The following is a 112,877-nucleotide window of genomic DNA, read 5'->3' on the forward strand; positions in this document are numbered from 1 at the left end:
CTGGGCCTGCTGCACCGCACCCCGCACCGCGTCTCCCTGCTCGCCGGATGGCTGCTCGGCATGGTCGTCGGCACGGCCCTGGTGAACGCGAGCGGCTTCTCCTCCCTGGTGTCGCTCGCCCTCGGCCCCGTACAGGTCCAGGTGTACGCCGGCGTGGTCGGCCTCGCGGTCAACCTCGGCGTCGTCGCGCTGACGAGCCCGCTGCTGGACCGGCTCGGCGTGCCGCGCGGCCTGGCCGGAGTGCTGAGACCGGCCCGCTCGACGCACCACAGGGAGGTGGCGTGATGAGGCGTACCGAGCGCACGGCACGTACGGAGCGTACGGACACGCCGTGGCGCCGTGGCCGCGCCGCCACGGAGCCCGACGCCGCAGTCACCTCCCCACGTCCCGTCCCCTCCTCCGAGAGCGCACCTGCGCCGATGCCTGCGGGCACCGAGCCCGGTGTGGACCTGCGGGACGTGGAGCGGGAGACGGCGTTGATCCGGCTCTTCGACGGCCATCACGCCCAACTCGTCAGACTGGCCGTACTGTTGGGCGCGGAGCAGGACGCCGAGGACGTGGTCGCGGAGGCGTTCTGCGTACTGCACCACCGCTGGTACCGACTCCGTGCGCCGGAGGCCGCGCCCGCGTACCTTCGTTCTGTGGTGTGCAACCTCGTGCGGATGCGGATACGGCGCCTTCAGGTGTCCCGTCGCCATGCCGGCATGGAGGTCTCGGAGGTCGCCTCCGCGGAGTCCACGGCGATGCTCCACGAGGACCAGCGGCAGGTCGTCGACGCGCTGAAGAACCTGCCCACCCGGCAGCGCGAGGCACTGGTCCTCCGCTACTGGATGGACCTCAAGGAGAGGGAGATCGCCGAGTCGATGGGGATCAGCACGGGTGCGGTGAAGTCGCACATCTCCCGCGGGATGCACGCGTTGTCGCGGGCCATGGAGACCCATCGATGAGTGTGGACGACCCCGAGGCCCGGCTGCGCGACACCCTCGACTCGCTGGCGTCGACGGTGGTGCCGTCGCCCGACACCTACGCCAGGGCCCGCTCGGAGTGGCAGCGGCGGGACCGTCGGCGCCGGCTCGTCATGCTGGTGCTCGCGGTGCTGATCGTCGCCGTCGCCGACCTGGTGGGTCTGTGGGCGCTGCACTCCTTCGCCGCTCCCGACCGGCCGCCGGGCCAGGAACGGATCGACGTGATCGTCCAGCCGTGACGTGCACACAGGCGAACGGGGCCGCGGAGCGAACTCCGCGGCCCCGCCCCCTCGGCGGCGTCAGCCCATGTCGCCCGACAGCGCCCACACAGCGTCGACGACGCGCTCCACGTCCTCCTTCTGGTGGAACAGGTGGGTGGACACCCGGACGGCCTGGTGGGACCGGGCCGAGCCGATGACCGGGAAGTCACTGGTGCGGATCACGATGCCGTACTCGTCCTTGAGTCGGGCGACCAGCGTCGCCGTCTTCTGCGCGTCGTGCACGTCACTCGGGTCACGGAAGGGCGCGAAGGAGGTGAGAGCGCACACCAGACGGGGGTCGTCCTTGGGCGAGTACAGGGAGTCCACGCCCCACCGCTCGACGATCAGCTCCTTGAGGTACGCCGACAGGCCGAGCACATGGTCCTGGATGCGCCGGCGCCCGATGCGGTCCCACACCTCGCAGACATGGCGCACACCGGCCATGACCGCGAGGCTGCTGTTGCCGACGGTCTGGAGGTCGGAGGCGATGTCGTAGCTCTCGGTGGGGCCGTTGGAACGGGGCGGCAGTCCCCCTTCGGCGGGGTAGCCGCTGGACACCACGGGCCAGAACTCGGGCAGCGGGTTGGGGTTGTAGCGGGCCAGCACCTTGTTGCGGATGTAGAGGATGCCCGTACCGCCGGGCCCGCACTGCCACTTCGCCGCCGACCCGGCGAGGAAGTCGACGCCCAGCTCGTGGAAGTCGTACGCCATCATGCCGGGTATGTGCGCACCGTCGACGACGCTGATCAGTCCGTGGTCCTGCGCGAGCTTCGCCAGCATGGCGATGGGCAGCATGGTGCCGGTCTTGTAGGTGGGCGCGGAGAACACGAGCGCCTTGGTGCGCGAGGTGATGGCCCGCCGGAACAACTCGACGTAGTCCTCGGCACGTTGCCTGTTCCCCACGGGCAGGGCGACCCGCTTGATCACAACGCCGTGGCGGTCCCGGGCGATGGCCATGGGAACGTTGCCGCCGGAGTGCTCGTGATTGGTGGTGAGGATCTCGTCGCCCTCCTTGAGGGCGAGACCGGCGAGGATCTTCGACATGCCGTCGCTGGTGTTGTGGGAGATCACGAGTTCGTCGGGATCGCACCCGTAGCCGCGGGCCGCGACGGCACGGACGTCGGGGAAGTCGCTGTAGGCCGATATCGCCCCGGCGGCGACCTCGCGGTGGACCCGGTCCACGGTCTCGACGACCTCGCGCGGCGGCGAGCCGACGGTGCCGACGTTCATGAAGAGGACGTCCTTGTCCAGCATGAACAGGCGCTCGACCGCCTCCCAGTATCCGGGTGACGAAGGCGCGGGCAGCGCGGCGGCCGTCGCGCCGGGCGCGGCGGCGTGCGCGGCCGGGGCGGTGCCGACCGTCCCGATGCCGACGCTCGCGGCGCCGGCCCCCAGGAATCCGACGAAGCCGCGCCGGGAGACCCCGGAGCGGGTGCGTGTGTGTCTCGACATGACGTGTCCCTTCAGCTGTGACTCGACGGACTGCGATGTGACCGAGCGCTGCTCAGCGGACGGCGACTCAACGGACGGCGATGGCGGAGATCTCGACCTTGGCGTCCCGAGGCACGCGGGCGACCTCGACGGTGGCGCGCGCGGGCGGCGCGGCGGACCCGAAGAACTCGGCGTAGGCGGCGTTGAAGCGGGCGAAGTCGTCGAGATCGGCGAGGTAGACGGTGGTGCTGACCACGTGCGACAGCGACATCCCATCGGCCTTGAGCACGGCCTCGACGTTGCGCAGCACCTGCCGCGTCTGCTCCTCGACGGAGGCGCCGGCGGGGATGGCCCCGGTCCTGGGATCGATGGGCAGCTGCCCGGAGACGAAGGTGAGGTTCCCGGCGGAGATCCCCTGCGAGTAGGGCCCGATGGCGGCGGGCGCGTCGGGGGTGGCGACGACGCGATGCCGGGGGCTCTGCTGGTCGGTGGTCTCGGCGACCGCGGAGGCGCCGCCGAGGGCGAGGAACAGGGCGGCGGTGGCGGCGAGGGCGGCCACGCCCCGCCGCCGCCCGCTGCCCCACCGGTCTTGCTTCGAGGTCTGCATTCGCACGTCCTCCCGCACACATCAGCACATGGACGCCCTCGTTCGGGGCGTTGCGTGCTGGTTGGTTGCGGCAGGGTGGGGGGAGGTTTACGAGTGGGGGAATGATTTGGCGGAGGACGCACCTGACTACGAGCCCCCATGCGGCCGGGAGAACCCAGGGAGAGAATGCGGTCTGCGCGCGCCGCGCGACACGGGCCTTGATCCCCAGGAGAAGCACACCCGAAAATCCTCCACGCCCCAGCGAGCGCCAACTCTCGGACGTAGGACGGACATTCAAGCGAAAACTGTACGCACGTCCACTACGATCCGTGATCATGAACGCTGCGGGGGACGTAACATGACGGCGCACGGCGACGGCTACACAGCAAATGCCGCTTCCATCAACGGGAACTCACACCTGCTGGTGGAGCTTGCAGGGCTCCTCTACGAGGGGCGTCCTGACGGCGAGCTGACAGTGATGGCCCGCGTGCCGCGCTCACACCACGAAGTGTCCGAGAAACTCGACGCCTTCGCGCGCTTCAGCAACGACCAGTACCTCGACACGGTGTCCCTCCTCGCCGCCCTCTCGACCAAGCTCAAGGCAGCCGGAGGCGACTACGCAGAGGCGGACCACACTACGGAAGCCGCCTTCCGCACCATCCTCGAGTCCGGTCGTTTCGTACCCGCCGAGGACAGGTGACCGTCATGACATACCACGCCGACGTCGAGTTCCTCGAACTCTGCAACCCTGCTCTCATAGAACGCAATGCGCAGGAGTACCGCCGACTCCACCGTCTCCTGGAGTCGTCCGACACCGCGTTCTTGAAGGCCATACGAACCCAGTGGGTGAGCGAGGCCAACGACCTGTACGAGAAGCGGCTCCGCGAAGCCGAGAGCCTCGCCACGCATCTGTCGTCGGCTTTTCGAACGACGTGGAAGTCTCTTGTCGACTATGCCGATGCGGTCGAGCGGGCCAAGTCACGCTTCGAGGACGGCCGTTCGAGCGAGGCGGCACTCTCCGAGGTGATGTCCAGGGTTGCCGAGCCGGTGACCGAGACAGCCCAAAGGCGCGGAACCGATGCGCCAGTGGGAGGACCTGCGCAAGCGGACCGGCGTACTCGACTGGTTCGCCGAAATCACCGTGGACGTCGACGAGATCCGGGACGAGGCTGAACGACGCTACGATGCGGCCAAGCAGGCGTTCGGCGATGCCCAGCGCATCGAACGAGAGGCCCGGACCCTGTGCGTGTCTTCGTTGGACGCGGCTCACCGATCGATTCCCGACTTCCGTGGCGATCTTCCCCACCCTTCCGCGCTCCTCGCGGGCATGCCGGCACTCCGGCACGAGGTCGGCGAAGCAAGAACCGACCCCAACGTCGCCCTGCCCGGCGGCGGGCCGCGCGTGGACGAAATCGCCCCGAACGTGGAAGACAAGACCGTTTCGCCGAAACTTGAGGAGATCCGCTCCCGGCTCGACGGCCTGCCACCTGCCATGGACCAGAACCAGTGGCTCCCGTCGAACTCCGACGAGGAGCGGCGCAAGTGGATCGAGGCCAATCGTCAGCACATCAAGGACGCTGCCGAGTACACAGGGCTGCCAGCTGACATGATCGCCGGTATCGCCTGGCAGGAGGTGCAGGGCGACCCGAAGTGGGTGGACGACGTGAGCGACAACTACCGCCAGAACCAGCACGAGGTGTGGCCCGAGTTCCAGTGGGTGGCGGACCAGGTCGGACTCACCGGTGAGGCAGACCAAACCTCCATGGGGCCGATCGCGATCCAGATCCGCCGCTCGGCAGAGGTACTCGGGTACGACCCGGAGAACATGACGAAGGCCCAGCGCGACGAGGTGGAAGCGGCCACTCAGAACCCGTCGACCAACATCTACATAGCGTCGGAGTACCTTGCCCACCTCAAGGCTGAAAGCTCCTTCGCCAATGTACCGGCCGACCAGATGACCCCGGAGCAGTACCAGGAACTGGCCGCGCGGTACAACGGTGGCCCGGGTTGGCAGACCGACGACGCCCAGGCATACGGTCGAGGCTTCAGCCGCAACATCGACGACGCGAGGCGGGCACTGGATGACTGAGCAGGAGACGAGGGAACCTACTGCGCGCAGGCCGGGGGTGGTGCTCGCGACCGCCGGGTGCTCAGCGGTGCTGCTCGCCCTGCATACAGTGGGGGGCTTCTTCGTGCTCAACGCCCTCCTGACCGAGTCCGAGGGTCCCTGGGACCATACGGTCACCGACACCGTGCGGCTGATGGCTGTGCTTGGCGTCGGGACCGAAATCGTCGCGGCGGCGGTCACGGCCGGGTTCGTCGCGCTCGGGTGCGTACGGCGGTGGTGGTACGCGATCCCTCTCGCACTAATCCTCACGGCGGTGGCACGGATGGTGTTCGCGCCGGGGCCGTGACGTCGGGTGCGAGCGCCCGGTGCACGTCACCCCGGCGGCATTGTGGCTGAGACACGGTCCTTGCTGTTCGTCGCCCACAGGCGGGCGCGGGACAGCCGACGCGGTCGAGTGCGGCCTTGATCTCCCGTGAGCCGACAGCGGTGATCCGGCGGCACTCGTCGCGCGGGGGCTGCCGCCAGGGGCCAGAGTCGGGAAGCTCGTCGCGGATCACCTCCAGGCCCCGGCGCCCATGGTCGAACTCGGACTCGGTGACCGTGGTCCACCGGCCGACAAGAAGATCACCCAGGGCAAGCACCACACACAGGCCCTACTCTGCCTCGCCCGGCGCCGGGCGGATGTCCTCTTCGCGATGCTGCAGATGGCACCTTCTACGAACCGCAGCCCGTCCGGACGGTCGCCCAGCAGACCTAGACCATGCTCAGGAGGTGGTCCGTGGGGGTGTAGTCGATCTTCCAGTCGGCATAGACCCCGGAGAATCCGTCCTTGATGCACCGCAGGCCCACGGTCACCCAGCGAACCGAACCGTCGTCGCCAAGGGAGAACGCGACCGCAGCCTCGAACTCCTCGCTCCCGCACGGGCAGCCGGCCGCACCAGGCTCGTCGTCCTCCCAGGACTCCTCGCTCCAGCACTCCTCGCTGTCTGCAATGAACGCACGGCTGCCACAGCCAGAGCACTCCCGCTCCGCTCCAGAGTCATTGACCAGTACGAAGAACACCCGGCCGCCGCACCCCTCACAGACGGAAGGAGCGATCTTCACCGGGCGGCCGTCGACAGCACCCCGGAGAAACACCGCGAGCTCCGCAGGGACATCCTCACCAACCTGATCATCAGCATGCACGAGCACATCGTTCCAAACGCCCTGAAGCACCGCCCGACCACCTTGACCAAAGACACAGGGGCACCCCCCGTTTCAGGGTGTGCCGGTCACCAGGTGGTCCCGTGCCGTCGCGAACAGCCTCTGCTTTGGGGCCGGGCGGCCACCCGTGGCGAGGCTGTCCACGTTCAGTTGGTACACGCGACCCACAGCAGTACCGCATCCCAACCCTGGAGCCGGACGGTCCGCGTACGGGACGTCACGTCGGTCATGAGGTCTCGGCAGACTTGTGGTACCAGGCCAGCTGTCCCGCCCCCGCCGACGGTGCGGTGGATCGGAGACACCGGGTTCCCGCACCGCTCCCCACGGCGGGGCGGCCGGCCGGCCGGGTGACCTCTTGCGTGACGGCCGCTGGTGGGCAGCGCCCGGTCGGTTGACCCGTCGGCGGTCGGCATGGCGACCGGAGCCCTGCCCCGGTGCGTACCGGGGCGGAGAAGACGGTCACGCCGAGAATCCCCAGAACGAGACAGACGACGGCCGTGGCTGCCGAGACCACCACGGCCACCTCACCCCAGCTTCCGCGCCTCTCGCCGCTGGGTTGAGGTGCGCCGCCCGGCGTTGTGGCACCCGCGGCACCATGTCCCCCTGTGCAGTTGCTCACCGAGTGCAGGCCATTGCACGACAGCTTCCACACCGGGCAACAGATCGCCTTCGGCCAGGGTTCCTGTGGCCTGCCGCGCCCGCCGCCGTCCGCTCCTGCGTCGACAGCGGCGGTCACGGTCAGGACACGGGCGACGCAGGCACGGCTTGGAACGCGACGTGCGAGGCGTGCGGGGTGATCTCGAGGTCACTTCCGAGAGCCCATTCGGCCACCCGCGAGACCACGGCCGCGGGAATCCGTTCGCTGATGCCCGGGGCCGCCGGGATGTCATGCGTGGCATGCGCGTCGTGCGGCAGGACGACGCGGTACCCGAGCGCCAGGGCCGTACGAGCCGTCGCCTGTACGCACATCTCGGACATCACACCGCAGATGGCGAGCGACTTCACCCCGGCATCGGTCAACAGACGCTCCAGCACGGTCGCTTGGAAACCGTCGTCCTGGGGTTTGCGGACGACGGCCTCAGTGGGCCCGGACTCGACGGCGTGATGGAGTTCCCAGCCGGGCGTGTGCGGCTCGTCGTCCGCCCCGGCGGGCCCGTCGTTCTGGAGGTGGATGACGAGCGCCCCGCTCCTTCGCGCCCGCGCGATCAGGTCGGTCGTCCGGTCCACGAGGCGGACGGCGTCGGGTACGGCGCCGGTGCCGGAGACGAACGCCGACTGAACGTCCACCACGAGGAGGGCCTCTACGGGCTGCAGGTGAGTGCTCATGGCGTCATCATGACTGTCGCCATCACGCACCTCCACCCGGTTTGGGTGCCCTGAAGAGGTCGTCAGCGGTGTGCGCGCTGGTACGGTCACGGGATGTGCCGAGCGGTACCGCCCTGTCCCCGACGCTCACCGGACTCGAAGCTGGTCGCCGGCCCGGGAGCCTGGGTCTTCTTGGGCGGCTCGGGGCTTCGTGGTGGCCGTCTTCGTGACCATCGGAGCCGGCTCCGGCTCAGCGGTCGCCGTCACCGTCGCAGCGGGCACCGGCAGCACGACCGTCCAGGTGCAGCCGGGTCGACTGCGCGTATCGCTCCTGCCACTTGGGAGCAACGCCGCTATGGAGAGGCCTTTCGCCGCATCCGCGAGCTGCGCGACGCCGCGGCACAGGCCGCTGAACTCGCCCGCAGTCCGGCCGACTTGCTCATGGACGATCTGACGGCAGGCGCTCTGTAGCCGCCACAGCAGTAACGGTGTCCCCTACCGTCACACTCCGTCTTCCCCCACTGACCAGCCGTGGCTACGCTCGTCGCTGGACGCGATCCTGGGGGGCATATGTCAGGGGACGTGTACGACTGGCTGCGCGCTGCCGTTTCACAGTTCGGCGGTAGCTGCAAGGCGAAGCTCTCCGGCGGCGGAAGCCCGGAGGCGTCGATCCGGGGTCCGCTCGAAGTCCTCCTCCAGACCGTGGGCGAGCACCACAGTCTCCATGAAGTCTCCTGGCACGACGAGTTCCGCATCGCCGACCTCGGCGTACGGCCGGACTACGCGATACGGGCCGGCGGCGACGTCTCCGGCTACATCGAACTCAAGAAGCCAAGCCTCCCCCTGGATCCCGACACCTTCGGCAAGGACAACCGGGAGCAGTGGGAAAAACTGCGGAATCTGCCCAACCTGCTGTACTCCAACGGCACCGAGTGGCGGCTGTACCGCGACGGACGCCAGCTGGGCGAGACGGTGCTCTTCACGGGCTCGCTCAAGAGCGCGGGTGAGAAGCTGGTCCCCGCCGATCCAGCAGCCTTCGACGCACTCCTCAGAACCTTCCTCCTCTGGGCACCCCCGAAGATCGCCCACGTCAACCGTCTCGTCCAGCACATCGCTCCGCTGTGCCGACTGCTCCGCTCGACCGTGCTGGAGCAACTCGCTGCCGAGGCCAGGTCACCCAGACCGGACGACGATGTGCGCGCACGCCCGTTCACCGGCTTGAAGAACGAATGGCGCAGATTGCTGTTCCCCTCCGCAGACGACGCCACGTTCGCCGACGGATACGCCCAGGCCGTCACGTTCGCTCTGCTCCTGGCCCGCTCGGAAGGCATTCTCGACAAGGAGTCGAGCCTGCACGAGATCGGCCGGCGTCTCGACGCGGACCACGCGCTGATGGGCAAGGCGCTCCAGCTCCTCACCGACCACGTGAACGAGCGGTTCACCGTCACACTCGATCTGCTGCAGCGCACCATCGCGGGTGTCGACTGGTCGGCGATCCGGGCCGGCAACCGGGATGCCTACCTCCACCTGTACGAGCACTTCCTCACCGTCTACGACCCGGCGCTCAGGCAGAAGAGCGGCTCCTACTACACACCGCACCAGACCGTCACGGAGATGGTGCGCCTCACAGAGAGCGTGCTACGCACCCGCCTCGGTCAACAGGACGGCTTCGGCGGAGACGATGTACGCATCGTGGACCCAGCCATGGGGACTGGCACATATCTGCACACGATCATCGAGCGAGTGGCGGAGCAGGCCGCCGAACGGCACGGTCCCGCCATGGCTGCCGACGCGATCTCCCGCCTCGCCACGCGCCTCTATGGCTTCGAGCTGCAGATGGGGTCTTTCGCAGTCGCCGAGCTGCGCGCCTCGGACCTCCTCAAACGGCACCAGGCTCCGCTGCCGGACGGCGGACTGAACCTCTTCGTCACCGACACACTGGACAACCCCTTCGTGGAGGAGGAGCACCTCTACGTCTACGGTGCGCTGTCCGACTCCCGAAGGCGTGCCAACAGGGTGAAGGCACGCATCCCCGTGACCGTCGTGATCGGCAATCCTCCCTACGACGACAAGGCCGAGAACCGCGGCGGATGGGTCGAGAAGCGCAACGGGGACAGCACCGCCCCACTGCTCGACGACTTCCGCCTCCATGGCAACGGGCGTTACGAACACATGCTCAAGAACATGTACGTCTACTTCTGGCGGTGGGCGGCCTGGAAGGTGTTCGACGCGCATGAGGGAGACCAGCACGGGGTCGTCTGCTTCATCTCCCCGTCCGGATGGACGACCGGCCCTGGTGGCCGCGGCATGCGGGACTACCTGCGGCGCACCTGCGACGAGGGCTGGGTCATCAACCTCTCGCCCGAAGGGCAGCGCGCCGAGGTCGCCACGCGCGTGTTCCCGGGCGTCGCCCAGCCGCTCGCGATTTGCCTGTTCGTCCGCAGGCACGAGGTTGAGCGTGCGAAGAGCCACCGGGCACGCGTCCACTATCGAGCTGTCTCCGGGAAGCAGGCGGAGAAGTTCCAGGCGTTACGGGCGATTGAACTGGACGACGACGGCTGGCGGGAGGCCCACAGCGATGACGTGCGGCCCTTCACTCCGCGGACGCAGTCGGGCTGGGATGAATACCCCGCACTCAGCGATCTCTTCCCATGGAGCAGTCTGGGCATCACGTCCAACCGCTCGTGGGTGAGCGGCCCTTCCGCCGAGACGCTGCGGAGGAGGTGGGCGAGGCTCATACGGGAGACGGACCCCTCGGAGAAGGCCGAGCTGTTCAAGGAGACCCGGGACCGCACCTTAGCCGGTGAGAAGGAACCGCTCCCGGGGCAGTCTGCGCATCCACACTCATTGAATCAGGAGCGCTCCACAAGGCCGGAGACGGTCCAGATCTCGCTGAGAAGCTTCGATCGACAGTGGCTGATCGCGGACAACCGCACCATCGACTTTCCGCGCCCTGACCTTTGGGACGCGGCTCACCAAGCGGGGCAGCTCTTTCTCAATCACCAGTCATCGCACAACATCGACTCCGGCCCCGCCGTAGTGGCAACCCATCTCATCCCCGACACGCATCATTTCAACGGCCGAGGCGGCCGAGTGCTGCCCCTGCTCCACCCCGACGGCTCCCCCAACGTTGCCGGCGGACTCCTCTCTCTTCTCGCCCACGTACTCGGCCGCGGTCCGGTGAAGGCAGCCGACTTGGCCGCCTACGCCGTCGGAGTCGCGGGACACGGTGCCTTCACTCAGCGGTTCGTCGAGGAACTGCTGACGCCGGGTGTGCGCCTGCCGCTGACTCGCGATCCGGAGGTCTGGAGCCGGGCTGTGGCTCTAGGCAGAGAAGTGCTGTGGGCATCGACGTACGGCCGGCGCTGCGTAGCCCCTGAAGCCGGACGCCCAAATGGACAGGTCGCCTTCCCACAGAGCGACGAGCGCCAGGTCCGCTACCTCACCCCCATCGGTCAGCAGGTCCCGGACACGATGCGGTACGACGCCGAGACGCAGACTCTTCACGTCGGTGAGGGGTCGTTCGCGCCTGTTCCCGAGGCCGTCTGGACCTATGACGTCGGCGGCATGCGCGTCCTCAACAAGTGGTTCGGCTACCGCAGGGCCAAGCCCAGCAGCAAGAGGACCAGCCCTCTCGACGACATCCACGTGGACGCATGGCCGCCGGAGTGGACGAAGGAGTTGATCGAGCTGCTGTCTGTGCTGCGGAGGCTCACCGACCTGGCCCCCGCACAGCGAGATCTCCTGCGCGAGGTGCTGGCCGCCCCCGTCATCACGCATTCCGAGCTGGTCGTCGAGGGAGTGCTGCCCGTCAAGGATTCATCGCGTAAGGCACGAGTCGTGCGGAGGGACGGCCTCTTCGCCGACGAGGCAGTGACTCAGCCCTGAGACGCCTCAGGCCGTATCTCCGCGAAGGGAAGCTGAGGCGTCGGCGAACGACATGGCCCGTCGGCTCAGCCCGCCCACCGCTCGTGCGAACTCGGGAGCCGTTGCCCCGTACTCCTCGACCAGTTGGGCGATCTCGCCGAGAACTTGCTCCGAGGACTCGTACAAGGCCCGGTAATGCATGGCCGTGCCCAGGTCGGTGACCGCGAGCAGTTCACCCTGCCGCGCCAGAAACTTCAGCCAGAGCAGGACGGGCCAGTCTGCCCGCACCTGGTCGGGATCGAGTCCTCGGGCCGCCACTTCCTCGGCGGCGGCGCCGGCGTTTCCCTCAGGTCGCGGAAGCGGGGCGGCCACGACCTGCGCTAGCAACCGCCACTGGGTGTCCGTGATGTCAACGTGGGGCAGAGGGGCCGGTGACTGCATGCCGTATGCCTAGCACACCACGGCCACCACCTGAGGCTCCTCGAGACGAGGTCGCGCGAATGGCATGTGCCACGCGGCTTGCCGTCGTCGGCCCAGGCGACAGGTGAGCCGCCCCTGCCAGGCACCGACGTAGTTGCGCTTCCAGCACCGCTCGATCACCGGCTCACGGGGCGAAGGTAAGTGCACGAACAGGTCGAAGCGTCCAGATGAGCCAGTTCTGCCGGCCCTTTGGCCGGATGTGCGTTGCTGCTGCAATCGACGGGCTGGTACAGATGAATGATCCGTTGTCAGTGCCGTAGTCGATACTGGGCACGGTCAACGGAACGTATTGACCAGGGGACGACGCACGGGGGTTCGTTGTGACGGGGTGGGACATCACGCCTGCAGGCGTGCAGTCGGTGATCTCTCAGGTGAGAGAGGCTGCCGCGAGCATGGGCGCCGGCATCAAGTTGTACGGGGCGGGCGTCGAGGGAGCGATGGAGTCTGCGGGAACCCTGGCGGTCGGCGGCAAGAGCGGCGGCCAGGCGGCGGGGCTGGTGGCGGTGGCGCTGAGCCAGTTCATCAAGGGGACCGAGACGGATGTGGCGTTCCTGCCCCTGCGCGCCAGCAGCTCGGCGAACGGCGCCATCGAGGCGACCAACGCGTACATCACCGGGAATCTGGAGCAGGCGTGGAACGCCCAGCGGCAGGCCATGCTCGCGCCTGACGTGACAGCGTTCCTGGAAGCGGCCCGTGAGCAGGCCGCCGAGAAGTGATCAGCCCGGAGAAGATCCCCACCTTCACCGGAGACCTGGGCGAGCTGGGGCGGGAGATCGTCGCGCTGCGCCAGGCGGCGAAGGCGATCAGCGAACACGGCAGCGACGTCCACACCCGCTTCCAGGGGCTGAGCGCCTCGTACCAGGCCCCTGAGGCGGGGCAGCTGTTCGCCACGACGCAGGCGGTGCAGGAGACCTCCGGTTCCTTCGCGGAGCGGCTGTTGACGGTGGCCGGGGCCCTGGAGACGTACGCGATCGAGGTCGCCGAGATCGTCAAGCAGCTCGAATTGCTGCGCTGGCAGGCCACGCAATTCGTCGAGTCGGTCAAGGGCCACGACGGCCTGCTGGAGAGCTGGCAGAAGGACAAGGACAAGGTCGACGAGCACCAGGCCCTGTGGGACGGGGTGAACGCCGCGGTCGCCGCCTTCCAGCAGGCGGAGGTGACCTGCGCCGACAAGATCACAGCGCTTGTGGACGGCACCCAGTGGGCGATCAACAACGGCAGCCGTGGGCAGAAGAACGCGTACGGCTTCAGCGCCGAGCAGCTGGACCAGGCGGAATCCCTTCCTTGGGGCAGCCCGGAGCACCACCAGATGCTGCCGTTCGGGATCGATTACCACCTGGAGCAAGCGGGGATCAGCATCGTCGACAACGCCGTCGGCTCGGTCGAGGGATTGATCGACCTCTTCAGCCCCGGGGAGGACGGCGGCGCCGCCCGCGAGGGACTGGTCCGGGTGATCATCGGTGCCGAGGGCTACCTACTGGACCCCCATGGCGACCGGAAAGACCTCTCACCGTCCATGAAGAAGCTCATGGACGACAGCAAGCCGTACGCCAAGGAGTTCGGCAAGTCATTCGTCGCCTGGGACGACTGGTCCACCAACCCCGGCAAGGCCATGGGCACGGTCATCTTCAACGGCCTCACCCTGGGCGCCGGACCGTTGGGCGCGGCCTCGAAGGCAGGAAAGGCGGGTGGGATCTCCCGAGTAGCCGGCAACCTGGCCAAGGTCGGCGAGGTCCTGGACCCGATCAGCGCGGCAGCCAAGACGGTCGGCACCGCCGCCCGCGCCCTGCCGAAGGTCGCCGAACTCACCGCGGGCGTCCGTGGCGCCACCGACGCAGCGGCGGCCACGGACGCGGCGCACAGCTTCATCGAATACCCGGACGGCTCCCAACTTCGTATTGAGAACGGTGAGTTCATTCCGGGCAAGAAGGACGTGCCCGACACGACGCCCGCCCCTCATGAACCGGCAGCTGCCGACCGGGCACCGTCCATCGAGACGCCACGCCAGCACGAACTGGTGGGCGCGGGTGCGCGTGTCCCGCAGGCGCATGCGGAGGCAGGCGAGAATCTGCCGCCCCAGGGCAGTCACGACACGTCGCACGATCCGGCCGGTGGCGGAGGCGAACGGGATGGCGAGCCGCAGAAAACCGGCGGCGGACACGATTCCGGACATGCAGCCGACAGCCCAGGGCGGAGTAGTCACTCGGGTGCGGAGCAAGGCGGATCGGCCGACCACCATGGGGACGCCCCCGATGCACCGCATGGGACCGGCAGCGGCAGCGGCAACGGGGCCGATGGCACTGGCGGGTCCGACAGCAACGGGGCTTCTCTCAGCAGTGAGCCGCAGCCCATGGCTCGAGGTGGGGAGACAGAGCAACGCGTCCGTGACGCGGTCAAGGGAATTCCGGGCAAGAAGCGACCGAAGCCGAACGTCCTGGAGAGGGTGCTGGACCGCCTGGCCTCGGAACCTGACGGTCAGCGTGTAGCCGAGGTCATCGGCTCGGGTCAGTTCAATCAGAGTGACGAATTCGGGCAGGTCGTATCGGCGTTGGGGGCGAACAAGCTGGGCATGTTCCAGCCCAGTGCAGATCAGATCATCTTCGCAGACGACCTGGTGAAGAGCGGCGTACCGGCGCACGCCATCGACTTTGAGCAGAAGGTCCCAGTGGGCGCCGACGTGGACGTCCGCATCAAGGACGAAACCGGTGACATCTACGCCTATCAGATGAAGCATCTCAACGACCCTCAGGATGCGGTCAGCGAAATCACCAGAGGCAAGTATCTGCTCCAGTTGGCGAAGGCAGAAGCCAACCATCACGTGCTGCTCGTGGACGGCGGCCGGGGAACCCGCGCCGACTGGATATCCAGCGGCTCGTACGATGCCCTCATGGATATCCACCGCGGCGGGCGCGGACCGAAGGGCGAGGGCATCACGTTCGTCATTCGCCTCGAGGACGGCAACCTCGTGATTCCGCCCGGCAGCAAGCTCGACCCCAAGGACATGCTGTGATCACCTCGAATCCCATTGGCGACTGGACGTGGGAAATCACGTCGAGCACTGACGGTTTCCGTCCGCGTCGCGCCGCAGAGACCGCTGTGGCGGTCTGGAACATCCTGGCCGATCACGAGTTGGCAAGTCCCGTGGGAAAGGTCGGCCTCTCGGTCCGGTCCGTGGGCAACATGCGGGACGTCCGACTCGATGCCGGCGGTCTGAACTTGGAGCTTGAGCCCCTTGCTCCTGGAACCGATCTGTCACGGGCAGTGGCCGAGGCGGATTCACTCGACGGCGACCACCTCGTCAGCGCTCGGATCGACTGCCCCGGCTTCTGGTTGGAGTCAGGAGCCAGACATAGGGTGGAGAAGCTGTTCGCCATCGGGGTGGACGTCTGGAAGAGCAGCCTCCTCGTGGTGACACTGGAAACTTACTCCGACGCATGGCTGACGATGGACACCCGTGACCGCGAGCAGCCCCAAGTGCACGCCGAGAACGCGCCCCGGCTCAGTGCTGCCCTCGAGGAAATCTCAGCCCTGCTCGGCAGTGCCCCCGATCCGGGAGACTCGAGCCACTACGCAGTGCCCACGGAGACCGGTTTCGAGGATCCCTCAATCGAGGGGCCCGCCTACGACGACTCATGGGGAACATTTGAAGTTCCCACACGTTCGGGTCTGCTCCGGTCAAGAATTCCATCGTCTGAGGACGAGTACGAGGAGACCACTGAGCATCCCGTGCGCTACTTCACGATCCAGCGCGACGAACAGACACTGGGGTACGTCTGGGCATCGGTAGCCGACGATGCTGCGGGCTACGAGCCTCGAACTGCGGCGGGTGACGCAGCATTCGAAGCGGGAGCCGAATGGTTGCTACGCCTTCGAGCCGCTCACGGTCAAGGGCTCACCCCGCTCTCCGCACTGGAGTGGGTGGCTCAGCGTCCGCCGCGGCCGGAGATCGGTCTGATCGCAGAAGACGCTCCCCAAGAAGCCCCGTCCCTCGATTCCCTGGAGGAGCTCTCAGGCCGGTACTAGCCACAGGCCGTCGTATGGGCTGGCGGCGGAGGCACTGGAGCAGATCATCGAACGGGCGGGTCAGAGTGGAGTTCCTTCTACATGCCGGCAAGTCGGCCCGAAATCCACTCGCAAGAGAGGGGATGAATGGACGATCACTTCGAGGGATTTTTCAAAACCTATCTGGACCTGGAGCAGGCATACGACACGAGCGGATATGTGCGTCCCACTCTGATGGGCTTCAGCGAATCGTATGTCAGGGCAGTTCGTGATGGGTTCACGAAAGCCCTTGCCGATGATTCCTTTGGCGTGGCCGAGTATGAGCGTCTCACGGACATTGAGTTCGCCGACAAGGCCACATTGCGGCTCTATCTGGAGAATCTCTATGCCTACTTGTTCGAAGGTTCAGAAGGCCCGCCCATTCCACCAGAATGACGAATCAAACTATCTCCCCGAGGGTAAACGTGTCAAGTGAGGCCGAGATTCTTTACGGTAAGGAGATTTTTTTGATCTCGGGGGCGGGAGAAGCCGCTGGAAACCTCGTGGCAAAATCCTCGGGGATTGCCTACACCGTGCAAATCACACGGTTCCCATGTCGTAAACATGCGGCATGGAATATTTTCAAAGCGCTCGTGAAGGTCAGGCGGGACCTGGAAACCCGGGGATTGATACCCGCTCTTGAGGGAGCATGCCTGGATGTCTATCCCAGCAGGATGGCTCTTGAGATGGGTGGTGGGCGACGGGCATATCGTTGGTCACTGAAAGACCGGCCTGAAACAGTGGACATTTTTGAAGGCGTACCCTCCGGAGATCGTTGGCGACTCGCGAGCGTGGATGAGCAAGAGGCTGCACATAGGCGACGCAGGGGGCGCAGCATTGGATGAGTTCCTGCCGCCGGTGCCATCGATGTCAGATGTAGTACGTGCACAGGCTGCCGAGGTGCCAGGCGCCTGGGTCTACGCAATCGGCCCGCACCACGGCCATCTTCTATGGTCTGCCCCTGAGCGCTGAGTTCTGGGCGCGGCGCCCAAGGCCGGCTCAGGGGCCGGCAAGGCCGCGCGACTTCCCGCGTCGTCGGCACTTGGCCGACCGCACCTTCGTCTCTGTCGCCGTGGCAACACCAAGGAAGCTCGTGACCAAGGACGTCATCGCCCTTACCCCCCGCATGCCCGATGCCCGTAGCGTGCTCGCCGGCCTCTACGCCGGTGGCCCCGATCTCCACGTGGACAGCAGCGCCGAGGGGGCCGTCGTCCGCCTGCGCACGCAGGGCGGACAACCGGTCGCGACCGTAGAGATACCGGTGCTCGTCCAAGTGCCGGGCGAAGTGAGCCGGTTGCTCGGCAGGGAGGCAGGAGCCGAGGCGCCCGTGTGGTGGACCGAGGTACGGGCGACAGCGGCGGTCGCGGAAGCGGGGCGGCTGGCCGGGTCAGTGGCCGGGCGGCTGACCTCGCTGCTGGGCGGGTCAACCTGGCCGGCCGACGCCGCGCACACCGACGTCGTACCCATCCCGCCCGCCGAGCACGACGGCTCGGGTGACGAACGCCTCGCCGTCGACGTCCTCACACTGCGGGCCGCCGTGATCCTCCAGGACCGCCCCGTCGTCGCCGCGACCACCTGGCTCACCGACCTGCTGCAGGCCACCATTCCATCAGGACGCGAACTGCAGATCGTCACCCCGCCCGACACCCGGCTGACCCTGCCCACGCGCACCCTGCTGACCAACGTCCCCGCCCGCTGGATCGTCCACGACCCCGACGGCGGCTGCTACGACGGCCTCACGGGCGCCGTACTCCACTGGCACGAGGGCCGCTTCACCCCATTGCCCGCGACGGACGGCGACGCCCCGATCGCGGACACCTTCCACGCCAGCACCGACGCCCCGGGCGAAAGACAGCTCCAGGTCTCCATCCGCACCACCCACCCCGCCACCGACGACCTCCTCCTCGGCGACGCACTGGAAACCGCCTGGCGGACGCTCACCGGCGCCCCACCCGCCGGCTGGGCCACCGCCGAACCCGTCACCCTCCCCTGGTCACCGCGACAGCTCACCGAACTCGCCCGCACCCGCGCCAAGAAGGCCGCCCCCACCTGGCTCGTCGCCGTCGGCACACCGAACCGGCCGGCGATCGCGACCTGCCGCATCACCCGTACCCCGGGCGGAGTCGAGGAACACATCACCCTCGCCGTCGGCCACACCAAGGACCAGACGCCGGCCCTCGATGCCCTCCCCGCACTGGCCGAGGCACTCGCCACCCGGCACAACCTCACCTCGATGCTCACGTACCTGCGCCCCGCCCGGGCAGACCTGACCACCCCGCCCCACCACGAACCGCCCCCGGTCCCCCTTTCCTTCACCCTCGGCCCCGACGCCGTACACGCCATCGGCCGCACCCACGCCGAATCCGTCCAGCACCCGCGCCCGACTCGACTCGGCCCCGCCGCCCGTCCCGCCCTGCACTACACGCTCGGAGATGGCACCGACCCCACCGCCTGGCAGCACCTCCACCACCTCAACGCCCGCTTGAAGAGGGGCCGATGAGTTTCCGAGGGAACCTGACCGGCGCCGTCCATGGGCTCCGACAGGAGGCGGCTCGCAGCAGCGGCGCCGTCGCCGCGTCGCGCGGGGCGAATCATCCCGGCATCACACGGCAGGGGCTCTCCCGGGGCTTCCTCGACATTCGAGGTTGGCCGCGACGGCTCCCAGGAGGGCGGCGACGCTTCCGGCTGCGGTCACGCCCTTCGACGGACAAGGGCGACTTCCGCCCAGACCGTCTTTCCGGACGGCGGATACGGCAGCACACCCCAGCCGTCGGTCAGTGCGTCCACGATCATCAACCCGCGCCCGCCCTCGTCGGCGACGGGGGATGCGGCAGGGAGCCGGTCACCCCGCGGGTCGCTGACCTCGATCCGCAAGCGGGCGTCGGGAAGCAGCATCAGACCCAGGCGGAAGCCACGGCCGGCCAGACGCCCGTGCACGACCGCGTTCGTGGCGAGTTCGGCGACGACGACCTCTGCGGCTTCCGCACGCTCGCCGTCGCGCGGCCATCCCCACTGCACGATCTGCTCCATGGTGAGCAGCCGGGCGAGGCGGGCGCCGCGCCGTGTAGCGCTGAGCAGTTGGGTGAACTGCCGTGCGGACGTGCCTGGTTGCTGGGGCATGTTGGTCTGTACGGATTCGCTCTTCACACCATTCAGCGTGGCGACACGCCACCGCGCTGACCAGCAACGACGGGGGTACGCACCTGGTGCGTACAGGTCCCGGCGGCCCTCCCGTACCGGCGTGCACGGTCGGCCGGGCCGTGGACTGCACACGTGGGGGGTGCCGCATCCGCGATTCCGCCCGCTTGCGGGATGCCAGGTCATAGCCTGCGGATGCGGCCCCCGGTACAAGGTGAGTTGCGTACCGTCTCGGCATTGGTGGTGGCTGCGGGTTCGGTCGGGAGACGGGGCGGTACGGCATGGAGCTCACGGGGCCGGCGGACGACAACGACGAGACGGAAGACGCGGCAGGCCTCTTCCGCGTCATCGGCCGCCAGGTGCGGCTGCTGCGGGAACGGGCGGGGCTGACGCAACGCGAGCTGGGCGAACGGCTCGGCTACAGCGAGGAGCTGATCCGCTCGCTGGAGCGCGGCCGCCGGACACCGCAGGCGGAGTTCCTGGAGGCGGCGGACGAATTGCTGGTTGCCGGCGGGCTGCTGCGGGCGGCGAAGGAGGACGTGGCGCGAGCGAAGGCTCGGGCGCGGGTGAAGCATCCTGCGTGGTTCAGGAGCTACGCCAAGTTGGAGGCCGAGCCGTTCCTGCAAGATCTTGGGAGAATGAGCACTCATCAGCGCACCGAGTCCGCCGACCTCGCCTGGTTCAAGAGCACCCACAGCAGTGGCGAGGGCGGCGCCTGCATCGAGGGCGTCGTCACCGAGCGCGCCATGCTTGTACGCGACTCGAAGAACGTCACGCTCCCCCACCTCAGCGTGAGCCACACCGGCTGGGCGGATTTCGTGCGGTACGCCATCGAAGGCTGAGCACCCTGCCTGAATCCGCACGAAGGGCGTCACCGCAGCCGCCCCGTACGGTGGCTGCGGTGACGCCGAACTACTGGTTCGCCGGTATCTTCCGCCCGGCGGTGGAGCAGCTCAGAAGTCGTGGCGGTTGGCCTCGATGACCTTGCATTCGAGCTTCTTCGCACCCTCGAGCTTGTCGGAGGACACCAGGACGCCCGCATCCTCGTCCTTGAAGGTCTGGCCGGGGGCCAGGTTCTCCGCGGTCGACAGGAAGTCGCTGATCTTCTTGCCGTCGGCGAGGACCTCGCCCTCGAGGAAGTACGAGTACCGGCGGTCACCGTTGTTGGTGTAGTCGATGTGCAGCGCGAGCTCCTTGCTGCCCCATTCCGAGGTGGTGACATCGCACTTGGAGAGGCGGAAGTCCTTCAGGACCGGGTTCTCATCCGTGCCCTCGCCGGTCTTGGCGTTACCGTCGTCGTCAACCTTCGCCGAGTCGTACGACTTGTCGAGCTCGTTCTGCGTCTCCTTGACGGCCTCGTCGACCGCGGACACGAACACGGCGTTCATGACGAAGAACATCACCACCGAGACGAGCGAGGTGACCAGGGCGGTGATCGACGCTCCCTTGCCCTTTCCGACCTTCCCGGACTTGGCCAGACCGATGGCACCGAAGATGAGGCCGAGGATCGCGAGCGGCCACACGATCACGTTGACCAGAGGGATGAAGCTGAAGATCACCGCGATGATGCCGAGCACCAGGCCGGCCGTGGCCAGGCCGTTGCTCCTGGCCGGCTGACCGCCGTCGACAACTGGTCCGGTCGGCTGAACGTAAGACATGGAAGATCCCCCCACGGGATGTGATGTATGAACCCCGGCGCACAGCCGGGTCGATCAACAGGTAGTTGACGTGTGCACGACCTGGCCGTTTGACCAGCCGCGAATGCACGAGCCCCCACCCTCTAACCAGACGACGAGGAACCCCACCCCATCGCAAGCCCAGAAAGCAAAGCATGACATGAAAACAACGTCAGTTATCTGACATGTTCGGCGCACAGCCTATCGTTACGGTTGGTATCGGCAGGCGCTGGGCAACACGGACGCCCTCGTGATCTCGCTCCGCTCCGCTCTCAACTCCATGGTGGACGACCCGCGTCTGCTGGACCGCGGGGGCATCACGACGGTGGACGCCTTCGCCGGCCGTGTCGTGACCGAGCCGCCGGGTGCGGTGGCCCGACGGCCGCTGATGTACAACGAGGAGGAGAGTCGCTGAGGGAAGGCCGCCGCGGCGACAGGGACGGCGCAAGCGCGGGACAGCTTGCACGTCTCGTGGACGGGGCAGCCGAGTCCGTTCCTCGTGGAGGCGGGCGTGTCGGTTGAATTGACGCGCTCAGGGGCGCCGGGGTCGCGAGCAACGCCAGGCCGGCCCGGCTCAGGCCCCGTACATCCAGCTGTCGTACGGCGCGTTGTCGACCACCTCGTAGAGGCCGAACGCGCCGGGGAAGAGCACAAGCGCGAGCACGCCGAGACGGAAGAGCGCCGGCCCCATGACGGTGACGGCCTCCGTCTGGCCGGTGATGGTTCGCCAGTCGCACCAGCGTCTGACATCGCCCCCGCAGACGGCCCAGAAGAAGCCCCCGAACACGATGCACACCCCGGAGCCGACCATCGCGAACCCCGCCACGACGGCCAGGAACGTCTCGCGGTCGTGGTGGTCGGGGACGAACAGTGACACGACGGCCAGCAGGACCACGGCGGCGATCCCTTGCACGGCTCCGCGTACGACCACGTCCTTGAAGCGCAGTCGCGGCAGCCTTACGCCGTCCTCGTCGGTCGTCGGTGCAGGGGTCGGCTCCGGTCCGGGTCTCAGGGTGCGCGTCATGCGGGCACGCTACCCGGGCGCGTTCGCAGGGCGATGCGGGGGCCCTGGTCGCGCACGTCCTCACCGTCGTCCCCAGGCCGGGGCCCTGTGTCGGACCCTCCCGTTAGAGTCGTTCCCAGGTCGCCCGCTACCTCACGGGCAGACCCACCCCTGGTGGGGAGGCGCGCTTGCCTCCCCGAGTTCGATCCACACCACTTGCAAGGAACTCCGCGTGAACGACACCTCGACGTCCTTCCAGCTCCTCCCCGGTGCCCCCGACTCGCCCGTCATCCTGCACGTCCCGCACTCCTCCCGCGCCATACCCGCCGACGTCCGCGCCGGCATCGTGCTGGACGATGAGGCGCTGGAGCGGGAGCTCGACCACATCACCGACTCGCACACCGCGGAGATCGCCGCCGCGGCGGCCGCAGCTGCCGGTGTCGCTCCCTGGCGGTTCGTCAACCAGCTGTCCCGGCTGGTGATCGACCCCGAGCGCTTCCCCGACGAGCGGGAGGAGATGCTCGCCGTCGGGATGGGCGCCGTCTACACGCGGACCACGCACCGAGAGGTCCTGCGGCCCGATGGGCACGACGGCAGCGGCCTCGTCCGGCGGTACTTCGAGCCGTACGCCGCCGCCATGACCGCGGCCGTCGACGCACGGCTCGCCGCCGCCGGGCGCGCCGTGGTCATCGATGTGCACTCGTACCCGACCGTGCCCCTGCCGTACGAGCTGCACGGAGACGGGCCCCGGCCGCCGATCTGCCTCGGGACGGACCCGGTCCACACGCCGGCCGGACTGCTGGACGCGGCGCGCACGGCGTTTGCCGGTTTCGGCGGAATCGGGACGGACAGTCCGTTCGCGGGGACGTACGTGCCGCTGAAGCACTACGGGCGGGACGAGCGTGTCAGCGCGCTGATGATCGAGATCCGGCGGGACGTGTATATGAAGGAACCGGGTGGCGCGGCAGGGCCCGGTCTGGAGGCGCTCGGTCATGCCCTGGCCGGCCTTGTGGAGGCCGTCGGCTCGTTGGGCTGACCGACCTCTTCCTTGTCTGCCGCGCCCCGGTTCTCAGGCGCGTGTGTTCACGCTGACCGGCCACGAACCCGTGGGCGGCGTCCAGCCCTGGAGGGTGGCCGGGATGCCGACGCGTGTGTTGCAGTTGATGACCTGGAAGTGCAGGTGCGCTCCGTTGGCCGCTCCCGTGGCGCCTGACCAGCCGATGATCCGGCCCTGCGGGACCCAGTCGCCCGTGTTGTAGATGGCCCGGTTGAGATGCGCGTAGTGCGTGCACTGACCGTTCGAGTGGCGGATGATGACCTCGATGCCGTTCTGCCAGTACGGCGACCAGTCGGAGACGAGGACCGTGCCGCCCTGCGCGGCGGAGACCTCGTAGTTCGCCGGGAGCCCGAAGTCCCAGGCGTATTCGTTGTACGGGCCGGTGTGCGAGTACGTGCCCTCCGGCCCTTGGGTCACCCTGTAGGACTCGCCCGACGGGTAGGGCAGTTCGTAGTAGTAGTCGACGGCTGCGGCGGGAGGGGCTCCCACCAGGCCGATGCCCGCGACCGCTGCCACCGCACTCGCCGTGGCGGCGATCCTGCGCAGGACCTTGTTGGCATGGCGCATCGTGTACCCCCGTTGTCGTGAACGACCTGACCAGACTTGGTTTCCCTCTCAACTAGCCAATAAAACAAGGTAGTTGAGGAAATCACGACTCCGTCTCGGCGCCCTGCGACCCGCCCTTCCACGGCCGGAGGTCCGGTCTGGCAGCATTCCGCTACGTATCGGCGGAGAACGAAGGAGCAGCCGGATGAACGGTGGCGCGCAGTCCGTGGAACGGCCCGAGCGTGCCTTCCCCACTCCCAACGGGCTCGTCGGCGTCGGTGTCGTCGTGCTCGACGCTCGGAGCGCGGACCTGCGGGAGCACCACGACGGCGTTGCCGCTCCTGCCCTTCACGGGAGGGTGCTGCTCGGGCTCGGGCACAACGGCGTATGGGAACTGCCCGGCGGCAAGGTCGACCCCGGGGAGAGGTTCGAGGACGCCGCGGTCCGCGAGCTGGCAGAGGAGACCGGTCTGCGGGCGGACGCCGACGGCGTCCGGATCGGCGCCGTCCTCGTGGACGGCACGCGCGGGGTCACCCGGGTCACCGCCGCGGCGCTGGTCGCAGCGGCGTCGGGCACGGCCAAGGTGCGTGAACCGGAGAAGATCGCAGGCTGGGAGTGGTGGCCGCTGGACGCCCTGCCCGAGCCGCTGTTCGCCCCGTCGGCCGCCGTGCTCGACAGCTGGCGGCCGTCGCCGGGCCTGCGGGACAAGGCGTTTCACGGCTACCCCGTCGACAGGGACCGGCCCGGCGACTGATCGCCCTCGGCACCACCCTCCTGGCGTGGCCTGGACGCAGGGTGACGCGCGACGGCCTGGCCGGGGGCGTGCAGGCCCCCTGGCCCTCTTGACCTCTTGGCCCCCTGCGCGCCGGCACCGCGCAGGACGAGAGCGGCATTGTCAGTGGCGTGCGCTTTGATGGCCGTATGACCGTTCACGACGTTGCCGCCGCCCTCCCCGACATTCCCGCCCTGCGCAGGCTGTGCCGGGCCGTCGCCGTGGCCGAGGCCGTGCTCAATCCCGGTGACTACCGCACCTACTCCTTCGACGCGGACTGGTCGGAGACGGAGGAGGTCTTCTCGATGCGCAACGGCGGCGGCGACGAGTTCGACGTCGTCTTCTCACCGGCGGGGGCGTACATACGCGGCTTCGACCACGAGTCGCCGATGAGTCCGTATGACGATGACGTGCCGTGGCCCGGGGTCGTCGACGCGGTGCCCGAGGTCTTCCGGTCCTGTGTCGAGGAGCCGGCGTTCTCGGACGAGGACATGCCACGGGTGACCGCGTGCCTGTGGCGTGAGACGGGCGACGACCGGTGGCACACGGGCCCCGTCGAGTATCCCGAGGGTGAGGCTGATCCGGACGGTTCCGGCTGGCTGTTCGAACTCCTGGTGGATCCCACGCCGGAGGCCTTCCAGTCGTTCGCCGAGGAGTACTACGAGCAGCCCGTCGACATCAAGGCGGTGCGCCACATATATGAGGAGCGCCCGTTGACCGAGGACGTCGTGGCGCGGCTCAACCCGCGGGCGTCGTTCGCCGGCGTCGCGGCGGAGGTCGCCGCGACGGGCTACCCCGGCCGGTGACCCCCGCGTTCGACGTCGCCGGCGCGCTGCGCGGCGGCGTGGCGGGGCGCGAACATGCCTGGCGGTTCGTGCGGGACTTCGCCGCCGCGTGGACCGGGCGGCCGTTGCGTGACGGCGACGGCAGCCCCGAGGGCGAACTGGCGGCCGCCGAGGGTGCCTTGGGGCTCGTATTGCCCCGAGCTCTGCGCGAGGGGTACACGCTGCTCGGGCGGCGGTCCGACCTGACGACCGGACAGGATCCGCTCGTGCCCCCGGCCGGGCTGTACGTCGACGACGACTCCGACGGCGGTGTGCTCGTCTTCCGCCGCGAGAACCAGGACTGCGCGTCGTGGGGCATCCCGATGGACCGGATCGCGGACGACGACCCGCCGGTGGTCGTGGAGTCGGCCGACGGATGGATTCCCTACCTGGACCGGATGTCCACCGCGTGGGTGGAGCTGGTCCTCACCGAGACGCTCCTGGCGTCGGATCACCGGTACGACGCGTGCGAGCTGCCGGACGACCTGTTGCCCGTGCTGGAGGCGGAGTACCGGCGCGTCGACCTGCCCGACCACCCGCTGTGGACGGGCGCCGACGAGTCGCCCCTGCGCTGGTACGCCGCCCCGGGCCGCGTGCTCCGGCGCGACGGGCTCGCGAACCACTCCTGGGTCCACGCCGGCGGCCAGACCGCCGCGCACCTCGACCTCATCCGTGCGCAGTTGCCCGGGCCCTGGGTCTGCTGAGCGTCGCCGGCCGGCAGACGTTCAGACGTTCCGCCACTCCCCTGCGCCCTGACGACGTCCCGGTGCACGCGCTTGAACTCCGCGTACGCCGCCTCCCCCATCGCCTTCGCATGGCGCCGTTCGATCGCGGACGGGATGGCGTCGGAGCGTGCCATCCGGTCCAGTCCGCGTTCCGTCGGGACCACCGGTTCGGCCCGGCGGTCCGCCGGATCGGGGTGGCGTTCGACGTAGCCGAGGGACTCCAGGCCGTGTCGTTCGCCGATCCGCGCAGCGAGGTCGCCTACGGCTACACCCGTCGGCGGTTCTCCTTCGCCACCGGGGGCGGCGCGGCGGAGAACCGCCGCCTGGCGGCGGTGGTTCTCCGGGCCGCCGAGGCGACCCGCTGAGCGGCGGCCCGGTCAGAAGAACACGCCGCAGCGGAGCAGCACGTTCGCGTATGGTCGCGCCTCCCCCGTCCGCACCACCAGGCGGGCATCCGCCGAGAGCGCCTTCAGTTCGTCGTGCGGGACGAAGCCCAGGGCTGGGAGGCTCCGTTCCAGCAGGGCCGCCGCATCCCGATTGGCCGTGCGGACCTCGGTGGCCACCGTCCCGCCCTCGACCACCAGCTCGGCGAGGAGGCCGTCGAGCACGTCCGCGAACGACGGGACGCCGGCGACGAACGCAAGGTCCACCACCTTCGGCCCCGCCGGGATCGGCATCCCGGCGTCGCAGACCAGGAGCGTGTCGCCGTGGCCGAGTTCGGCCAGGGCTCCCGCGAGATGGCGGTTGAGAATGCCGGAGCGTTTCACCGGTCCGCGACCTCCTCCGCCGTCGGGTACGACTCCTGGGCGCCCTTCCTCGTGACAGCCACGGCGCCGACGCGCGCCGCGAACCCGGCCGCCCTGACCAGGTCGTCGCCCTGTCCGATACGCCAGGCGAGCGCGGCCGTGAAGGCGTCACCGGCCCCGGTGGTGTCCACCGCGTCGGCCTTCGGGGCCGGGACACGTACGGCTCCGGCAGCGGAGGCCACCAGCGCGCCCTCTGCCCCGAGCGTGATCACCACCGACCGCGGGCCGAGTTCCAGCAGTGCCTTCGCCCGGTCCTCGGGCTCGGGACCGGCCGCCGGGCCCAGGACGAAGGCGGCCTCGTGTTCGTTGACCACCAAGGGGTCGCAGGCGGCGAGGACTTCGGCGGGCAGGGGTGCGGGCGGGGACGGGTTCAGGACGAGCCGGGTGGCGGGCGGCAGCGAACGGGCCACCTCGGCGACGGTCTCCAGGGGGATCTCCAGCTGGAGCGAGACCACCCGGGCGCGGGCGAGCAGGCCGCTCGCGGCCCAGACGTCGGCCGGGGTCAGGCGGGCGTTGGCACCCGGTGCGACGACGATGCTGTTGTCGCCCGACGGGTCGACCGTGATCAGGGCGACGCCGGTGGGCGCCCCGCCGGTCAGCACGGCGTCGGTGTCGACCCCGGCATCGCGCTGCGACTGGAGCAGCAGCCGGCCGTGGGCGTCGTCGCCGACCCGGGCGAGCAGCGCGGTCCGCGCACCGAGCCGGGCGGCGGCGACCGCCTGGTTCGCGCCCTTTCCGCCCGGGTGGACGGCCAGGTCCGAGCCGAGGACGGTCTCGCCGGGTCCGGGGCGGCGCTCGACGCCGACGACGAGGTCGGCGTTGGCCGACCCGACGACCAGCAGGTCGTAGTCGTACATTCCTGTCCTGCTTTCGCTGTCGTGCGTCACGGGAGACGTGCCTTCGCTGTCGTGCGCCACAAGGATCTCGCTGTCGTGCGTCACGAGAATCTGGCTGTCGTGCGTCACGAGAAGTCGGCCGCGTTCTTCTGCGTCACGACCTTCACGGGCACCTTCACCATGTGCTCGACGTCCTTGCCCTGCGCCGCCCTGACCGCGTTCCGCACGGCGATCTTCCCGAGCTCGGCGGGCTGCTGGGCGATCGACGCGTAGAGCGTGCCCGCCTCGACCGCCTTCAGCCCGTCGGGCGTTCCGTCGAAGCCGACGACGGCGACGCCCTTGCCCGCCTTGCCGCCCAGCGCCTTGACCGCGCCGAGGGCCATCTCGTCGTTCTCGGCGAAGACGCCGGTGATGCCGCGGTTGGCCTGGAGCAGGTTGGTCATGACGTCGAGGCCCTTGGTGCGGTCGAAGTCGGCGGGCTGCTTGGCGACGACCTGGATGCCCGGGTACGCCTTGATGCCCTCGGTGAAGCCGGCCCCGCGCTCGCGGCTGGCGGAGGTGCCGGCCGTGCCCTGGAGGATGACGATCCGGCCCTTGCCGCCGAGGCGTTCGGCCAGGGTGTTCGCGGCGAGCCTGCCGCCGGCCACGTTGTCCGAGGCGACGAGTGCCGCGGTCTCGGCCTTGTTGACGCCGCGGTCGGCGGCGATCACCGGGATGTCCGCCTTGTTGGCGCCGCGCACGGCGGGGCCGATGGCGTCGGAGTCGACCGGGTTCACGATGACGGAGGTCACGCCGGAACTGGTGAAGTTCTGAAGCTGGTTGGCCTGCTGCGAGGCGTCGTTCTGGGCGTCGGTGACGGTGAGGTCGATTCCGGCGGCCTTGGCCTCCGCCTCCGCGCCTTCCCGCATCTGCACGAAGAAGGGGTTGTTGAGGGTCGACAGCGACATGCCCACCTTGGTGGTGGTGGAGGAGGAGCCGGGGTTGAGGAGCGACACGGCGCCGACGACGGCGGCGACGCAGACCGCCGCGACGGCGAGCTGGATCGCGCCGCGCTTCCCGCCTCCGCCGGAGGCCCCCGCGGGGACGGGCGTGGCGCCGGCGCGGCGGCGGACGGTGTCGAGCAGGACGGCGAGGGCGATGACGACGCCGATGACGACCTGCTGCCAGAAGGCGGACACCGAGAGCAGGTTGAGGCCGTTGCGCAGGACGGCGAGGATCAGCGCGCCGATCAGAGTGCCGGACGCCTTGCCGACGCCGCCCGCGAGGCTGGCGCCGCCGATGACGACCGCGGCGATCGCGTCCAGTTCGTAGCCCTGGGCCGCCTGCGGCTGGGCGGAGACCAGGCGGGAGGCGAGGACGATGCCGGCGACGGCGGCGAAGAGTCCGGACAGGGCGTAGATGACGAGCTTCTGGCGCTTGACGCGCAGGCCGGACAGGCGGGCCGCTTCCTCGTTGCCGCCGATCGCGTACATCGAGCGGCCGATGTAGGTGCGGGCCAGGATCAGCGCCGTGACGAGGCCCATGGCGACCATCACGAGGACGGGGACGGGGAGCCAGCCGCCGAGGGTGTCGCCGAGGACGGATACGGAGTCGGGGAAGGCGATGGGGCTGCCCTGCGAGATGACGAGGGACAGGCCGCGGCCGATCGACAGCATGGCCAGCGTCGCGATGAACGGCGGCAGTTTGCCGTACGAGACGAGGGCGCCGTTGACGAAACCGCAGGCCAGGCCGGTGGCGACGGCGAGGACGACCGCGAGCCAGACGGGGACGCCTTCGGACGTGGCGGTCCAGGCGAGCACCGTCGCGGAGAGCGCGGCGACGGAGCCGACGGACAGGTCGATGCCGGCGGAGACGATGACGAAGGTGACGCCGAAGGCGAGGATCGCCGTGACGGCGGCCTGGACACCGACGTTGAGGAGGTTCTGCGTGGTCAGGAAGTCGCCGGAGAGCAGCGACATGGCGGCGACCAGGACCACGAGGGCGGTCAGGGCGCCGTTGTCGAGGAGTATGCGGCGGACGGACCAGGCGCCGCCCGCGCCCGTGTCGTTCTTCAGCGTGTCAGTGGCCACGGGGGCCCTCCTCTTCCTTCACCGCGGTGTTCGTCGTGGGGGCCGAGACGGCGAGGGCCATCACGGCATCCTGGGTCGCCTGGTCGGCGGGGAGTTCACCGGTGATCCGGCCCTGGGCCATGACCAGGACGCGGTCGCTCATGCCGAGGACCTCGGGCAGGTCGCTGGAGATCATGAGGACGGCGTGGCCGGAGGCGGTGAGTTCGTTGATGAGCTGGTAGATCTCGACCTTGGCGCCGACGTCGATGCCCCGGGTGGGCTCGTCGAGGATCAGCACTCTGGTGTCGGCGAGGAGCCACTTGCCGATGACGACCTTCTGCTGGTTGCCGCCGGAGAGGGTGCGCACGTGCTGGCCGAGGCCCGCCATGCGGACGCCGAGCTGCTCGGCGATCCTCGCGGCGGCGGTGCGCTGCGCCCTGAGGTCGACGAGGCCGCCGCGGGTGGCCGCACGCAGGGTCACCAGGCCCAGGTTCTCCTGTACGGAGGCGTCGAGGACGAGTCCCTGGCCCTTGCGGTCCTCGGGGACGAGGCCGATGCCCGCGCCCATCGCGGCGTTCACGTCGCAGGCGGGCAGGGTGGTGCCGAGGACGTCGACGGTTCCGGCGTCGTACGGGTCGGCGCCGAAGACGGCGCGGGCGACCTCGGTGCGTCCGGCGCCGACGAGCCCGGCGAGGCCGACGACCTCGCCCGCCCGTACCTCGAAGCTGACGTCGTGGAAGACGCCGCCGCGGGTGAGGCCGCGGACGGACAGCAACGGCTGCCCGGTCTCGGGGCGTTCGCGCGGGTACTGCTGCTCGATGCTGCGTCCGACCATGAGCCGTACGAGCTCGTCCTCCGGTGTGGAGGCGGGCACCTGGCCGACGGACCGGCCGTCGCGCAGGACGGTGACGCGGTCGCCGAGTGCGGCGATCTCCTCGAGGTGGTGGGTGATGAAGACGATGCCCACGCCCTCGTCGCGCAGCTGCCGCACGATGGTGAACAGCTTGTCGACCTCCTCGGAGGTGAGGACCGCGGTCGGCTCGTCCATGATCAGGACGCGGGCGTCGAGGCTGAGGGCCTTGGCGATCTCCACCATCTGGAGCCGGGCGATGCCCAGTTCGCGTACGCGCGCCCGCGGCGAGACGTCGACGCCGACGCGCTGGAGCAGCTCTTCGGCGTCGGCCTCCATCCTCCTGCGGTCGATCATCCCGAAGCGCCGCGGCTGGCGGCCGAGGAAGATGTTCTCGGCGACCGTCAGGTCGGGCACCAGGTTGAACTCCTGGTAGATGGTGGCGATGCCGAGCCGTTCGGCGTCCTGGGCACCGTGGATGCGGACCTCGCACCCGTCGGCGACGATGCGGCCGGCGTCGGGGCGGTAGGCGCCGGAGAGCATCTTGATGAGGGTGCTCTTGCCGGCGCCGTTCTCGCCGAGCAGGACGTGTACTTCGCCGCGGCGCAGGTCGAAGTCGACGGCGTCGAGCGCGACGACTCCGGGGAACGTCTTGCGTATGCCTTCGATGCGCAGCAACGCGTCGGGGCTGCTCACACGGTGCTCCTCTGGTTCGGGTCGTTCGAGGGGGGTTCGCCGCAGGAGCGGCGTACGACGAGACGGGCGGGGAGGGTGACCGACTCGGGAGGACGGCCCTCGATGAGGGCGGTCAGGGCCCGGACGGCGGCCCGGGCGAGCTCGGCGGTCGGCTGGGCGATGGCCGTGATCGGCGGGTCGGTGTGCACGAACCACGGGATGTCGTCAAACGCGGCGAGGCCGATGTCCTCGGGCACGCGCAGGCCGCGGGCACGGATGGCGTCGAGGGCGCCGAGTGCCATCAGGTTGTCGGCGGCGAAGACGACGTCGGGGCGTTCGGCCAGGTCGAGGAAGCGCTCGGTGGCGCGGCGGCCGCTCGCGGCCTGGAAGTCGCCCTGGCCGATGAAGTCGTCGGGAAGCGGGAGCCCGTGCTCGCTCAGCGCCTCGCGGAACGCCTCGACGCGTTCGCGGCCGGTGGTGGTGGCCGCCGGGCCGGCGATGATGGCGAGCCGGCGGTGGCCGAGGCCGTGCAGGTGGGCGACCAGGTCCCGGATCGCCGCGCGGCCGTCGGCGCGGACGACGGGGACGTCGACGCCCGGGAGCCAGCGGTCGAGGAAGACCATGGGCGTGCCGCCGTGCGCGGCGTCGAGGGTGAGCGGGGAGCGTCCGTCGGCGGGCGATACGAGGAGGCCGTCGATGCGCCGGTCGAGCAGGGTGCGGACGTGGTGGTCCTGGAGCTCGGGGCGTTCGTCGGCGTTGCCGATGATGACGCTGTAGCCGAGGGCGCGGGCCTCCTCCTCGACGAAGCGGGCGAGCTCGGTGAAGTACGGGTTGAGGACGTCGCTGATGACGAGCCCGAGGGTGCGGGTCTGGTCGGTGCGCAGGGACCGGGCCACGGCGTTGGGCCGGTAGCCGAGGGCGGCGACGGCGGCGAGGACGCGGGCGCGGGCCTCGGCGCTGACCGAGGGGTGGTTGTTCAGGGCGCGCGAGACAGTGGCGACGGACAGTCCCGCCGCAGCGGCGACATCCTTGATGCCGGCCATGTCCGGACCACCTCCTTGTGGATTCCGTGAGCGTCGAACCAGGACCGCACGGACCCGTGGAAACGATTACAAGGCTGTATGGAAACGATTACATGGCCGGAATGCAAGAGTTCGGACGGAGAGCGAGATCAGATCGTGACGAGGCCGCTCAGATGAGCGCGGCAACCCGGGGGCTCGCCGAGCGCCGCTACGCCCGGGCGGCGGACGAAGCGGCGGCCCGGCCCGGCCGTCCCGACCGGCGGAGGAGCGAGCTGTGGACGCACCAGCCCAGGGCCGCACCCACGGCGTACCAGAAGAGGTCGGGCGCGTTGAAAGTGGAGCCGAGGACGAGGCGGGCGACGACGCTGTGCCGGGACAGCTCCGCGGGAGCGCCGGTGAGCTGCAGGACCTCGACCGCACAACTGAACACCAGCGCCGCGCCGGCGGCGAGGACCGGCCGCGACCGGGGTGCCACGAACAGGACGAGGGTGAGGATCAGGACGGTGTACAGCGCGTCCCCCGCGTACTTGGCGACGCCGCCGTGTGCGAAAGCCCTGACTCCGAGTCCCGCCGCGACCGTCAGGGCCGCCGCCGCGACCGCGACCAGCCGCATGCGCCCCGGCCCGCCAAGCCCCTGAAAGCTCATGCCGATCACCCTACGGGCGTCCTGAACATCCTTCACGGCTGCTGCCCCCGAGCGCGTTTCGTGACGGAAGAAGCGGACCCGACACACCCTGCGCAGCCCCAGAGGACCCCGAGGGGCCGACGTCGAAGCCCACTGTCAGTGGCCCCCGATACATTCGATCTCGTTCCGCCGAGGTGGCGTGAACGCCCCCTTTCGCATGCATGGGAGATGGTGCGTTGTCGGTCTGGGAGAAGTCGAGTACGGCGCGGACGGTGCCGGCCGCGCGGCCGCGGAAGCTCTCCAAGGTGCCGTTCGTGGAGCTGGCCGACGGGCGGTTGCAGGGTGTGGTGTCCAGCGGGTCCGACATCGGGCGGGTGTACGTGTCGTCGGTCGAGTCGACGACGTACGCGTTCACGTGCAGCACCAACAACAACCGTCCGTGCGGCGGGACGCGCGGCTGGTTCTGCAACCACATACGCGCGCTCATCGCTGAGGCCGTGTTCCAGTACGGCGTCGAGCGCGTGGCCCGGTACCTGAAGGTCGAGGTCTCCGGCGAGGCGGCCGATGCGGACTCCGTCACCGACGCCATGACCGCCACCCGCCCCGCGCAGGACGGCAGTTCGGCGGCGGCGCAGGTGTTCAGCCGGTTCCTGCGGCACCTGGCGTATCTCGAACTGGCGCCGACCACCGCTCCGTTGCCCGAGATGCAGTGGTTCCCGACGACGAGGGCGGTGGCCTGATGCGTGCCGATCTGCTGACCGACGCCGTCGACGGGCTCGACGAGGCCCTCGCGGCCGTGGACGCATTCGACGAGGTACTGGTCGCCGGTCTGCTGCGTCCGCAGCCCGCCCAGGCGGGTGGGCTGGTCGCGCTGGCCGATGCCGTCGCCGGGACTCCGCTGGCCTCTCGGGTCGCCGAGGCGGCCGAGAAGGCGGCTGCCGGGGCCGCGGGCGAGGATCACTTCGTCGCGCTCGCCGCCGCCCGCACCGCCCTGCTCGGCTCCGTGCACGACGCGCTGGCCGACCGCGCCGAGGAGGCCACCGGGCGGCCCCGGGCCGAGGAGAGCGCGGAGGGAGCCGGAGCCTCGGGCGACGGCGCGGAGCACGCGGTCAATCTGCATGCTGCCGCCCGTAGTTGGCTGTGCGACCTGGCGCGGGCCGGCTGGCGGGGCATCGACCACGAACTGGTCGCCGGGGCCGCGCCCGTGGTCTCCGCGATGCTGCCCGACCCGGCGCTGCGCCGCCTCGCCACACTGCTCGACGGCTTCGCCGCCGAACTGGCTGCCTCCTGCCCGGGAGCGGCCCTGGAGCGTGTGCCGGAGCGCCGCTGGGCGGACCTGTGGTCGCGCGCCATGCTGCTGACGCTGCCCGGGGCCGCCTTGGCCCCCGCCATGGGCGAGGCGACGGGTCGGCTGCTGCCGATCGGCGTCGATGTGCAGGAGCACGCCACCGCCGTACAGGCCCAGGTTCACGCGGTGTTCGAGCCGTCGGACGGCGGTGCGCCCCGGCTCGTGCGGGCCTCGGTGTCCGCGCCGAAGCCCGACACGGTCGTCGGTGCGGGCCTGTGGCAGTTGCTGCGGCCGCACATGTCCCTGCTGACCGCCGTCGGTGAGGGCCGCGTCATGGACGTCGAGGCGATGCCCGTCACCGCCGAGGGCGACCTGATATGGGACGACGCCCGCGCCCGCATGGGCGAGCCCGCGGAGATCTTCGCGACCGCCCGGGTGGCGCTGCCCGCCGCGACCGCGTTCCCGGTCTCGCCGCTCGACCGGCACCCGGCCCGGATCGCCGTGCCCGTCCTGCTGGAGGGGTACGCGGTGGAGGAGGACGACGGCACGGTCGCCTTCCAGGTCGCCGGGCAGCGTATCCCGGTCGACACCGACCGCGTCCCGGCCGCCGGTCCGCTCACCCCGGAGGCCGTCGCCTCGTCCGCAGCGTGCATCGGACTGCTGCGGTGGGACGCCGGGGAGTTCCTTCTCCAGCCGCTCGCCGTGGAGCGGACGGTGCGGAAGAAGGCCGTCGCCGTGCACGCCGGGGCCTGGGCCGGGGGTACGACCGACAAAGCCGGGGTGCGGGCCGAGAAGGCCGCCACCGACGCCGTCAAGGTGCTGCGCGAGCGTGCCGGAAAGCTGCTGCGGAAATGACCGGGCAGACCGCAGGGCAGGCCCCCGCACCCGATCCGTACGACAACCGGCGCCAGGTGCTGTACTGGCGTCTGCTGGCCCGCCTCTTCGACCACGAGGAGCAGGCGGCCCTCGAGTCGGCGAGTCTCGCCGTGGTCGAGGACATCGGCCTGCCGTCCGCGCTGCTCGACCCGGGGGCGTCCGTCGACTCCGTCGTGCAGCGGCACCCGGAGCTGGCCGCCGAGTTCGACGGGCTGATGGCTCCCGAGCCGGAGGAGGACGGTGCACGGGACCGGGCCGCAGAGGTGCGCCGCGCGGCGCTCGCGTCGAAGGTGCTGCTGAACGTCTTCGCCTCCGCCCCGGGGACCGTCACCGCCGAGCAACTTGCCCGCTGGCAGTCCGACGCCGGCTGGCTGGAGCGTGCGCTGGGCTGCCGGCCCGGTGAACTGCGGGGCGGGCGCGGCGGCGTGGGCCGTACGAGCCCTGCGGGGGCCGGCGGGGGCGTCGGTCCGACCGGTACCGGCGGTGGCGGCCGTACGCCCGACCTCAGCCGTCTGATCCCCGCGATCGGCCCGGAACTCGGCTCCATCGAGGCCGGTCTCGTCAAGCGCATGCACCTGCGGGAGGTGCTGGCCGACCCTCAGCTGGCCGCCCGGCTGACCCCGAGCATGTCCCTGATCGAGCAGTTGCTCCGCGACAAGAACAATCTCTCCGGGGTGGCCCTGGCCAACGCCAAGGCGCTGATCCGCCGCTACGTCGACGAGGTCACCGAAGTGCTGCGCACCCAGGTGGAGAAGGCCACGGTCGGTGAGATCGACCGGTCCGTCCCGCCCAAGCGCGTCTTCCGCAACCTCGACCTGGACCGCACCATCTGGAAGAACCTCACCAACTGGGACCCGGAGGAGGAGCGGCTCTACGTCGACCGCCTCTACTACCGGCACACCAGCCGCAAGACGACGCCCCAGCGGCTGATCGTCGTGGTGGACCAGTCGGGCTCCATGGTCGACTCGATGGTCAACTGCACCATCCTGGCGTCCATATTCGCCGGTCTGCCGAAGGTGGACGTGCACCTGATCGCCTACGACACACAGGCGCTGGACCTCACGCCCTGGGCGCACGACCCGTTCGAGACGCTGCTGCGCACCAAGCTGGGCGGCGGCACCGACGGCACCGTCGCCATGGCGCTCGCCCAGCCGAAGATCGCCGAACCGCGCAACACCGTCGTGGTGTGGATCTCCGACTTCTACGAGTGGCGCCACGCCGAGCTGTTCGAGTCCATGGCCGCCGTCCACCGCTCGGGGGCGAAGTTCATCCCGGTGGGCTCGGTGACCAGCTCCGGCCGCGGCAGCGTCAACCCGTGGTTCCGGGAGCGGTTCAAGGACCTCGGCACGCCGGTGATCTCCGGCCACATCAAGAAGCTCGTGCACGAGCTCAAGACGTTTCTCACCTGATCACCGGACGTACGTCTCCCTGCACGTCCTCACACACGTCTCTTCGTGATCACCGTACGGAAAGGCTTTCCCTTCATGTCCGACCTGCTGCGCGCCCCCGCCGAGATCAAGTACGCCGAGGAACTCGACTGGCTGGAGTCGATCGACGACAACCCGAAGCCGTTCTCGTGGCGTCTGTCCCCGAAGATGGTCCGCCTGTTCATTCTCGGCTCCGAGCGCTCCGACGGCCTGGACCGGGAGATCTCGCAGAAGTGGTTCGGCGACCGCAGTTTCGTCGAGCGCTCGATCGTCACCCTCGCCTCGGACCGCGGGCTGCTGCTCATCGGCGACCCCGGCACCGGCAAGAGCTGGCTGGCCGAGCTGCTGTCCGCCGCGATCTGCCGCAACTCCACGCTGGTGGTGCAGGGTACGGCCGGCACCACCGAGGACCACATCAAGTACTCGTGGAACGTGTCCATGGTCATCGCCAAGGGCCAGTCGCGGGAGTCGATGATCCCCTCGCCGATCATGACCGCGATGGAGGCCGGTGCCATCGGCCGCTTCGAGGAGCTGACCCGCTCCACGAGCGACGTCCAGGACGCGTTGATCTCCATCCTCTCCGAGAAGTACATCTCCGTTCCCGAACTGGAGAGCGGCGGCAGTGACAACATCGTCTTCGCCAAGCCCGGTTTCTCGATCATCGCCACGGCCAACAGCCGCGACCGGGGCGTCAACGACCTGTCCTCCGCGCTCAAGCGCCGCTTCAACTTCGTCCGCATCCCGGTCGTGACGAACAGGAAGAGCGAGGCGGAGATCGTCCGCTTCCGCACCGAGGAACTGCTGCGCCGGCACGCGCTCGACCTGGACGTGCCGCCGACCCTGCTCGACGTCCTGCTGCAGAGCTTCGCCGACCTGCGGGCGTCCGCCGCCGCGGCCGGCAGCGACGACGAGAAGCTGGAGTCCGCGCTGTCGACGGCCGAGCAGATCGGCGTGCTGGAGGACGCCGTCCTGCACAGCAACTTCTTCGGCGAGCGCACCCTCACCGCCCGCACCCTCGCCTCCTCGCTCGTGGGCTCCCTCACCCGCCGCGAGCCGGAGGACCTGGCCATCCTCAACAAGTACCTGCACGGCGTCGTCGAGCCGCGCAGCAAGGAGGAGGGCGGCTCCTGGCCCGAGTTCCTGGAGGGCGGCCGCGACGCGATCGCCACGCTGTCATGAGCGGCCCCGACGAGAACAGCACGTTCGCCGCGCTGCGCGGGCAACTGCAGGACGCCGCGGCCACGTTCGCGGGCGGGCCCGACGCCCTGGAGAGCATCCTCCTCGGCATGGTCGACGACGTCGACCGCGCGGTGGGCGAGCCGCTGGAGATCTTCCCCGTCTGCCACCACTCCCCCGCCTCGGCGCTCGCCATGGCCCGCCGCCTGCGGGAGAAGCAGCCCAAGGTCGTCTATCTGGAGCTGTGCGAGGACCTGGCGCCGCTCCTGACCGAGCTGCGCAACTGCCGGCTGCCGGTGGCACTGCAGGCGTTCGCCGGCGACGTCGACGGCTTCCCCGCCGAATGGGCCCCGCTGTCGGTCGTCGCGCCGATCACCGAGGCGTCCGCCGAGTACCAGGCCATCTCGTACGCCCTCGACACCCCGGGCGTCGAACTGGTCCTGGTCGACCGGTCCTCGGACCACGTCTTCCAGTGGGACACCCGCGGCGAGCGCATGCCCGAGCCCGCGGCCGAGGGCGGGCAGAGCGCCGGCGCCCCTTCAGCGGAGACGGAGGCGGAGGCCGCGCTGCACGGCGAGGCCGTCGGCGTCGAGATCGGCGACCTGCGCCCGCGCTTCGCCGAACTGGAGGAGCATCTGCTGCGCCACGGCAAGGTGCGGCACTGGTCGGAGTGGTGGCACCAGTACGTCGAGGTGCCGCTCGGCAACAGCGATCACGACACCTACCGCCAGGTCATGCTCCTCATCGGCAGCCTGTTCCGGCGGCTCGCCCCCGGCGAGGAGGCCCGGGTCCGTGTCGACGAGGACCGGGAACGGTACATGTGGACCCGGATGCGCGAGCACCTGGCGGCGACGGGCACCGATCCGGCGGACTGCCTGTACGTCTGCGGCGCGTTCCACGCGGCCAGCCGCGTCGAGGAGTTCGGCGTGCACGGCGGCACCGGTACGTTCACGATCTCCCCGCGTACCGCCACCACGTGGCAGTACGGGCTGATCCCGTCCAGCCACGCGGCGATCGAGGCGCAGTTCGGCCTCGCCGCGGGCTCGGTGTCGATCGCCGCGACGGAGTGGACGAAGGGCCTGAAGCGCACCCGTGTGGAGCCGTACCGGCTGGCAGGCCAGGCCGGCGCCAGGAAGTCCTCGGCGAAGAAGACCACCGGGAGGAAGACGGCGGCCCCCGCGGTCGTCGTCCCGGTGCCCGAATCCGCGTCCGAGGACCGGCTGACCGGCTTCCTGCGCCGACCGCCCGTGCTCGACGGCCTGGACGAGGCCGAATTGCTCGGCTGGTCCGTGGACATCGTGCGCGCGGCCCGGCGCAACGGCTATCTCGCCTCCACCGCCGACGCCATCGCGGTCTTCGAGACCTCGATCCTGCTGGCCGGCATGCGGGACCGGGCCAAGCCGACGCCGTACGACTTCCAGGACGCCGCGGTCACCTGCATCGAGAAGGACCGCGTCCCGGGGCGGCGGGACGTGCGGCGCCTGGTCGAGATCATGATGGGCGGCGACCGGATCGGCCAGGTGGGCTACGAGTCGCTGCCGCCGCTCGCACGCGATGTGTACGACCGGCTCGCGCCGCTGGGGATGAAGCTCGAGCAGCGCGGCGTGGGACGGGCACTGCTGGACATGGCCTCCCGGCCGGAACTCCGGGCGTGCTCCGATGTCCTGTGGATGCTGCGGCGCCTGATGCCGCACGGTGCGGCACGGCCGATCATGGGCGAGCGGCGGCTCGGCGAGCGCTCGATCCAGGAGTCGTGGGACCTGGCGCTCGGCACCCACCAGCGGGCCCTCATCGAGCTGGGCTACGAGGGCGTCAGCCTCGAGCAGGTCCTGGAGCAGCGGCTGCGGCGCGACGCGTACGGGCCGCAGGCGACCACGGCGACGGTGCTGGCGGCGGTGGAGGACGCGACCCTGTACCTGGGCAGCCGCCGCCTCTCCGACGAGCTCGGCACCCACGCGCTGAAGGTCCTCGCCGCCGAGCGCAGCGTGGACGGCGCGCCGGAGGTGCTGCGCCGGGTGCGTGCGCTGCTGGCGTACTACCGCACCAGCGAGCCGGTGCTGCCCGCGTGGATCGAGTCCTTCGTCAAGACCGGTTACGCCCACTACTGCACGCTGTTGCCGACGGCGTTCCGGGACGAGGACGCGACGGTGGGACAGGTCGCGGCGATGCTCGGTTTCCTGTTCAGCATGGAGGGCCTCGCGCTGTCGCTGGGCTGCGACCGGGCGCAGTTGGAGCTGGCGGTCGCCCAGTCGCACCCCGACGACCCGTCGAAGACGGCGCTGCTGTGGGCGGCGCAGGTGCAGCTGGGCACCCTGTCCCGGGCCGAGCTGCGGGCCCGCTGCGACGAGTTGCTGGACAACCCGCTGGTGGTGCCCTCCTACCCGCGCTACCTCAGCGGCTTCGTGCACGCGCTGGGGCCCGTGCCGGGGCTGGCGGACGTGGTCGTGGAGGCGGTGTCGAACGCGTTCGGGCGGTTGCCGGACGCGGTGCTGCTGCCGTGGCTGCCGCTTCTGATCACCACACTGCGGTCCGACGCGGCGGAGCTCGCCCCGCTGCTGGTCCGCGAGGCCGGACGGATCTTCCCGGGCCGGCTCGCGGCGCTGGACGCATGGGTGCCGCCGTGGCGGGCGCAGCAGCCGGTCCCGCTCGCCGCGCGCCGGACGCAGTCCGAGGAGCACGGCCCCCAGGGTGCCGCGCTGCTCACGGCGCATCCGGCGACGTGCGACGCGGTGGCCGATCTGCTGGGCTGCACGCAGGGCTGGGCGCAGCCCGAGGCCCTGACCGCGTCGGGCGCGGCGTTGCTCTCCGCACATCCGCGGACGTGCGACGCGGTGGCGGACCTGCTGGGCTGCGACGACGAGTGGACGGCGGCGGCCGGTCCGTCCCCGTCGGGCGCCGCGCTGACGACCCGGCATCCTGCGACGGCCGGGGCGCTGGAGTCGCTGCTCGCCGGCACGTGACGGCCGGCGGCTGGGACCCGGTCCGCTCGGGCCCCGGCCACCGACCGGGCAGCGCCTCGCGTACTGGTGCGCGCCCTCACCGCGCAAGGCGACGCAGCCGTGTCCACGGCCGGCTCCGCGAAGGTCGTGGATCCTGATCGCGGCTCAGGTCTGCCGACCGCCTTCCTCGGCCAAGTACCGGCGGAGCCGACCGAGTTCGCCGGGCGAGAGGGAGTCCGGCAGGTCGGGCGTGAGCTGGAGTTCGTAGGTGCCGGCCATGGTCACAAGCCTACGTACCGGTGCCGGTCTCGGTGAGGCGCCGGCCCCGCCACGGAAGGCACCCGATATCGGCGGTTCGCTGCCCGTGCACCGCGGCCGACCTCCAGGTGGCTCCACGTGCAGTTCACAGCCAGTCCAGGAACACCGTGCCGGTGGTCAGGAAATCGTGGGAGATGGAGGTCGCCTCCTCTCCCGCCGTGGTCGGCACCGCCCTGAAATCGGCGCTGCCGCCCGGCTCCCCGTACGGATCGTTGGGTCGGTGGACGGAGACGATGAACTTCTCCCCGTCCGCCGAGACCAGCATCCCCTCGGCGACGGTCCCGTCCCTCGGACCGACCACGTCGATCGGGGCCCCCGCGGCGCGGCCGGTACGGGCGTCCATGGTCCGGAAGGAGCCCGACGAGGTGCGGCACAGCACCCGGTCGTCGCCGATCCAGCCGACGATGCCGACACACCCGCTGAGCAGGGTGGCGACACGGGCCGATCTCGCGGTGAGCGGTCCCGAGGAGTGCAGGGTGCCGAAGACGTTCCCGAAGACCTTCGGCGCGGTCGCCGTGAGGCGGTGACCGCCCGGCGCGAGGCGGACCATGTTCGCCTGGACTGCGTGCGGGGGCTTCCCCGAGACAGTCAGGGGGAGGTCGTGTCCGGTCGCCGGGCCCTCGTCCGACAGGCGGTGGCCCCCCTCGGCGGCCCGGGAGCCGATCCTGTGCTCGCCGGCGGGGGTCGTGTACGTGAACCACACGCTGCGCCCGTCAGGCGACATCACGGCGTTCTGCTCGTCGTCGCCCGTCGCGTCGCTCAGGCGCACGAAGTCGTCCTGGTCGGCACCGTTCTCCACGAGGCCGGCGTGGGTGGCCTCGCCTCCGGGCTCCCGAAGCACCACCGCCATGCGCGTGAACGCCAGGTCGAACAGGGCGCGGATCCGAGGAGCCATGTACTCCAGGTCGTCCACGCCGTAGGGGGACGGGTTGTCCGTGGTCTGCCTGCAGAGGTCCACGAGTGGGCTGTTGACCGCCTCGACGCCCGGATAGTTGCTGAACGCGGCGTCGGTCGGAATGGGGAAGTACCGCTCCTCACGCAGTTCCCACCGCTCGGGATCCCACGCCTGCACCGAGACGGCGGCGTACCGTGCGCCCATGCTGCAGCTCGCGGTGACGACGGTGCCCTCGCGGGTGAACGGGCTGTCTGGGAGGGTGTATCCGCGGTTGCCCCGGTAGGGCGCCGAGGGCTCCGGGGTCGGCTTCTCCTCCTTCGGCTGCGAACTGCAGGCCTGGACGCACAGGACGGCCAGGACGGCCAGGACCACGGCCTTGCCGGTCAGAGCAGATCGCACATCGGCTCCTCGGGCTTCTCGTGGCACGGGGTCCAGGGAACGGCTCCGGAGACCCAACTCTGCCGGGGGTTCTCCGGGGCGGACTCCGTGCGGATACGCAGCGGTCGGCCCTTCCTGTCCTCCAGCTGGACCCACCGCCCCTCCTTCACATAGGAGTCGTTGTAGTGGACTTTGATGCCCCACTGGCACGACTGTCCCGGTGGCGCAATCACCTCTGCCCGGATCCCACCAGAGGGCTGACCGCCCCCGACCTCGATGTAGCGGGTGCCGAAGTAGGGCTCGCCCTGTCCCTCGGTGTCGTCGGTCAGCACCGGTTCGTCTGCGCGGGGCGGAAGGTGGAGCCGAATTCCCTGGTAGGCGACTCCGCCCTGCGGCGGAAAGGCGACGACCGTCTGCGCGGTGCTCTTCCGGCACGTGACGTCGGTGACTTTCCAGTTGTCGATGACCACCGGGGAGGACCGGGTGCTCAGCACGATCATCTTGAACGTGTCAGAGAGTTCCAGACGCCCGGTGGACATCTGCTCCCGCGTGTACCGCTTCGGAGCGTGCTCCAGAAGCGGCGCGTATGCGAGCGGATGGCCGCCCAGTGACTTCAGGTAGGAGAAGGTGGCCGAACTGTCCCTGGGGGACGTCATTTTCCGGACTTCGTCGGCGGTGAGTACCCGGTCGAGAACCATCGCCCATTCACGGGGCTCGCCCTGCTCGGGCTGCACGGACACCGTGAAGGGCTGCTGGGAGGCGTCGTACTCCTTGTTGGAGTCGTTCTGCCTGGTCACATTCCACTCGGTCATGCCGTAGTCGACCAGCGCGTCCCGGAAGACCGCCACGAGGGCGATCGACACCATCACCAGCAAGGTCACCACTCTTCTGCGCGGGGAAGAGCCGGGGGTCAGGCCGAGCGTGTCGGCGACGATCGACCAGAGGCCCTCACGGGGTTCGCTCCCCGCACCGGCGGCGCTCTGCTGCCGCGGTAACCGCGCGGGACCCGCCGATGGGCTGCCGCCCGAGTCCTCGCTCGGTCCGGTGGGCTCCGCGGGGGTGCCGCCGTCACCGCCCGGCTGAGATTCCGATGTGCCGCCCGATGGCGCGGTCGCCGTCATGCCCGTCCCCCCACGACGTGATATGTCCTGCCCGCTCGACAACCGGACTCGGCGTCCGTACATGACCCGGCCGTACACGGCGCCGACCGTCCCTCACGACCCACGATAGGGACACGGGCCCTGCCTGTCCTGCCACTTGGCACCACTTTCCCCACGCCGCGCAGTCACAGGCCGTCAGCGGGGCCGGGTTCAGCCGTCGGCGCGGAGGGCGTCGAGCAGCATCGGCAGTGAGGCGTGCAGCTCGCGCTCCCAGTACGCCCAGCCGTGGGTGCCCGGCCCGTAGAAGTTGGTGGTCACGTGCTTCGCGCCCACGCGTTCCAGCTCGGCGGCGAGGGCGTGGTTCTGCCGGTTGAAGTCGGATTCGAGGTCGCTCGTGCGGCCCGGCGGGTCCAGAGGCCCGGTCGTGCCGTCACCGCACGACAGGTACACGGGGACCGACTTGAGCCGCTCGGCCAGGTAAAAGGGGTCGTGGGCCTGCCAGATGCGGCGCTGGGCGACCGGGTCGCCCCAGACCCGCAGCGGGTCGTTGCCCTGGCCGGCGAAGAATCCCATGATGCGGTCGACCGACTCGTCGTTCAGCAGCGGATTCGCCGAGCCGGAGTACGCGGCGGTCGCCTTGAACATTCCGGGGTGCCGGGCCGCGTACTGCAGGGCGCCCTGGCCCCCCATCGACAGTCCGGCCACGACGCGGTTGCTGCCGGCGCCCCAGTGACGCTCCAGGAGCTGTCGCAGTTCCACGGTGTGGAAGGTCTCCCATGCGGGGTCGCCGCCTTGGCCGTGGTTCCACCAGTCGCTGTACCAGCCGTTCCAGCCGGCTTCCGGCATCACCACAAGTACGTTGCGCAGCCTGTCGATCTCGGCGACATCGGTGCGGCTCGTCCATGAGGTGTAGTCGCCGCAGCAGCCGTGCAGCAGCCAGAGGGTCGGCCAGTGCCGGTGTCGGTCGCTCGGGTCCCAGCCGTCGGGGGTGAGCAGGCGGACCTTGACCGTCCGGCCGCCCAGGGCCTGCGACCGTACCGACAGGTCGACCTGCCGGTCCGCGACCTGGGTGACCGCGACGACCTCGGCGCCGCGCGGCGACGGGGAACGGGAGGCGTCGGCTTCATGCTCCCCGGCGACGGTGGTCGCCGAAGGCGCCGTGGGCGGGGCGGCGAGCGCCGGAGCGGTCGGCGTGAGGGTGGCAAGCAGTACGGCGAGGACGAGCAGGAGACGGGTTCTCAGAGTCGGGACGGCGGTCACGGTCGCGATCACGGCGGCTCCCTGCGATGCGGGTCGTTGCTGCCTGAACGGTTCGACGAAGCTGCACCGGCACGCCATCTCAGCGATGAGTCGCGCATGACAATTATAACGAGTGCTCGCACCTGTGTCGCAGCAGCCCCGCGGCGCAAAAAAGAAGGACCCCAGATGAACTGGGATCCTGTTGGTGTCCGAGGGGGGACTTGAACCCCCACGCCCGATAAAGGGCACTAGCACCTCAAGCTAGCGCGTCTGCCATTCCGCCACCCGGACCGGTGGTCGGCCCCGGTTTCCCGCGGCGACAGGGACAACAATACCAGGGGTTCGAGGTGCCCTTCACCCACATATCCCGTGGTCAGGGGTGTACGGAGGACCCCGAAGCCGCGACATGACGGCGTGTGTCCGCGCAGACGCGCAGCGTACGACTACCTTCGGCAGCGTGAGTCCACGCAACCGCCGGCGGCCCCGCGCGCTCTCTCCGCTGCGCGAGCATCTGCGCGACACGTTCTGGTTCGCCCCCACCATGACGCTTCTTCTCGTGTGCGTCGTCTGGGGCGCTGCGGACACTCTCGACACGGCGCTGCTGGAGGCGCTCCAGGAGAACCGCGACGACGAAGCCGTCCGCACGCTGATCTCGTGGGCCGAGGACGCCAAGACGATCGTGACCACGATCAGCTCCGCGATGATGACCTTCATCGGTGTCGTCTTCAGCATCTCGCTCGTCGCCGTCCAGATGGCCGCGGGCAACTTCAGCCCGCGTATCGTCCGGATCTTCATCCGGAGCCGGATCAGCAAGCTCACCTTCTCCGTCTTCCTGGGGACGTTCCTGCTCTCGCTGCTCGTGCTCACCTCGTACGACAGCGAGACCGATCCGCGGAAGGTGGTCTCGGTGCCCCTGGTGCAGGGTGCGCTGACACTGCTGGCGGTCGGGCTCAGCCTGCTGCTGTTCATCGCGTACGTGACGCAGACGCTCCAGCTGATGAAGGTCGGCCCCGTCGTGGAGCGGGTGACCAGGGAGTCGTTCGCGGTGCTCGACAAGATGCCCGTGCAGGGCACGGACGCCGCGCCGCTGCCGGCAGAGGAGGCGCGGGTCGGGCACCAGGGGCGGTCCGGGACCCTGCGGGACGTGCATGTCGCCCGGCTCGTGCGGGCCGCGCGGCGCAAGGGGGTGGTCCTGCGGCTCATTCCCCGCATCGGGGACTTCGTCGTGCCGGGGACACCCGTGCTCGCCGTGCACGGCGGCCGGGGCAGTCTGCCGTCGGGGCGCGTCCTGCGGTCCGCCGTGTCGGTGGGCGCGGAGCGGACGTTCCACCAGGATCTCGGGTTCGGTCTGCGCCAGTTGTCCGACATCGCGCTGCGGGCGCTGTCGTCGTCGGTGAACGACCCGACCACGGCCGTGCAGTGCGTGGACCGGATCGTGCAGTTCCTGTCGGCGCTCGCCCACCGGCCCCTCGGAGCCGTGCACCACCGCGACCGCGCGGGCGTGGTGCGGCTGGTGCAGGACGTGCCCGAGTGGGCCGATCTCGTCGATCTCGGCCTCACCGAGATCCGGGCGAGCGCCGTCGGCAGTCCGCAGGTGTCCCGGCGGCTGATGGCCGGGCTTGACGACCTGCTGCTGCTCGTGCCCGAGGCGCGGCGCGAGCCGCTGGAGCGGCATCGCGCGCTGCTCATGCTGGCCGTGCGGGCAGCCCTGCCCGAGGCGGCCGAGCGCGCGTTCGCGCTGGAGCCCGACCGCCAGGGCATCGGTTAGAAGCCGCAAGGGCCGCGACAGGACTCAGGCGTTGAGCTGGTACTCAGGGAAGTTGCCGGGGAGCCGCTCCCCCGCCGGGTCTTCGGTTGCACGGCCAGCGGGTGGCCGCGGCCGGCCGGGAGACCGGCCACCGCGGCCACCCGGCCCTGTGCGCGAGGCCGTTACGAGAGCTGTCCGTCGTAGTCGGGCAGCTTGAACGTGCGCTCGGCGTGGCCGCCGACGAGGTCGGTGGTGTTGTTGCCGATGTTGGCGATGATCGTGTAGCCCTTGGCCTCGATCTCGGCGCGCTTCTCCGTCTTGTAGGCGCTGACCTCGTCGAAGAGGTCGGGCAGGTCGCGCACGTACAGGCCGTCGACCGGGTAGCCGGTCTTCTTCAGGTTCCAGTCGGTGAGGGAGTGGATGATGCCGGGGCGGGCGGTGACGAAGAAGACGGCGACGCCGCGGGAGTCGGCGTAGCGGGCGAGGTCGCGCATCTGGGCGATGGCCGGGGTGGGCAGCTCCCAGAACGGGTGGAAGTGCGTCTCGAGCGAGGTGTTGTCGATGTCGAGGACGATCGCCCGCTTCTCGCCGGACGCGTCGGCCGTGCGCTGCTCGATGTACGGGCGGGCCTCGGCGACGACGGCGGCGACGTCGCGCAGCCAGGTGTCGTAGTCGACGCTCTGCGTCCCTACGGCGGTGGTCGTCGTGGCCGCGGTGGTCGTCGTGGCCGCGGTGTCCGCGTGGGCGGTGGCGGCAGGCACGGCGGCGACAAAGGTGAGGGCGGCTGCGGTCGCGGTGAGACGGACCGTCCGAATGCGTGCATGCATGGGGGGTTCTCCTGGGTGTGGAGGCGGCTCAGGAAGCCCGTTCGGCCATGATCAATCGAACGGGTTGACATGCTCGCGCTTAATGATGGACGGAAGGCGACGTTCTTACTACCGGCCGGTAGCGTCTTTTGTTCTCCGGGTGCGCGGACGGGCGGCCCGCCCGGTGGACCCCAGGCCACCGGGAGGGCCGCTGCCGGGTCAGCGGCGGGCGCGCAGGGCCGCCAGGTTGTCGTAGCTCTTCCGGGCGACCTCGAGGGACTGCGCCGGATTCGTGGCGCTGGGCGCACCGTCGTGCTCGATCATCGGGTTGTGGTAGTTCTTCGCCCCGACCCGCCTGAAGAACGTGCGGTAGTCGATGTCGCCCTCGCCGAACGTCACCATGTCGTAGCCCTGGCCGTTCTGGGTGTTGACCGTGCCGTCCTTGGCGTGGAACAGCGGGTAACGGGGGTTGTGACGCACCACCAGGCCCGCCGGATCGAAGACCTGCTCCCGCGTGGATCCGTCGTGGGCGGTGTAGGTGTGGAACTTGTACTGGGCCACGTGCGCCCAGTAGACGTCCATCTCCAGCCAGACGACGCTCGGGTCGGTCACCTCCAGGAAGTACTCCAGCTTGCGGATGCCGGAGCTGCGGGTCGGGCGGCCCTGGGCGTCGAGGGGGCCGCCGTCGAGAAGGAATCCGTACGCCGAGTCGTGGTTGTGGGTGTAGAGCTTGACGCCCTCGCGGCGGGCGATCTCGCCGAGAGCGTTCCACTTGTCCGCGGCCACGTCCCAGTCCGCCCGGTAGGAGCTGCCGGTGGGGTCGCCGCCGGTGCCCATGTGGGGCATGCCCAGGATGTTGGCGATCTCCAGATGGCGCTTGAAATTGTCGAGATCGGCGGTGGTCAGGGGCCATGAGCTCGGGATGAAGCCGTGGTTGCCCTGCGCGCGGAGCCCGTACTCGTCCAGCCAGGAGCGCAGCAGCTTGGCGCCCTCCACCGTCTCCAGGTTCGCGCCGCCCGGCGCGTTCGCGTGCTGGCGGTAGCCGGCGAACTCCACCTGGCGGTACCCGTAGCGGGCCAGCTGCTCGAAGACCTCGCGGAAACCGGACGGCAGAGAGGTGGACATCGGGTCGCGGCCCGTCGCGTCGCGGACGGTGTAGAGGATGAGACCGCGCTTGTGCGGCGGGATCAGGGCGGACCGGCCGTCGTCGCCGTCTCTGTCGTCCCCGGCGACCTGTGCCAGGGCGGGTGAGGCCCCGAGGACGGGGGCCGCGATCGCCGCGGCAGCGGCGGCAGTGCAGGTGCTGAGGAAGCGGCGGCGGCTGACGCCGAGGGCGCGGCGCAGGCTCTCGTCGGTGGCGGTCTCTTCGTTGAAGGCGGTCACGGCATTCTCTCTCTCACTTCATGGGAACACGGATACCGGCTGCGCTGCCGTCTCTCTCGAGGCCGGCCAGACGGAGCAGCAGGGACTTCACATCGGTGGCCGCGGTGCGGCCGGACACGGCGCGGGGGGTGGAGCACAGGATGAGCGGACCTTCTTCGTCGCTCGCGGGGAGACGGCCATGGCTGCCGCGGATGGGTGCGGGATCGAGGGGCACGACCGCGAGGCGGTAGCGCATGCCCAGCTTCTTGCGAGCCACGGCGGTGGCGGCCCTGAGCCGGACGTAGGGGTCGTGGGGATCCATGAACAGCTCGACGGGGTCGTAGCCGGGTTTGCGGTGGATCTCGACGAGCTGTGCGAAGTCGGGGGCGCGGGCGTCGTCGAGCCAGTAGTAGTACGTGAACCAGGCGTCGGGGTCGGCGACGGCGACGAGCTCCCCCGAGCGGGGGTGGTCGAGGCCGTTGGCCTTCTTGCCCTCGTCGCCGAGGATCTCGTCGACGCCGGGCAGGTCCCGGAGGACTTCGCGGGTGAACTCGAGGTCCTCGGGGCGCCGGACGTAGACGTGGGCGAGCTGGTGGTCGGCGACGGCGAAGGCCCGTGACGCCATCGGGTCGAGGTACTCCATGCCGTCCTGGGTGTGGACCTCGAGGAGCCCGGCGCGACGCAGGGCACGGTTGATGTCGACGGGGCGGCTGACGCGGGTGATGCCGTACTCGGACAGGGCCACGACGGTGCGGCCCTCCTGCCGCGCGTCCTTGAGGAGGGGGCCGATGACGGTGTCGAGTTCGGCGGCGGCCCGGTGCGAACGGGGGTCGTCGGGACCGTAGCGCTGGAGGTCGTAGTCGAGGTGCGGCAGGTAGCACAGGGTCAGGTCGGGATGACGGGTGCGCATGATGTGGCGGGTGGCGTCGGCGATCCACTGGCTGGAGACGATGTCCGCGCCCGGCCCCCAGAAGTGGAAGAGGGGGAAGGTGCCGAATTTCTCGGTGAGTTCGTCGTGGAGGGCCGGCGGCCGGGTGTAGCAGTCGGGCTCCTTGCGGCCGTCGGCGTAGTAGACCGGACGGGGCGTGACGGTGATGTCGGTGTCGGCGCCCATGGCGTACCACCAGCAGATGTTGGCGACGGTGTATCCGGGATGGGCGCGGCGGGCGGCGTCCCAGATCTTGTCGCCGGAGACGAGGCCGTTGTGCTGGCGCCACAGCAGGACGTCGCCGAGCTCGCGGAAGTACCAGCCGTTGGCGACGATGCCGTGTTCGGCGGGGAGGGTCCCGGTGAGGAAGGTGGACTGGGCGGCGCAGGTGACGGCGGGCAGCACGGTGCTCAGGGCGGCCTGGGAGCCCGCGGCGGCCAGCGCCTTCAGCTGGGGCATGTGGTCGAGGAGCTTGGGGGTGAGACCGACGACGTCCAGGACGAGAAGGGGGGTGGGGCGTCGGGTGTCGTTCATGGCAGTTCCTTGAGGCCGAGGTCGGTCAGCAGGTCGCGGGCCAGGGTGAGTTCGGCGGCGATGCCGTCGGCGAGCTGCGTGCGGTTGCGGGGCCGCAGCTCGGGCGGGAGGGCCTGCCAGGTGTAGGTCTCGACCTCCAGGTGACGGGTGCGGGGTGCGGGGCCGCCGACGAGCCGGGTCAGGGTGTCCTGGAGCACGGGCAGGGTGGAGGTGAGCGGCGGTGCGGGCGGCGCGTGCAGGGGGACGTGGAAGTGGGCGCGCCAGGGGGCGCCGTCGGGGAGGGCGTCACCGGCGACGGCTTCGGCGAGGTCGTCGGTGCCGCGGAGGCCGGCGGCCGTCCGGGTGCGGGTCTGGTGCAGGAAGCGCGGCTCGGCGAAGGCGGCGAGGGCGTCGCGCACGTCGGGCAGGTGGGGGTGTTCGGCGTGCAGGGCGGCGGACAGTTGGGACTTGGGGATGGTGATGCCGGCGGCGGCGAGCGCGGCCAGGGCGGTTTCCGGCTCCTCGAAGGAGGTGGCGAGATGGCAGGTGTCGATGCAGATGCCGATGCGGTGGCCGGCGCCGATGTCGGTGAGGGGGCCGATGGCGTCGGCGGTGGTCTCCACGGTGCAGCCGGGCTCGGGTTCGAGGGCGATCCGGATGGATCGGCCGGTCAGTTCCTCGAGGACGTCCAGCCGCTCGGCGAGCGTCGTCAGAGCGGTGCGGGCGATGCGGGCCGACCGCTCGTCGAAGGCGGTGCGCCAGGCGAGCGGCAGCGTGGAGATCGTGCCTTCGGTCACGTCGTCGGGCAGCAGGGCGGCGAGGAGGCGGGCGAGGTCGGTGGTGTGGGAGAGGCGTTCGGGGTCGGCCCAGTCCGGCTTGTAGACGCGGTACTTGACCTCGTCGGCGCCGAAGCCCTCATAGGGGAAGCCGTTGAGGGTGACGACCTCCAGTCCGCGCCGGTCGAGTTCGCAGCGCAGGCCGCGCAGGGCGGCGGGGTCGTTGATCAGCGCGTGGGCCGCGTCCCTGGCGAGCCACAGCCCGATGCCGAGCCGGTCCCTGCCGAGGCGTTTGCGGACGGGTTCGCTGTGGTCGCGCAGCTGGGCGAGGACACCGTCGAGGGTCTCGGCGGGGTGGACGTTGGTGCAGTAGGAGAGGTGGACGGTGGACCCGTCGGGGTGGCGGAAGCGCATCCGGGGCTCCTCCCGTCATTCCCCGCCGCGGAGGATGGAGTTGCCCTCGTGGAGTGCTTCCGGGGCGGGGGCGTCGAGCTGGAGACGGCCGCTGAGGCCGTAGAAGGCGACCGGGTTGCGCCACAGGACCTGGTCGACGTCGTCCTCGGTGAAGCCGGCGGCGAGCATCGCGTCGGCGACCTTGCGGGTCTTGAGCGGGTCGCTCTTCCCCCAGTCGGCGGCCGAGTTGACGAGGACCTTCTCCGTTCCGTACGTCTTCAGGATCGTGACCATGCGGTCCTCGTCCATCTTGGTGTCGGGATAGATGGAGAAGCCGAGCCAGCAGCCGCTGTCGACGGCGTGCTTGACGGTCGTCTCGTTGAGGTGGTCGAGCAGGACGCGCTCGGTGGGGAGGTTCGACTCGCGGACGACGTCGACGGTGCGGTGGAGTCCGGCGAGCTTGTCCCGGTGCGGGGTGTGGACGAGGGCGGGCAGGCCGTGGTCGGCGGCCAGTTGGAGCTGGGCGGCCAGCGCGGTGTCCTCGGCCGGTGTCATGGAGTCGTAGCCGATCTCGCCGACGGCGACGACGCCGTCCTTGACGAGATAGCGGGGCAGGGCGTCGAGGACGGGTGTGCAGCGGGGGTCGTTGGCCTCCTTGGGATTGAGGGCGATGGTGCAGTGGTGCGCGATGCCGTACTGGGCGGCGCGGAAGGGTTCCCAGCCGAGGAGCGCGTCGAAGTAGTCGAAGAAGCCGGCCGGGGAGGTGCGGGGCTGGCCGAGCCAGAACGACGGTTCCACGAGGGCCCGGACACCCGAGGCGTACATCGCCTGGTAGTCGTCGGTGGTGCGGGAGGTCATGTGGATGTGGGGATCGAAGATGCGCATCAGGACTCCTCCTCGGGCTGCTCGGTGGACGGGGCGGGGGGCGTGACCGCGGGTCCCGGCCGGTCACCGGTCAGGGTCAGCACACGGGAGAGGTCCGCAGGGACGTCGCGGCCGGCTGCGCCGCGTTCGGCGGCGAAGTCGGCGAGCATGCGGGCGAGTTCGCCGTCGCCGGCGGCGCGCCGCCCCAGACCCGCCACGGCGTCGACGGGGACGCCGGTGAAGAGGCACTTGAGGACCGCGTGCCGCCAGGCGTGCGGATCGAGGTGGCTCGCGGCATAGGGGCCGACCGCGGCGGCGACGAGCCGGGTGTCGTTGGTGCGCAGCGCGTCGTCGACCAGCGGCAGGGCGTGCGGGCCGTGGACGAGCACGGGCAGGGCGAGGAGCACGGCGCGGCGCTCGGCGGCGCTGCCCTGCTGGTAGAGGCGCGTGAGGGTGTCCAGGCCGGCGCGGGCCTCGCCGAGGATCAGGATGCGGGCGGCGTCGGCGTGCTTGTGGCCGCAGTGCCGGCCGGCGGCGGCGAAGCGCAGCTCCCAGGTGTGGGCGGCGTACGGGGAGGAGGCGTCCGGCGGCGAGGCGGCGGCCTCGGCGGCTTCGGTGAGGGCGTCGCCGAGCCAGGCACGGGCGGTGTCGCCGAGCTGCTCCTCGAGTTCCTTGCGGGACGGTGCCGGTGGAGGCGTCACGATGCCGGTGCTCCCTTCGTGGGGGCTGTGCGAGCGGTGCGGTCCGGGTCTGCCGTGCGTGGCGTGTCCGCCGTGCGTGCCGTGCGTGGCGTGTCCGCCGTGCCTGCCGTCCGTGCCGTGCCTGCCGCGCGGAGGAACTCGATCGAGGCTCGGGCGAGTTCGGGGCCCGCGTGGGAGTGGCGGGGCAGTTCGACGACGGTGAGGCCCTGGTATCCGGCGGCGGTGAGGGCGTCGAGGACGGGAGGGAAGTCGATCTCGCCGTCGCCGAAGGGGAGGTGCTCATGGACGCCGCGGCGCATGTCCTCGATCTGGACGTGCCGCAGCCAGGGGGCGGCGTCCCGGATGCAGTCGGCCGGGGGCGCGGGTTCCAGGCACTGGCAGTGACCGATGTCGAGGGTGAGGCCGAGGGGTGACGGGTTGCCGAGCGCGGTGCGCAGCCGGTGGAAGTCGTCGAGGGTGGCGAGGAGGTGACCGGGTTCGGGCTCGATCGCGACGGGTACGCCGGCCGCCGCGGCGGCGTCGAGTACGGGCCAGAGCCCTTCCTCCAGGCGCTTCCAGGCCGTGTCGTCGCCGGTGCCGGGAGGGGTGATGCCGCTGAAGCAGTGCACGGCGTGGGCGCCGAGCTCTGCGGCGACGTCCACAGCGGTGAGGAGCAGCCCGGTGCGGGTGGCGCGGGCGTCGGGGTCGGGGTCGAGGAGCGAGGGTCCGTGCTTGCGGCGGGGGTCGAGGACATAGCGGGCGCCGGTCTCGACGGCACAGGTCAGGCCGAGTTCGCCGAGCCGGCGGGCGACGCGGGTGGTGCGGGCGGCGAGGTCGGGAGCGAGCGGGTCGAGGTGCATGTGGTCGAGGGTCAGCCCGACGCCGTCGTATCCGAGGTCGGCGAGCAGGGCGAGGGCGTCGTCGAGGCGCAGGTCGGTGAGGCCGTTGGTGCCGTATCCCAGGCGGAGTGCGGAGGGGTGGGTGGTCATGTGGGGCTGACCTTCCGTGCGAGCTTGCGGGCGACGGGCACGAGCCCCATCACGGCGAGGCCGGTGAGGGCGGCGCCGGACCGGGCGGCGAGGGCGGCCTGGAGCGGGATCATGGCGCGTATCCCGCCACCGACGGCGCGCTGGGTGAGGGGCGGCGAGGGGTTGAGGGCGGCGTGCAGGTAAGCGGTGGCGGCGGTACGCAGGTACGCGGCGGCGAGCAGGGCCTGGACCGTGGCCGCCGCCCTGCCACGTGGCCGCGCTGCGAGGGCGCCGAGCGCGGCGGTGCCCGCCAGGGCCGTGACGGGCGCCAGGGTCGAGCCGCCCTGTGCCTCGTGCCGGGACACGGAGGTGACGGCGTACGTGTGGGCGGCCAGCATCGCGGCGGCGGGCGCGGCAGCGCGCAGGGGGGACACGGGTGCGGTGGACGATCCCCCGCCCCACCCCACCCCGAAACCCTGACGGGACACCAGGGGCTCCGCCCCCGGCCCCCGAACGGCAGCTCCGCGCCGCGCGAGCGCGGCCGGCATGACCCGGTCCCGCCGCGTGCACGGAGCATCCGCGTCGACGCTCTCCCGGACCCCGGCTCCGCGCCGCGCCACGGACGGCAGGACGCCGGCTGCGTGCGACCCCCGGCCGCGCCGCGCCGCCGGGGCGGGCGGTCGGGTTGCGGACAACGTGGCGGTTGCCCCCAGGAGCAGGTCGAGTCCGCGGGCCGCCGCCATCGCGGCGGGGCCCGCTGCCGTGTGCTTGAGGCGGAGGTCGTACGCCCAGACCGTGGCCGACAGGGCCGTGGCCACGGCCAGGGCGGGACGGCCCGCGCGGGAGGCGAGGGCGAGGCCCGCCGCGGTGAGGGCACCGGCCGCCGCGAGGGCCGCGCCCGGTGCGATGCGGCCCGAGGGGATCGGGCGGTGCGGCCGGTCGACGGCGTCCTCGTCGCGGTCGGCCCAGTCGTTGAGCGCCATGCCCGCCTCGTACAGGCACAGGGAGGCGCCCACGGCCAGTACCGTGCCCCGGTTGGGGCGCAGCCCGGCCGCGGCCGCGCCCGCGAGGGCGTCGCCGGGGACGGTGAACAGGGCGGAGACCCGCAGCAGTTCGGCCCAGTCCCGCAGTGCGGCACGGCCCGGCGGCCGCGCGGGCGCGCCCACGGCCTCCGGCGACGAGGAAACCGCGGCGGGACCGCGGGACCGGGGCCGCGAGGCCGGGGGCGCGAGGCGGGACAGCAGGGAGCGGATCACCGGGTCTCCCGCAGGCGGTCGGCGAAGGAGAGGAGCGCGGTGAACTGCTCGGACAGGCCCGCCGGGCCGCCGTCCGGGTCCTTGAAGTAGAAGCCGAGTTCGGGCAGGGGGCCCGAGATGCCCGCCTCGTGGGCGCGGGCGACGAGGCGGGCCAGGTCGAGGACCAGGGGCGCGGCGAGTGCCGAGTCGCAGCCCTGCCAGATGGTCTGCAGGACCATGCGGGAGCCGAGGAAGCCGTCGAAGGCGATGTGGTCCCACGCCGTCTTCCAGTCGCCGAGCGCGGGGACGTCGTCGATGTGGACCTCCCCCTCGGGACTGTGGCCGAGAGTGTCGGCGAGGACGCGTTCCTTGCCGGCGTTCTTGGCGGCCGCGGCGGCGGGGTCGGCGAGGGCCGCTCCGTCTCCGCCGCCCAGCAGGTTGGTTCCGGACCATGCCCGTACGGACAGGGCGCGCTGCACGAACATCGGGGCGAGGACGGAGCGGAGAAGGGTCTGGCCGGTCTTGCCGTCGCGGCCGGCGTGGGGAAGTCCACTGGCCGCGACGGCGTCGGTGAGGGCGGCGGTGCGCAGCCCGGTGGACGGGGTGAAGTTCACGTAGGGGCAGCCGGTGCGGACGGCGGCGGCCGCGTAGAGGGAGCTGGGCGGCAGCCGGACGGCGTGCGGTCCCGGGAGGGGTTCGGTGGAGGACACGTTGACGACGACGACCCTGGCGAGCCGGTGCCGCTCGCGGAAGGACTCCAGGTCCGTGGCGAAGGCGGCGATGAGTTCCCCGTCGGTGCGGGTGTCCCCGGCGAGCGGGCCGCCGGGGCGTATCTCCCGGTCGGCGGCGGCGAGGTCGGTGCGGACGGCACCGGCGAGGCCGTGCGGGAGGACGCCCGCTTCGGTGAGGTGCTCGGCCCGCTTGGGCAGCGGGCAGCCGGCGGTGTCGTGGCCGCCGAAGACGAGTGAGGGCAGGGAGGGAAGACCGGTGCCGGTGAACGGCGCGGTCTCGGTGACCATGCCGGTCGGCGGATGCAGTCCGGCGGTCACCGCAGCGCATCCGGCCACTGCGGTGGTGGCCACCGATCCGCGTGCTCCGACGAACCAGACCCCGGTACGTGCGGTTCCCCGGCCGACCCGGGGCTCCGTTGCGTTCCCGTCGTTGTTCACGGGCTGCCTCCCTGCCATGTCGATGTTCCGATGGGGATGGAGGACGGCGGGCGGGGGTACGGCGCCTCCCCGCCCGCCGCCGGCTCGGTGGCGGCCCTCAGTGGGTCGCGCCCCTGAGGGGCACTAGGAGGGCAGCTCCTTCAGCTGGATGTCACGGAAGGACACCTGGTCCTCGGCTCCGTGGTTCTGGATGCCGATGTAGCCGTCCTTGAGGCTGCGGACCGGATCGGTGTTGGTGAAGTCGTTGATCTTCTCTCCGTTGAGGAAGACCTGCAGGCGTTCGCCCTCGACCCGGATCTCGTAGGTGTTCCACTCGCCGGGCGGCCGCAGCACCCGGTCGCGGGTCTGGATGTCGGCCGACTTGAAGCCGTAGACGGCACCGGTGGTGCGGTCCGGGGCGTCGGTGGCGTCGATCTGGACCTCGTAGCCGTTGTTGACCGCCGACCAGGGGTCGTCGGAGGCGGGGAAGCCGACGAAGACGCCGGAGTTGTCGTCGCCCGCCATCTTCCAGTCGAGCTTGAGGGAGTAGGAGTGCAGCTCCTTGGCCTGGTACCAGAGCATGCCCATGCCGCCTTCGGTGCGCAGTTCGCCGTCGACGACGTCGAACCTGCCCGGACCGGCCTGCTTCCAGCCGTCCAGCGTCTCGCCGTTGAAGATCGGCCGGTGGCCGGTCCTCGGCTTGCAGTCGGCGTCGACCTGGCCGGTGGCGTAGCGCAGCCCGCCCAGCAGGTGCTGCCGGAAGGCCGGCTCGGCGTAGGACTCCTTGGTGTGGCCGCCGCCGGTGTAGAAGGCGCGGCCCCCCTCGTAGGTCTGGCACCAGGCGATCGGGTGGTCGCCCTTCATGGTGCCGCCCGTGTAGCTGGTCTCGTCGAGCGTGGCGAGAACGCGGGCCTGCTCGCGCGGGTTGGTGCGGTAGTTGTACCACTCGTCGGTGCGCTGCCAGGGTGCGTCGATGTGCGCCGTGGCCGGGTGGTCGTGGTCCTCGACGCGTACGGTCGCGGGCTGGATGTGCGGATGCGAGGCGAAGTAGGCGCCGACGAGTCCGCCGTAGAACTCCCAGTCGTACTCGGTGTCGGCCGCGGCGTGCACGCCCATGTAGCCGCCGCCCGCGGCGACGTAGTCCTCGAACGCCTTCTGCTGGTCGGCGTTCAGGACGTCCCCGGTGGTGGACAGGAACACGACCGCGTCGTAGCGGGCGAGGTTGGCGGCGGTGAACTGGCGGGCCTCCTCCGTGGAGTCGACCGTGATGCCGCTGCCGCCGCCGAGCTCCTTCAGCGCGGTGATGCCGGCCGGGATGGAGTCGTGCCGGAAACCGGCGGTCCGGGAGAAGACGAGGACGCGCTTGGCGGCCTTGTCGACGGGCTCGTCGGAGATCCGGAAGTCGTCGACGTCGTACAGGGCCCCGGCTCCTCCCTTGAAGACGAGGAACAGTTCGGTGGTCCGCTTCGGGACCGACGTGAGCGGCACGTCGACGTCCTGGAAGGTGTCCCAGCCGCCGGTGACCGGCACCGGGGTGGAGCCGAGGAGGGTGCCGCTCGCGGACCCGGCCCGCACCTCCAGGATGCCGCCGGTGCCGCCGGAGGAGACACGTGCGGTGAGCTTGGTGGATCCGGCGAGGTGGTACGGCGTGAAGGAGATCCAGTCGCCGTTGTGGATGTCGCCGACGGTCTTGCCGCCGTTCGCGGTCGGCTTGTCGTAGGTCTTGATGCCGGCGGAGTCGTCGAAGTGCTCGGCCTGCCGGTGGCGCGGCTGCAGCTTCGCCTGGTCGTGCGTGGTCAGCGGGGCCTGGCCGCCGCCTCCGCCGTCGGTGTACTCGGCGTCGAAGACGCCGAAGATGTTGGCGTTGGGGTCGTGCCCGCCGTCGGCCGAGGTCTTGATGGTGCCGCTGCAGCCGCTGGCCGAGGTCTCGGGGTGGCCGTGGCTGTCGTGGCCGAGGATGTACGTCAGCTTCACCTTGGCGCAGTCGACGGTCCCGTCCTCCGGGTCGGTGACCGTGACCTTGAAGGGGATCTCGTCGCCGAAGTCGAACATGGCGCCGTCGGCGGGCAGGTCCAGCGTCACCTTGGGCGCGGTGTTGCCGACGACGACACGGACGCCGGCGGACCCGGTGCGGCCGCTCGGGTCCTTGGCGGTGACGGTGGCGGTGTAGGTGCCGTTCTTCTTGTACGTGTACGTGGGATCGGCCGCGGTGGAGGTGCCGCCGTCGCCGAAGTCCCAGCTGTAGGTGAGGGCGTCGCCGTCCGCGTCGGTGGTCCCGGCGGAGGAGAAGGACACACGCAGGGGCGCCGTGCCGGAGGTCTTGCTCGCGCTCGCCTCGGCGACCGGGGAGCGTCCGCCGGTGGCGTTCTCGATGCGGTAGAGGCCGGAGTTCTCGTCGCCGCCGAACCAGGCGGTGCCGTAGTCGAGGACGTACAGCGCGCCGTCGGGGCCGAAGGCCATGTCCATGATCTGCGTGCCGGTCCACGGGACCGGGTTGATGGACTGCACGGCGCCGTCCGCGCCGTGTTCGATGCGCTTGATCCAGCGCCGGCCGAACTCACCGGCGAAGAAGTCCCCGTCGTACTCCTCGGGGAACTTCACCGGGGAGGTGGAGGCGGCGTCGTAGCGGTAGACGGGTCCGCCCATCGGCGACTCGGAGCCGGTGCCGAACTCGGGTACCGATCCCCCGTTGTACGGGATCCACGCCGGCTGCGCGGGCGGCAGGTCGACCAGGCCCGTGTTGTGCGGCGAGTCGTTCTTGGGGGCGGCGCAGTCGAAGGCGGCGCCGGAGGTCTTGGTGGCGAAGTCGTAGTCGACGTAGGCGTCGTTGTTTCCGGTGCAGAACGGCCAGCCGTAGTTTCCGGGGCCGGTGACGCGGGCGAACTCGACCTGTCCGGCCGGGCCGCGCCGGGGGTCGGCGGCGCCGGCGTCGGGACCGTAGTCGCCGACGTAGACGATGCCGGTCTTCTTGTCGACGCTGAACCGGAAGGGGTTGCGGAAGCCCATGGCGTAGATCTCGGGCCGGGTCTTCTCGGTGCCGGGGGCGAAGAGGTTGCCCTCGGGGATCGCGTACGAGCCGTCGTCGTTCACCTTGATGCGCAGGATCTTGCCGCGCAGGTCGTTGGTGTTGCCGGAGGTGCGGCGGGCGTCGTAGGCGGGGTTGCGGCCGGGGCGGTCGTCGATGGGGGTGTAGCCGTCGGAGGCGAAGGGGTTGGAGTCGTCGCCGGTCGACAGGTACAGGTTGCCCGCCGCGTCGAAGTCGATGTCGCCGCCGACGTGGCAGCAGATGCCGCGGGTCGCCGGGACGTCGAGGATCTTCTTCTCGCTGGCGTTGTTCAGGGTGCCGTCCTCGCCCAGGACGAAGCGGGAGAGCCGGTTGACGCCGTCGAACTTCGCGAAGTCCGCGGCGGTCCCCTCGTTGGGCGCGTCGCCCGCGGGGGTGTCCATCGGGGGCGCGTAGTAGAGGTAGACGAACCGGTTCTCGGCGAACTTCGGGTCCAGGGCGATGCCTTGGAGACCTTCCTCGTCGTGCGAGTAGACGGGGACGGTGCCGACGACCCGGGTGTTGCCGGCGGCGTCGGTCATGCGCAGCTCGCCGTTGCGGGAGGTGTGGAGCACGCTCCGGTCGGGGAGGACGGCGAGCGACATGGGCTCGCCGGTCTCCTCACCGCCCTTGGCGAGGGTGACCTGCTGGAACTCCGCGGCGGCCGGGGTCGCTTCGGGATCGGCTGCGGTTGCCGTGGTCGGCGCGGTGAGGGCGAGCGAGGTTGCAGCGAGGAGGCTGCCGGTGAGGAGCGCGAGGGCCTTGCGGCCCCTGGGCCTTTTTCTGTGCACGGATGTCCTCCGGTAGTGGCCGGTCGAACGAGCGGGTTGCCGTGGAGCGCTGGGGGTGTCCCCCGGACCGCGCTCGCCTCGTGGAGCGGTGCTGTTCGCGGGTGCTCTTTCTTGAGCTGCGAGAGCTCCGCGCCGGGCTGGATGCCGTGGAACCGGAGTGCGCCGTCACTCCTGCACCACCTATGTCGTGTACACGAGATGGGACGGTAGCCGGGTTCATCCTGGACGGAAAGCCCTTGTGCATCAGAGAAGTTGAACTTTTTCTCGTAGCAGGACAAAGGCGTACCCGGGCGTGCCGGACCGGCCCGGCGGCACTGTCGCCATCGGGCTCGGACCAGGAATGTTCTACTGATCGCCGCCCGAGAAGGCGGCGTCGAAGGAGGCGCTGGGCTGGTCGAAGTCGAACTGCCTCAGATGCGCAAGCGCTTGTGGCGCGCCGGCCAGCCGGTCCATCCCGGCGTCCTCCCACTCCACCGAGACGGGCCCGTCGTAGCCGATGGATCGCAGCATCCGGAACACGTCCTCCCAGGGCACGTCGCCGTGCCCGGCGGAGACGAAGTCCCAGCCGCGGCGCGGGTCGCCCCACGGGAGATGGGAGCCCAGCCGCCCGTTGCGCCCGTCCAGACGCCTGCGGGCCTCCTTGCAGTCGACGTGGTAGATCCGGTCCCGGAAGTCGTAGAGGAAGCCGACCGGGTCCAGGTCCTGCCAGACGAAGTGGCTCGGGTCGAAGTTCAGCCCGAACGCGGGCCGGTTGCCGACCGCTTCGAGCGCCCGCTTGGTGGTCCAGTAGTCGTAGGCGATCTCGCTGGGGTGGACCTCGTGGGCGAAGCGGACGCCCTCGGTGTCGAAGACGTCGAGGATCGGGTTCCACCGCTCGGCGAAGTCCTCGTACCCGCGCTCGATCATCCGCTCCGGCACGGGCGGGAACATCGCCACCAGGTGCCAGATGGAGGAGCCGGTGAAGCCGATGACCGTGTCGACGCCGAAGGCCGCGGCGGCGCGCGCGGTGTCCTTCATCTCGGCCGCGGCCCGCTGCCGTACGCCCTCCGGCTCCCCGTCGCCCCAGATGCGGGCCGACAGGATGCCCTGGTGCCGTTCGTCGATGGGGTTGTCGCAGACGGCCTGGCCGACCAGATGGTTGGAGATCGCCCAGCAGGTGAGACCGTACTTCTCCAGCAACGCGTGCCGGCCGTCCAGGTACGACGGGTCGGCCAGGGCCTTGTCCACCTCGAAGTGGTCGCCCCAGCAGGCGAGTTCCAGTCCGTCGTATCCGAAGTCACGGGCCAGTCGGCAGACCTCCTCCAGCGGCAGATCGGCCCACTGACCGGTGAACAGTGTGAACGGGCGTGGCATGGGACCTCCTTCTCAGACCTGTGCCTGTACTGCCTGGGCTGTGCGTTGTGCTCCCTCGTCCGCACCGGCCGCCGGTACGGGGGTGTAGACGGCGTTCTTCTGCGCGCTCTCCTCCACCGCGGCGAGAACCCGCTGCACCTGCAGCCCGTCGGCGAACGAGGGCACCGGCTGCGCCCCGGTGGCGATGGCCACGACCAGGTCGCGGGCCTGGTGGGCGAAGGTGTGCTCGTAGCCGAGGGCGTGGCCCGGCGGCCACCACGCCTCGAGGTAGGGGTGTTCCGCCTCGGTGACGAGGATGCGGCGGAAGCCCGCGGTGACGGCCGGCTCGCGGTGGTCGTGGAAGGAGAGCTCGTTGAGGCGCTCCAGGTCGAAGGCGAGCGAGCCGAGTTCGCCGTTGACCTCCAGGCGCAGGGCGTTCTTGCGCCCCGACGCCATCCGGGTCGCCTCGAACGAGGCGAGGGCCCCCGAGGCGAGGCGCCCGGTGAACAGGGCCGCGTCGTCGACGGTGACCGGCCCCCGTTCCGTGCCTTTGGACGCGGTCAGACCTGCCGACGCCCCCCGCAGCAGCGGCCGTTCCCTGACGAAGGTCTCCAGCTGCGCCGAGACCCCGACCAGCGGCTCTCCCGCCAGGTACTGCGCGAGGTCGACGATGTGCGCGCCGAGGTCGCCGAGCGCCCCCGACCCCGCGTGCTCCCGCTCCAGACGCCAGGTCAGCGGGAAGTCGGGGTCGACCAGCCAGTCCTGGAGGTAGGTGACCCGGATGTGGCGCAGCGTGCCGAGCCGGCCGTCGGCGATGAGCCGGCGCGCGTACGTGAGGGCGGGCACGCGCCGGTAGTTGAAGCCCACCATCGCCAACTGACCGCGCGCGCGGGCTGCTTCGGCGGCCCTCACCATCGCCTCGGCCTCGGCCACCGAATTGGCCAGGGGCTTCTCGCACAGGACGTGTTTGCCCGCCTCCAGTGCCGCGACGGCGATCTCCGCATGGCTGTCCCCGGGTGTGCAGATGTCGACGATCTGCACATCGTCGCGGGCTACGAGGGCGCGCCAGTCGGTCTCCGCCGCCGCCCAGCCGTGCCGGTCGGCCGCCGCGCGCACGGCGTGCTCGTCGCGGCCGCCGATCGCGGCGAGGACCGGCCGCAGCGGCAGGTCGAACACCCGGCCCGCGGTGCGCCATCCCTGGGAGTGCGCGGCGCCCATGAACGCGTAGCCGACCATGCCCACGCCGAGTGTCGGCGCGCCTGCGTCACTGTCCCTCTGTTCCATACGGTTCCTCCTCGTCGGTGTGCACGGTGGGGGCGGCGCGCCGGTCAGTTGAAGCCCGTCGGCAGGTACTCGTCGACGTTGTCCTTGGTGACGACGGCGGAGTAGAGGGTCAGGGAGGCCGGGATCTCCAGCTCGGCCATGCCACTGACTCCCTTGCCCTGTCCGAGCGCGCGCGCCAGGTCGATGGCGGAGGCAGCCATCGTCGGCGGGTAAAGGACGGTGGCCTTGAGCACGCTGTTGTCGGCCTTGATGGCGTCCATCGCGGACTTGGCGCCGGCTCCGCCGACCATCAGGAAGTCGTCGCGCCCGGCCTGGGCGATGGCGCGCAGGGCGCCCACGCCCTGGTCGTCGTCGTGGTTCCACAGGGCGTCGAACTGCGACTGGGCCTGGAGCAGTTGCGCCATCTTGGCCTGGCCGGACTCGACGGTGAAGTCGGCGGCCTGGCGGGCGACCTTCTTGATGTTGGGGTAGTTCTTCAGGGCGTCGTCGAAGCCCTGGGTGCGCTGCTTGGTCAGTTCGAGGTTGTCGAGTCCGGCGAGTTCGACGACCTTGGCGTTCGGCTTGTCCTTGAGCTGTTCGCCGATGTAGTTGCCCGCGTTGAGCCCCATGCCGTAGTTGTCGCCGCCGATCCAGCAGCGGTAGGCCTGCGGGGAGGCGAAAACGCGGTCCAGGTTGACGACGGGGATGCCCGCCTTCATGGCCTGCAGGCCGACCTGGGTGAGAGCCTTGCCGTCGGCGGGGAGGATGACGAGGACGTCGACCTTCTTGTTGATGAGGGTCTGGACCTGGCCGATCTGCGCGGCCGTGTCGTTGGACCCCTCGGTGATCTCCAGGGTGACGTCGGAGTACTTCTCGGCGCGTGACTTGGCGTTCTGGTTGATGGCGTTGAGCCAGCCGTGGTCGGCCTGGGGGCCGGCGAAGCCGATGGTGACGGCCTTGCCGGGCTTGTCGTCGGCGACCGGGGCGTTGTTCGTGGCCTGTTCCTGCTTCTTGGGCTCGTTGCTGGTGCAGGCCGTCAGCAGTGCTCCGGCGGAGACGGCTGCGGTGCCGAACAGCAGTCCTCTGCGGCTGGTGGAGGGGATGTGGGGCATGGCGGATCGACCCTTCGACTGGGCGGTATGGGCGGTGCGGGTTGGGGGAGGTGCGGGTGTGCGGGGTCGTCAGGCGTCGGCGCCGCGCAGGGTGCGGCGCTGGACGAGGACGGCGGCGACGATGATCGCGCCCTTGGCGATCTGCTGGACGGCGGTCTCCAGGTTGTTCAGCGCGAAGATGTTGGTGATCGTCGTGAAGACCAGGACGCCGAGGACGGAGCCGACGATGGTGCCGCGGCCGCCGCTGAGCAGGGTGCCGCCGATGATCGCGGCCGCGATGGCGTCGAGTTCGTAGAGGTTGCCGTTGGTGTTCTGGCCGGACCCCGAGAGCACGATCAGCATGAACGCGGCGATGCCGCAGCACAGGCCGGACAGCAGGTAGAGGTACAGGCGCTGGCGTCGTACGTCGATGCCGGCGAGCCGGGCCGCCTCCGCGTTGCCGCCGACGGCGACGGTGCGGCGGCCGAAGGTGGTGCGGTTGAGCAGCAGCCAGCCGATGACGGTGACGGCCGCGAAGACCAGCACCAGCGGTGGGACGCCGAGGATGTAGGCGTCCTTGACGCCGAGGTCGAGCACCTCGTTCACCGTGACGATCTGGGTCTTGCCGTCGGTGATCTGCAGGGCGAGTCCGCGGGCCGATGCGAGCATGGCGAGGGTCGCGATGAACGGCACCATCCCGCCGTACGCGATGAGCACACCGTTGACGAGCCCGCAGCCCACGCCCACGATCACGGCGGTGAAGAGGATGCCGGCGAAGCCGTACTCCTGGGTCGCCACGGTCGTGGCCCATACGGAGGCGAGCGCGACGATCGCGCCGACCGACAGGTCGATGCCGCCGCTGGTGATGACGAACGTCATGCCGACGGTGACGACACCGATGACGGACGCCTGGGTCAGCACCAGCTGAAGGTTGCTGGCCGCGAGGAACTCGTCGGGCTTGGTGATCCCGCCGACGGCGATCAGCACGGCGAGGACGCCGAGGAGCGAGAGGTTGCGGACGTCCGCGCGCAGTCCGAGCGGCTTGCGCCCCCCGCCTGCCGGTGCGGACGTGGCGGTGGCGGCCGGCGCGTCCTTCTGCGCCGCAGAGGCTGGCTGCGTCATGCCGTCGGGCTCCCTTCCATCACAAGGTCGAGTACGCGGTGTTCGTCGAGCTCCCGGGCGTCGGCCGTGTGCACGACGCTGCCTTCGCGCAGCACCAGCACACGGTCGGCGAGGCCCAGGACCTCGGGCACTTCGCTGGATACGAGCAGTACGGCGAGGCCTTCGTCGGCCAGCCGGCGGATGACGGCGTACAGCTCGGCGCGGGCGCCGACGTCGACACCCCGGGTGGGCTCGTCGAGGAGGAGCACCTTGCAGCCGCGCAGCAGCCAGCGGGCGAGCACGGCCTTCTGCTGGTTGCCGCCGGAGAGGGTGCGGATACGGGCGTCGGGGTTGTCGGGCCGCAGGGACAGTTCCCGGGTGGCCTGCCGGGCGGCGGCCCGCTCCCGGCGGTGGTCGAGCCAGCCGGCGCGGGAGAAGCGGGAGAGGGTGGAGATGGTGACGTTGCGGGTGACGGACTCCAGCATCAGCAGGCCCTGCGCCTTGCGTTCCTCGGGCGCGAGGCCGATGCCGGCGCGGACGGCGGCACGGACGCTGCCGGGCCGCAGCGGGATGCCGTCGACGAGGACGCGGCCCGCGGTGGGCCTGCGGGCGCCGTAGACGGTCTCCAGGATCTCGCTGCGTCCCGAGCCGACGAGGCCGGCGAGACCCACGATCTCCCCTGGCCGCAGCTCCAGGTCGACGGGCGCGAACTCGCCCCGCCTGGCGAGCCCTTCGACCCGCAGGACCGGTTCGCGGGCGGCGCCCGCCCCACCCGCCGGCCGCTCGGGGAAGACGTACTCGACGTTGCGGCCGGTCATCAGCGCGACGACGTCGCGGGTGGGGGTGGACTCGGCGGGCAGGCCGACGGCGACGGCGCGCCCGTCCTTGAGGACGGTGACGCGGTCTCCGATACGGCGGATCTCCTCCAGCCGGTGGGAGATGTAGACGACGGCGACGCCTTCGGCGGTGAGGTCTCCGACGATGCGGAAGAGGTTGTCGACCTCGTCGGGGTCGAGGGCGGCGGACGGCTCGTCCATCACGATCAGCCGCACGTCGTGGGAGAGGGCGCGGGCCATGGAGACGATCTGCTGCTGGGCCGCGGACAGGTCGCCGACCTGACGCGCCGGGTCGATCTCGGTGTGTCCGAGCCGCCGCAGCAGCTGTGCGGTCGCGTCCCGGGCGGCCGCGCCGCGTACGACGAAGCCGGCCGCGGTCGGCTCGTGACCGAGGAAGACGTTCTCGGCGACCGACAGCCCTTCCACCAGGTCGAGTTCCTGGTAGATCGTCGCGATGCCGAGGCGCATGGCGGCGATGGGCGACTTGAGCGACACGGTCTCGCCGCGCCAGGTGATCTCTCCGCCGTCGGGCTGGTGGGCGCCGGCGAGGACCTTGATGAGAGTGGACTTCCCTGCGCCGTTCTGCCCGAGGAGGCAGTGGACTTCGCCGGCCTGGACCTCCAGGTCCACGCCGTCCAGGGCACGGACGCCCGGGAACGACTTGGTGATGCCGGACATGGTGAGCAGGGGTGGTTCTGATGCCATGACGAATCCCCTCGGCGGGTGCGGCCGGTGAGCGGGCAGGGCGGATGAGGGTACGAGGGCGGGCTCGGGGCGCCCCCGTCGGTGCGGCGGGGGCGTGCGGGTGGGTGCACGTCGTGGTGCGGCTCGTGCGTCGACCGGTGCGGGTGGTGCGCGTGTGTGCTGCTCGTGGTGCCGGTGCTCGTGGTGGGGCGACGGTTGTGCCGTGCGGATGGCGTCGGTGGCGGCCGGGCCCCGGGGGTCGGAGGGACCGGTCGTGACGGACGGGAGTGCCGGTGGTGCCTGGCGTACGCGTGGTGCCTGGTCGTACGGGTGGTGCCGGTGGTGCCTGGTCGTGCGGACCGGTCCGGAGATCGGGCCGGTGGATCAGGTGGATCAGGCGGGTGAGAACAGGTGGTCGCTGATGAGCCGGGCCGCGCCGATCACTCCCGCCGTCGGCCCCAACTCCCCGAGCACGATGGGCAGGTTGCCCGTGGCCAGCGGCAGCGACTGCCGGTAGACCTGGGTGCGCACACTGGCCAGCAGCGTGTGCCCGAGACCGGTCACCCCGCCTCCGATCACCACGAGGCCGGGGTTGAAGAAGCTGACCAGCCCGGCGATGACCTGGCCGACCCGGTTGCCTCCCTGACGGATCAGGTCGAGGGCCTTGGCGTCGCCGGCCGCCGCGGCAGCGGAGACGTCCGCGGCCGTCAGCCGCCCGGCCGCCTCCAGCCGGGCGGCGAGCTCGGGCGAGAGTCCGGCGCGCGCGGCGTCCTCGGCGTCGCGGGCGAGCGCGGCGCCGCTGAAGTGCGCCTCCAGACAGCCCTTGTTGCCGCAGACGCACGCCCTGCCGTCCGGCTCGACCTGGATGTGTCCGATGTCCCCCGCGCTGCCGGTCGTACCGCGGTAGACCTCGCCGCCGACGACGATGCCGCAGCCGATGCCGGTGCCGATCTTGACGCAGAGGAAGTCGCCGACCGACCGGGCGACGCCCGCGTGCTGCTCCCCCATGGCCATCAGGTTCACGTCGTTGTCGACCATGACCGGGCAGCCGAGGTCCTGGCTGAGCGCCTCACGGACCGGGAAGCCGTCCCAGCCCGGCATGATCGGCGGCGCGACGGGGACGCCCTCGGGGAAGCGGACCGGTCCGGGCACTCCGATGCCCGCTCCGTCGAAGCCCTCGGCGAGTCCGGAGGCCTTGAGCTTGTCCGCCATCGACAGCACCTGCTCGAAGACGGCGACGGGTCCTTCGCGTACGTCCATGGGGTGGTTGAGATGCCCCAGGACCTCCAGCTCCGCGTTGGTGACGGCGACGTCGATCGAGGTGGCGCCGATGTCGACGCCGAGGAAGCGCAGGGCGGGCGCGAGCCGGATGTTGTGGGAGCGGCGGCCGCCCCTGGAGGCGGCGAGTCCGTCCGCGACCACGAGCCCGGTCTCCAGCAGCCGGTCCACCTCGACGGCGAGCTTGGACCGGGACAGGTCCACCTGGTCGACCAGCTGTGCCCGGGAGTTGGGCCCGCCGTCACGCAGCAGCCGAAGCAGCCGCGCCTGGTGCGCGTTCGCGGGTCGAGCCGTCATGCGCCTCACGTACCCCTCCCCTCCCCTGGCCCTCGGCCTCAGCCCTTGCGGCGCGGGGAACCCGGGTCTTCCGTCTGCTTTCGAGGGGAACGTAGCAGCGCTTTGCCCAAGTGGGAAGAACTTGGGCACAGTTCTGGCGCAACTTTCTCCTCGCTCGGGACAAAGGTCGCCACGCGTTGTGCAACACCGTGGAGAAAACGTCTCCTTTCCACGCGTGAAGACCTGGAATACCTCCCGCGACCCCGACTACGCGACCGAGAAGGCCAACGTCGGGCACCTCTACGCGATCGCCGACGGCGACGTCATACCCGCGGAAGACGAAGAGGATCGCCGCGTGCCCATCGCGCACTGTCAGTCCACCGAGGGAGAGCTGGTCGATGCTGTCGAACTCGTCGTCCTGGACGCGGTTACGGGCCACGGGGCCCTGGGCCCCCGTACGGCGGCGAAGTTGCGGTTCGGCGCCTCCGGTCCACACTGCTCGGGGTCAGCGCCGTGCTCGGCCAGCAGTGCTCGGCCTTGCCTTCATAGCGGCGGTGAAGCCGACGGCAGCCGGCGATCCGGGACACGGTTCGCTCCGCCACCCAGCGGTGTCGGCCAAGCCGCTGCGGGGACTCGATGCGCTTGCGGGCGATGCGGTGCCGTATGCCGCGCTTGCGCAGCCGGCGGCGCAGGTGGTCGTAGTCGTAGCCCTCGTTGGCATGGAGCTTGGCCGGGCGCCGACGTCGGGGCGGTGAGGCGCTCGAAAACCGGTGGAGCAGCGCCGCTGTGCGCCATTACCGTGCTGCCGAGCCAAGTCGTCGAGTCAAGGACGTGCCGTTGTACACCCTGTGAGACCTCCCGAGCGCTGATGTGTCGCGCGTCGCGCATGTGCGCCGCGCTCCTTTTTGCTGCGGACTTCTCACTGAAACCGGTGTACTTCTGTGCTCGAAAACTGGGTGGTCGTGCCCACCTGCCTGCCGCTCGTTCGCCGCCGTTGCCACGCGTGCGCGTCCGAGCGCTTCCGGGCAAACGGTAAATTCCGTGTCAACGCCAACCACAAGCTCATCGACGCCTGGCTCCTCGCACTCTGTACCGCTTGCGGGGAAACTGCAAAGCTCACGGTCCTGGAGCGGATGAACGTGCGCTCCGTACGACCTGAGCTGCTGGACCGGCTGCATGACAACGCCCCTGGCCTGACAGCTGAGTTGCTCCAGGACCCGGTCGTGCAGCGCCGCAATCGCATCGCCCTCGACTGGGACAACGCCTGGCGCCTCGACACCGGCGGATCGGATCACCTGGACCGCGAGGTGATCGACGTCTCGGTCCGCTTTGCGGCGCGGATCCCTATCCGGCCGGTGCGACTGATCGCTGAAGGTTGCGGTCTTTCGCGGGCCGAGGTCGAGAGACTGATCACGGAGGGGAAACTCGTTTCGGCAGTCCGGCTGAGCGGCAAGCTCTCCGGCGACTTCACCTTCACGCTCAAGCGCTGAGCCCTCCTCGGGACCACGGGCCTGTCCGGCATGATCCGCCGGACAGGCCCCGGTCTAGGCCTGTTCCCGCTGGTGGTAGGTCGTGCGGGTGTGCTCCGTGTGCTCCCGCATGATCTCCGTGGCGCGCTGTTCGTCGCGCGCCGAGATGGCCGCGATCAGGCTGCGGTGCTCGATCCACGACTGGCGGCCGCGCTGGCGCGCCACGGGCGTGTAGTACCAGCGGACGCGGCGGTCGACCTGTGCGGCCAGCTCGGCGAGGACGCTGTTGCCCGCGAGCTCCATCACCTTGGCGTGGAACGCGGCGTTGGTGGCGACCGCCTGGTCGACGTCGTCGTCCGCGACGGCCTGCTCGCCCCTGGCGCACAGGGCTTCGAGCGCTTCGATGCCCGCGGTACCGGAGTTGGCCGCGGCGAGGCGGGCGGCCTCGGCCTCCAGCAGGGTGCGCACCGACAGCAACTGGTCGGCCTCGGCCTCGGTCGGCTCGTGGACGAACGCGCCCTGGGCCGGACGCAGGTCGACCCAGCCCTCGGTGTCGAGACGCTGGAGCGCCTCGCGCACGGGCTGGCGGGAGACGCCGAGGTGGCCGGCGAGTTCGCTCTCGACCAGGTGCTGGCCGGGGCGCAGGGCCCGGGTCGTGATCAGTTCGAGAAGCGCCTCGTACACGCGCTCGCGCAGCGGGCCCGGTCGTTCCAGCTTGGGCACGGTTCCCTGGGGCAGTCCTGCGGACAACATCACGGTCCCCCTCGAGGCCGACAGCAACGGCGAAGCGACGCGGATTGGCTATCGTCTACAGTCTACCGAGCGCAATGGCGCCCGCACCGAGGTCCGCGTCACTCCACCGCACTCCGTCACCAGGGCAGCCGGCTCACAGGAACGGTTCGAGGCGGTCCAGGAAGACCCGCTGCGACGCGACCAGCTTCTCGCGTCCGGTCCCGACGCCGAACCACTCGGCCCGGTCGATCTCCGGGAACTCCTGCTGGACGCCCGACCCCCGCGGCCATTCCATGGTGAAGGTGCCCGGCACGACGAGGGACGTGTCGAGGTCGCCCTCCATCGCCCACACCGTGACGACCTTGCCGTTCGACTGCCGTGTCTCGCCGAGGGGAATCCAGTCGCCGACGGGCGGCTGGAGTCCCAGTTCCTCCTCGAACTCCCGCCGCGCGGCGGCCATCGGGTCCTCGTCCGGGGTGTACTCGCCCTTGGGGATCGACCAGGCCGCGTCGTCGCGGGACGCCCAGAACGGGCCGCCCATGTGACCGAGCAGGACCTGGACCCGGGCGTCCCGCCGCCTGTAGAGCAGGAGTCCGGCACTTCGCTTCGTCGCCATGCCGCCCAGTGTGACGGCGCGCGCTCAGGGGCAGCGGATGACCTGGCCCGCGTACGACAGGTTTCCGCCGAAGCCGAAGAGGAGGACCGGGTCGCCGGAGGTGATCTCGCCGCGCTCGACGAGCTTGGACAGGGCCATCGGGATGGAGGCCGCGGAGGTGTTGCCCGACTCCACGACGTCGCGGGCGACGACCGCGTTGACCGCGCCGATCCGCTGGGCGACGGGCTCGATGATCCGCAGGTTGGCCTGGTGCAGGACGACGGCGGCCAGTTCCTCGGGCGCGACACCGGCCCGCTCGCAGACCTTGCGGGCGATGGGCGGGAGCTGCGTGGTGGCCCACCGGTAGACGGCCTGCCCCTCCTGCGCGAAGCGCGGCGGGGTGCCCTCGATGCGTACGGCATGCCCCATCTCGGGGACGGAACCCCACAGGACCGGGCCTATTCCGGCGTCCTGGCCGGGACGGACGGCTTCGACGACCGCGGCGCCGGCGCCGTCGCCCACGAGCACGCAGGTGGTGCGGTCGGTCCAGTCGGTGATGTCGGCCATCTTGTCGGCGCCGATGACCAGGGCCCGGGTGGCGGCTCCCGCGCGCACCGTGTGGTCCGCGGTGGCGAGCGCGTGGGTGAAGCCCGCGCAGACGACGTTGAGGTCCATCACCGCGGGCGAGCCCATGCCCAGCCGCGCCGCCACGCGTGCGGCCGTGTTGGGTGAGCGGTCGACGGCCGTGGAGGTGGCGACCAGCACGAGGTCGATGTCGTCCGGGGTGAGCCCGGCCGAGGCCAGGGCCTTGGCGCCGGCGTGCGCGGCCAGCTCGTCGACGGGCTCGTCGGGGCCCGCGACATGCCGGGTCTCGATGCCCACGCGGCTGCGGATCCACTCGTCGCTGGTGTCGACGAGGGCCGCCAGGTCGTCGTTGGTGAGCACCTTCGCGGGCTGGTAGTGCCCGACGGCGACGACACGTGAGCCGGTCATGGATGGTTCCCCCTCGGGACGATGCCAGGTGCATCCCCAGTGTTGGCGGCTACCCACCGGTACGACGGCAGCTGATCCGACAAGCTTCACCGGCCGGACTTTGGAGCTTCTCCAACGGAACCCCGCGGTTGCCGGGCACGGGCCTCGACTACCCTCAAAGGAATACTGTAGACAATATTCTGTCGACTCGCGCTCATCACAGTCCGCCCTCGCTCGGTCGCCTCACCGAACGGAGAGCCCCGTGAAAGTCGCAGTTGTCGGCGCCGGTGCCATCGGCGCATATGTCGGGGCCGCGCTCCATCGCGCCGGTGCCGACGTCCACCTCATCGCCCGCGGCGCGCACCTGGCGGCCATGCGCCGGGACGGCGTCCGTGTACTCAGCCCGCGCGGCGACTTCACCGCGCGCCCCCACGCCACCGACGACCCGGCCCGGGTCGGCCCCGTCGACTACGTCTTCCTCGGCCTCAAGGCCAACTCGTACGCCGCGTCCGGTCCCCTGGTCCATCCGCTGCTGCACGGCAAGACGGCGGTGATCGCCGCGCAGAACGGCATCCCCTGGTGGTACTTCCACGGTCTGCCCGGCCCTACACCGGCCGCCGCATCGAGAGCGTCGACCCCGGTGGCGCGGTCAGCGCGACGCTGCCGCCGGAGCGCGCCGTCGGCTGCGTCGTCTACGCGGCCACCGAGCTCGAAGCGCCCGGAGTCGTACGGCACCTCGAGGGGACCCGGTTCTCCATCGGCGAGCCGGACACGAGCGTGTCGCAGCGCTGCCTCGACTTCAGCGAGGCGATGGTCGCGGGCGCTCTGAAGTGCCCCGTCGAACCCGACCTGCGCAGCGACATCTGGATCAAGCTGCTCGGCAACATCTCCTTCAACCCGATCAGCGCGCTCTCCCGGGCCACCATGGCGCAGATCTGCCGGCACCGGGACACCAAGGCGCTGGTCGAGACGATGATGCGCGAGACGCTCGCCGTCGCGGCCGCCGTCGGCTGCCGTCCCGAGATCTCCGTCGAGCGGCGCCTCGCCGGCGCCGAGCGCGTCGGGGACCACAAGACGTCCACCCTCCAGGACCTGGAGAAGGGCAAGCCGCTCGAACTGGACGTCCTCCTCGCGGCCGTCGTCGAACTGGCCGCGCTGACCGGCACCCCCGTGCCGAAGCTGTGCGCCGTGCACGCACTCGCCGATCTGCTCGCATCGACCACGACCCCCTCCACAGGGAGCGCAGCATGAAGAAGAAGCCGCAGAAGCGGTATCCGAGGCTCACCCATCCTCTGGTGCGCGGCGAGGACGGCCTGCTGCGCAGGGCGAGCTGGGACGAGGCGGACCACCACGGTGTGCGCGTACTGCGGCGTCGGCTGCAACCTGACGCTGCACGTGCAGGACAATGAGATCGTCAAGGTCACCTCGCCGCACGACAACCCGGTGACCCACGGCAACCTCTGCATCAAGGGCCGTTTCGGCTACCAACACGTACAGAATCGGGTCTGATCTCATGGGACGGGTCACCGAGCGCCGCCGCACCATCCGCATCCGGGACGGGGCGGTGTCCTCGCGCCCCGACACGCTGGTGGCGGAGGAGCCGCTGGAGATCCGGCTCAACGGCAGGCCCCTGGCGATCACCATGCGCACTCCGGGCGACGACTTCGCGCTGGCGGCCGGGTTCCTGGTCAGCGAGGGGGTGCTCGGGGCGGCCGAGGAGCTCCAGTCGATCGTGTACTGCGCGGGGGCGCAGGCCGACGGTTCGAACACCTACAACGTGGTGGACGTGAAACTCGCGCCCGGCGTCGCCGTTCCCGACATCACGCTGGAGCGCAACGTCTACACGACGTCGTCCTGCGGGCTGTGCGGCAAGGCGAGCCTGGACGCCGTCCGGACGACCGCCCGGTTCCCGATCGCCGACACTCCCCCGGTCCGCGTCGAGCCCTCGCTGCTCGCCGGCCTCCCCGACCGGCTGCGCGCGGCGCAGCAGGTCTTCGACCGGACGGGGGGCCTGCACGCGGCGGCACTGTTCTCGCCCGAGGGCGAGCTGCTGGACATACGGGAGGACGTGGGCCGGCACAACGCCGTCGACAAGCTCGTCGGCCGCGCTCTCCGGGACGACCGGCTGCCGCTGTCCCGGTCGATCCTCCTCGTGTCCGGGCGGGCGTCGTTCGAGCTGGCGCAGAAGGCGGTGATGGCGGGCATCCCCATGCTCGCGGCCGTCTCCGCGCCGTCGTCGCTCGCGGTGGACCTGGCGGCCGAGACGGGCCTGACACTGGTCGGCTTCCTGCGCGGCGCCAACATGAACGTGTACGCGGGCGACGAGCGCATCGCCCTGGGCACCGGGGTCTGAGCGCCCCGCGGCACGGGACAGCGACCCGGCCGGCGGGGAGCGCCCCCTGCGCCGGCCGGGTCCTTCCGTCGCGTGCGGCGACGGCTGCACGGACAGACCTCCAGGCGGTTCCGGCCGCCGCCCACGAAACGATCGACGAATCGACCGAGAGACGACCCCGGCCGATCTGCGGGAATAGCGGTGGGTGACCGCTCCGGATGCGCAGGCCCGGGGGCATTGCTTCGCTGAGGTGGTCCGCTCTCCCCCAGATCAAGGAGCGATCATGAGCGTTTCAGGTGACCCCGGCCGCCGTTCCGAGCAGATGCGCCAGAAGGTGCAGGACCTGCAAGAGGCCGCGGAGCGCGCGACCGACCCGGACGAGCGCCGCCAGCTGCAGGACCAGGCCCGCAGGCTCCGCGCGCAGAGCAAGCAGGCCGACCTCCGGGGCGACGAGGACATCACCCCCATGTGACGACGCGAACCGGCGGCAGGTCCCTGGCGTCCACGCGCACCTCTCGGGACCGCCGGTCGTCGGATCACGGTGCGGACCGCGTTCATGCTGCACCCGCCCGCGACCGACCGTGGCAACGGCGGCCCTCCTCCCCGGCCGGGGAGGAGGGCCGCCTCGGCGTCCGACGTGCACGTCGCGCGCCCCACACACCCAGGTCAAACCCGGCACGACGCCCTCCTACGACCACCAGCTGAGCCTGCCCGTGGTGTCCCGTATCACGAGGGCCCCGTCGACACGGTCATGCTGGACAACGCCGGCCACTACCCCGTTGAAGAGCCTGGCCTGCAACAAATGCAGGACGCCATCGCGGACTTCGTCACCGAGCACACCACGTGACCGAGCCGGCCCGAGCCGCCTCGAGCTCGGCGGGGTGCCGAGCACGTGGTGCGCGAAGCCGTCCCGCTCCTCCAGCACACCCGATTCGTCCTCCCGAAGACGGCCGGCACGGCCGTGCGCGGGCCCGGCCCGGACTGATGATCCCGGGCCGGGCCCCATGCGTCCGCCGATCAGTCGAACGCGGCGTCGAACATGCCGGACTCGTAGGAACCTCCCTGCTCGTCAAGCCCGGCTCTAGCGGCCGGCCCGGCGGCGGGCGTCCGAAGGCGGCGGGATCATCTGGAGCGTCAGGGTCGCCGGCGGCTCGGCCATGCCGGGGCCGCCGGCCTCGGCCCACGCGATCACGTCGTCGGTGGCGTCGTCGTCGAGGGCCCAGCCGATCCAGGCGGCACGGGCTCCGCGGCGGCGGCCTTCGGTGGAGGGCTGCACGACGATGACGTTCGCCTGGCCGCAGGGGCCGAGGCAGTCGCTGGTGCGCACGGCGAGACGCCCACCGGACGCGTCGGCCGCGCCGCGCAGACGGGCGAGTTGGCCGGCGTGGTCGGTCCCGGGATTCTTGCGGGCGTCGCCGCAGCAGCACCCCCGGCAGACGACGAGGGTGCAGGGGCGGGCGCCGAAGGGTCGTATCGCGAACGTCGTCACCGGCTGATCTTCCCAGGCGCACGGCAGGGCCGCGGCAAGAGGGGCCGGACTCGGCCATCAGGACGATCAGCGCCTGGTTCGAGCGGCAGGAGGCGGCGCACGGTCCCTCGCTGGTCAGGAGCCGCTCATCGGTGCTGCAGTGCGGCGGGCGCGGACGCCCCAGGGCGCGGGGCGGAGGCGGCGAGGGCCCCACCGCGTGCGCGGCGCTTCGCGATCACCGCGCACACCATCAGCTGCAGCTGGTGGAACAGCATCAGCGGCAGCACGGCCAGGCTCGCCTGCGCGCCGAACAGCACCGCCGCCATCGGCAGGCCCGCCGCCAGGCTCTTCTTCGATCCCGCGAACTGGATCGCGATCCGGTCCGCCCGGCCGAAGCCGAGCCGCTTCGCGCCGAACCACGTCAGCGTCAGCATCAGTGCGAGCAGCAGCGCCTCGATCGCGAGGAGGCCGCCGAGCCGGGCCGGGGTCACCTGGTGCCAGACCCCCGCGACCATGCCCTCGCTGAAGGCCGTGTAGACGACCAGCAGGATCGAGCCGCGGTCGACGTATCCGAGCACCTGCCTGTGCCGGGCGAGGAAGCGGCCCACCCAGCGGCTGAGCAACTGGCCCGCCACGAACGGAACGAGCAGTTGCAGCACGATCCGCAGCAGCGAGTCCGCGGAGAAGCCGCCCGCGTTGCCGCCCAGCAGCAGAGCCGCCAGGAGCGGTGTGAGCACGATGCCGGCGAGGCTGGAGAACGAGCCGGCGCAGATCGCCGCCGGCACGTTGCCGCGGGCCATCGACGTGAAGGCGATGGACGACTGGATCGTGGAGGGCACGAGGCACAGGAACAGCAGTCCGTTCGCCAGCTCGGGCGTCAGGACGAGCGGTTCGAGCCCGCGCGCGGCGAGACCCAGCAGCGGGAAGACCACGAACGTCGCGGCGAGCACGGTCACGTGCAGCCGCCAGTGCCGCAGCCCGTCGAGCGTCTCGCGGGTCGACAGCCGGGCGCCGTAGAGGAAGAAGAGCAGGGCCACCGCCACGGTGGACGCGCCGCCCGCCACGTCGGCCACGGTGCCCGAGGCGGGCAGCAGTGCGGCCAGCGCCACGGTCCCCAGCAGGGCGAGGATGTACGGGTCGATCGGCAGCCAGGACGGCAGGCGCGGGGTACGGCGGCGGTTCATGAGCTCCACTTGCTCTCGGATCAGGACGTGCCCTCTCCATGGTCCTGTGCGGCGAGGCGATCGGGAATCCCGTACACCACTCTGACTGCCATCGCGTTTCGTGATGAGCGGCGCTACCGTGGGAGGCGTGTACGACCCGACGCAGCTGCGCACCTTCCTGGCCGTCGTGCAGACGCTGAACTTCACGCAGGCCGCCCGTCGCCTCGGGCTGCGGCAGTCGACGGTGAGCCAGCACGTGCGCCGGCTGGAGGACGCGACCGGCCGGCCGCTGTTCGCCCGGGACACGCACACCGTCGAACTCACGGAGGACGGCGAGGCGATGCTCGGCTTCGCGCGGACGATCCTCCAGGCGCACGAGCGCGCCGCGGCGTACTTCACCGGCACCCGGCTGCGCGGCCGGCTGCGGTTCGGGGCCTCCGAGGACTTCGTGCTGACGCGGCTCCCGGAGATCCTGGAGTCGTTCCGCCGCGACCATCCCGAGGTCGACCTGGAGCTGACGGTGGAGCTGTCCGGGACGCTCCACAGACGCCTGGAGGCGGGCCGCCTCGACCTGGTGCTCGCCAAGCGCGGGCCGGGCGCCTCGCACGGGGAGCTGGTCTGGCGCGACCGCATGGTCTGGATCGCGGCCAAGGGCGTACGCCCGGATCCCGAGCGGCCCCTTCCGCTGATCCTGTTTCCGCCGCCCGCGGTCACCCGGGCCCGCGCGCTCGACGTGCTGGAGCGGGAGGGCCGTTCCTGGCGGATCGCGTGCACGAGCGGCAGCCTCAGCGGCCTGGTGGCCGCGGCCCGCGCCGGGCTCGGCGTGATGGCGCACACGCGCGGGCTCATCCCGCCGGGTCTGGTCGCCGTCCCGGACCGGTCGGGGCTGCCCGATCTCGGCACGGTCGACTTCGTCCTGCTCCAGGGGCGGCGACGGCCCGCGGCGCAGGAGGCGGCGTCGGCCCTCGCCGACGCGCTCCTGGCGGCGGGCGACCGGTTGCACGGCCCGGCACCCCGCTGAGCCGACAGCACAGCCGCGGGCCTGCCCGGGCCGGAGCGTCCCCCACCAGGTGTGGACCAATGTCGGCGCCCGGTAGAGCGTCGGTGATCACCGCGTACAGATTCGGTGGAGATTCCGGCCCGCCGTACTTACTCTGAGGTCAGAATTGTCCTCGACCGACCGCCCCAGCCACCCGGCTGCGCCGCTGACCTGTGCCGATGACCTTCGTCTTCCCTCCACGCAGCCCCTCCCGCCCGGGGTAACGGTGGGGTACGGTCACGGCGCTGTGCGGAGCGCCACAAGGAGCAGGCCATTGCGCGAGTTCACTGTCCCACCCCTGGCCGCGGCGCCTCAGGTCGGCGGACTGGCGGACGCGGTCTTCGACCATGCCCAGGACGATCCGGACCGCGTGGCACTCGCCCGCAAGGACGACCAGGGCCGGTGGCAGGACGTCACGTCGGCGCAGTTCCGCGACGAGGTGCTGGCGCTGGCCAAGGGACTGCTCGCGCACGGCGTCCGCTTCGGCGACCGCGTCGCCCTCATGTCTCGCACCCGCTACGAGTGGACCCTCTTCGACTTCGCGCTGTGGACGGTCGGCGCGCACTCCGTGCCCGTGTATCCCACGTCCTCCGCCGAGCAGGTCTACTGGATGCTGCACGACTCCGAGGTCTCGGCCTGCATGGTGGAGCACGAGGACCACGCGATGACCATCGGCTCGGTGATCGCCCGCCTGCCGCAGCTGAAGCGGCTGTGGCAGCTCGACGCCGGAGCCGTGGCCGAACTGTTCGAGGCCGGGGCGCACATCGACGACGACGTGGTGCACCGCCACCGCCGGGCCGTCACCCCGGACTCGATCGCGACGATCATCTACACCTCGGGCACGACGGGCCGTCCCAAGGGCTGTGTGATCACACACTCCAACTTCATGTTCGAGTCCGACACCATGGTCGGCCGCTGGGAGCCGGTGTTCCACTCCCGGCCGGGGGACGAGGCCGCGACGCTGCTGTTCCTGCCCCTGTCCCACGTCTTCGGCCGCATGGTCGAGGTCGCCGCGATCCGGGGCCGCGTCAAGCTCGGCCACCAGCCGGTGCTGCAGGCGAGCGCGCTGCTGCCCGATCTTGCCTCGCTGCGCCCGACGTTCATCCTCGCCGTTCCCTACATCTTCGAGAAGGTCTTCAACGCCGCCCGCCGCAAGGCGGAGACCGAGGGCCGGGCGGGAGCGTTCGACAAGGCCGTCGAGGTGGCCGTGAAGTACGCGGAGGCCCTGGAGCACCGGGCGTTCGGACTCGGTCCCGGTCCCTCGGCGGGCCTGCGCGTCCAGCACCAGCTGTTCGAGAAGCTCGTGTACGCGAAGGTGCGCGCCGCGATGGGCGGCCGGGTCCGCCACGCGATGTCCGGCGGCTCGGGCATGGACCGCCGCCTCGGGCTGTTCTTCGCCGGTGCCGGCGTCACGATCTACGAGGGCTACGGGCTGACCGAGTCCACCGCGGCGGCCACCGCCAACCCGCCCGAGCGCACCCGCTACGGCACGGTCGGCCAGCCGATCCCGGGCACCACCGTGCACATCGCGGAGGACGGCGAGATCTGGCTGCACGGCGGCCACATCTTCTCCGGCTATCTGAACGACCCGAAGGCCACGGACGCCGTGCTGCACGACGAGTGGCTGGCCACGGGCGACCTCGGCGCACTCGACGAGGACGGCTACCTGACGATCACCGGCCGGAAGAAGGAGATCCTGGTGACGTCCGGCGGCAAGAGCGTTTCGCCCGCCGCCCTGGAGGAACGGGTGCGCGCGCATCCGCTGGTGGCCCAGTGCCTCGTCGTCGGCAACGACCGCCCGTACATCGCCGCCCTCGTCACCGTCGACCCGGAGGCCGTCGACCACTGGCTGACGATCCAGGGCAAGGCGTTGCTGCCGCCGGCGGAACTGGTGCGCGACCCGGATCTGGAGATGGAGATCCGGCGCGCGGTGGTGGCCGCGAACACCCTCGTGTCGAAGTCCGAGTCGATCCGTACGTTCCGGATACTCGCCCACCCCTTCAGCGAGGAGCACGGTCTGCTGACGCCTTCCCTCAAGCTGAAGCGGAAGGCGATCGAGAACGCGTACGCGGCCGAGGTGGACGCCCTGTACCAGTGACGTCCGCCGCCGCCCAGGTGGCGGGCGCGGGCACGGTGGACGTACGGGGCAGGGCCCGGACCGCGCGGGCGGGCGGGCGGGCGGGCGGTCAACGAGGTCCGCGCGCCGGTACCGCCGCCGCATCGAGCCGGACCGTCCCTGGGAATGCGTCCCCGGATGTGATCGTTGACCCTGTGAGTACCGACCGACGACGTAAGGATCGACCGCTCGTGAGCAAGGTCCCCTCCCTCACCCTCAACAACGGTGTCGCCATGCCGCAGCTCGGCTTCGGTGTCTGGCAGGTGCCCGACGACGAGGCGGCGCAGGCCGTCACGGCGGCCCTGGAGGCCGGCTACCGCAGCATCGACACCGCCGCGGTGTACAAGAACGAGGCGGGCACGGGCAAGGCTGTCGCCGAGTCCGGCATCGCCCGCGAGGAGCTCTTCGTCACCACCAAGCTGTGGAACAGCGAGCAGGGCTACGACGCGACGCTGCGCGCGTTCGACGCCTCCCTCGACAGGCTCGGCCTCGACTACGTCGACCTGTACCTCATCCACTGGCCGGTGCCGGCCAAGGACGCCTACGTGGACACCTACCGCGCCTTCGAGAAGATCCACGCGGAGGGGCGCGCCAAGGCCATCGGCGTCTCCAACTTCCTTCCGGAGCACCTGGAGCGGCTGATCGGCGAGACCTCGGTCGTCCCGGCCGTCAACCAGATCGAACTGCACCCGCAGCTTCAGCAGTCGGCGTCCCGCGAGGCGCATGCCCGCCACGGCATCGCGACCGAGGCGTGGTCCCCGCTCGGCCAGGGCAAGGGCCTGCTGGAGGTGCCCACGGTCGTCGCGGTCGCCCAGAAGCACGGGCGCACCCCCGCCCAGGTGGTGCTGCGCTGGCACCTCCAGCTCGGCAACGTGGTCATCCCCAAGTCCGTCACGCCGTCCCGGATCCGGGAGAACATCGACGTGTTCGGCTTCGAGCTGGACGCGGACGACCTGGCCGCCTTCGCCGCGCTCGACGAGGGCAAGCGACTCGGCCCGGACCCGGCGGAGTTCAACCTCGCCTGAGCCACGCCCTGTTCGGCTCCGACGATCCGGCGCAGCCGCGGGCACGTGGCTGCGCCGTCGTCGTGTCCGGACGCTGTCAGTGCCCCGGTGCGAGGAGGGTGCCGATCGTCGGGGAGAGGGACAGTGAGCGGGCCGCGACGCGTGGGCGTCCGGTGCGTTCGCGGCCGGGCACCCGGTCACGGCTCGGGGCCCCGCGACACTCGCACATGGAGTGATCAGGAACGCAAGGAGACGGGCGACCACTGCCCCTCTCCCGGGCCGAGGCGCAGAGGCTGATGTGTCGGGTGCCGGACGACGGGAAGCAGGTGATCATGCGCTTCCTCGATGACGCCCGTCGCCTCGACCGCCGGCTGACCCGCCGGGCCGCCTCCTGGGACTCGCCCTGGGCCAGGCAGGTGCTTCCGGCAGTGGAGTCCGCGGCCCAGGGAACCAAACTGTGGTGGGCAGCCGCGCTGACCATGGCCACCGCCGGAGGGCGCACCCAGCGCAAGGCTGCGGCGGCGGGGGTACTGAGCATGCTCACTGCGCAAGTCATGTCGAATGCGGTGTGCAAGCAGCTGTACGAGCGGCGCAGGCCGCCCGAGCAGATGATCCCGCATGACGACGTCGAAGACCGGCCGGACAGCTCTTCCTTCCCCTCCGGGCACACCGCCGCCGCCGTGGGCTTCACCGCCGCGGTGGCCACCACTTCGCCGTGGTGGGCAGCCGCGACCGCCGTCCCCACGGCGATGGTGGCCCTCGAGCGCGTCCATACCGGAGCGCACTACCCCAGTGACATCGCGGCCGGCGCCGCCATCGGTCTGGCCGGCGCCCTGTTGGTCCACCGCGCACCCCGCCTGCTGCTCCGCAGCCTGTTGTAGCGCGTCGGCAAAAGGCCCTTCTGCACTGCCGCCTCGCGGACGTCAGGCCTCCAGGCCGGCTGCCTTACGGGACCGCTCGTCCCAGACGGGTTCCACGAAGCTGAAGAGGGGGCCGTGACCCTTGCGGTAGACCATCAGGGTCCGCTCGAAGGTGATGACGATGACGCCGTCCTGGTTGAAGCCGATGGTGCGGACGGTGATGATGCCGACGTCAGAGCGGCTCGCCGATTCGCGGGTACTGAGAACCCCGGACTGCGAGTAGAGGGTGTCGCCTTCGAAGACAGGGTTGGGCAGCCTCACTCGATCCCAGCCCAGGTTGGCCATCACGTGCTGGGAGATGTCGGTGACGCTCTGACCAGTGACCAGGGCCAGCGTGAAGGTCGAATCCACAAGGGGTTTGCCCCACTGGGTGCCGGCCGAGTAGTGGCGGTCGAAGTGCAGGCAGCGGGGATCTCGCCCGGGGGTACGACCGAACGGTGCGCGGCATGTCGAGCCACTTCGTGTGGCTCAACCGCGGCAAGGAGAGCGTGCAGCTCGACGTCCGCTCACCCGAGGGCAACCGACAACTGCACGCCCTGGTCGACCGAGCCGATGTACTGGTCCAAAACCTCGCTCCGGGAGCTGCCGCCCGGTTGGGCATCGGCCATCAGGCTCTTGGGCTGAGCCACCCTCGATTGATCACCTGCGACATCTCCGGCTACGGCAGTAGCGGTGGCTTCCGCGACCGCAAGGCCTACGACCTGCTCGTCCAGAGCGAGGCCGGGCTGCTCTCCATCACCGGTACTCCCGACACCCCCGCCAAGGTGGGACTGTCCATCGCCGACATCTGCGCCGGCATGTACGCATACTCCGGCATCCTCACCGCACTGCTGAAGCTTGCGCGAACCGGAAAGGGCTCTCAGCTGGAGATCTCCGGCAGAGCTTCATTGGGCAGAACGGGTCGTTCAGGCAGCCACCGGAGCCGACGGCGCCGCGGTCCGGGTGGACGGCCAAATGATCGACCTGCCGCGCCTGCAATGGGCTCGCGCACTGCTGTCCTTGGATGAGCCGGAGCCGGCTCCTGGCCGGTGAGGCCACCTGGACGAGACCGTTTCCCAGGAGTAGGTACAGCCCCGAGAAGCATGCAGGACCGCGAGCCGCAGCTCGGCGCGATCGTGGCGGTCTTGTCGCGTACAAGGCGGCAAGGCCGTGCCAGAGGCTGCGGGTGCGGGGAGCGGCCGGAAAGGCCGAGCCCCCGCGGACCCGAACGGGACCATCCCCGCGGGTGCGGGGAGTCACGGGCGCAAGGACGTGGCCGTGGTGGTCGGCCAGGGACCATCCCCGCGGGAGGCCGCAGACCGGTACCGCAGCCGATGTCGAGCAGGGTGCGGGCGCTCGGCGGGACGAGCCCGAGGACGGCGGCGGCTGCGGCCTCGGCGCGCGGTACGCCGCCGCGCGTGGCGTCGTGGGCGGCGGCCTCACGGTCGTAGTCGAGCATGCCAGGGCGTCAGTTCGCGCCGTGCCCGGGGGCGATCTCCTCGACGCGCTCGGCGAGGGCGAAGTCCCGTTCGGTGAGGGCGTTCACGTCGTGGGAGTGCACGGTCAGGGCCAGGGTGTTGTAGCCGAGCGTGAGGTCGGAGTGGTGGTTCAGCTCCTCCTGGATCTGTGCGATGTGCACGACCATGGCGGTCGCGGCGAAGTGCGAGGAGAGGCGGTAGGAGCGGGCGATGCGGTCGCCTTCGAGCGACCAGCCGGGAAGTTCCCGCAGACGGTCTTCGATCTCCTTCTGCGACAGCGGCTCGGTGGGCATGACCGTGATCCTTCCGGAGGGGGCGACGGACGGGGACACCATAGATCCGATGCCCCGTAATTCGGATGCCTGCACCGGGACGCGCTGTGTACGTTCCACCGAGTGGAACCTTTGACCGACAAACAGATCCGCGCGTCCTTCGTCAACTGCACGAAGGGCGAGGCGTCGCGGATGCGCCTGCCCGCGGACTTCTCCGAACTGCCCTGGGACGACCTCGACTTTCTCGGCTGGGTGGACCCGGGAGCGCCGCTGAAGGCGCACATGGTGCTGCCGCGCGAGGACGGGCTGGTCGGCATCACCCTGCGCATCCCGTCCACCGGCCGCACGAGCGCGATGAAGTCGAGCATGTGCCATGCGTGTCTCACCGGGCACGCGTCCTCGGGGGTGACGCTGTTCGCCGCGCCGCTGGCCGGTGCGGCCGGACGCGAGGGCAACACGGTGGGTACGTACCTCTGCGCGGACCTGGCCTGTTCGCTGTACGTGCGGGGGAAGAAGCAGCCGAAGCTGCGGCACGGGCGGTACGAGGAGAGTCTGACGCTCGAGGAGCAGATCGCGCGCACGACGCAGAATCTGTCCGCGTTCGCGGACAAGGTGCTCGGCGTGCGCTGAGGGTCACCGCCCTGCGGCCGAGAGGACCTGTTCGATGGTGTCGGCCTCGTCCGCGCTCTTGTCGGGCCGGTGGCGCAGCACGCGGGCGAACCGCAGCGCGACACCGGCCGGGTAGCGGGGCGAGCGCTGCAACCCGTCGTAGGCGACCTCGACGACGAGCTCGGGGCGGACGCGGACGGTGAACCCGTCGTCGTCGACGGCGAGTTCCCGCAGTTTTCCGGTCTGCCAGCGCAACATCTCGTCGGTGAGGCCCTTGAAGGTCTTGCCGAGCATGACGAAGCCGCCGTCCTCGGCGCGCGCGCCGAGGTGGAGGTTGGACAGGAAGCCCCTGCGCCGCCCGTGTCCCCATTCTGCGGCCAGGACGACGAGGTCGAGGGTGTGCACCGGCTTGACCTTCAGCCAGGCGCGGCCCCGGCGGCCGGCGACGTAGGCCGCGTCGAGGGCCTTGACGAGGACGCCCTCGTGGCCGAGGCGCAGGGTCTCGGCGAAGAACGCCTCCGCCGCGGCGACCTGCTCGTGGGAGGCGGGATCGGCGACGACGTGGCGGCGGACGCGCATCGGTTCGGGTACGAGCCGGGCGAGGTGCTCGTGCCGTTCGTCGCCGGGCAGGTCGAGGACGGGTTCGCCGTCGGCGGCGAGGACGTCGAAGTAGACGGGCGACAGCGGCAGTGCGGCGTGCGCGGCCTCCACGTCGAGGCGAGAGCCGACGCGGGAGGCGATGTCCTGGAACGGGAGGGGGCGACCGTCCGGTCCGAGGGCGATGACCTCGCCATCGAGGATGAACCGGTCCCCCGCCATCTCCCGTGCGCTGTATACCACTTCGGGCAGGCGGGCCGTGATGTCGTCGAGGGACCGGGTGTAGACGCGGACGTCGCCCCCGGTGCGGTGCACCTGGACGCGGATGCCGTCGAGCTTCTCCTCGACCGCGCAGCCGGTGCCGAGCGCCGCGACGGCCTCGGTCACGGACTTCGCGGTGTGGGCGAGCATCGGCTGCACCGGGCTGCCCACGCGCAGCCTGAACCGGGAGAGGGCCTCGGGTCCGTCGGCGAGCAGGGCGCGGGCGACCCTCGGCAGCGATCCGTCGAGCATCACGGCGCGGCGTACGTCGGCGGCGGGCGCGCCGGCGGCCTTGGCGACCGCCTCCAGCGCCACGGCGTCGAGGGCTCCCTGACGCACCTCGCCGGTGAGGAGGCGGATCAGGAAGTGCTGCTCCTCGGCCGTGGCGGCGGCCATGAGGGTGCGCACCCGGCTGCGGCGCTCGGCCAGTGCGCCAGGGCCCGCGACCTCGGCGAGCGCGGTGAGGGCGGCGTCCGTCTCGGTGACGGTGAGCCCGGGCGCGGCGGCGGGCGGTACGGGCTCCCTGAGCACGCTCCAGCCGATGCCGATGCGCCCCTGGGGGACGCGTCCGGCGAGGTACGAGATGACGAGGGCGACGTCCTCGGGGCGGGCCTCGGCGAACAGCTCCGCGAGCGCGGCGGTCTTCCGGGAGCGGGCGGACGTGGCGGCGACCTCTCGGGACACGTCGGCGAGTCGGGCGAGAAGCATGCGCCCATGGTGCCTCGCGCGCCCTGCCCTCGCACCCAGGGCTCCGCCCCGGCCCCCGGCCCATGCCGAGGCTCCCCACCCTTGGGCACCGCGCCCTTGTCGGGGCTCCGCCCCGAACCCCGCGCCTCAAACGCCGGCGGGGCTGAGTTCTCCCAGCGCGGCCGGACCCAGCCGCCGGACGCGCGGGCTCGGAGCACCCTCGGCTGTGCCGGACGGCCCCGGAACCACGGGGGCGGCCGTCTCGCCCGGCCGCCCGCTGTATCGCGCGGCGACAACCTGCCCGGAGGCTCCTCCATGGCCGCCAGGCCGCAGGGGGAGCTCCCGGCAGCGCCCGAAGGGCGGTGCGTGCAGGGGGCGCAGCCCCCTCCAGGACAGAGGGCCCATGCCGTCCGGGGCGCAGCCCGGGAGAGCACGGGCCCGGGGCGATGACCCCGAAGCCAATGGCCGGGGGCGAAGCCCCCATGAGGCGCGCCCCTGCCGGGACCACGCAACGGCCGGGTACTGTCTCCCCCTGTGTCGCTCAACTGGCCTACCGTTCCGTCGACTTGACCACTCGACACAAGGACAGAGGCCCATGGGGAACCTCCTGCGCGCCGTCGTGACCGGCGCCGTCGCGGCCGGACTGATCGCCGCCGCTCCCGCTCCCGCCGAGGCGGCCGCACCGGCCGCGGACCCGGGGCAGCTGCCCTACTCCGCCGCCACCTGGGTCGGCGTGCACAACGCCTACGAGAAGGCGAAATACCCGTACTTCGCGGACGCCCTCGACTCCGGCGCCGGCATGCTGGAGATCGACGCCTGGACGAACGCCTTCGGCAGGTCGTGGCGCGTCTCGCACAACAACCCGCTGGGAAACGACAACAACTGCGTGGGGGCCGCGCACGTCGGCGAGCTGCGCACGAAGCCCAGGAACCAGGACCTCGGCGGTTGCCTGGCCGACATGAGGGCCTGGCACGACGCGCACCCCGGGCACCGGCCCGTCCTCGTGAAGATCGAGCTCAAGGACGGCTTCCGGAACAACCTCGGCCGCGGCCCGGACGAGCTGGACGCGCTGCTGACCGCGAAGCTCGGCGACGCGCTGTTCCGGCCGGCCGAGCTGGCCGGCGGGCATCCGGACCTGGACACGGCCGTGCGGGCGAACGGCTGGCCGGCCCGCTCCGCGATGGCCGGCCGGTTCGTCGTCGAGCTCATCCCGGGCACGGTCGAGCAGGGGAATCCTGCCGACTCGCTCTGGACCGACCGCGAGTACGCCGGGCATCTGCGTGACCTCGGGGCGGCGGGCCGCCTCCGCGAGGCGGGCGCCTTCCCGGCGGTGCACAAGGCCGCCGCGGGCGACCCGCGCACCCGGTACGCGGACGCGTCGCTCCGGCCGTGGTTCGTCGTGTTCGACGGTGACGCGAGCACGTACGCGGGCGGCTCGGTCGACACCACCTGGTACGACCGCAACCACTACCTGGTCGTCATGACCGCCGCGCACCAGGTCGCGCCCGCGATCGACGGCACGCGGCCGACCGAGGCGCAGGCACGGGACCGGGTGGCGCTGCTCGCGGGCCGGCACGCGAGCGTGGTGTCGGCCGACTGGTACCCGCTGCCCTCGGTACTGGCGACGGTGACGCCCCGGGGCGCCCGTTAGACGGCCAGAGCTTTACTCGGAGTAACGCACATCACACGAGGGCCTGGGGAACGACGGGAACGCCCGCCGGTGGTTTATCGTTCACCTATAGGTGAGCGCGGCCGGGACGGCGTCCCAGGCCCCCCGCCCTCTGACCGCCCCGGCCGGAAACCCCCGTCCGGCTGGGGCTCCCCTTTCCCTCACGCCCGCGTCGGCGGCTTTCGGCCACCGGCGCACCGCCCGAAAAGCGGACGATCGGACCCGAAGCGCGGAATCAGCGGACCCTACCGGGCAGTCGCCCCTTTTACGGGGAAATGCGATGGCGCAGAGGTCTGGCCATTCGGGCTCCGGAGTTCGAAGGTGGGTGATGCAGGTCACACGCGCCACTGGTGTAGCTCGCGTACGGGTGAGCCCTGCCGTGACGTCGTCCCATGCAGAAGGAGCAGACCGCACAGCACCAAGAGGAGCGAGCGATGTCACCCTCCATCGAGCAATCCGTCGTGGCCCGTCTCATCAGCGACGCGCCCCACTCCCTGGCCGTGCCGGTGATTCTGCTTTACCGCGACACCGACCCGCTCGCCGTCCGCATGATCTTCCCGCCGGAGGCCTGCCTCAACGACACGGGTGTCACGTGGACCTTCGCCCGCAGCCTGCTCGACTCCGGACTGCGCGCCCCCTCCGGTGAGGGCGACGTCCACATCTGGCCCTGCGGACGCGTACAGACCATGGTCGAGCTGCGCTCTCCGGAGGGCGTCGCGCTGCTCCAGTTCGACACCGCGACCCTGCGCCGCTTCCTGATCTACGCGTACGCGGCGGTGCCCGCCTCGGCCGAGAGCGCGGCCATGGACATCGAGCAGGCGCTCGCGGCGCTGCTCGGGGAGGCGAGGGGCTGACAGGCCGTGGGCAGCCCCGTAATACGGTCGGGGTATGACAACTGTCGTTTCCGGTACGGGTGTAGGGCCGCTGCTGCGGGGCTGGCGCGAGCGGCGCCGGATCAGCCAGCTGGAACTGGCGCTGCGCGCCGACTCCTCGGCGCGCCACATCAGCTTCGTCGAGACGGGCCGCTCCCGGCCCAGCGAGGAGATGATCCTCAGGCTCGCCGAGCACCTCGACGTACCCGTGCGGGAGCGCAACGCGCTGCTGCTCGCCGCCGGTTACGCCCCGCGGTACGCGGAGACGCCCGTCGACTCCCTGGGCGCCCTGCGCGAGGGCATCGAACGGCTGCTTCAGGGGTACGAGCCGTATCCGGCCGTCGTCGTCGACGGCTCGTACACCGTGGTGGCGGCGAACCGCGGCATCGCGATGCTGCTCGACGGCCTGCCCGAGCACCTGCTCACACCTCCGCTGAACGGCATGCGGCTCACACTGCACCCCGAGGGGCTCGCCCCGCGCATCCGCAACCTGCGCGAGTGGCGCGGTCATCTGCTGGCCCAGATGGAGCGGCAGATCGCGCTCGCCCGTTCGGCGACGCTGCGTGAGCTGTACGACGAGGTCGCCGCATACCCCCTGCCCGAGGGCGGCGGCGGCCCGGACGACCGCGAGGACCCCACGCCCTACCCGTATTTCGCGCTCCCCCTGCGGATCGAGCACAAGGGGCGCGTCCTGTCCTTCGTCTCGTCCATCTCGACGTTCAACACCCCGCTGGACGTGACCGTCGCCGAGCTGGCCATCGAGACGTTCCTCCCGGCCGACCCGGCGACGGTCGCGTACCTGCAGTCGCTCACGCCCTAGCCGTCGCCTTCAGCGCCGACCACTGCAGGGCCGCGAGTCCTGCCACGGTCACGGCCTGGAGGACGGTCCACACCGCGCCGGCCGGGGTCGGCTCCAGCCAGAGCGCGAGCGCGGCGAGGCTGAGCGGGGGCCAGACGATGTTGGCGTCGATGACCGCCTTGACCAGCGGCACGGGCGGGTGGGGCCGGGCGGCGAGCAGACCGACGGATGCGCCCAGCACGGTGAGGAAGATCCCCACGCCGAACAGGAGCACGTCGTCGACCCCGAGGAAGCGGCCGATCGGCCCGGACGCGGCGGCGTACGCGACCCCGTTGGCCCCGGTGACGGCGGCGTCCACGGCGAGGAAGCGGCGCAGCATCGTCCGGGGCTCGGTGGTACGGGAGATGCCGGCGAGCAGGGCCTGGGACATGACGGATCAGCCTCCATCGAGGTCGTACGGACGGGACCCGGAGCCCGGACGGAGTGCGCCGCCCGGGCTCCGGTGACCTCAGACTGCCCTCCGGCCGCAGGACCGTCGATTACGCCGGAGGTAATGCGCCTCAGGGCGCGGCGTGCGGGGTGATCACCGTGACGCCCGTGGCGGGCGCGGTGTCCAGTGCCATCAGCGCGTCGGGGACGGCGTCGAGGGTGATCTCGGCCGTCACGAGCAGTTCGGGGCGCAGCGCGCCGGAGGCGACCATCGCCATCATGGCGGGGTAGTCGTGCGCGGCCATGCCGTGGCTGCCGAGGATCTCCAGTTCCAGGGCGACGACGCGGTCCATGGGGACGTGGGCTCCCGAGGGGAGCAGGCCGACCTGGACGTGGCGGCCCTGACTGCGCAGGCTGCGGATGGAGTTCTCGCAGGTCACTGCCGCGCCGAGGGCATCGAGCGAGAGGTCGGCGCCGCCGCCCGTGGCCTCGTGGACGGCCTCGGGGACGCCGCCCCGCAGCGCGGAGGCGTCGAGGGCCACCTCGGCGCCGAAGGTGCGCGCCATCTCCAGCGCTCCGGGCGACACGTCGACGGCGACGACTCGGGCCCCGGCCGCCGCGGCGATCATCACGGCGGACAGGCCGACTCCGCCGCAGCCGTGCACGGCCACCCACTCCCCCGGGCGTACGCGGCCCTGGCCGGCGACCGCCCGGAAGGCGGTCGCGAACCGGCAGCCGAGGCTCGCGGCCGTGGCGTACGGCATGCCGTCGGGCAGGGCCACCAGGTTGGTGTCGGCGTGGTGGACGGGAACGTACTCGGCGAAGGAGCCCCAGTGGGTGAAGCCGGGCTGTTCCTGGCGTTCACAGACCTGCTGGGCACCGCGGGAGCAGGCCGCGCAGCGGCCGCAGGCGCAGATGAACGGGACGGTGACGCGGTCGCCGGCCGACCAGCCGGTCACACCGGCGCCCACGGCGGCGATCACGCCGGACAGTTCGTGCCCGGGGACGTGCGGCAGGGCGATCCCGCTGTCGTGGCCCATCCAGCCGTGCCAGTCGCTGCGGCACAGCCCGGTCGCCTCGACCTTGACCACGACGCCGTCGGGCGCGGGGACCGGGTCGGGCACCTCCCGTATCTCAGGCCGCTTGCCGAACTCCTGGAACACGACGGCTCGCATCCGCTTCCTCTCCTTGCTGCCGGGCGGCCTTGATCCTTCGGGCCGACATCCAGGCGTACACCAGCACACCGGCGAAGAGGAAGAGCACTCCCTGGTACACGGCCGCGTACCCGGAGCCCGCGACCAGCCACATGGAGAACCCGAACGCGGCGAAGGCCAGGACCGCGTCGCGGACCAGCCGGCCGCGGTGCACCCGCTCGGACTGTCCGGACAGGAGGAAGGAGATCTGCGCGGCGGTCGCGAGCAGATAGGGCACGGTGGCGGTGAAAGTGGTGACGAGCACGAGGATCTCGAAGACGCCCTCGGAGCCCGCGGTGTAGTTGTAGACGGTCAGCAGGGAGGCCAGGACGACGGTGGCGAGGACGCCGGCCGTGGGCGCGCCGCGCCGCTTGGTCGCGAACACCTCGGGGAACAGGCCGTCCCGGGCCGCCGCGTAGGGGGTCTGCGCGCTGAGCAGGGTCCAGCCGTTGAGCGCGCCGAAGATGGACACGAGCGCCGCGCAGGCCACGGCCGTACCGCCCCAGGTGCCGCCGAACATGACGTCGACCGCGTCGGTGAACGGGGCCGTGGAGCCGACGAGGTTCTCCTGGCCGACGGTGCCGAAGACGGAGAGGGTGCCGAGCAGGTAGACGACGGCGGCCGCCACGGTGCCGAGGACGGTGGCACGGCCGACGTTGCGCTCGGGGTCGCGGACCTCGCCGGCGCTGACCGCTGCGGACTCGACGCCGAGGTAGCTGAAGAGCAGGATCGCGGCGGAGGCCGAGAGCGCGCCGGCCATGCTGTCGTCGGTGGCGCGGAAGGGGCCGAGCGCGTCGGCGTCGAAGAAGAACAGGCCGCCGACGGCGACGAGCAGCAGGGGCGCGAACTTCAGGACGGTGGCGACGAGTTGGACGGCGCCGACGTAGCGGGTGCCGGCCAGGTTGGCGAGTGCGGGCAGCCACTGCAGGGCGAGGGCGGCGGCGATCGTGGCGGCGAGCGAGTCGTGCACGGGAATCAGCACGTCGAGGTAGCCGACGCCGGCGACGGCGAGCGCCGCGTTCGAGACCCAGGAGGTGATCCAGTACGACCAGGCGGTCAGGAATCCGGCGAAGTCACCGAAGGCCGCACGGGCGTAGACGTACGGGCCGCCGGTCTGCGGATGGCGGCGGGCGAGCCGGCCGAAGACCAGCGCCAGGGCGATCGCGCCCAGGGTGAGCACGCCGAAGGCGGCGATGCTGATGGTGCCGTACGGGGCGACGGAGGCGGGGAGCAGGAAGATCCCGCCGCCGATGATGTTGCCCATGACCAGAGCGGTGGCGACCGGCAGCCCGAACCCGCGGGCGTGCCTGCTCTGTTCTTCGTGCTGGGTCATGGGGTGGGCAGCCTTCTTCCCGTACGTGGTGTTCCTGGGGACCGGGACATGGTCCGGTACGGGAGAGGCTGGACAAAATCACATCTTTTCGTCCGGCACGGGACCCTCAATAACCGGAATTTCTTCTTCCGCTTGGTGGTCCCACCGGGAAAAATCCGGCACGTCCTCCGGCGGGGCGGCGCGCGTCCCGATCGGGACCTGCGGGCCCTCGCACTCCCGCAGCCAGCGCCTGAGCACCCGGTGCACCTGCTCCGCACCGATCAGCTCACGGCCGGGCCGGACCGGCGGCGACAGCTCCAGCGGGGACAGCAGGAACGCCTTCGACTGCTCCCCGCCGAGCCCCCCGTGCGAACCGATCTGCTCCTCGAAGGCGTGCACCACGCCCGTCCTCGGGTCGTACATCGAGTTGACCATGATGTCCGCGACGTGCGGGAACCCGTCGGTGCGCCGGACGGCGTCCACCGCGCCCGGGCCGAATGCGGCGAGCGGCCCGGCGCCGTCGCCCTCCTCGAGGTCGGCGAGCGGCACGGCCGCACCGCCCGCGGCGAGCACCACCGACCCGTGCCGCTCGCTGCGCACGAGCAGGAACCCGATGCCCGGGTGGTCGGCGAGAGTCGGCAGCAGGGCGGGGTACCGGCGCTGGATCTCCTCCCGGCTCACCCGGTGGGGCACGTCGGGGAACGAGATCAGCGCGAGATTGCCCGACGCGAGCACGATCGGGTCGGAGCCGGCCCCGGCCTGCTCCAGCTCGCCGTCCTCGTCCACGTCCCGGTGCAGGGCGGTGCGCAGCGCGTTCCGGGCGGCGTCGCGGGCCTCCGCCCCGCTCTTGGAGCGCTCGGCGCGGCGCGGCACCGGCAATCCGCAGCCCGCGCGCACCAGATCGCGCAGAGTCAGCCCGTACGCGTCCTCGAAGGTGCTCCCCGGGCTCTGGCCGTGGTCGGACAGCAGCACGATCCGGTAGGTGCGGGGCGCGTGCTCGGCGACCTTGGCGATCAGGGCGAGTGACCGGTCCAGCCGCTCCAGCACCGCCTGCGCGTCGCGGCTGTGCGGCCCGGAGTGGTGGGCCACCTCGTCGTAGCCGACCAGGTCGGCGTAGACGGCGGTGCGTCCGGCGAGCATGTCGCCCATCACCGCGGCGACCACCACGTCGCGTTCGACGACGGTGGCGAACGCGCGGATGAACGGGTAGAGCCCGCCGCGGCCGACCCTCGGCTCGTCGCCGCGCAGCCGGGCGCGCGTCGACTCGCCGATCTCGCGGGCGACCTCGGCGACGAACGACACGGCGGTGCGGACGGCGTTCGCCGGATCGGAGAAGTACGCGAAGTAACCGGCGCGCGAGCGGTTGGCCCGGCCACGGCGTGCCGCGACGGACAGCACCAGGGCGAGTTGGTCCGCGCCGCCGCTGAACAGGTTGCCGCGGCTCGCCCCGTCCACGGTCAGCAGCCCGCCGTCGGCGGTCCGTTCGACGGCGCGGCGCTGCAGCTCGGCCGCGCTCGCCGGGCGGTTGCTGACCACGATCCTGCGCCGGTCCTTCTCGTACCAGCGGAAGGCGGGCACGTCGTGGTTGGAGCCGTGCAGGATGCCGAGCTGGCTGGCACCGGTCTGGCTGGACCAGTCGGTCCGCCAGGGCGTGAGGCGGTGCGTGTCGCCGAGCCGGCTCGCCACGGTGGGCATCACGCCGCTCCCGGCCGCCCGCAGCAGCACGTCGTGGCCGACGCCGTCGAGCTGGACGAAGACCGTGCCGGGCGCACGCGATCGCCCGGAGCCGTCACCGCGTCGGCGGCTGCGGCGGTGGGCCAGGCGCGAGAGCCGGCGCCGGTAGGCGTCGTCGTCGCGGACGGCGAGCGCGGTGGAGGTCGCGGAGGCGACGGCGGACATGACGGCGGCCACGACGACGGCGGTCTCCGGGTTCGCTGCGCCGCGGCCGTCCGGGATCAGCCACAGGGCGATGAGCAGCAGCGAGCCGTTGAGGAAGAAGACGAGCAGGCCGAGCACGAGCGCGGGTACGAGCAGCAGGGCCCGTACGATCACCGGCCACACCAGGGCTCCGAGCAGACCGAAGGCGCCTGCGCCCCAGCCGGCGGTGACCGCCGTGCGCGTGATGCTGTCGCCGTCTGGGGACTGGAGACGGAAGTCGGGCAGCAGCCCGGCGAGCGCCAGCATGGTCGCGGTCGACACGCCCCACACCACCACGACCCGGAAGACGGCTCTTCCGGCAGTGCGCCACCGCCCTTCGACCACGCGTGCTCACCTCACCCCTGGAGCAGGACTCCAGCGTGTCACAGCGCGGCCCCCGCAAGCGGCGGTCCGCCGGGGACCCGCACGGACGAGCCCCTGGACAACTACGCTCGTACGGGGACGGGCAGCTGCTGCGAGGAGGCGTCGCGTGCCGGTGGAGATCACCTGGTGGGGCCATGCCACCTGCACGATCGAGGACTCCGGGGTCCGGGTGCTGACCGACCCGCTGCTCGTGCGGCGGCTGGCCCATCTGCGCAGGCGCCGCGGCGCGCTGCCGCCCGCCGAGGCCACCGTCGCCGAGGCCGTGCTCGTCTCGCACCTGCACTCCGACCACCTCCATCTGCCCTCCCTCGCGCGGCTCGCGCCGGGGACGCGGCTGGTCGTGCCGCGCGGCGCGGCTCGCTCGGTGCCGGGGCTGCGGCGGGTCGCCGCGACGGCCGGCCTGCGCGTGACCGAGGTCGCGCCCGGCGACGAGGTGCGGGTCGACGAGCTGCGCGTACGGGCCGTGCCCGCGCTGCACGACGGACGCAGGCTGCCGCTGGGGCCGCACCGCTCCCCCGCGCTCGGCTATGTGGTCAGCGGCGAGGCCGACACGTATTTCGCGGGCGACACCGGCCTGTTCGACTCCATGGCCGACGAGGTCGGCCCGGTCGACGTGGCGCTGCTTCCCGTCGGCGGCTGGGGTCCGTACCTGGGCCACGGCCACCTGGACGCGGGGCGCGCGGCGCAGGCGCTCGCCTCGCTCGCGCCCCGCGCCGCCGTGCCCGTCCACTACGGCACGTACTGGCCGATCGGGATGGACGGCGTGCGGCCGCACGAGTTCTACGCGCCGGGCGACGAGTTCGTCCGCAAGGCGGCCCGGCTGGCGCCGAGGGTCGCCGTGCACCGGCTCGGGCACGGCGAGCGCGTCAGGCCGGGGGCCGGGCGGTGATCCCCGGGATCCCGGCGACGGCGGCCCAGCTCGCGCTCCCGGCACCGCTGTTGCCGCCGGAGTCGACGCAGCAGGCCGTCGGCTATCCCTCGCTGTTCCTGCTGGTGGCGCTCGGAGCACTGGTGCCCGTGGTGCCGACCGGCGCGCTCGTCAGCTCCGCGGCGGTGGTGGCCTTCCATCAGACGGCTCCCTACGCCCTGCTGTTCGTCTTCCTGGTCGCGTCGCTGGCCGCCTTCGTCGGGGACGTGACGCTGTACTGGCTCGGCCGGCGCGGCGTGCGTTCGAAGAACGGTTCGCGCCGGCTCTCCGCACTGCGCGAGCGCGCGGCGCCCGACCGGCTGGAGCAGGCCCAGGAGAAGCTGGCCCGGCACGGGGTGGCGGTGCTGGTGCTGTCGCGTCTGGTGCCGGCCGGACGGATCCCCGTCATGCTGGCCTGCCTGCTGGCCCGGATGGGGCTGCGCAGCTTCATGCGCGGGGATGCTCCGGCGTGCCTGGCGTGGGCGGCGACGTACGGACTGATCGGCATCCTGGGCGGGTCGCTGTTCGCCGAGCCGTGGCAGGGCGTGCTCGCGGCCGTGGCCCTGACCGTGCTGGTCAGCGGGGCGCCCGGGGTATGGCGCAGGCTGCGCCGGATCGGGGCCCGCCGGGAGGCGTGAGCGCCGGCCCGGCGCGGCCCCGGGTCACGCGGCCAGCACCCGCGAGCCGCCCACCGGCAGGTCCCACAGCTCGTGGCGCGGCCGGCCCGTGCGGTCCCAGGCCGCCAGCAGCCGCTCCAGCGGTTCCCGCACGGGCTCCGCGGAGAGCACGAACGTCGCCCAGTGCATGGGCGCCATGTTCCGCGCACCGAGGTCCTCGAAGGCGCGCACGGCCTCCTCGGGGTCGGTGTGCACATCGCTGAGCCACCAGCGCGGGGCGTACGCCCCGATGGGCAGCAGCGCCAGGTCGATGCCCGGATGGCGGCGGCCGATCTCCCGGAACCAGTGCCCGTATCCGGTGTCGCCCGCTAAGTACACCGAGCGGCCCGGGCCGTCGGTGAGCACCCAGCCACCCCACAGCGAGCGGCAGGTGTCGAGGAGGGTGCGCTTGGACCAGTGGTGGGCCGGTACGAAGTCGAAGCGCACGCCGTCCAGTTCGGCGCCCTCCCACCAGTCGAGTTCGGTGACCCGGGTGAAGCGGCGCCGCCGGAACCAGCGGCCGAGCCCCGCGGGCACGAACAGCGGGGTGCGGCGGGGCAGTCGCCGCAACGTGGGCGCGTCGAGGTGGTCGAAGTGGTTGTGGCTGATGACGACCGCGTCCACGGGCGGCAGGTCCTCCCAGCGCACGCCCACCGGAGTGATGCGCGCCGGGGTGCCGAGGATGCGGCGGGACCAGACGGGGTCGGTGAGGACGGTGAGCCCGCCGATGCGCAGCACCCAGCTCGCGTGCCCGGCCCACGTGACGGCGACGGTGGTGACGTCCGCCTCCGGCAGCGGGCCCGGTGCGAAGGGCAGCAGCGGGATGTCCCGCAGGCCCGCCGGGCCGGGGCGTACCGCGCCCTCCCTGGCGAGCCTGGCGAGCGCCCGGACTCCCGGGAGAGGGGCTGTCAGCCGGTCGGCGAAGGATCTCGGCCAGATGCGGACCTCGCCGAGCAGGCGGGTCGTGCGGGGCGGGAGCCCCGTACGACCCGGTCGCGTGTCCGCCGGGTGCTGTGCGGGTCCGGTCTGTTCTGCCTGCTCCGTCATCCTGGTCTCCCGTCAACGCGTCAGCGCAGCTCGTCGAAGGCCGATCCGAGGTTGTTCAATGCCCGCTCGACATGGGGCAGTTCCAGTGGGGTGGGTGAGTCGAGCGCGGCCAGCTGCTCCTCGGCGGTCGCGCCGAGCAGCGGCCCGGTGGACAGCCGCACCCGCAGCGCGCCGAGTTCGTCGCCGAAGCGGTGCCCGCCGGGGACGGACATACGGAGCCGGTCGCCGAGGTACTCCTCCAGTTCCATGGAGTCGCCGACGCCGCGCTCGGCCAGCCGGCCGCGCAACGGGCCGAGGTCCGCGTAGAGATGGCGGCCCGCCTGCGGAGGCCGGGAGACGGCGCCGGCCACGAGCACGGCGTGGTGCACGGCGGCGGCGACCTGCGCGTGCAGGGCGGCGGCACGGACCGCGCGTTCGGCCGTCTCGGGCGGCTCGTCCAGCACATGGGCCGCGGCGGCCGAGAGGGGCGCGGGAACGGCGGCGCCCAGCGCGGTGAGGAAGTCCAGGGTGCGGGCGCGCCGGACGGCGCCCTCCTCGCCGGGCGGGAAACGGGCGATCGCGACGGGCCAGGACTGGGGCGTGAGGGCGCCCGCGAGATCGCTGATGACCGTGACGTCGCCGGGGCACATCTCCGCCGGGCTGACCAGGACGGTGTCCCGCGGCCTGTGGAGCGTGTCGCGCCACGTCTCGTCGCTGATGATGTGCAGCCCCTCGCCGACGGCGGCCTCGCAGGCCTCGCGCACGGTCTCCGGCGGGGCGACGGTGGCGGTGGGGTCGTCGGGGACGCACAGCAGGAGCAGCCGTGGCCTGCCGCCCTCGCTGCGCACCCGCCGTACGGTCTCCAGCAGCGCGAACGGGTCCGGCACGCCGCCGCACTCGGCCGGGGTCGGCACGTGGTAGGCCGGGCGGCCCAGCAGCCGTGTCTGCGGCGTCCACCAAGCGGGGCAGGGGCGGGGCATGAGCACGTCGCCGTCGTACGCGCCCAGCAGGGCGAACAGCAGAGGCTGTGCGCCGGAGGCGGCGACGACCTCGGAGAGACCACTCGGCAGGCCGCGCCGCTGCCAGTACCCGCAGGCCGCCTCGCGGAGTGCCGGACCGCCGCCGGGCGGCTCGCTGCGGGCGATGCCCGCTGCTCCGGCCAGGACGGCGGCGGGGCCCTGCGGCACCGGCAGCCCGGTCTCGGGCGCGTGCGGCCCGTACCGGACGGGGCCACGTCCCTCGGACGCCGTGCCCTGCATCGCGCCACCTCCACACGCTCGCGCGCTCACCGGCGCGGGCCTGTGCCCGGCCTCCGCTCTGCGGATGTCGGACGCCTGCCCGCCTTTTAGCCCTTTATACGAAGGTTTGGCCGATGCCGCCGCGCGGGCGGTGGCGGCGGGGCCGGCCGAGCCCCCGTCACGACCGCCTGCGCGGGGCCGGACGGGTCGGGCACGGCGTGGGGCGCGCACCCCTGGGGTATCCGCGAGGCATGCCAGAAGTCGACGCACAGGAAATCACGCACCTCCGCGGGCGGATCGCCGCACTCCTCGGCGCCTGGGACCGGCAGCTGCACCGTGCCGTCGCCGAGCGCGCCTGGCCGGGCGCGGAACCGGTCCTGCCGCGGCTCAGCAGGAGCGCCGACCACGGGCTGCTCTGGTTCGGGACGGCAGCCGCAATCGCCCTGGCCGGACGCGGGGCACGCTCACGGCGGGCGGCGGTGCGGGGCGTCGCGTCCCTCGCGGTGGCGTCGGCACTGATCAACACCGTCGGCAAGCGCTCCGTCCGCAGGAACCGGCCCCTGCTCGACGCCGTGCCGGTGATACGGCAGCTGAAACGGCATCCGTTCACCACGTCCTTCCCTTCCGGGCACGCCGCGTCGGCCGCGGCCTTCACCACCGGCGTCGCGCTGGAGTCCAGGGGCTGGGGCGCCGCCGTCGCGCCGGTCGCCGCGTCCGTCGCGTTCTCCCGCGTCTACACGGGCGTGCACTATCCGAGCGACGTGCTCGTGGGCGCGGCGCTCGGCGTGGGCGCCGCGTTCGCGGTGCGCGGCCTCGTGCCGACGCGGTCCCAGCTGCCCGCACCGGCCCGCCCCGCGGCAGAGGCGCCCGCGCTGCGGGGCGGTGACGGCCTGGTGGTCGTCGTCAACCGCGAGTCGGGATCCGCGGACTGCGCCGCGGAGGTGCGCAGCGAACTGCCGCTCGCGGAGGTCGTGGAATGCGCCCCCGACGAGCTGGCGGCCCAGCTCGCCAAGACCACGGGCCGCGCCCGGGCCCTGGGAATCGTCGGCGGTGACGGCACGGTCAACCGGGCGGCCGCCGTGGCCGCCGAGAACGGCCTCCCGCTCGCGGTCTTCCCCGGCGGCACGCTCAACCACTTCGCGTACGACCTGGGCATAGAGTCCGTCCGCGACACCTGCCGGGCGGTGGAGGCCGGGGAGGCCGTCGGAGTGGACCTGGGCCGTTTCACTCCGGGGCCCGGCGGCAGCGCGGCCCCCGGCTACTTCCTCAACACGTTCAGCCTGGGCGTGTATCCCGAGCTGGTGCGCGTCCGGGAGCGCTGGTCGCCCCGGATCGGCGCCTGGCCGGCCGGTGTGCTGGCGGCGACCCGGGTGCTGCGGGGCGAGCATCCGCTGGAGGCCGAGGTGCAGGGGCGGCGCCGCCCGATGTGGCTGCTGTTCGCGGGCAACGGGGTGTACCGGGGCGTCGGCCCCACCCCCGGTCACCGCGCCGATCTGGCGGACGGTCTGCTCGACGTCCGCGTGGTGCACGGCGGGCGGGCTCCGGGCTGGCGGCTGCTGGGCGCCGCACTCGCGGGCAGGCTGAAGCGGTCGCCGGTGCACGCCGCCCGGCAGCTGCGCCACGTGCGCATCGGGGGTCTCGCGCCGGGCACACCGCTGGCGTACGACGGCGAAGTGGCCCCGTCTCCACCCGAGTTGACGGTGGACAAGCTGGTGGGCGCGCTGACGGTCTACCGGCCGCAGGAGTTGCTCTGAGGGCCGGCCGGAAACGGCTCCGGGAGACGACGATTTCCGGGCGGGACGGCTACCGCCCGGAAAAATCGGATCGACGTGCTCCCCTCGCGTCCCGCACCATGGCACAGCGCGCTTCGGCGGCCGGCCACGGGGGTGCTGGTCGCCGGGGCCCTTCCGTTCAGGTTCTCGCGGCGTCCGCGAAGCGCCAGGCGTAGCGCCGCTGCCACGGTGTCTCCACGGCGTGCCGGTCGTAGTGGGCACGGACGTACGCCACAGCCTCGCCGGCCGGGACGCCGTCGAGAACGGCCAGGCAGGCCAGGGCGGTTCCCGTCCGGCCGCGGCCGCCTCCGCACGCGATCTCGACACGCTCGGCCGTCGCCCGTTCCCACGCCTCGCGCAGCAGTTCGCGCGCCTGGTCGCGGTCCGCGGGGAGGCGGAAGTCCGGCCAGCGCAGCCAGCGCGCCTCCCAGTCGGCGTGCGGCGGCTGCTTGCCCAGCAGGTACACGGCGAACTGCGGCCGCTGCCCCTCGGGCAGCGGGCGGCGCAGGCCGCGGCCCCGGACGAGCCTGCCGGAGGGGAGCCGGAGCACGCCGGGCGCGGTCGGGTTCCAGGTCTCTGCCATCCGCCGATTGTCTCCTCCGGCGGGGGCCGTTGTCCGGCCCACCGCCCAATGCACCTCTGTCCATTATTCGAGATAGACATCTCGCCATTCAGAACGCACGCGATACGGTGGGCACCCACCTCAGCGAAGGAGAGCGGCCATGCCGAAGGAGACCGCCGTCTACACCCACGGGCACCACGAGTCCGTGCTGCGCTCGCACACCTGGCGGACCGCCGAGAACTCCGCGGCGTACCTCCTCGGCGAACTCCGGCCGGGGCTGGACGTGCTGGACGTCGGCTGCGGACCGGGCACGATCACGGCGGACTTCGCCGCACTCGTCGCGCCGGGACGGGTCACCGCGGTGGACGCCGCGGAGGACGTGCTGGCACAGGCCCGTGCGCACGCCGAGGGACGCGGTCTCGACAACGTCCGCTTCGCGGTCGCCGACGTCCACGACCTCGACTTCCCCGACGACTCCTTCGACGTCGTCCACGCCCACCAGGTGCTGCAGCACGTGGGCGATCCGGTGCAGGCTCTGCGGGAGATGCGCCGGGTGTGCCGTCCCGGCGGCGTCGTCGCGGCACGCGACAGCGACTACGGCGCCTTCACCTGGTTCCCCGAACTGCCGGTACTGACCGAGTGGCAGGAGCTGTACTCCAGGGTGGCGCGCGCCAACGGCGGCGAGCCCGACGCCGGCCGCAGGCTGCTGTCCTGGGCCCGCGCCGCGGGCTTCACCGACATCACGGCGACCGCGGGTACCTGGTGTTTCGCGACGCCCGAGGAGCGGGCGTGGTGGAGCGGTCTGTGGGCGGACCGCACGACCGCCTCGGTGTACGCGCGGATCGCGGTGGAGGGCGGCCATGCCGGCGCCGGGCAGCTCGCCGCGATCGCCGACGCCTGGCGCGCCTGGGGCGCCGAGGACGACGCCTGGTTCCTGGTCCCGCACGGCGAGATCCTGTGCCGCGTCTGAGCGTCTCGTGGGGCACCTGACAGGGCCCTCCGCCCCCAACTACCCTCCTGTGCATGGAGATCCTCGGAACCACTCTTCGTATCTGCGTCGACGACCTCGAGGAGTCGGCCGCCTTCTACGAGCGGCTCACGGGCGCGCCGCCGCTGCGTTTCGAGCGGGGCGGCGTCCGTGTCGCGGCGATCGGCTGCTTCCTGCTGATGAGCGGTCCGGAGTCGGAGCTCGAGGTGCTGCGCAAGGTGGCGGCGACGATCGCGGTGAAGGACGTGGACGAGGCGTACGAGTCGCTCACCGCAGGCGGCGCCCAGGTCGTCGCCGGTCCGGTGCCGACCCCGGTGGGGCGCAACCTGATCGCCGTCCACCCGGACGGGTCGGTCTTCGAGTACGTGGACCAGAAGGCGGCCTGACGGAACGGATCAACGACCGGAGGGCGCGGTCATCTCGCGGGTGATCGCCCAGCGTTCGTGGTCGCGCCAGGCGCCGTCGACGTGGAGGAAGTCCGGCGAGTAACCCTCCAGCCGGAATCCGGCCGACCGTACGAGGCCGATGGAGGCGGTGTTGCCCGGCTGGATGTTGGCCTCCAGGCGGTGCAGTCCGAGCGGGCCGAAGGCGTGGGCGAGGAGGAGGCGCAGTGCCTCTCCCATGAGGCCGCGTCCGGCGGCGTGGGCGAAGGCGCCGTAGCCGAGCGCGCCGCTGAGGAACGCACCTTCGACGATGTTGTTGATGTTGATGAAGCCCGCGATGGCGCCGGTGTCTCGTTCGCAGACGAGGAAACCGGCTCTCGCCGGGTCCTCGATGAGCCGCCCCGCGTAGGCGGCGTAGGCGTCCGCGGTGAGCGGCGGGAAGAGCCAGGGCCGGTGGTGCCCGGTGCTCTGCCGCGCGCGTGCTGTGAACTCCGCCCCGTCGTCGTGGGTGAAGGGACGCAGGACGATCCGGGCGCCGGTCACGGCGCGGGAGGCGGGTGTCGGCGGCATCGCGCCAGCCTAGCGGCGGTGATGCCCCGGGGCCGGGGACGGCGGCGTCCGCCGTGCCCCGGCCCTGGGCTGCGGCGGCGTCCGCTGGGGGCACCGCCCCGGCCCTGCGCCTACGCCCGGCGGCTGCGGGACATGTTCGGCTCCGCCACCCCCGGCGGGCGCGGAAGGTCAGCCTCCGCTGTGCCCGGCAGGCGCCGCAGGTTCCCGCACGGCCTGGCGGCCGTGGCAGGGGCCCTCGGCGAAGCCAGGGGTGCCCGCAGCAGCTCCGGGGGTCCCGCCCATGCCCCCGGAGGCGCGGTTCTGGCGGCGAAGGGCTGTCCGGGCCGGGCGGGTACGGGGCTGGGCCGCAGCACCGTGCGCGGCCGACGAGTCCGGGCGAAGCCCCGTTCGACGGCGGAGGCGCGCGGTGCCGGAGCGCCGGGATCAGTGGTGGGCGAGCACGAGCGGGGACTCGCCGTCGGCCTCGGCGTCCGCCGGGTCGGGCCGCTGGATGAGCAGGGAGGCGACGACGCCGATGCCGAGGAGCGCCAGCGCCGCGTACATGGCGTGCTGGTAGCCGGCCGCGGTGGGCCCGTGGGCGTCGCTGCCCGCCGTGATCATGGCCGACGCCAGGGCGATGCCGAGCGAGGCGCCGATGCCGAAGCAGGCGCCGTTCAGGCCGGAGAGCGAGCCGGGCTTGTCCTTGGGCGCGGTCGTGACGGCGAGGCCGTTCAGACCGGTCAGCATGAAGCCGCCGTACGTCACGCCGAGCGCGGCGAGCGAGGCCACGAGGATCCACTCGTGGTGCAGGAAGAGCGTGGCGAAGACGAAGATCACGAAGTTGGCGACCGCTCCGGTCACCACGATCCGGCGCCAGCCGGCCTTCGGTCCCAGCCGGCCGGTGAGGGGCGCGGAGATCACGCCGATGAGCTGGATGGGGGTGAGGAAGAGGAAGGCCGCGGCGACGGCGGACAGGCCGAGGCCGACCCGGGCGTCCTGCGAGAACAGCGGGATGGTGAGCGCGATCGCGCCGAAGGCGCCGCCGAGGGTGCAGATCGTGGTGAGCAGCAGCGGCCAGGCACGGCGGGAGGCGAGCACGTCGATGTCGATGACCGGGTTGGCCGCGGACTTCTGCGAGACGACGAAGACGACGAGGGCCGGCAGTCCGCCGAGCAGGAAGGCCAGGGTCAGCGGGGAGGTCCAGCCCCAGGCCGCGCCCTGGGCGAGGCCGACGAGCACACCGGTGAGGCCGATCGACAGGGCGGTGATGCCGCGCGCGTCGAAGGGGGCGTCCGCCGTGGTCGGCGGCACGTCGGGTACGTACCTGCGGACACCGATCAGGCCGGCGACGGCGATGAGCGTGGAGCACACGAAGATGCCGCGGAAGCCGATCGTGTCGGCGATCTGGCCGCCGGCGACGGCGTCGACACCGGCGAGTCCGCCGTTGACGGCGGTGATGACGCCCGCGGCCCTGCCGAAGCCGGCCGGGCTCAGCAGCTGGTTCAGGGTGAGGAAGGCGAGCGTGAACATCGCGGCGGAGACACCCTGCAGGATGCGGCCGGCGATGAAGATCTCGATGTTCGGGGCGAAGACGCACAGCAGGTTGCCCGCGATGAGCACGAACGCGCAGACGATCATCATGGGCTTGCGGCCGCGCTGGTCGCTCAGGCGGGCCAGGGTGACCTGGCCGATGGCGGCCATGAGGAAGAACAGCGTCTGGGAGAGGCCCGCGGCCGCCGTGGTGGTGCCGAGGCGCTCGATCACATCGGGCAGTGCGGGGCTGAGCATGGTCGCGTTGATCTGGTAGCCGAGCACGGCCAGGACCATGGCCAGCAGCATCGGGCCCCGGCCCGCGAGATCGGATTCGGACCCGGAACGCCTCCGGCCGAGCGTGGTCGACATGTCGGCCCCTTTGCCTTGGATGTCATGCCTCGATGGAACAGGTACAGCAGCCTTGTCAGACAAGCTGTGCACCACAGGGTGGAATCTACGTGCGTAGAACGTCAAGCCCTTCGTGACGTGACGCACAACGGGCCCGTACCGTCCGGGCAGGACCGGGCGGCCCCGCGTTGCTCCGGGGGCGCGCGCTCGCATAACTTGCTGACAAGTGAGCCGAGGAGGGCCAGTGGCAGTCAGCGGGCAGCAGCGGAGACCGGTCGTGGTCCTGTACGAGCGGATCGCGGACGCCATCCACGACGGCACCTATCCGCCGGGGTCCACCCTCCCCTCGGAGCCGCGGCTCGCCACCGAGCTCGGCGTGAGCCGGCCGGCCCTGCGCGAGGCGCTGCTGCTGCTCCAGGAGGACGGCCTGCTCTCGGTGCGCAGGGGCGTGGGCCGCACGGTCAACGACAGCCCGCCCAGGCGCGGTTACGAGCACATCCAGCCGCTGGAGGACCTGCTGGGCGCGGGCCGGGCGCTGCGGGTGCGGCCCCTGCTGCGGACCGTCGAGGAGCCCACCGACTTCACCACCCAGCACCTGCTCGCGCCCGCCGCGGCGGAGCTGCGCTTCTGGGAGTCGCTGCTGACCGGTGACGGTGCGGCGGCGGCACTCAGCCAGGAGTGGGCGGCCGCGGAGGAGACCCTTCAGCGGCACCATCCGGACTTCGCCGAGGCGCTGCGGTCGGCGCCGCAGGCGCCCTCCTCGATGCTCTCGGTGCTGGCGGCAGCCTCACGGGGAACGCCGCTGACCGCGCACAGCGGGATCAGCGCGACGCTGCTCGGCCGGCGCCGCGGGGAGCAGCTGGGGCGCCCGGCGGACACGCCCGCCGTGCTGGTCACGCAGGTCGTGCGGGTGGACGGCGTCCCGCTCCTGGCGGCCAAGCACATGCTGCCGACGGGTGCGCCCGCCCTGCCGGTCCTCCAGTCGAACTGACGCGCCTCCCGCATCGGCGGGAGGTGCCGTACACTCCCGATGCATGCACTTGTCTGACATCCAGCGCGCTCCCAAGGTGGTCCTCCACGACCACCTCGACGGCGGTCTGCGCCCCGCCACGATCATCGAGCTGGCCCGTGCCTGCGGCTACCGGGCCCTTCCCACCGAGGACCCGGAAGCCCTCGCCGTCTGGTTCCGCGACGCCGCGGACTCCGGCTCGCTGGAGCGCTACCTGGAGACGTTCGCCCACACCTGCGCGGTGATGCAGACCCGCGAGGCGCTGGAGCGCGTCGCGGCCGAGTGCGCGGAGGACCTGGCCGCGGACGGCGTCGTGTACGCCGAGGTGCGGTACGCCCCCGAGCAGCACCAGGAGGGCGGGCTCACGCTCGACGAGGTCGTGGACGCGGTGAACGCGGGTCTGCGCGAGGGCGAGCGGCGCGCGGGCGGGCGCATCACGGTGCGCGCACTGCTCACCGGTATGCGGCACACCGACCGCTCGCTGGAGATAGCCGAGCTGACCGTCGCGCACCGCGAGCGCGGCGTCGCGGGCTTCGACATCGCGGGCGGCGAGATCGGCAACCCGCCGGCCCGGCACCTGCCCGCGTTCCAGCACCTCAAGCGCCACAACTGCCACTTCACTATCCACGCCGGCGAGGCGGTCGGCGCCGAGTCGATCCACGAGGCGGTGCAGGTCTGCGGTGCCGAGCGCATCGGCCACGGGGTGCGCATCACCGACGACATCACGGTCCACGACGACGGCACGGCCACGCTCGGCCACCTCGCCTCGTACGTGCGCGACAACCGCATCGCGCTGGAGGTCTGCCCGACCTCCAACCTCCAGACGGGCGCGGCGAAGTCGTACGACACCCACCCGATCGACCTGCTGCGCCGCCTCGGCTTCCGCGTCACTCTGAACACCGACAACCGCCTGGTGTCCGGGACGGACATGAGCCTGGAGTTCGTGCACATGGCGGAGGCGTTCGGCTACGGCCCCGAGGTCTTCGAGGAGTTCACGGTCGCGGCGGCCGAGGCGGCGTTCCTGCCGCTGCCGGAGCGGCAGCGTCTGATCGACGAGGTGATCCGCCCGGGTTACGCGGCGCTGCGCTGACGCGCGTCGCGAGTCCGGTCGCGGACGGCCGCACGACACCGAACCGCCGCCGGTGGCTCCGGCGGCGGTCGGGTGTGCGTCAGGCGTGGGCGCATACCCGCGTCACCACTGGCAATGGACGTGGGCGGTGTGTCCGACGTGCGAGCCGTTGACGATGCCGACGGGAGGGACGTCGTAGCCCCCCGGTTGTATCGAGTCCACGCGCCACACCCCAGTGCCACCAGAGGGCTTGACCAGGCGCCAACTCGTCGGCCCGTCATGGTCGAGAAGCTGGTCAAGAGCCGTTGTCGCCTGCGGGCGCGATTCCCCAGGGCGCCTTGCCCTCGTAGTAGTCCGCCACGGCCCCGCTGCCTGGCGAGCCGTTGCTACCCGGGTATGCGTCGGTTGCCGAGGCTGGTGTTGCGGCGAGGGCGACGGCGCCTCCTGCAATGACTGCGGCAGCGACGAGCCGTGAGGTGATGTGACTGATGGGCATGTGCTCTCCCTCCGCACCCGGCTCTCCCGGGAGACGTGGAGTCCCGGGCGGGCCGTGCTCTTGGAGTCCCTGACGTGGACAGCCCCCGTCGACCGCGGCGACTTCGGGGCGCGGGCTGCTGCTCCTCGGGGCGTATGCACGGCACTGGGGTCACACAGTGAACAACCAGTTCACCAAGACGGTCTGGGCCGTAGCGCGTCCGCAAGGTCGCGCGGATGTTGTCGGGCGACACGAAAGTGTCAGTGGGCGACGACACGTCACTCGGCCGGAGGCACGGTTCCCGTCATCGAGCGGATCGGCGCTGATGGCGCGTACGGCCATGCCTGTCGCGACCGCTGCCACAGTGAGGTTCAACACGGCGGTGCCCAACTCGATCAACCCATTGATCATCTCCACGCATGCCTCCGTGTCGTCTATGTGGGAACGACACGAATCTCGCAATGCGGATCTTGTTGCGGGGGCCAACAAACCCGATCGGCGATCTTGCCGACGAGCGGCAACACAAAACTTGGCAGGATGCCCTGCGGAGGGAGTTGTTGAGGGGATGGACGATTCACGGCCAGGACGGCGTCTGAAGCCTCTCAGCAGCAAGCTCGGCCCAGAAATGGCCGCTTGGGTCACCCGGCTGCGCGAGTTCTACACCGGTCTCGACATGACCTACGTCGAGCTGGCGGAGATGCTGGGCGGTGACCCCTCGACCTTGTCGCGCTACTTCAATGGGCAGCGTCTTCCCGAGATTGGTTTCTCGGAGCGGCTCTATCGCGCGGTGGAAACAAAGACGCATGCACCCGTCCAAGACCAGGTCAAGGACTCTGTGCGCGCGCTGTTAGCCAGCCCGGCCCTGCTCCCGCTGTGACGCCGGTCATTCCGGGTACGTGGCTTCCACGCAGACGACAAAGCGGGCGTCGCCTATCGGGGCCGAGTAGGTCCCGGTGGGCGCGGGCATGGCCTCGGCCGGTGCAGTGGCGCTGCCGCTCTGCGAGGGCGTAGGGTCCGGGCAGCCGTCTCCCCCGCCGGCCGGGCAGCGGACGGGTTCGAGTTCCGGCGTGCCGCAGTCGGCCGGTTCCTGCGAGGCGTACGGCGACGGCGGCGTGACGGATGGCGCGCTCCGCTGGATGAGCTCCGTGGCCGTGTAGCCGGAGAGGGCGACGAAGAACACGGAGACGGCCACCAGGCCGTTCTTGCCGAGCCGGATCACCAGTCGGTTCCCCACGGTGCGAACCGGTAGTCGTGCCTGAGCACTGCCGTCCCCCTCTGTCTGATCAGTGCCGCGCCTCGTCCACCGTACAAGTCATGACGGACACCGGTCCTCGGAGCCCCCGTCAGGACACCTTTCCCCGCACCACCGGCAGTTCCAGCACCCCCGTGTCCTCGGGCGCGCTCACGACCGTCACCGGCTTGACGCCCCGGTTGCCGAAGTACGCCGTGTCGCTCGCCGCGATCACGAACTCCAGCCGGTGGCCCGCCTCGTAGCGGTGCACGATGCCCGGCAGGTCGACGGTGAACGGCCTGGTCACGTCGGGTACCCGGACGGGGGCGACCAGGCGGTTGACGAGGGTCTTCGTGCCGTTCGGGGCGACGTCGTAGACCTTGGCGAACAGCACCAGCTTGTCGGCCGCGTCGTTCGAGTGCTGCACGCGCTCGGTCTTCGGCGAGACCACCTTGAGCCGGGCCCTGGGCGCGCCGACCACGTCGACGGGGGCCTTCAGCGGTTCGCTGCGCCAGCCCAGGCAGGTACCCGCAGTGTCGTACGGCTGCGGGTCGGGCAGGCCGACGATGCCGGACAGGGACGACTCGGAGTGACTGGTGGGCACGAGCCAGTTGGCGTAGGTGCGGCTGCCGCGGGCGACCTTCGCGCGGGTGTCGACGAGTTTGCCGTCGCCGGAGAGGTAGAGCTTCTGGGACAGGGACGGGACGGCGCGCGCCTCCCCGTAGCCGCTCTGCCAGTCGCGGTAGTAGGCGAAGGCGGGACCGGTGTCCGCGTTCGCGTTCGCGTGCAGGTACCGGTCGAACCAGGCGAGGATGCGCCGCCCCACGTAGCTGGTCTCCAGGTTGCCCTCGCCGATGTTGAGCTCGCCGGACGCGGGGTCCGTCATGCCGCCGCTGTGGCCCCAGGACTGCCAGATCATCTTGGTCTCGGTGCCCTGGGCCCTGAGCGTCTCGTAGCTGGCCTGCGCCTCGTTGAGGGTGAACAGGCTGTCGGCCTGGCCCTGGACGAGCAGGGTGGGTGCCTCGACCCGGGACAGGTAGGAGACGGGTGACACGCTGCGGGCGAAGCTCTGCATGTCGTCGACGCGGTCGGCCGGGTAGCGGCCGGAGTTGAGCAGGCGCAGTGTGTCGCAGGCCTGGGCGACGAAGTGCAGGCAGTCGAGCGAGTTGAAGCGGGACGGGTCGAGGCTCGGGTTGGTCAGCGGCTGTCCCTCGCCGATGAGCCAGAAGCCGTCCGCCCACTGCCACTTGAAGGCGCCGGGGACGGTCGTGCCCCTGGCGTTGTTCGGATCGATCGAGCGGTTGAGGTCGTTCCAGGTGATCAGGGGGACGAGTGCGTCCACCCGGCGGTCGACGGCGGCGGTGGCGAGCTGGATCGCGCCGCCGTACGAGCCGCCGATCATGCCGAGCCGGGGATCGCCGCGGCCGTCCTTCGTCACGAAGTCGATCACTGTGCCGTCGTCGGCGGAGCGCGTGCCGGCGAGGAAGTCGATCAGGCGGGAGGCCGCCCGGCCGTCGATGTCCGGGTCGTCGAGGGAGATGAGGCAGCCCGACCTGCCGAAGCCGAGTCCGGAGTACGCCAATGCGACGTAGCCGCGTGCGGCGAACGCCTTGGCCGTGTCCGCCGTTCCGTCCGACTTGCTGCCGCCGAAGCCGTTGGTGGTGAGCACGGCTGGAGCGGTCCGGTGGGCGCCGACGCCGGCCGGGCGGTAGAGGTCGGCGTCGAGTACGCAGGTCCTGCCGCCCGCCTCGACGGTGAACTTCAGTGCGGTGACCGTGAATTCGCCGGCCGGTGCGGCGGCCGTGGCGGGGGACGCGAGGGCGAGGGGCGCGAGCAGCGCCGTCCCCGCGGCCCATACGAGAGGCTTGCGGCTTCCGGGCAGGGCACGTGACACGAGGACCTCCACATCGAGGACGCCATACCGACCAGTAAGTAGGTGGCCGCGCCCATGCTGTGACACGCGTCGGACACAGGTCAACGCTCGTGCAGCGACTTCTTGACGGGAATTCAGCAGCGGCCTCCGGCCTTCCGCCGCGTCAACCGGCCGTCAGAGCAGCGCCGGTACCTCCAGCGTGAGCGTCCGGGCATCCGCGTCCAGCGTGGCCGGTACGCCGAGCGGCATCGTCAGCGCCGTCTCGCCGTGTCCGAAGCCGAACTCCTCCACCACCGGTACGCCGAGTCCTCCCAGCCGGTCGAGCAGCACCGCCCGCACCTGTTCGTACGGCCCGCACTCGGCCCACGACCCCAGCAGCACCCCGCCGACGCCCGACAGCCATCCGGAACGCAGCAGTTGGGTGAGCATGCGGTCGATGCGGTAGTCCTCCTCCCCCACGTCCTCCAGCAGCAGGAGCCCGCCACGGGCGGACGGCCGGGCGTGCGGAGTGCCGACATCGGCGGCCAGCAGGGCGAGGCAGCCCCCGAGGGTGACACCGCCCGCCCTCCCCGGCGCCATCGTGCGGGCCTGCGGCAGTCCCTCGACGGTGCGCACCGACTCCGGCTCGAACAGGGTGGCCCGCAGCGACTCCTGGGTGCGGGCGTCCTTCAGGAACGTGACCGCGCCCACCATCGGCCCGTGCAGCGTGGCGAGCCCCATCCGTACGGCGAACGCCTCGTGCAGTGCGGTCACGTCGCTGTAGCCGACGAACACCTTGGGGCCCGCCGCCCGCATCGCCGTCCAGTCGGCCAGATCCACCATGCGCTGGACACCGTAGCCGCCGCGGGCGCAGATCACCGCGGAGACGGACGGATCGCACCACGCCTCGGTCAGGTCCCGGGCGCGGGCCTCGTCGTCGCCGGCCAGGTACCCCAACCGGTCGTGCGTCTCGCGGACATGGGGCATCACGACGGGGTCGAGGCCCCAGGCGCGCAGGATGCCGAGGCCCGCGTCGAGGCGCTCGTCCGGCACGGGACCGCTGGGCGCGACGACGGCGACCCTGGCGCCCGGCCTCAGCCGGGCGGGCCGGCTGAGCGGTTCACTCGTCACTTCCTGAGCTCCAGCGCGGGGATGTCGGACCGGGTGATGCCGAAGGCCTGGGTGTACAGGGACAGTTCGGCCTCCAGCGCGCGGACCATCGTCTCCACTCTGCGGAAGCCGTGCCCCTCGCCCTCGAAGGCGATGTACGCGTGGGGGACGCCGCGTCCGGCCATCTGCGCCAGGAACCGTTCGCTCTGCGCGGGCGGGCAGATGACGTCGTCCAGGCCCTGAAGCAGCAGGAACGGTGCGGTGATGCCGTCCACGTGGGTGAGCGGCGACCGTTCCCGGTAGCGGCCGGGGACCTCGGCGAGCGGGCCGACGAGCGATTCGAGGTACTGGGACTCGAAGTCGTGCGTCTCTCCGCTCGCCCAGGAGAGCAGGTCCAGGACGGGATAGATGATCGTGCCGCAGGCGTACACGCTCGTTGTGGCGAGCGAGGCGGCCGCCGTCCAGCCGCCGGCGCTGCCGCCGCGGATCGCCAGACGCCGCGGGTCGGCCGTGCCCTCGTCGGCCAGCGCCTCGGCGACGGCCGCGCAGTCCTCGACGTCCACCACGCCCCACTGCTCGCGCAGCCGGTCCCGGTACGCACGGCCGTAGCCGGTGGAGCCCCCGTAGTTGACCTCGGCGACGCCGATGCCGCGCGAGGTGAAGTAGGCGATCTCCAGGTCGAGTACGAGCGCGGCGCGGCCGGTGGGGCCGCCGTGCGCCCAGATCACGTACGGCGGCAGCTCGTCGTCGGGTGCGACCCGGTCCGGGCTGTGCGGCGGGTAGATGTGGGCGTGGATCTCCCGGTTGTCGGGGCCGGTGAAGGTGCGGATCTGCGGCTCGGGGTAGTACGCGGGGTCCACCGGGTCGTCGTGGGCGCTGCCGATGACATGGGTCCGGCCGGTGCGGGTGTCGAGCTCGACGATCTCGTACGCGCTGCGCGGGCTGGCGGCGACGCCGATCACCCGGTCGCCGCAGACGGCGAGCGTGGCGGCCCATTCGCTCCACGGGCCCGCGGCGTCGACGAGCTCACCGGTCTCCGGATCCAGTATCCCGAGCGCGGTGGTGCCCCTGCCGTGGACGACGGCGACCAGCCCGTTGTCGAGGGGATGGAACCACTGCGAGCCGATCTTCCACAGCGGCCCGCCGAACTCCTCGCCCCGGCCCGGGCACAGGACGGCGGCGTGGCCGAAGGCGGCGCCCGCCGGACGGATGCGGCGCAGCTCCCACCAGTTGGCACGGTCGGAGACGAACAGCAGGGAGCCGTCCGGGGCCCAGTCGACCTGGCAGACCGACTCGTCCGCCTCGCCGACGACCGTGCGCACCTCCGTGAACGGTCCGCCCTCGGTCACCTCGCCGAGCATCACGACCGTGGCGTCCCACGGCATCCGCGGATGGTCCCAGGCGATCCAGGCGGCGTGCCGGCCGTCGGGCGACACCTTGGGGCCGGTGACGAAGCGGTGCCGGTCGTCGCTGAGTTCGCGGACGGCGCCGCGGTCGTCGGCGGCCGAGCCGTCGAGCGGCACGGCGGCGATCACGCGGCGTACGTCGGTGGGCGCCTCGCCGGTGGACTCCTCGAGGACGCACCAGACCTCGCCCTGCTCGATCCGCAACTGCGGGTCGGCCCACCGCAGTCCGCCGCCGACGGACGCGGTGGGGGTGAGCGGACGCGGCCGCGCGCCGGGCAGGTCCGGCTCGTACGCGTACAACCGCTGGTCCGGGAAGTGGACGAAGACGATCAGCGGACCGCCGTCGGCCCGCCCGGTCCCGGCCCAGGGCAGGCCGCCGTACTCCATGACCCGGCTGCGCACGTTCCAGGGTGCGGGCAGCACCGCATCCTCGCGGCCGTCGGGGCGCCGGCGCATCAGCGTGCGCCTGCCGCCCTCCGCCGGGCGTGGCGCGGTCCACCACACCTCGTCGCCGACGATGCCGAGGTGGTCCGGCTGCCCGTCGTGCGAGGCGGCGAGGGCGGCGCCGATCGGCGAGGGCCAGGTTCCGTAGGGCCCGGTGGGTACCATGTGCCGCTTCTCCTTAGGTCCTGTCCGGTCGATCAGGCCGGATCAGCGAGCGGGGTCTGGTGCGTGCGATCGCAAGGCGGAGGATTGAGTCCACGCGGAGCGTCGGCGATTGACGACAACGCAGCGAGCGTGCGTGCCAGGGCACGCGAGCCCGGCAAGATCGGCCGGACAGGGCCTAGGCGCTTCGCAGGTAGTGATCGAGCACGTGGACGCCGAAGTGGAGGGCCTCCACGGGAACGCGTTCGTCGACACCGTGGAACATGGCCGCGTAGTCGAAGCCGGGTGGCAGCTTCAGCGGGGAGAAGCCGTAGCCGGTGATGCCGAGC

The 112,877-nt window shown here is 71.3% G+C and carries 102 protein-coding genes, 1 tRNA gene and 6 pseudogenes (2 of these 109 running past the window's edge); 50 read left to right on the forward strand and 59 right to left on the reverse strand.

Features of this window, described 5'->3' with window-relative positions:
- The 3 genes in view from QFZ82_RS08090 to QFZ82_RS08100 are tightly spaced (each overlapping or abutting the next) and all read left to right on the forward strand, a layout consistent with a single transcriptional unit that may run on beyond the window.
- A protein-coding gene (locus tag QFZ82_RS08090) for a sodium:solute symporter (protein ID WP_307712489.1) crosses the window boundary here: on the forward strand, nt 1–285 show its 3' end. Its footprint begins 1,263 nt before the window's first position; 285 of the gene's 1,548 nt are visible here — the last part of the coding sequence; the start codon falls outside the window, past its left edge; the stop codon is at nt 283–285.
- On the forward strand, nt 285–947 hold the full coding sequence (locus tag QFZ82_RS08095; protein ID WP_307717659.1) for an RNA polymerase sigma factor: 663 nt from the start codon (nt 285–287) through the stop codon (nt 945–947). Before QFZ82_RS08090 ends, QFZ82_RS08095 begins: the two co-directional genes overlap by 1 nt.
- Nucleotides 944–1,204 (forward strand): hypothetical protein, encoded by a 261-nt coding sequence (locus QFZ82_RS08100; RefSeq protein WP_307712490.1) that lies wholly within the window; start codon nt 944–946, stop codon nt 1,202–1,204. The genes QFZ82_RS08095 and QFZ82_RS08100 overlap by 4 nt, the downstream gene beginning before the upstream one ends.
- 60 nt (nt 1,205–1,264) lie before the next feature.
- Here QFZ82_RS08100 and QFZ82_RS08105 read toward each other — a convergent pair whose 3' ends face one another.
- Nucleotides 1,265–2,677 carry an aminotransferase class V-fold PLP-dependent enzyme gene (locus tag QFZ82_RS08105; protein ID WP_307712491.1) on the reverse strand — a complete coding sequence of 471 codons (1,413 nt, stop codon included), beginning with the start codon at nt 2,675–2,677 and terminating at the stop codon, nt 1,265–1,267.
- A 67-nt stretch (nt 2,678–2,744) separates the two neighbouring features.
- Complete coding sequence (locus QFZ82_RS08110; RefSeq protein ID WP_307712492.1) at nt 2,745–3,263, reverse strand: RidA family protein; 519 nt, start codon at nt 3,261–3,263, stop codon at nt 2,745–2,747.
- 337 nt (nt 3,264–3,600) lie between these two features.
- On the opposite strand from QFZ82_RS08110, the gene QFZ82_RS08115 reads away from it, so the two are divergent.
- Genes QFZ82_RS08115 through QFZ82_RS08130 form a run of 4 tightly spaced genes read left to right on the forward strand, consistent with a single transcriptional unit; the run spans nt 3,601 to nt 5,656 of the window.
- The gene (locus QFZ82_RS08115; RefSeq protein WP_307712493.1) at nt 3,601–3,942 is read left to right on the forward strand and encodes a hypothetical protein; all 342 of its coding nucleotides are present in this window, start codon (nt 3,601–3,603) and stop codon (nt 3,940–3,942) included.
- Between the two features lie 5 nt (nt 3,943–3,947).
- A complete protein-coding gene (locus tag QFZ82_RS08120; RefSeq protein WP_307712494.1) occupies nt 3,948–4,415 on the forward strand; it encodes a hypothetical protein in 468 nt (155 codons plus the stop codon).
- Nucleotides 4,321–5,331 carry a hypothetical protein gene (locus QFZ82_RS08125; RefSeq protein WP_307712495.1) on the forward strand — a complete coding sequence of 337 codons (1,011 nt, stop codon included), beginning with the start codon at nt 4,321–4,323 and terminating at the stop codon, nt 5,329–5,331. Before QFZ82_RS08120 ends, QFZ82_RS08125 begins: the two co-directional genes overlap by 95 nt.
- Nucleotides 5,324–5,656 (forward strand): hypothetical protein, encoded by a 333-nt coding sequence (locus QFZ82_RS08130; RefSeq protein WP_307712496.1) that lies wholly within the window; start codon nt 5,324–5,326, stop codon nt 5,654–5,656. The genes QFZ82_RS08125 and QFZ82_RS08130 overlap by 8 nt, the downstream gene beginning before the upstream one ends.
- Nucleotides 5,657–5,750: 94 nt before the next feature.
- Here QFZ82_RS08130 and QFZ82_RS39705 read toward each other — a convergent pair.
- Nucleotides 5,751–5,951, reverse strand: a pseudogene (locus QFZ82_RS39705) (hypothetical protein); the annotation flags it as partial.
- Between QFZ82_RS39705 and QFZ82_RS08135 the strand changes: the two are divergent.
- A pseudogene (locus QFZ82_RS08135) lies at nt 5,928–6,067 on the forward strand (IS110 family transposase); the annotation flags it as partial. The pseudogenes QFZ82_RS39705 and QFZ82_RS08135 sit on opposite strands and share 24 nt — an antisense overlap.
- Here QFZ82_RS08135 and QFZ82_RS08140 read toward each other — a convergent pair.
- Entirely contained in the window at nt 6,064–6,525 is a 462-nt protein-coding gene (locus tag QFZ82_RS08140) for a hypothetical protein (RefSeq protein ID WP_307712497.1), read from the reverse strand. The pseudogene QFZ82_RS08135 and the gene QFZ82_RS08140 sit on opposite strands and share 4 nt — an antisense overlap.
- A gap of 726 nt (nt 6,526–7,251) precedes the next feature.
- The gene (locus tag QFZ82_RS08145; protein ID WP_307712498.1) at nt 7,252–7,839 is read right to left on the reverse strand and encodes an isochorismatase family protein; all 588 of its coding nucleotides are present in this window, start codon (nt 7,837–7,839) and stop codon (nt 7,252–7,254) included.
- A 549-nt stretch (nt 7,840–8,388) separates the two neighbouring features.
- Between QFZ82_RS08145 and QFZ82_RS08150 the strand changes: the two genes are divergently transcribed.
- Complete coding sequence (locus tag QFZ82_RS08150; protein ID WP_307712499.1) at nt 8,389–11,706, forward strand: type ISP restriction/modification enzyme; 3,318 nt, start codon at nt 8,389–8,391, stop codon at nt 11,704–11,706.
- Between the two features lie 6 nt (nt 11,707–11,712).
- On the opposite strand, the gene QFZ82_RS08155 is transcribed toward QFZ82_RS08150, so the two are convergent.
- Nucleotides 11,713–12,126 (reverse strand): hypothetical protein, encoded by a 414-nt coding sequence (locus QFZ82_RS08155; RefSeq protein WP_307712500.1) that lies wholly within the window; start codon nt 12,124–12,126, stop codon nt 11,713–11,715.
- A 359-nt stretch (nt 12,127–12,485) separates the two neighbouring features.
- Between QFZ82_RS08155 and QFZ82_RS08160 the strand changes: the two genes are divergently transcribed.
- From QFZ82_RS08160 to QFZ82_RS08180, 5 genes are all read left to right on the forward strand, one after another.
- Complete coding sequence (locus QFZ82_RS08160) at nt 12,486–12,881, forward strand: DUF6507 family protein (protein WP_307712501.1); 396 nt, start codon at nt 12,486–12,488, stop codon at nt 12,879–12,881.
- A complete protein-coding gene (locus QFZ82_RS08165; RefSeq protein ID WP_307712502.1) occupies nt 12,878–15,175 on the forward strand; it encodes a hypothetical protein in 2,298 nt (765 codons plus the stop codon). Before QFZ82_RS08160 ends, QFZ82_RS08165 begins: the two co-directional genes overlap by 4 nt.
- Entirely contained in the window at nt 15,172–16,188 is a 1,017-nt protein-coding gene (locus QFZ82_RS08170) for a hypothetical protein (protein ID WP_307712503.1), read from the forward strand. Before QFZ82_RS08165 ends, QFZ82_RS08170 begins: the two co-directional genes overlap by 4 nt.
- 126 nt (nt 16,189–16,314) lie before the next feature.
- Nucleotides 16,315–16,602: a hypothetical protein gene (locus QFZ82_RS08175; protein WP_307712504.1), complete on the forward strand. Its 288-nt coding sequence runs from the start codon at nt 16,315–16,317 to the stop codon at nt 16,600–16,602.
- 697 nt (nt 16,603–17,299) lie between these two features.
- A complete protein-coding gene (locus QFZ82_RS08180; RefSeq protein WP_307712505.1) occupies nt 17,300–18,706 on the forward strand; it encodes a DUF6177 family protein in 1,407 nt (468 codons plus the stop codon).
- Between the two features lie 191 nt (nt 18,707–18,897).
- Here QFZ82_RS08180 and QFZ82_RS08185 read toward each other — a convergent pair whose 3' ends face one another.
- A complete protein-coding gene (locus QFZ82_RS08185) occupies nt 18,898–19,353 on the reverse strand; it encodes an ATP-binding protein (protein ID WP_373429253.1) in 456 nt (151 codons plus the stop codon).
- A 272-nt stretch (nt 19,354–19,625) separates the two neighbouring features.
- On the opposite strand from QFZ82_RS08185, the gene QFZ82_RS08190 reads away from it, so the two are divergent.
- A complete protein-coding gene (locus tag QFZ82_RS08190; protein WP_307712506.1) occupies nt 19,626–20,186 on the forward strand; it encodes a DUF397 domain-containing protein in 561 nt (186 codons plus the stop codon).
- Nucleotides 20,187–20,297: 111 nt separating this feature from the next.
- Here QFZ82_RS08190 and QFZ82_RS08195 read toward each other — a convergent pair whose 3' ends face one another.
- On the reverse strand, nt 20,298–21,002 hold the full coding sequence (locus tag QFZ82_RS08195; protein ID WP_307712507.1) for a DUF4190 domain-containing protein: 705 nt from the start codon (nt 21,000–21,002) through the stop codon (nt 20,298–20,300).
- A gap of 268 nt (nt 21,003–21,270) precedes the next feature.
- On the opposite strand from QFZ82_RS08195, the gene QFZ82_RS08200 reads away from it, so the two are divergent.
- A complete protein-coding gene (locus QFZ82_RS08200; protein ID WP_307712508.1) occupies nt 21,271–21,435 on the forward strand; it encodes a hypothetical protein in 165 nt (54 codons plus the stop codon).
- Between the two features lie 159 nt (nt 21,436–21,594).
- On the opposite strand, the gene QFZ82_RS08205 is transcribed toward QFZ82_RS08200, so the two are convergent.
- Nucleotides 21,595–22,044 carry a DUF6336 family protein gene (locus QFZ82_RS08205; RefSeq protein WP_307712509.1) on the reverse strand — a complete coding sequence of 150 codons (450 nt, stop codon included), beginning with the start codon at nt 22,042–22,044 and terminating at the stop codon, nt 21,595–21,597.
- 211 nt (nt 22,045–22,255) lie between these two features.
- On the opposite strand from QFZ82_RS08205, the gene QFZ82_RS08210 reads away from it, so the two are divergent.
- Nucleotides 22,256–23,059, forward strand: coding sequence for an N-formylglutamate amidohydrolase (locus QFZ82_RS08210; RefSeq protein WP_307712510.1), 804 nt, complete (start codon nt 22,256–22,258; stop codon nt 23,057–23,059).
- Between the two features lie 33 nt (nt 23,060–23,092).
- On the opposite strand, the gene QFZ82_RS08215 is transcribed toward QFZ82_RS08210, so the two are convergent.
- Nucleotides 23,093–23,647, reverse strand: coding sequence for a M23 family metallopeptidase (locus QFZ82_RS08215; protein WP_307712511.1), 555 nt, complete (start codon nt 23,645–23,647; stop codon nt 23,093–23,095).
- A gap of 184 nt (nt 23,648–23,831) precedes the next feature.
- On the opposite strand from QFZ82_RS08215, the gene QFZ82_RS08220 reads away from it, so the two are divergent.
- From QFZ82_RS08220 to QFZ82_RS08235, 4 genes are all read left to right on the forward strand, one after another.
- A complete protein-coding gene (locus tag QFZ82_RS08220) occupies nt 23,832–24,380 on the forward strand; it encodes an NUDIX hydrolase (protein WP_307712512.1) in 549 nt (182 codons plus the stop codon).
- Nucleotides 24,381–24,547: 167 nt separating this feature from the next.
- A complete protein-coding gene (locus QFZ82_RS08225; RefSeq protein WP_307712513.1) occupies nt 24,548–25,204 on the forward strand; it encodes a hypothetical protein in 657 nt (218 codons plus the stop codon).
- Nucleotides 25,201–25,926: an SMI1/KNR4 family protein gene (locus tag QFZ82_RS08230; RefSeq protein WP_307712514.1), complete on the forward strand. Its 726-nt coding sequence runs from the start codon at nt 25,201–25,203 to the stop codon at nt 25,924–25,926. Before QFZ82_RS08225 ends, QFZ82_RS08230 begins: the two co-directional genes overlap by 4 nt.
- 215 nt (nt 25,927–26,141) lie before the next feature.
- Entirely contained in the window at nt 26,142–26,312 is a 171-nt protein-coding gene (locus tag QFZ82_RS08235; RefSeq protein ID WP_307712515.1) for a hypothetical protein, read from the forward strand.
- 12 nt (nt 26,313–26,324) lie between these two features.
- Here QFZ82_RS08235 and rbsD read toward each other — a convergent pair whose 3' ends face one another.
- The 6 genes from rbsD to QFZ82_RS08265 form a co-directional block, all read right to left on the reverse strand.
- Complete coding sequence (gene rbsD / locus QFZ82_RS08240; RefSeq protein ID WP_307712516.1) at nt 26,325–26,714, reverse strand: D-ribose pyranase; 390 nt, start codon at nt 26,712–26,714, stop codon at nt 26,325–26,327.
- Entirely contained in the window at nt 26,711–27,610 is a 900-nt protein-coding gene (locus tag QFZ82_RS08245) for a ribokinase (RefSeq protein ID WP_307717661.1), read from the reverse strand. Before QFZ82_RS08245 ends, rbsD begins: the two co-directional genes overlap by 4 nt.
- Before the next feature lie 104 nt (nt 27,611–27,714).
- Entirely contained in the window at nt 27,715–29,658 is a 1,944-nt protein-coding gene (locus QFZ82_RS08250; protein ID WP_307712517.1) for a substrate-binding domain-containing protein, read from the reverse strand.
- The gene (locus QFZ82_RS08255) at nt 29,648–31,183 is read right to left on the reverse strand and encodes a sugar ABC transporter ATP-binding protein (protein WP_307712518.1); all 1,536 of its coding nucleotides are present in this window, start codon (nt 31,181–31,183) and stop codon (nt 29,648–29,650) included. Before QFZ82_RS08255 ends, QFZ82_RS08250 begins: the two co-directional genes overlap by 11 nt.
- Nucleotides 31,180–32,205, reverse strand: a complete 1,026-nt coding sequence (locus QFZ82_RS08260) for a LacI family DNA-binding transcriptional regulator (RefSeq protein WP_307712519.1) — start codon at nt 32,203–32,205, stop codon at nt 31,180–31,182. Before QFZ82_RS08260 ends, QFZ82_RS08255 begins: the two co-directional genes overlap by 4 nt.
- A gap of 187 nt (nt 32,206–32,392) precedes the next feature.
- Nucleotides 32,393–32,830 carry a DUF2809 domain-containing protein gene (locus QFZ82_RS08265; protein ID WP_307712520.1) on the reverse strand — a complete coding sequence of 146 codons (438 nt, stop codon included), beginning with the start codon at nt 32,828–32,830 and terminating at the stop codon, nt 32,393–32,395.
- Between the two features lie 200 nt (nt 32,831–33,030).
- Between QFZ82_RS08265 and QFZ82_RS08270 the strand changes: the two genes are divergently transcribed.
- From QFZ82_RS08270 to QFZ82_RS08290, 5 genes are all read left to right on the forward strand, one after another.
- Nucleotides 33,031–33,549 carry a hypothetical protein gene (locus tag QFZ82_RS08270; RefSeq protein ID WP_307712521.1) on the forward strand — a complete coding sequence of 173 codons (519 nt, stop codon included), beginning with the start codon at nt 33,031–33,033 and terminating at the stop codon, nt 33,547–33,549.
- On the forward strand, nt 33,549–34,952 hold the full coding sequence (locus QFZ82_RS08275; RefSeq protein WP_307712522.1) for a hypothetical protein: 1,404 nt from the start codon (nt 33,549–33,551) through the stop codon (nt 34,950–34,952). Before QFZ82_RS08270 ends, QFZ82_RS08275 begins: the two co-directional genes overlap by 1 nt.
- Nucleotides 34,949–36,382 carry a VWA domain-containing protein gene (locus QFZ82_RS08280; protein WP_307712523.1) on the forward strand — a complete coding sequence of 478 codons (1,434 nt, stop codon included), beginning with the start codon at nt 34,949–34,951 and terminating at the stop codon, nt 36,380–36,382. Before QFZ82_RS08275 ends, QFZ82_RS08280 begins: the two co-directional genes overlap by 4 nt.
- Nucleotides 36,383–36,457: 75 nt before the next feature.
- Complete coding sequence (locus QFZ82_RS08285) at nt 36,458–37,579, forward strand: AAA family ATPase (RefSeq protein WP_307712524.1); 1,122 nt, start codon at nt 36,458–36,460, stop codon at nt 37,577–37,579.
- Nucleotides 37,576–40,536, forward strand: coding sequence for a DUF5682 family protein (locus tag QFZ82_RS08290; RefSeq protein ID WP_307712525.1), 2,961 nt, complete (start codon nt 37,576–37,578; stop codon nt 40,534–40,536). Before QFZ82_RS08285 ends, QFZ82_RS08290 begins: the two co-directional genes overlap by 4 nt.
- Nucleotides 40,537–40,918: 382 nt before the next feature.
- Here the strand turns inward: QFZ82_RS08290 and QFZ82_RS08295 are convergent, their stop codons facing one another.
- The 4 genes from QFZ82_RS08295 to QFZ82_RS08310 form a co-directional block, all read right to left on the reverse strand.
- Nucleotides 40,919–42,127 (reverse strand): hypothetical protein, encoded by a 1,209-nt coding sequence (locus QFZ82_RS08295; RefSeq protein ID WP_307712526.1) that lies wholly within the window; start codon nt 42,125–42,127, stop codon nt 40,919–40,921.
- Nucleotides 42,112–43,227 carry a hypothetical protein gene (locus QFZ82_RS08300; protein ID WP_307712527.1) on the reverse strand — a complete coding sequence of 372 codons (1,116 nt, stop codon included), beginning with the start codon at nt 43,225–43,227 and terminating at the stop codon, nt 42,112–42,114. The genes QFZ82_RS08295 and QFZ82_RS08300 overlap by 16 nt, the downstream gene beginning before the upstream one ends.
- A gap of 189 nt (nt 43,228–43,416) precedes the next feature.
- Nucleotides 43,417–44,478, reverse strand: coding sequence for an alpha/beta hydrolase (locus tag QFZ82_RS08305; protein WP_373429254.1), 1,062 nt, complete (start codon nt 44,476–44,478; stop codon nt 43,417–43,419).
- Nucleotides 44,479–44,648: 170 nt separating this feature from the next.
- Nucleotides 44,649–44,736: transfer RNA gene (locus tag QFZ82_RS08310), tRNA-Leu, on the reverse strand.
- Between the two features lie 166 nt (nt 44,737–44,902).
- On the opposite strand from QFZ82_RS08310, the gene QFZ82_RS08315 reads away from it, so the two are divergent.
- Complete coding sequence (locus tag QFZ82_RS08315; protein ID WP_307712528.1) at nt 44,903–46,213, forward strand: DUF2254 domain-containing protein; 1,311 nt, start codon at nt 44,903–44,905, stop codon at nt 46,211–46,213.
- 161 nt (nt 46,214–46,374) lie between these two features.
- Here QFZ82_RS08315 and QFZ82_RS08320 read toward each other — a convergent pair whose 3' ends face one another.
- From QFZ82_RS08320 to QFZ82_RS08405, 17 genes and pseudogenes are all read right to left on the reverse strand, one after another.
- Nucleotides 46,375–47,019 carry an HAD family acid phosphatase gene (locus tag QFZ82_RS08320; RefSeq protein WP_307712529.1) on the reverse strand — a complete coding sequence of 215 codons (645 nt, stop codon included), beginning with the start codon at nt 47,017–47,019 and terminating at the stop codon, nt 46,375–46,377.
- A 198-nt stretch (nt 47,020–47,217) separates the two neighbouring features.
- Nucleotides 47,218–48,381, reverse strand: coding sequence for a sugar phosphate isomerase/epimerase (locus QFZ82_RS08325; protein WP_307712530.1), 1,164 nt, complete (start codon nt 48,379–48,381; stop codon nt 47,218–47,220).
- Between the two features lie 13 nt (nt 48,382–48,394).
- The gene (locus QFZ82_RS08330; RefSeq protein ID WP_307712531.1) at nt 48,395–49,822 is read right to left on the reverse strand and encodes a nucleotide pyrophosphatase/phosphodiesterase family protein; all 1,428 of its coding nucleotides are present in this window, start codon (nt 49,820–49,822) and stop codon (nt 48,395–48,397) included.
- The gene (gene eboE, locus QFZ82_RS08335) at nt 49,819–50,991 is read right to left on the reverse strand and encodes a metabolite traffic protein EboE (RefSeq protein ID WP_307712532.1); all 1,173 of its coding nucleotides are present in this window, start codon (nt 50,989–50,991) and stop codon (nt 49,819–49,821) included. The genes QFZ82_RS08330 and eboE overlap by 4 nt, the downstream gene beginning before the upstream one ends.
- Nucleotides 50,992–51,006: 15 nt before the next feature.
- The gene (locus QFZ82_RS08340) at nt 51,007–51,855 is read right to left on the reverse strand and encodes a TatD family hydrolase (RefSeq protein WP_307712533.1); all 849 of its coding nucleotides are present in this window, start codon (nt 51,853–51,855) and stop codon (nt 51,007–51,009) included.
- Nucleotides 51,855–52,535 carry an EboA domain-containing protein gene (locus QFZ82_RS08345; RefSeq protein ID WP_307712534.1) on the reverse strand — a complete coding sequence of 227 codons (681 nt, stop codon included), beginning with the start codon at nt 52,533–52,535 and terminating at the stop codon, nt 51,855–51,857. The genes QFZ82_RS08340 and QFZ82_RS08345 overlap by 1 nt, the downstream gene beginning before the upstream one ends.
- Nucleotides 52,532–53,503: a sugar phosphate isomerase/epimerase gene (locus tag QFZ82_RS08350; RefSeq protein ID WP_307712535.1), complete on the reverse strand. Its 972-nt coding sequence runs from the start codon at nt 53,501–53,503 to the stop codon at nt 52,532–52,534. Before QFZ82_RS08350 ends, QFZ82_RS08345 begins: the two co-directional genes overlap by 4 nt.
- The gene (locus QFZ82_RS08355; RefSeq protein WP_307712536.1) at nt 53,500–54,738 is read right to left on the reverse strand and encodes an SCO3242 family prenyltransferase; all 1,239 of its coding nucleotides are present in this window, start codon (nt 54,736–54,738) and stop codon (nt 53,500–53,502) included. Before QFZ82_RS08355 ends, QFZ82_RS08350 begins: the two co-directional genes overlap by 4 nt.
- Nucleotides 54,735–55,904 carry an inositol-3-phosphate synthase gene (locus tag QFZ82_RS08360; protein WP_373429255.1) on the reverse strand — a complete coding sequence of 390 codons (1,170 nt, stop codon included), beginning with the start codon at nt 55,902–55,904 and terminating at the stop codon, nt 54,735–54,737. The genes QFZ82_RS08355 and QFZ82_RS08360 overlap by 4 nt, the downstream gene beginning before the upstream one ends.
- 105 nt (nt 55,905–56,009) lie before the next feature.
- A complete protein-coding gene (locus QFZ82_RS08365; protein WP_307712538.1) occupies nt 56,010–59,699 on the reverse strand; it encodes a ThuA domain-containing protein in 3,690 nt (1,229 codons plus the stop codon).
- Between the two features lie 345 nt (nt 59,700–60,044).
- Nucleotides 60,045–61,052: a sugar phosphate isomerase/epimerase gene (locus tag QFZ82_RS08370; RefSeq protein ID WP_307712539.1), complete on the reverse strand. Its 1,008-nt coding sequence runs from the start codon at nt 61,050–61,052 to the stop codon at nt 60,045–60,047.
- 12 nt (nt 61,053–61,064) lie between these two features.
- Complete coding sequence (locus tag QFZ82_RS08375) at nt 61,065–62,315, reverse strand: Gfo/Idh/MocA family protein (protein WP_307712540.1); 1,251 nt, start codon at nt 62,313–62,315, stop codon at nt 61,065–61,067.
- A 44-nt stretch (nt 62,316–62,359) separates the two neighbouring features.
- Nucleotides 62,360–63,406, reverse strand: a complete 1,047-nt coding sequence (locus QFZ82_RS08380) for a substrate-binding domain-containing protein (RefSeq protein ID WP_307712541.1) — start codon at nt 63,404–63,406, stop codon at nt 62,360–62,362.
- A 69-nt stretch (nt 63,407–63,475) separates the two neighbouring features.
- Nucleotides 63,476–64,507 (reverse strand): ABC transporter permease, encoded by a 1,032-nt coding sequence (locus tag QFZ82_RS08385; protein ID WP_307712542.1) that lies wholly within the window; start codon nt 64,505–64,507, stop codon nt 63,476–63,478.
- Nucleotides 64,504–66,027, reverse strand: a complete 1,524-nt coding sequence (locus QFZ82_RS08390) for a sugar ABC transporter ATP-binding protein (RefSeq protein WP_307712543.1) — start codon at nt 66,025–66,027, stop codon at nt 64,504–64,506. Before QFZ82_RS08390 ends, QFZ82_RS08385 begins: the two co-directional genes overlap by 4 nt.
- A 372-nt stretch (nt 66,028–66,399) precedes the next feature.
- Nucleotides 66,400–67,581, reverse strand: a complete 1,182-nt coding sequence (locus tag QFZ82_RS08395) for an ROK family transcriptional regulator (protein ID WP_307712544.1) — start codon at nt 67,579–67,581, stop codon at nt 66,400–66,402.
- Between the two features lie 407 nt (nt 67,582–67,988).
- Nucleotides 67,989–68,303 (reverse strand): annotated as a pseudogene (locus QFZ82_RS08405) (IS5/IS1182 family transposase); the annotation flags it as partial.
- Nucleotides 68,304–68,501: 198 nt separating this feature from the next.
- Here QFZ82_RS08405 and QFZ82_RS08410 point away from each other — a divergent pair.
- Nucleotides 68,502–69,050: a DUF1062 domain-containing protein gene (locus tag QFZ82_RS08410; protein WP_307712545.1), complete on the forward strand. Its 549-nt coding sequence runs from the start codon at nt 68,502–68,504 to the stop codon at nt 69,048–69,050.
- 54 nt (nt 69,051–69,104) lie between these two features.
- On the opposite strand, the gene QFZ82_RS08415 is transcribed toward QFZ82_RS08410, so the two are convergent.
- The 3 genes from QFZ82_RS08415 to QFZ82_RS08425 all read right to left on the reverse strand — a co-directional run bounded on the left by QFZ82_RS08415 (nt 69,105) and on the right by QFZ82_RS08425 (nt 71,349).
- Nucleotides 69,105–69,782 carry a GntR family transcriptional regulator gene (locus QFZ82_RS08415; protein WP_307712546.1) on the reverse strand — a complete coding sequence of 226 codons (678 nt, stop codon included), beginning with the start codon at nt 69,780–69,782 and terminating at the stop codon, nt 69,105–69,107.
- A gap of 133 nt (nt 69,783–69,915) precedes the next feature.
- Nucleotides 69,916–70,377, reverse strand: coding sequence for an NUDIX domain-containing protein (locus tag QFZ82_RS08420; RefSeq protein ID WP_307712547.1), 462 nt, complete (start codon nt 70,375–70,377; stop codon nt 69,916–69,918).
- 24 nt (nt 70,378–70,401) lie between these two features.
- Nucleotides 70,402–71,349: a beta-ketoacyl-ACP synthase III gene (locus QFZ82_RS08425; protein WP_307712548.1), complete on the reverse strand. Its 948-nt coding sequence runs from the start codon at nt 71,347–71,349 to the stop codon at nt 70,402–70,404.
- A 241-nt stretch (nt 71,350–71,590) separates the two neighbouring features.
- On the opposite strand from QFZ82_RS08425, the pseudogene QFZ82_RS08430 reads away from it, so the two are divergent.
- From QFZ82_RS08430 to QFZ82_RS08450, 5 genes and pseudogenes are all read left to right on the forward strand, one after another.
- A pseudogene (locus QFZ82_RS08430) lies at nt 71,591–72,579 on the forward strand (2-dehydropantoate 2-reductase).
- Nucleotides 72,576–72,737: a hypothetical protein gene (locus QFZ82_RS08435; RefSeq protein ID WP_307712549.1), complete on the forward strand. Its 162-nt coding sequence runs from the start codon at nt 72,576–72,578 to the stop codon at nt 72,735–72,737. The pseudogene QFZ82_RS08430 and the gene QFZ82_RS08435 overlap by 4 nt, the downstream one beginning before the upstream one ends.
- Nucleotides 72,673–72,837, forward strand: a pseudogene (locus tag QFZ82_RS08440) (Fe-S-binding domain-containing protein); the annotation flags it as partial. The gene QFZ82_RS08435 and the pseudogene QFZ82_RS08440, both read left to right, overlap by 65 nt.
- A gap of 4 nt (nt 72,838–72,841) precedes the next feature.
- Complete coding sequence (gene fdhD, locus QFZ82_RS08445) at nt 72,842–73,681, forward strand: formate dehydrogenase accessory sulfurtransferase FdhD (protein WP_307712550.1); 840 nt, start codon at nt 72,842–72,844, stop codon at nt 73,679–73,681.
- Between the two features lie 262 nt (nt 73,682–73,943).
- Complete coding sequence (locus tag QFZ82_RS08450) at nt 73,944–74,132, forward strand: DUF6381 family protein (RefSeq protein WP_307712551.1); 189 nt, start codon at nt 73,944–73,946, stop codon at nt 74,130–74,132.
- A gap of 609 nt (nt 74,133–74,741) precedes the next feature.
- Here the strand turns inward: QFZ82_RS08450 and QFZ82_RS08455 are convergent.
- Both QFZ82_RS08455 and QFZ82_RS08460 read right to left on the reverse strand, forming a co-directional pair.
- Entirely contained in the window at nt 74,742–75,149 is a 408-nt protein-coding gene (locus QFZ82_RS08455; RefSeq protein WP_307712552.1) for a (2Fe-2S) ferredoxin domain-containing protein, read from the reverse strand.
- 125 nt (nt 75,150–75,274) lie between these two features.
- Complete coding sequence (locus QFZ82_RS08460) at nt 75,275–76,312, reverse strand: bile acid:sodium symporter family protein (RefSeq protein ID WP_307712553.1); 1,038 nt, start codon at nt 76,310–76,312, stop codon at nt 75,275–75,277.
- 103 nt (nt 76,313–76,415) lie between these two features.
- Between QFZ82_RS08460 and QFZ82_RS08465 the strand changes: the two genes are divergently transcribed.
- The 4 genes from QFZ82_RS08465 (at nt 76,416) to QFZ82_RS08480 (ending at nt 81,331) form a co-directional block, all read left to right on the forward strand.
- Complete coding sequence (locus QFZ82_RS08465) at nt 76,416–77,312, forward strand: LysR family transcriptional regulator (RefSeq protein WP_373429256.1); 897 nt, start codon at nt 76,416–76,418, stop codon at nt 77,310–77,312.
- 292 nt (nt 77,313–77,604) lie between these two features.
- Complete coding sequence (locus QFZ82_RS08470; RefSeq protein WP_307712554.1) at nt 77,605–79,428, forward strand: long-chain fatty acid--CoA ligase; 1,824 nt, start codon at nt 77,605–77,607, stop codon at nt 79,426–79,428.
- Between the two features lie 209 nt (nt 79,429–79,637).
- A complete protein-coding gene (locus tag QFZ82_RS08475; protein WP_307712555.1) occupies nt 79,638–80,471 on the forward strand; it encodes an aldo/keto reductase in 834 nt (277 codons plus the stop codon).
- Nucleotides 80,472–80,782: 311 nt separating this feature from the next.
- Nucleotides 80,783–81,331 (forward strand): phosphatase PAP2 family protein, encoded by a 549-nt coding sequence (locus QFZ82_RS08480; protein WP_307712556.1) that lies wholly within the window; start codon nt 80,783–80,785, stop codon nt 81,329–81,331.
- A gap of 42 nt (nt 81,332–81,373) precedes the next feature.
- Here the strand turns inward: QFZ82_RS08480 and QFZ82_RS08485 are convergent, their stop codons facing one another.
- On the reverse strand, nt 81,374–81,772 hold the full coding sequence (locus QFZ82_RS08485) for a MaoC family dehydratase (RefSeq protein WP_373429406.1): 399 nt from the start codon (nt 81,770–81,772) through the stop codon (nt 81,374–81,376).
- Here QFZ82_RS08485 and QFZ82_RS08490 point away from each other — a divergent pair.
- A pseudogene (locus QFZ82_RS08490) lies at nt 81,772–82,245 on the forward strand (CoA transferase); the annotation flags it as partial. The gene QFZ82_RS08485 and the pseudogene QFZ82_RS08490 sit on opposite strands and share 1 nt — an antisense overlap.
- Before the next feature lie 572 nt (nt 82,246–82,817).
- On the opposite strand, the gene QFZ82_RS08500 reads toward QFZ82_RS08490, so the two are convergent.
- The gene (locus tag QFZ82_RS08500) at nt 82,818–83,120 is read right to left on the reverse strand and encodes a 4a-hydroxytetrahydrobiopterin dehydratase (RefSeq protein ID WP_307712557.1); all 303 of its coding nucleotides are present in this window, start codon (nt 83,118–83,120) and stop codon (nt 82,818–82,820) included.
- 102 nt (nt 83,121–83,222) lie between these two features.
- On the opposite strand from QFZ82_RS08500, the gene QFZ82_RS08505 reads away from it, so the two are divergent.
- Entirely contained in the window at nt 83,223–83,729 is a 507-nt protein-coding gene (locus QFZ82_RS08505) for an FBP domain-containing protein (RefSeq protein WP_307712558.1), read from the forward strand.
- A 3-nt stretch (nt 83,730–83,732) separates the two neighbouring features.
- Here QFZ82_RS08505 and QFZ82_RS08510 read toward each other — a convergent pair whose 3' ends face one another.
- Nucleotides 83,733–85,274, reverse strand: coding sequence for an ATP-dependent DNA ligase (locus QFZ82_RS08510; protein ID WP_307712559.1), 1,542 nt, complete (start codon nt 85,272–85,274; stop codon nt 83,733–83,735).
- 574 nt (nt 85,275–85,848) lie between these two features.
- On the opposite strand from QFZ82_RS08510, the gene QFZ82_RS08515 reads away from it, so the two are divergent.
- The 3 genes from QFZ82_RS08515 (at nt 85,849) to QFZ82_RS08525 (ending at nt 88,614) form a co-directional block, all read left to right on the forward strand.
- Nucleotides 85,849–86,904, forward strand: coding sequence for a phosphatidylinositol-specific phospholipase C domain-containing protein (locus QFZ82_RS08515; RefSeq protein ID WP_307712560.1), 1,056 nt, complete (start codon nt 85,849–85,851; stop codon nt 86,902–86,904).
- 452 nt (nt 86,905–87,356) lie between these two features.
- A complete protein-coding gene (locus tag QFZ82_RS08520) occupies nt 87,357–87,776 on the forward strand; it encodes an SsgA family sporulation/cell division regulator (protein ID WP_307712561.1) in 420 nt (139 codons plus the stop codon).
- 34 nt (nt 87,777–87,810) lie between these two features.
- On the forward strand, nt 87,811–88,614 hold the full coding sequence (locus QFZ82_RS08525; protein WP_307712562.1) for a helix-turn-helix domain-containing protein: 804 nt from the start codon (nt 87,811–87,813) through the stop codon (nt 88,612–88,614).
- On the opposite strand, the gene QFZ82_RS08530 is transcribed toward QFZ82_RS08525, so the two are convergent.
- The 4 genes from QFZ82_RS08530 to QFZ82_RS08545 all read right to left on the reverse strand — a co-directional run bounded on the left by QFZ82_RS08530 (nt 88,604) and on the right by QFZ82_RS08545 (nt 93,711).
- On the reverse strand, nt 88,604–89,023 hold the full coding sequence (locus QFZ82_RS08530) for a hypothetical protein (protein ID WP_307712563.1): 420 nt from the start codon (nt 89,021–89,023) through the stop codon (nt 88,604–88,606). The genes QFZ82_RS08525 and QFZ82_RS08530 overlap by 11 nt on opposite strands.
- 130 nt (nt 89,024–89,153) lie before the next feature.
- Nucleotides 89,154–90,197, reverse strand: a complete 1,044-nt coding sequence (locus QFZ82_RS08535) for a zinc-dependent alcohol dehydrogenase family protein (protein ID WP_307712564.1) — start codon at nt 90,195–90,197, stop codon at nt 89,154–89,156.
- On the reverse strand, nt 90,157–91,548 hold the full coding sequence (locus tag QFZ82_RS08540) for an amino acid permease (RefSeq protein WP_307712565.1): 1,392 nt from the start codon (nt 91,546–91,548) through the stop codon (nt 90,157–90,159). The genes QFZ82_RS08535 and QFZ82_RS08540 overlap by 41 nt, the downstream gene beginning before the upstream one ends.
- Before the next feature lie 78 nt (nt 91,549–91,626).
- Nucleotides 91,627–93,711, reverse strand: a complete 2,085-nt coding sequence (locus tag QFZ82_RS08545; RefSeq protein ID WP_373429407.1) for an alkaline phosphatase family protein — start codon at nt 93,709–93,711, stop codon at nt 91,627–91,629.
- A 223-nt stretch (nt 93,712–93,934) separates the two neighbouring features.
- Between QFZ82_RS08545 and QFZ82_RS08550 the strand changes: the two genes are divergently transcribed.
- Together QFZ82_RS08550 and QFZ82_RS08555 are read left to right on the forward strand one after the other, a co-directional pair.
- Complete coding sequence (locus tag QFZ82_RS08550; protein ID WP_307712567.1) at nt 93,935–94,717, forward strand: MBL fold metallo-hydrolase; 783 nt, start codon at nt 93,935–93,937, stop codon at nt 94,715–94,717.
- Nucleotides 94,714–95,373 carry a DedA family protein gene (locus QFZ82_RS08555; RefSeq protein ID WP_307712568.1) on the forward strand — a complete coding sequence of 220 codons (660 nt, stop codon included), beginning with the start codon at nt 94,714–94,716 and terminating at the stop codon, nt 95,371–95,373. Before QFZ82_RS08550 ends, QFZ82_RS08555 begins: the two co-directional genes overlap by 4 nt.
- A gap of 24 nt (nt 95,374–95,397) precedes the next feature.
- Here the strand turns inward: QFZ82_RS08555 and QFZ82_RS08560 are convergent, their stop codons facing one another.
- Entirely contained in the window at nt 95,398–96,438 is a 1,041-nt protein-coding gene (locus QFZ82_RS08560) for an MBL fold metallo-hydrolase (RefSeq protein WP_307712569.1), read from the reverse strand.
- Nucleotides 96,439–96,458: 20 nt separating this feature from the next.
- A complete protein-coding gene (locus QFZ82_RS08565) occupies nt 96,459–97,676 on the reverse strand; it encodes an aminotransferase class I/II-fold pyridoxal phosphate-dependent enzyme (protein WP_307712570.1) in 1,218 nt (405 codons plus the stop codon).
- A gap of 230 nt (nt 97,677–97,906) precedes the next feature.
- Here QFZ82_RS08565 and QFZ82_RS08570 point away from each other — a divergent pair, with 230 nt between their 5' ends.
- The gene (locus tag QFZ82_RS08570) at nt 97,907–99,409 is read left to right on the forward strand and encodes a bifunctional phosphatase PAP2/diacylglycerol kinase family protein (RefSeq protein ID WP_307712571.1); all 1,503 of its coding nucleotides are present in this window, start codon (nt 97,907–97,909) and stop codon (nt 99,407–99,409) included.
- A gap of 157 nt (nt 99,410–99,566) precedes the next feature.
- Here QFZ82_RS08570 and QFZ82_RS08575 read toward each other — a convergent pair whose 3' ends face one another.
- On the reverse strand, nt 99,567–100,010 hold the full coding sequence (locus QFZ82_RS08575; RefSeq protein ID WP_307712572.1) for a protein-tyrosine phosphatase family protein: 444 nt from the start codon (nt 100,008–100,010) through the stop codon (nt 99,567–99,569).
- Nucleotides 100,011–100,149: 139 nt separating this feature from the next.
- Between QFZ82_RS08575 and QFZ82_RS08580 the strand changes: the two genes are divergently transcribed.
- On the forward strand, nt 100,150–100,959 hold the full coding sequence (locus QFZ82_RS08580; protein WP_307712573.1) for a methyltransferase domain-containing protein: 810 nt from the start codon (nt 100,150–100,152) through the stop codon (nt 100,957–100,959).
- Nucleotides 100,960–101,012: 53 nt separating this feature from the next.
- Entirely contained in the window at nt 101,013–101,363 is a 351-nt protein-coding gene (locus QFZ82_RS08585) for a VOC family protein (protein WP_307712574.1), read from the forward strand.
- A 9-nt stretch (nt 101,364–101,372) separates the two neighbouring features.
- Here the strand turns inward: QFZ82_RS08585 and QFZ82_RS08590 are convergent, their stop codons facing one another.
- Together QFZ82_RS08590 and QFZ82_RS08595 are read right to left on the reverse strand one after the other, a co-directional pair.
- On the reverse strand, nt 101,373–101,930 hold the full coding sequence (locus tag QFZ82_RS08590; protein WP_307712575.1) for a GNAT family N-acetyltransferase: 558 nt from the start codon (nt 101,928–101,930) through the stop codon (nt 101,373–101,375).
- A gap of 423 nt (nt 101,931–102,353) precedes the next feature.
- Complete coding sequence (locus QFZ82_RS08595) at nt 102,354–103,811, reverse strand: MFS transporter (RefSeq protein ID WP_307712576.1); 1,458 nt, start codon at nt 103,809–103,811, stop codon at nt 102,354–102,356.
- 223 nt (nt 103,812–104,034) lie between these two features.
- Between QFZ82_RS08595 and QFZ82_RS08600 the strand changes: the two genes are divergently transcribed.
- The 3 genes from QFZ82_RS08600 (at nt 104,035) to QFZ82_RS08610 (ending at nt 107,220) form a co-directional block, all read left to right on the forward strand.
- A complete protein-coding gene (locus tag QFZ82_RS08600; RefSeq protein WP_307712577.1) occupies nt 104,035–104,781 on the forward strand; it encodes a GntR family transcriptional regulator in 747 nt (248 codons plus the stop codon).
- Nucleotides 104,782–104,824: 43 nt separating this feature from the next.
- Complete coding sequence (locus QFZ82_RS08605) at nt 104,825–105,889, forward strand: adenosine deaminase (RefSeq protein WP_307712578.1); 1,065 nt, start codon at nt 104,825–104,827, stop codon at nt 105,887–105,889.
- Between the two features lie 1,019 nt (nt 105,890–106,908).
- On the forward strand, nt 106,909–107,220 hold the full coding sequence (locus QFZ82_RS08610; protein ID WP_307712579.1) for a helix-turn-helix transcriptional regulator: 312 nt from the start codon (nt 106,909–106,911) through the stop codon (nt 107,218–107,220).
- A 6-nt stretch (nt 107,221–107,226) separates the two neighbouring features.
- On the opposite strand, the gene QFZ82_RS08615 is transcribed toward QFZ82_RS08610, so the two are convergent.
- The 5 genes from QFZ82_RS08615 to QFZ82_RS08635 all read right to left on the reverse strand — a co-directional run.
- Complete coding sequence (locus QFZ82_RS08615) at nt 107,227–107,577, reverse strand: hypothetical protein (RefSeq protein ID WP_307712580.1); 351 nt, start codon at nt 107,575–107,577, stop codon at nt 107,227–107,229.
- Between the two features lie 109 nt (nt 107,578–107,686).
- Nucleotides 107,687–109,480 carry a CocE/NonD family hydrolase gene (locus tag QFZ82_RS08620; protein ID WP_307712581.1) on the reverse strand — a complete coding sequence of 598 codons (1,794 nt, stop codon included), beginning with the start codon at nt 109,478–109,480 and terminating at the stop codon, nt 107,687–107,689.
- A 141-nt stretch (nt 109,481–109,621) separates the two neighbouring features.
- Entirely contained in the window at nt 109,622–110,557 is a 936-nt protein-coding gene (locus tag QFZ82_RS08625; RefSeq protein ID WP_307712582.1) for an LD-carboxypeptidase, read from the reverse strand.
- On the reverse strand, nt 110,554–112,551 hold the full coding sequence (locus tag QFZ82_RS08630; protein WP_307712583.1) for a prolyl oligopeptidase family serine peptidase: 1,998 nt from the start codon (nt 112,549–112,551) through the stop codon (nt 110,554–110,556). The genes QFZ82_RS08625 and QFZ82_RS08630 overlap by 4 nt, the downstream gene beginning before the upstream one ends.
- A 175-nt stretch (nt 112,552–112,726) precedes the next feature.
- A protein-coding gene (locus QFZ82_RS08635) for a M20/M25/M40 family metallo-hydrolase (RefSeq protein WP_307712584.1) crosses the window boundary here: on the reverse strand, nt 112,727–112,877 show its final stretch. Its footprint extends 1,184 nt past the window's final position; 151 of the gene's 1,335 nt are visible here — the last part of the coding sequence; its start codon lies off the right edge, out of view; it ends in the stop codon at nt 112,727–112,729.

The organism is Streptomyces sp. V4I23 (assembly GCF_030817975.1).
Classification (GTDB): domain Bacteria; phylum Actinomycetota; class Actinomycetes; order Streptomycetales; family Streptomycetaceae; genus Streptomyces.

Coding starts and splice junctions, on each gene's coding strand:
- QFZ82_RS08150 (WP_307712499.1), top strand. CDS start 8,389: ATGTCAGGGGACGTGTACGACTGGCTGCGCGCTGCCGTTTCACAGTTC.
- QFZ82_RS08605 (WP_307712578.1), top strand. CDS start 104,825: ATGCACTTGTCTGACATCCAGCGCGCTCCCAAGGTGGTCCTCCACGAC.
- QFZ82_RS08115 (WP_307712493.1), top strand. CDS start 3,601: ATGACGGCGCACGGCGACGGCTACACAGCAAATGCCGCTTCCATCAAC.
- QFZ82_RS08280 (WP_307712523.1), top strand. CDS start 34,949: ATGACCGGGCAGACCGCAGGGCAGGCCCCCGCACCCGATCCGTACGAC.
- QFZ82_RS08245 (WP_307717661.1), bottom strand. CDS start 27,610: ATGTACGACTACGACCTGCTGGTCGTCGGGTCGGCCAACGCCGACCTC.
- QFZ82_RS08275 (WP_307712522.1), top strand. CDS start 33,549: ATGCGTGCCGATCTGCTGACCGACGCCGTCGACGGGCTCGACGAGGCC.
- QFZ82_RS08225 (WP_307712513.1), top strand. CDS start 24,548: ATGACCGTTCACGACGTTGCCGCCGCCCTCCCCGACATTCCCGCCCTG.
- QFZ82_RS08590 (WP_307712575.1), bottom strand. CDS start 101,930: ATGCCGCCGACACCCGCCTCCCGCGCCGTGACCGGCGCCCGGATCGTC.
- QFZ82_RS08205 (WP_307712509.1), bottom strand. CDS start 22,044: ATGACGCGCACCCTGAGACCCGGACCGGAGCCGACCCCTGCACCGACG.
- QFZ82_RS08130 (WP_307712496.1), top strand. CDS start 5,324: ATGACTGAGCAGGAGACGAGGGAACCTACTGCGCGCAGGCCGGGGGTG.
- QFZ82_RS08480 (WP_307712556.1), top strand. CDS start 80,783: ATGCGCTTCCTCGATGACGCCCGTCGCCTCGACCGCCGGCTGACCCGC.
- QFZ82_RS08450 (WP_307712551.1), top strand. CDS start 73,944: ATGAGCGTTTCAGGTGACCCCGGCCGCCGTTCCGAGCAGATGCGCCAG.
- QFZ82_RS08520 (WP_307712561.1), top strand. CDS start 87,357: ATGTCACCCTCCATCGAGCAATCCGTCGTGGCCCGTCTCATCAGCGAC.
- QFZ82_RS08465 (WP_373429256.1), top strand. CDS start 76,416: ATGAGCGGCGCTACCGTGGGAGGCGTGTACGACCCGACGCAGCTGCGC.
- QFZ82_RS08420 (WP_307712547.1), bottom strand. CDS start 70,377: ATGGCGACGAAGCGAAGTGCCGGACTCCTGCTCTACAGGCGGCGGGAC.
- QFZ82_RS08415 (WP_307712546.1), bottom strand. CDS start 69,782: ATGTTGTCCGCAGGACTGCCCCAGGGAACCGTGCCCAAGCTGGAACGA.
- QFZ82_RS08220 (WP_307712512.1), top strand. CDS start 23,832: ATGAACGGTGGCGCGCAGTCCGTGGAACGGCCCGAGCGTGCCTTCCCC.
- QFZ82_RS08500 (WP_307712557.1), bottom strand. CDS start 83,120: ATGCCCACCGAGCCGCTGTCGCAGAAGGAGATCGAAGACCGTCTGCGG.
- QFZ82_RS08630 (WP_307712583.1), bottom strand. CDS start 112,551: ATGGTACCCACCGGGCCCTACGGAACCTGGCCCTCGCCGATCGGCGCC.
- QFZ82_RS08340 (WP_307712533.1), bottom strand. CDS start 51,855: ATGCGCATCTTCGATCCCCACATCCACATGACCTCCCGCACCACCGAC.
- QFZ82_RS08545 (WP_373429407.1), bottom strand. CDS start 93,711: ATGCTGGCGCTCGCCGGGCTGCTGCCCGACTTCCGTCTCCAGTCCCCA.
- fdhD (WP_307712550.1), top strand. CDS start 72,842: ATGGGACGGGTCACCGAGCGCCGCCGCACCATCCGCATCCGGGACGGG.
- QFZ82_RS08425 (WP_307712548.1), bottom strand. CDS start 71,349: ATGACCGGCTCACGTGTCGTCGCCGTCGGGCACTACCAGCCCGCGAAG.
- QFZ82_RS08330 (WP_307712531.1), bottom strand. CDS start 49,822: ATGAACGACACCCGACGCCCCACCCCCCTTCTCGTCCTGGACGTCGTC.
- QFZ82_RS08175 (WP_307712504.1), top strand. CDS start 16,315: ATGGACGATCACTTCGAGGGATTTTTCAAAACCTATCTGGACCTGGAG.
- QFZ82_RS08145 (WP_307712498.1), bottom strand. CDS start 7,839: ATGAGCACTCACCTGCAGCCCGTAGAGGCCCTCCTCGTGGTGGACGTT.
- QFZ82_RS08360 (WP_373429255.1), bottom strand. CDS start 55,904: ATGGCAGGGAGGCAGCCCGTGAACAACGACGGGAACGCAACGGAGCCC.
- QFZ82_RS08560 (WP_307712569.1), bottom strand. CDS start 96,438: ATGACGGAGCAGGCAGAACAGACCGGACCCGCACAGCACCCGGCGGAC.
- QFZ82_RS08285 (WP_307712524.1), top strand. CDS start 36,458: ATGTCCGACCTGCTGCGCGCCCCCGCCGAGATCAAGTACGCCGAGGAA.
- QFZ82_RS08390 (WP_307712543.1), bottom strand. CDS start 66,027: ATGGCATCAGAACCACCCCTGCTCACCATGTCCGGCATCACCAAGTCG.
- QFZ82_RS08435 (WP_307712549.1), top strand. CDS start 72,576: ATGAAGAAGAAGCCGCAGAAGCGGTATCCGAGGCTCACCCATCCTCTG.
- QFZ82_RS08595 (WP_307712576.1), bottom strand. CDS start 103,811: ATGTCGACCACGCTCGGCCGGAGGCGTTCCGGGTCCGAATCCGATCTC.
- QFZ82_RS08510 (WP_307712559.1), bottom strand. CDS start 85,274: ATGCTTCTCGCCCGACTCGCCGACGTGTCCCGAGAGGTCGCCGCCACG.
- QFZ82_RS08395 (WP_307712544.1), bottom strand. CDS start 67,581: ATGACGGCTCGACCCGCGAACGCGCACCAGGCGCGGCTGCTTCGGCTG.
- QFZ82_RS08265 (WP_307712520.1), bottom strand. CDS start 32,830: ATGAGCTTTCAGGGGCTTGGCGGGCCGGGGCGCATGCGGCTGGTCGCG.
- QFZ82_RS08110 (WP_307712492.1), bottom strand. CDS start 3,263: ATGCAGACCTCGAAGCAAGACCGGTGGGGCAGCGGGCGGCGGCGGGGC.
- QFZ82_RS08460 (WP_307712553.1), bottom strand. CDS start 76,312: ATGAACCGCCGCCGTACCCCGCGCCTGCCGTCCTGGCTGCCGATCGAC.
- QFZ82_RS08320 (WP_307712529.1), bottom strand. CDS start 47,019: ATGCATGCACGCATTCGGACGGTCCGTCTCACCGCGACCGCAGCCGCC.
- QFZ82_RS08610 (WP_307712579.1), top strand. CDS start 106,909: ATGGACGATTCACGGCCAGGACGGCGTCTGAAGCCTCTCAGCAGCAAG.
- QFZ82_RS08530 (WP_307712563.1), bottom strand. CDS start 89,023: ATGTCCCAGGCCCTGCTCGCCGGCATCTCCCGTACCACCGAGCCCCGG.
- QFZ82_RS08535 (WP_307712564.1), bottom strand. CDS start 90,197: ATGCGAGCCGTCGTGTTCCAGGAGTTCGGCAAGCGGCCTGAGATACGG.
- QFZ82_RS08385 (WP_307712542.1), bottom strand. CDS start 64,507: ATGACGCAGCCAGCCTCTGCGGCGCAGAAGGACGCGCCGGCCGCCACC.
- QFZ82_RS08100 (WP_307712490.1), top strand. CDS start 944: ATGAGTGTGGACGACCCCGAGGCCCGGCTGCGCGACACCCTCGACTCG.
- QFZ82_RS08580 (WP_307712573.1), top strand. CDS start 100,150: ATGCCGAAGGAGACCGCCGTCTACACCCACGGGCACCACGAGTCCGTG.
- QFZ82_RS08585 (WP_307712574.1), top strand. CDS start 101,013: ATGGAGATCCTCGGAACCACTCTTCGTATCTGCGTCGACGACCTCGAG.
- QFZ82_RS08370 (WP_307712539.1), bottom strand. CDS start 61,052: ATGCCACGCCCGTTCACACTGTTCACCGGTCAGTGGGCCGATCTGCCG.
- QFZ82_RS08120 (WP_307712494.1), top strand. CDS start 3,948: ATGACATACCACGCCGACGTCGAGTTCCTCGAACTCTGCAACCCTGCT.
- QFZ82_RS08155 (WP_307712500.1), bottom strand. CDS start 12,126: ATGCAGTCACCGGCCCCTCTGCCCCACGTTGACATCACGGACACCCAG.
- QFZ82_RS08260 (WP_307712519.1), bottom strand. CDS start 32,205: ATGGCCGGCATCAAGGATGTCGCCGCTGCGGCGGGACTGTCCGTCGCC.
- QFZ82_RS08515 (WP_307712560.1), top strand. CDS start 85,849: ATGGGGAACCTCCTGCGCGCCGTCGTGACCGGCGCCGTCGCGGCCGGA.
- QFZ82_RS08195 (WP_307712507.1), bottom strand. CDS start 21,002: ATGTCTTACGTTCAGCCGACCGGACCAGTTGTCGACGGCGGTCAGCCG.
- QFZ82_RS08190 (WP_307712506.1), top strand. CDS start 19,626: ATGGAGCTCACGGGGCCGGCGGACGACAACGACGAGACGGAAGACGCG.
- QFZ82_RS08525 (WP_307712562.1), top strand. CDS start 87,811: ATGACAACTGTCGTTTCCGGTACGGGTGTAGGGCCGCTGCTGCGGGGC.
- QFZ82_RS08375 (WP_307712540.1), bottom strand. CDS start 62,315: ATGGAACAGAGGGACAGTGACGCAGGCGCGCCGACACTCGGCGTGGGC.
- QFZ82_RS08565 (WP_307712570.1), bottom strand. CDS start 97,676: ATGCAGGGCACGGCGTCCGAGGGACGTGGCCCCGTCCGGTACGGGCCG.
- QFZ82_RS08105 (WP_307712491.1), bottom strand. CDS start 2,677: ATGTCGAGACACACACGCACCCGCTCCGGGGTCTCCCGGCGCGGCTTC.
- QFZ82_RS08270 (WP_307712521.1), top strand. CDS start 33,031: ATGGGAGATGGTGCGTTGTCGGTCTGGGAGAAGTCGAGTACGGCGCGG.
- QFZ82_RS08570 (WP_307712571.1), top strand. CDS start 97,907: ATGCCAGAAGTCGACGCACAGGAAATCACGCACCTCCGCGGGCGGATC.
- QFZ82_RS08300 (WP_307712527.1), bottom strand. CDS start 43,227: ATGACGGCGACCGCGCCATCGGGCGGCACATCGGAATCTCAGCCGGGC.
- QFZ82_RS08540 (WP_307712565.1), bottom strand. CDS start 91,548: ATGACCCAGCACGAAGAACAGAGCAGGCACGCCCGCGGGTTCGGGCTG.
- QFZ82_RS08290 (WP_307712525.1), top strand. CDS start 37,576: ATGAGCGGCCCCGACGAGAACAGCACGTTCGCCGCGCTGCGCGGGCAA.
- QFZ82_RS08350 (WP_307712535.1), bottom strand. CDS start 53,503: ATGACCACCCACCCCTCCGCACTCCGCCTGGGATACGGCACCAACGGC.
- QFZ82_RS08380 (WP_307712541.1), bottom strand. CDS start 63,406: ATGCCCCACATCCCCTCCACCAGCCGCAGAGGACTGCTGTTCGGCACC.
- eboE (WP_307712532.1), bottom strand. CDS start 50,991: ATGCGCTTCCGCCACCCCGACGGGTCCACCGTCCACCTCTCCTACTGC.
- QFZ82_RS08575 (WP_307712572.1), bottom strand. CDS start 100,010: ATGGCAGAGACCTGGAACCCGACCGCGCCCGGCGTGCTCCGGCTCCCC.
- QFZ82_RS08095 (WP_307717659.1), top strand. CDS start 285: ATGAGGCGTACCGAGCGCACGGCACGTACGGAGCGTACGGACACGCCG.
- QFZ82_RS08215 (WP_307712511.1), bottom strand. CDS start 23,647: ATGCGCCATGCCAACAAGGTCCTGCGCAGGATCGCCGCCACGGCGAGT.
- QFZ82_RS08125 (WP_307712495.1), top strand. CDS start 4,321: ATGCGCCAGTGGGAGGACCTGCGCAAGCGGACCGGCGTACTCGACTGG.